Here is a 114,998-nt window from a genome sequence, read left to right as displayed (position 1 = left end):
GCACACCAGTGTGGTCGCCGGGGTGGCGACCGGGACCATCGCCGGCTTCGGACTCGACTCGTACCGGCTCGCGCTCCGCGCGCTCACCACCCTGGATTCATAACCAATCTGCCCTTTCGGGCATCAGATGGTTGTGACGACACAACAAGTGGGGGAACCGCTCGGTGAGCAGCACCGCATTCCGGTCTGGGTCAAGGCACTCGACCCGCTGTCGCAGTTCGGGCTGGTGCACACGCTGCGGCAGTGCCCGGAGATCAGCCTGATCGGTGACGCCGACCTGGCGGCGCAGCGACCCGCGCAGTCGGCCGACCAGCGCATTGCACCGCCAGTGGTCGCGTTGGTCGCCGTCGACTCGCTGGACGCCGGTGCTGTTCAGGTACTGCGCGCCGCGACACAGCGGGGCTGCCGGACCGTGCTGATCGGCAGCGCGATCGACGACGAGGCGCTGATGACAGCGGTCGAGCTGGGGGTCTCCGGTGTACTACGGCGTACCGAAGCGACCGGTGACCGGATTGTGCACCTGGTGCAGGCCGCCGCCGCGGGTGATGGCAGTCTGCCTCCGGACCTGCTGGGGCGGCTGCTCGGTCAAGTGTCGCGGATGCAGCGGCAGGTACTGGCACCGCGAGGACTGTCCCGCCCCGGTCTGTCCGACCGGGAGACCCAGGTACTGCGACTTGTCGCCGACGGCAAGGACACACAGGAGATCGCCCGGGAGCTGTCCTACTCTGAGCGCACGGTCAAGAACGTCCTCCACGACGTCACCAGCCGTCTGCAGCTCAGGAACCGCTCCCACGCCGTCGCGTATGCGCTGCGCGAGGGACTGATCTAGGCGCTGAGCTGCCGGTCGTACCTGTGCAAACGCAAGGGCTGCCAGCACGATGAGACCGCCGACTGCCTGCAGTGCGGTGAGGTGCTGAGCTAGGACCAGCCAGCCCACAGTGGTGGCTACTACGGGGCTCAGCAGTCCTAGGAACGTGACCTCGGTCGGAATGAGTTCCCGGAGTCCGCGGAACCAGAGTGCATAGGCGACTGCCGAGCCGAACAGCGCCAAGTACGCGTAGCCAGCGAGGTTCCGCAGTGTGAAGGCGGGGAAAGCGCCCTCGACCAGGAAGGCCACTGGTAGGAGCACCAGTCCGCCGGCGACGAGCTGCCAACCAGTAGTGGCCAGCAGGGGAGCAGGTGACGTCCAGCGCTTGCTGAGTACGACGCCGAATGCCATGACGACCGCAGCGCCGGCGGCTGCGAGTACGCCCCACATGTCGAGTCGTGCGGTAGCCCGCAGCACGAGCAGACCGACGCCGAGCACGCCGGCCAGCGCAGTGATAACGGTGCGCACTGACAGGCGCTGGCGCAGCAGACCAGCTGATAGCAAAGCGACCAGTAGCGGCTGGATCGCTCCGACGGTCGCGGCCACGCCACCTGGCAGCCGGTACGCACCGACGAACAAGAACGCGTTGAAGGCGCCGATGTTGAGCGTGCCGAGGAGCAGCGAGCGCCACCACCACCTGCCGCGCGGCAGGACACGGGTGACCGCGACGAGCAGGAGGCCGGCCGGCAGCGCACGCAAGAGTGCGGCCAGCAGGGGGCGGTGGGGCGGGAGGAACTCGGTGGTCACCACGTAGGTCGTGCCCCAGAGCATCGGCGCGATGGCCGTGGTCAGGAGGATGGTGGAGCGTCGATTGCTTAGCACTAAGATAAAGTATCTCAGCGCTAAGGAACTTACAAGTCCCTCAGCGCTAAGCGATCTGGCGCTAGGCTGAGTGGATGGCAGATCACGTCGACCTGGTGCTCGAGCAGTGGCGTGTGCGGCGGCCGGACCTGGATCCGTCGCCGATGGGCATCATCGGGCGGATGAGCCGCCTCGGAGCGCTGTTCGACGCCGAGCTGCGGCGGAACTTCAGCAAGCACGACCTGGACCGCGCGTCGTTCGACGTACTGGCGACCCTGCGGCGCAGCAACGCCGAGCACAGTCTGACGCCGGCCGGGTTGATGCACTCGTCGATGGTCACGTCGGGAGCGATCAGTCAGCGGCTGGATCGGCTGGAGGCTCGCGGACTGGTGACGCGTGCGCCGAGTGAGACCGACCGCCGTGGTGTGCTGGTGACCCTGACGCCCGAGGGCCTCGAGCTGATCGACAAGGTGCTGCCGACGCATGTCGACACCGAGTCGCAGCTACTCGCCGGACTGTCGGCGGCTGAACGCGAGCAGCTGGCAGGTCTGCTGCGGACCCTGCTGGAGTCGCTCGGGGACAAGCGGGATCAGTCATGACGGGTGCCAGCAGTGACTCGGCACTGGCGGACGCGCAGCTACATCACTGTGACGTGGGAGGAGTAGCCCGCGGCGGGTTGCTGACGGTCTGCCACAGCTCCTCGATGTCGGAGCGATCCTCCGGCTCAGGTACGTCGACCCAGCCGCTGGCCCACACGTTCTCGTCACGGTCGTTGACGTTGAAGATCGACTCCGCGAACGCCGCCGAACCGACGTACCGCTCCTCATCAGGCTCATCCGGTACGTCGGCACTCTGCTGAGCGGCCGGCGGCGCGACCAAGGTGCGAGCGTACTTCTGCGCCTCGAGGATCCCCATCTCACGCTCGTCACTCAGCAACCGGATCGCGCCGACCTCGTTGCCCGCGTTCATCAGGTCCCGCACCCTGGTGTCCAGGTCCTGCTTCGTCGACGGCAGGTTGTTCTGCTGCGGGCGATGCGCCGGCGGCTGGTACGGCCCCGGGTTGTACTGCACCGGATGCTGCGAGGGCTGGAACTGCGCCGGCGGCTGGTACGGCGTACCGAAGGCGGGCTGCTGTGCCGCCTGGCCGGGGGAGTTCCGCTCGCCCATGTGTCGTGGCTGCCGCCCGTTCTGCAGGAGTTGCTGAAGAACGGCCGCGGCCTGCTGACTGCCCTGCGCGCTCCCGGTCTGCATCTGCCCTGGTATCGGCGCCGGAGGTGGTCCACCCGGCCCGGCGGCCTGAGTGAACTGGCCCTGGAACTGGACCGGCTGGTTGCCGCCCTGCTGGGCCTGGATCCGCTCGATCAGCGCCTGCATCCGGGCGTTCTGCTTGGCGTTGCCGCCGCCGGACTGCTGCTTGGCTTTGTTGATCAGGCCGACCACGATCATCACCACGACGAAGATCACGAACCCCGTCATCAGCCGGCCTCCTGGCACCTCGATGGACGATCCGGAGCTCCAGCGTACGGCCCCCGGGGTCCGGCCGAACGCACGAATCGGAGGAATGCGGTAGTCACCGCTACAATTTGTCGTTACCGCTGATCGATTTCGAAGGGCATACCCGCGTGGCATCGACGAACGACCTCAAGAACGGCATGGTGCTCGACCTGGACGGACAGCTGTGGTCCGTCGTGTGGTTCCAGCATCACAAGCCGGGCAAGGGCGGCGCCATCGTCCGGACCAAGCTGAAGAACGTGCTGTCCGGCAAGGTGGTCGACAAGACGTTCAACGCCGACGTCAAGGTCGACGTGGCCACGGTCGACAAGCGTGACATGACGTACCTGTACAACGACGGCACGTCGTACGTCTTCATGGACAAGAGCACCTACGACCAGCTGCAGCTGACGCCCGAGGTGGTCGGCGACGCGGTGCACTTCCTGCTGGAGAACCAGGACGCCATCGTCGCGGTGCACGACGAGCTTCCGCTGTACGTCGAGCTCCCGGCCTCGGTCGAGCTCACGGTCGAGTACACCGAGCCGGGTCTGCAGGGCGACCGCTCCAGCGGCGGCACCAAGCCGGCCAAGCTGGAGACCGGCTACGACATCCAGGTCCCGCTCTTCCTGACCACCGGCGAGAAGGTCAAGGTCGACACCCGCACCGGGGACTACCTCGGCCGCGTCACCTCCTGAGCAGCGCAACCTCTAGGGAAAGTCGACAACAGAAGATGTCTGCCCGGAGCAAGGCCCGCAAGCGCGCCCTCGACGTGCTGTTCGAGTCGGAGGTCAGGGGGTTGCCGGTCGGCGGCACCCTGGCTGACCGGGTGGCCGACAACGATCCGCCGGTGAACGAGTTCACCGTGGCGCTGGTCGAAGGGGTCGCGAAACACAGCGAGCAGATCGACGACCTGCTCGAGACCCACTCGGTCGGCTGGACGCTGGACCGGATGCCGGCCGTCGACCGGAACATCCTGCGGATCGGCACCTACGAGCTGCTGTTCGACGACCAGGTGCCGGACGTGGTCGCGGTGAGCGAGGCGGTCGCGCTGGCGCGGGACCTGTCGACCGACGAGTCCCCGACGTTCGTCAACGGCCTGCTGGCCAGACTGCTGCAGCTGAAGCCCACGCTGGGCGTCTGAATCGCTGCTGGGAAGTGAGGGGGGCGAGCCCTCTCTCAGGCCCGGTGACCGTCTCGGTACGGTCCCGGGCCGCCGTTGCGTCCCCGTGTGCGGCCGGTGAGGTGGCACCTGCCGCTTGGTGCTGCGTTGTCCTGCGTTGCACTGCGTTGGTAGTGCTCTGTTCCGTCTGCTGAGGAAGGCGGGCGGCCGCGGGCCAGCTGCTACAAGCCCCGACCGTCTGGTGCCTTCGCCAGATTGCTGCCTTCTCAGGCGTCAGGCGCCGGCGGCCTCGGACGTTTCCTCGACGTCACCCTTCGCCTCCGGGTTCAGTACACCCCAGGAGATGAAGCGCTCGGTCAGCGTCGTCGGCGATTCGTCGTAGATCACCGCGAGCGTCCGCATGTCGTCCTGACGGATCGACAGCACCTTTCCGTTGTAGTCCCCACGCTGAGCCTGGATCGTGGCCGCGTACCGCGTCAGCGGACCGGCCTCGCTCGCGTCGAGGTGTTGCAGGGCCTCCAGGTCGAGGATCAACCGGGGAGGAGCGGCAGCCGCGGCAGCCGCGCTGGCGGACCCAGGGAGCAGCTCACGGATCGGCACGCCGTAGAAATCGGCGAGCTCCGCGAGCTTCTGGACCGTGACGGCTCGATCGCCGCGCTCGTACGAGCCGACGACAACCGCCTTCCAGCGACCCTTGGACTTCTCTTCCACGCCATGCAGCGACAAACCTTGCTGCTGGCGGATGGCACGTAGCTTGCCACCCAGTGTCTTCGCGTATTCGCTCGGCACGCTGGTTCTTCCCTCCGACTAGTTTCGTCATGTCCGGCCCCGCAGGGAACGGGCCCGATAGTGAAACCCCCCTCGATTACACAGAGTAACAATATTCTGGGCCGGAGGCCAGCGTCAAGACGGCGTGTCACATCCGATACCATGTCAAGCGGTCCGAACGTCCTTTAAAGACCCGTCCAGAGAGGCGGGAAAGGAGGAACGGTAGCGATGAGCCCTGCCCAGAGTGCAGAGCACCCCGAGATTTCGCAGCCGCCGAAACGCAGCAGCCGCGAGGTCCTCGACGCTTCCGACATTTCCCGGGCACTGACCCGGATCGCCCACGAGATCCTCGAGCGGAACCGCGGCGCCGACCCGGTCGTCCTGCTCGGCATCCCCAGCCGTGGAGTCCCGCTCGCGCAACGCGTCTCGGCCCGGATCCAGGCCGTTGAGGGGCAGAGCGTGCCCACGGGATCACTCGATGTGACCATGTACCGCGACGACATCGGTCTCAAACCACCGCGCGGCCTCGAACACACCGACATCCCGGCAGACGGTGTCGACGGCAAGGTCGTCGTGCTCGTCGACGACGTGCTGTTCTCCGGCCGGACGATCCGCGCGGCCCTCGACGCGCTCGGCGACATCGGCCGCCCGCGCGCCGTCCAGCTGGCCGTCCTGGTCGACCGCGGCCACCGCGAGCTGCCGATCCGCGCCGACTACGTGGGCAAGAACCTGCCGACCTCCCTGGTCGAGCGGGTCACCGTGCACCTGACCGAGTTCGACGGCGAGGACGCCGTACTGATCGCCGACAAGGCGCCGACTGGGGTGAAGGCATGAAGCACCTGCTGAGCGCCGCGGACCTGAGCCGCGACGAGGCGCAGCTGATCCTCGACACCGCCGAGGAGATGCGGTCGCTGGCCGACCGCCCGATCAAGAAGCTGCCCGCGCTGCGCGGGCGGACCGTGGTGAACCTGTTCTTCGAGGACTCCACTCGGACGCGGATCTCGTTCGAGGCGGCCGCCAAGCGGCTGTCCGCGGACGTCATCAACTTCTCCGCGAAGGGCTCGAGCCTGAGCAAGGGCGAGAGCCTGAAGGACACCGCGCTGACCCTCCAGGCGATGGGTGCCGACGGCGTCGTCTGCCGGCACGGATCGTCCGGTGCGCCGCACCTGCTGGCGAAGTCGGGCTGGATGACCGGGTCGGTGGTCAACGCCGGCGACGGCACGCACGAGCACCCGACGCAGGCGTTGCTCGACGCGTTCACGATGCGCCGGCACCTCGGCTCGCTGGAGGGCCGCCGGATCACGATCGTCGGCGACGTCCTGCACTCGCGGGTCGCGCGGTCGAACGTGCTGCTGCTCTCGACCCTCGGCGCCGAGGTCACCGTGGTCGCGCCGCCGACGCTGGTGCCCGTCGACATGAGCAGGTGGCCGTGCGCCACGTCGTACGACTTCGACGCTGTGCTGCCGAAGAGCGATGCGGTGATGATGCTGCGGGTGCAACGGGAGCGGATGAACGACGCGTTCTTCCCGAGCGCCCGCGAGTACACGCGCCGCTACGGCCTGGACAAGAACCGGATGGCGCAACTGCCGGACGAGGCGATCGTGCTGCACCCCGGGCCGATGAACCGCGGGATGGAGATCAGCGCCGAAGTCGCCGACTCCACCCGCTCCGTGATCGTCGAGCAGGTCACCAACGGCGTGGCGATCCGGATGGCCGTCCTGTACCTGCTGCTATCTGGAAGCAACGAGACCGAGGAGCAAACGGCATGACCGCATACCTGATCACCGGCGCACGGATCGTTGGCGGTGACCAAGCGGACCTGCTGATCGACAACGGCGAGATCGTTGCCATCGGCTCCGGTCTCGACGCGCCCGCCGACGCGCAGACGATCGATGCGCACGGGCTGGTCGCGCTGCCGGGTCTCGTGGACCTGCACACGCACCTGCGCGAGCCCGGCCGGGAGGACGCCGAGACGGTGTTCACCGGCACCCGCGCGGCCGCGAAGGGCGGCTTCACCGCGGTCTTCGCGATGGCCAACACCGACCCGGTCGCCGACACCGCCGGTGTGGTCGAGCAGGTCTGGCGCCTCGGCCGCGACGCCGGGTACGCCGACGTGTACCCGATCGGCGCGGTCACGGTCGGACGGAAGGGCACGCAGCTCGCGGAGCTCGGCGCGATGGCGGACTCCGCGGCCCGGGTCCGGGTGTTCTCCGACGACGGCGACTGTGTCTGGGACGCCGCGCTGATGCGCCGCGCGCTCGAGTACGTGAAGGCGTTCAACGGTGTGATCGCTCAGCACGCACAGGAACCGCGGCTCACGCAGGGCGCGCAGATGAACGAGGGGGCGCTCTCCGGCGTTCTCGGCCTGACCGGCTGGCCGAGTGTCGCCGAGGAGGCGATCATCGCCCGCGACATCCTGCTGAACGCGCACGTCGGGTCGAAGCTGCACGTCTGCCACCTGTCCACGAAGGGCTCGGTGGAGATCGTCCGCGCGGCGAAGCGCCGCGGGCTCGAGGTGACCGCTGAGGTCACCCCGCACCACCTGCTGCTGACCGAGGAGCTCGCCGCGTCCTACAACCCGGTCTACAAGGTGAACCCGCCGCTGCGCACCAAGGAGGATGTCGAGGCGGTCCGCGAGGGCCTGGCCGACGGCACGATCGACATCGTCGCCACCGATCACGCGCCGCACCCGGTCGAGGACAAGGACTGCGAGTGGAGCGCTGCCGCGTTCGGGATGACCGGCCTGGAGACAGCTCTCTCGGTGGTCCAGCAGGCGATGATCGACACGAAGCTGCTGACCTGGGCCGACGTCGCGGACCGGATGAGCTACCGGCCGGCCGCGATCGGTCAGGCCGCCGAGCACGGCCGCCCGCTGGAGGCCGGTGCGCCGGCGAACGTCGTCCTCTACGACCCCAGGGTCGAGCGGACCGTCGTACCGGACGAGTCGGTGTCGCTGTCGCGGAACACGCCGTTCGACGGGATGACGCTGCCCGGCAAGGTGGTCGCGACGTTCCTGCGCGGTACGCCGACCGTCCTGGACGGTGAGCTCACCCGGTGAGGGCGTTCCTCGGCATTCTCGGCACGCTGCTGGTACTGGCAGCGGGCTACTTCGGCATGTACCGGGGCTGGCGGAACCGCCAGGCCCGGCAGGCCGACCTGGCGCCCCTGCCCACGGCGCCAGAAGAGACGACCCGCGGCGTGGAGGGTGTTTACGTCGCGACGACGAGCGCAGGCGACTGGATGGACCGGATCGCCGTGCACGAACTGGGCGTCCGCGCCACCGCGGACCTGGCCGTCAGTGAGGCCGGCCTGATCTTCCACCGGCAGGGCGCGGCGGATGTCTTCATCCCCGCGGACCACCTGACCGGGGTCCGGACCGACCGTGGGATCGCCGGCAAGGTGACCGCGGAGAAGTCCGGCCTGGTCGTGGTCACCTGGACCCACGACGGCCGTGAGCTCGACACCGGGTTCCGTCCGCGTCGTAAGGCCGACACCGCCGCCCTGACCGCATCCATCTCGACCTTGATCGGAGCACAATGAGCCAGCCGGCCCATCAATCGGCACTGCTCGTTCTCGAGGACGGCCGGTCGTTCGCCGGTACGTCGTACGGCGCGACCGGATCCACGTTCGGCGAGGCGGTGTTCACCACCGGGATGACCGGTTACCAGGAGACACTGACCGACCCGTCGTACCACCGGCAGATCGTCACCCAGACCGCGCCGCACATCGGCAACACCGGGATCAACGACGAGGACGACGAGTCGCAGAAGATCTGGGTCGCGGGGTACGTCGTCCGCGACCCGGCCCGGATCCCGTCGAACTGGCGCGCGAAGCGATCGCTCGACGACCAGCTGAAGGGTCAGCAGATCGTCGGGATCTCCGGGATCGACACCCGCGCGCTGACCCGGCACCTGCGGGAGCGTGGCGCGATGCGCGCCGGGATCTCCACCGAGATCCTGGACCCCGCCGAGCTGCTCCAGAAGGTCCTCGAGCAGCCGCCGATGGTCGGCGCCGACCTCGCGTCGGAGGTGACGACGCATCTGCCGTACGTCGTACCGGCCGAGGGGGAGAAGCGCTTCACGGTGGTCGCGCTCGACCTCGGGATCAAGACGATGACGCCGAAGCGGATGTCCGAGCGCGGCATCGAGGTCCACGTGATGCCTGCGAACACCTCTTTGGACGAGATCCTCGCGGTGAACCCGGACGGCATCTTCATGAGCAACGGCCCGGGCGACCCGGAGACCACCGAGCACCCGACCACGCTGCTGAAGGAACTGCTGCAGCGGGGGAAGCCGTACTTCGGGATCTGCTTCGGCAACCAGGTGTTCGGACGGGCGCTCGGACTGGGCACGTTCAAGCTCAAGTACGGGCACCGCGGGATCAACCAGCCGGTGCTCGACCGGGCCACCGGCAAGGTCGAGATCACCGCGCAGAACCACGGGTTCGCGGTGGACGCGCCGATCGGGGAGACGGTGGAGACGCCGTACGGAACGGCGGAAGTCAGCCACGTCTCGCTCAACGACAACGTCGTCGAAGGACTCAAGCTGACCGGCAAGGACGGCCGCGTGCTGGCCTTCTCGGTCCAGTACCACCCGGAGGCGGCGGCCGGTCCGCACGACTCGGCGTACCTCTTCGACCGGTTCGTAGAGCTCATGGAAGGGCGGAACTGATGCCGCGCAGGACAGACATCGATTCGGTCCTGGTGATCGGATCCGGACCGATCGTGATCGGCCAGGCCTGCGAGTTCGACTACTCCGGGACCCAGGCCTGCCGGGTGCTGAAGGAGGAGGGGTTCCGGGTCGTCCTGGTGAACTCCAACCCGGCCACGATCATGACCGACCCGGAGTTCGCCGACGCCACGTACGTCGAGCCGATCACCCCGGAGTACGTCGAGAAGGTGATCGAGAAGGAGCGCCCGAACGCGCTGCTCGCCACCCTCGGCGGGCAGACCGCGCTGAACGCGGCGATCGCCCTGCACGACAACGGCGTACTGGAGAAGTACGGCGTCGAGCTGATCGGCGCGTCCGTCGACGCGATCCAGCGCGGCGAGAACCGGGAGTCGTTCAAGCAGATCGTCGAGAAGCTGGGTGCGGAAACAGCGCGTTCCCGGATCTGCCACACGCTCGACGATGTGATGGGTGCGGCCGCCGAGCTCGGCTACCCGCTGGTGGTGCGGCCGTCGTTCACGATGGGCGGCGTCGGCTCCGGGATGGCCTACGACGAGGCGGACCTGCGCCGGATCGCCGGCGCCGGACTGCAGGCCAGCCCGACCACCGAGGTGCTGATCGAGGAATCGATCCTCGGCTGGAAGGAGTACGAGCTGGAGGTGATGCGCGACAAGGCCGACAACGTCGTGATCATCTGCTCGATCGAGAACGTCGACCCGATGGGCGTGCACACCGGCGACTCGGTCACGGTCGCGCCGGCGATGACGCTGACCGACCGCGAGTACCAGGTGATGCGGGACCTCGCGATCGGCATCATCCGTGAGGTCGGCGTCGACACCGGCGGCTGCAACATCCAGTTCGCGGTCAACCCCGACGACGGTCGCCTGATCGTCATCGAGATGAACCCACGGGTGTCCCGCTCGTCGGCGCTGGCGTCGAAGGCGACCGGCTTCCCGATCGCGAAGATCGCCGCCAAGGTCGCCATCGGCTACACGCTGGACGAGATCCCGAACGACATCACCCGGCAGACGCCGGCCAGCTTCGAGCCGACGCTGGACTACGTGGTGGTGAAGGTGCCGCGGTTCGCGTTCGAGAAGTTCCCGGCCGCGGACGCCACGCTGACCACGCACATGAAGAGCGTCGGCGAGGCGATGGCGATCGGCCGGAACTACACCGAGGCGCTGCAGAAGGCGCTGCGGTCGCTGGAGAAGCCGGAGGCCCGGTTCTCCTGGGCCGGGCAGCCCGCCAGCGAGCTGGAGCCGTTGCTGGAGGCAATCAGGACGCCGCAGGACGGCCGGCTGCGGATCGTCATGGACGCGATCCGGGCCGGTGCCACGCCGGAGCAGATCTTCGACGCGACCAAGATCGACCCGTGGTTCGTGGACCAGTTGTACCTGATCCACGAGACCGCTCTCCAGGTTGCGGTCGCGCCGCGGCTGACGCCCGACGTCATCAAGCTGGCCAAGCGGCACGGGTTCTCCGACCTGCAGCTCGCCGAGATCCGCGGCCTGACCGAGGACGTCGTCCGCGGTGTCCGGCAGGCGCTCGGGATCCGGCCGGTCTACAAGACGGTCGACACCTGTGCGGCCGAGTTCAAGGCCGAGACGCCGTACCACTACTCGTCGTACGACGAGGAGACCGAAGTCGCACCGCGTGACACCCCCGCCGTCCTGATCCTCGGCTCCGGGCCGAACCGGATCGGCCAGGGGATCGAGTTCGACTACTCCTGCGTGCACGCGTCGATGGCGCTGCGCGAGGCCGGCTACTGCACGGTGATGGTGAACTGCAACCCGGAGACGGTCTCGACCGACTACGACACCTCCGACCGGCTGTACTTCGAGCCGCTCACCTGCGAGGACGTGCTCGAGATCGTGTACGCCGAGTTGCAGGCCGGACCGGTCGCCGGCGTGATCGTCCAGCTCGGCGGCCAGACGCCGCTCGGGCTGGCGCAGCGCCTCGCGGACGCCGGCGTCCCGATCGTCGGGACCTCGCCCGAGGCGATCCACCTGGCGGAGGAGCGCGGCGCGTTCGGCAAGGTGCTCGCGGATGCGAAGCTGCCGGCGCCGAAGCACGGTACGGCGATGTCGGCCGAGGCGGCCCACGCCGTCGCCGAGGAGATCGGGTTCCCGGTGCTCGTCCGGCCGTCGTACGTGCTGGGCGGTCGCGGGATGGAGATCGTCTACAGTTCGGCCGAGCTGACCGCGGCGCTGGACCGGCTGAGCGCCGGCTCGGGCTCGTGGGAGCACCCGGTGCTGATCGACCGGTTCCTCGACGACGCGGTCGAGATCGACGTCGACGGGCTGTTCGACGGCGAGGAACTGTTCCTCGGCGGCGTGATGGAGCACATCGAGGAGGCCGGCGTGCACTCCGGCGACTCGTCCTGTGCGCTGCCGCCGATCACGCTCGGGAACGCGGACATCGAGAACATCCGTCGCTCGACCGAGGCGATCGCGCGCGGAGTCGGCGTACGGGGCCTGCTGAACGTCCAGTACGCGCTCGCCGGTGACGTCCTCTACGTGCTGGAGGCGAACCCGCGGGCTTCCCGGACGGTGCCGTTCGTGTCGAAGGCGACCGCGACACCGCTGGCCAAGGCCGCGGCCCGGGTGATGCTCGGGGCAACCATTTCTGAGCTGCGGAGCGAGGGTCTGCTGCCGGCTATCGGGGACGGCGGGACGCTGCCGCCGACGACGCCGATCGCGGTCAAGGAGGCAGTGATGCCGTTCAACCGGTTCCGGACCATCGACGGTTCGTCGGTCGACACCGTGCTCGGGCCGGAGATGAAGTCCACCGGCGAAGTGATGGGCATCGACGACACGTTCGGTACGGCCTTCGCCAAGTCGCAGGCGGGGGCGTCGCAGCCGCTGCCGATCAACGGCAAGGTGTTCGTGTCGGTCGCGAACCGGGACAAGCGGCACATGATCTTCCCGGTCAAGCGGCTGGCAGATCTCGGCTTCCAGATCTACGCGACCGAAGGCACGGCCGACGTCCTGCGGCGCAACGGCGTCGAGGCGGTCACGGTCCGCAAGAGCAGCCAGGGCCCCGGCCCGAACGGTGAGCCGACGATCGTCCAGATGGTCCAGGACGGCGAGCTGAACCTGATCGTCAACACGCCGATCGGGATCACCCAGGGCGGTTCGCCGCGGATCGACGGGTACGAGATCCGCAGCGCGGCGGTGGCGCGGAACATCCCGTGCATCACCACCGTGCAGGGGCTCGCGGCCGCGGTCCAGGGGATCGAGGCGCAGCGCGCCGGCGACATCGGCGTCCGGTCGCTGCAGGACTGGGTGCCGAGGATCCGCGGTGTATAGGCGAGTGGTCCGGCCGGTCCTGTACCGGCTGGGTCGCGGTGACGCGGAGGTCGCCCACGAGCAGACGCTGAACGGTATGCGCCTCCTGGGGCGCATACCGGGCGCCGCCGCTGCCGGGTCCCGCCTGTTCGGCGTCCCGGCTCGTCGCGGCCACTCGGCCTCGGCTCGTACGGTCTTCGGGATCCGGTTCCCGTCACCGGTGGGCCTGGCGGCCGGCATGGACAAGAACGGGATCGCCCTGCGCGCATGGCCCGCGATCGGGTTCGGATTCGTCGAGGTCGGCACCGTGACGGCGCATCCGCAACCGGGCAACGAGAAGCCTCGGTTGTTCCGCCTCGTCGAGCACGAGGCGGTCATCAACCGAATGGGCTTCAACAACCTCGGCAGCGAGGCGTTGGCCGCGCGATTGGCGGCGTACGGCGACCTGGGTTACCCGCTCGGCATCTCGATCGGGAAGTCGAAGGTGACACCACTGGAGGAGGCGGTCGAGGACTATGTGACCTCACTGCGCCGCCTCTACCGGTACGGCGACTACTTCGCGGTCAACGTCTCCTCGCCGAACACCCCGGGATTGCGCTCTCTCCAGGACACCGGCCACCTCCGCGAGTTGCTGACCGCGCTGCACGCCGAGGCTGCCTCGTTGACCGTCGCCGGGTTGGCGCCGAAGCCGATCCTGGTGAAGATCGCGCCGGACCTGACCACGTCGGCGATCGACGAGCTCCTCCAGGTCTGCACCGGCACCGGTGTCGCCGGGATCATCGCCACCAACACGACGATCGACCGGGCGGGAGTCTCCGGGCATCCGCTGGCGGGTGAGACCGGCGGCTTGTCCGGGCGGCCGCTGGCCGAGATGTCGGCGAAGGTCGTCGCGCACATCCACGCGGAAACCGGGGGAGCGCTCCCCGTGATCGGAGTCGGGGGGATCGTGGAACCGTCGGACGCGGCCCGGCTCTTCGACGCGGGCGCGAGCCTCGTCCAGGTGTACACAGGATTGATTTATCGCGGGCCGGGGCTGATCCGGCAGATCAACAGGAGATTGCCTTGAGCAACGAGACCTTCGGGAGCGACATGCGGAGCAAACCGTTCGGGACCCGGTTGCGGGCAGCGATGGACACGCGCGGGCCGTTGTGCGTCGGCATCGACCCGCATGCACACCTGCTCGACGCCTGGGGTCTGCCCGACACCGCGGAGGGCCTGGCCTCGTTCACGTACGGCGTCGTGGACGCGCTCGCCGACCGGGTCGCGGTGTTCAAGCCGCAGTCCGCGTTCTTCGAGCGCTTCGGGTCGGCCGGGATCGCCGTGCTGGAGCAGGCGACGATCCGGCTGCGGGAGGCCGGGGCGCTGGTGATCATCGACGCGAAACGCGGTGACATCGGTTCGACGATGGCCGGCTACGCGTCGGCGTACCTGGCCGAGAAGGGGCCGCTGGCGTGTGACGCGCTGACGGTCAGCCCGTACCTCGGATTCGGGTCGCTGCAGCCTGCGATCGACGAGGCCCGGGAGGCGGGGGCGGGGTTGTTCGTCCTCGCGCTCACCTCGAACCCGGAGGGCCCGCAGTTCCAGTCGGCCCGCACCGCCGACGGCTCGACAGTCGCCGGCGCGGTCCTCGACGGTCTGCGCGCGTTGAACGCCGACGCGGACGGCCTCGGTTCCTTCGGTGCGGTTGTTGGGGCCACCATCAGTTCCACCGATGAGAACCTGGACATCAACGGACCGCTGCTCGCACCGGGCCTCGGCGCCCAGGGCGGCACGGCCGAGGGGCTCATCGAGGTCTTCGGGTCCGCGGTGCGCAACGTCGTACCGTCCAGCTCCCGGGAAATCCTCGGAGCCGGTCCTGACGCCACGGCCCTCCAGGACGCGGCCGCGCGCACGAACGACGCCTACCGGACGGTGCTGGGGTACTAACGCCTAACCGCGCCACGGAACCTGTCCCGCCCCACCATCTCAGGGGCCAACCGGCTCTCCTGGCCGATGTGTGAGTGGTGATCAACCCGATCTGGGGTCGTACGACAGGTAGTCGTGCGTCGGGACCTGGTATTGCCTGTTCCTAGTCACCAGTGCCTGTCCCGACTCCCCGCTCCCCGAACTCCGGTGTGCCGAACGCCTGCATTGTCCGGGATCGCGCCGAGTCGTGGCGTCTGCGTGGCGGATCTGCGGCTCGACAGTACGTATGTGTCCACTGTCGGTGTCCGCCACGCTCAGCAGCGTGCCCGATCGGGCCGAGGAACCCGACATGTCCTGTCGAGCTGCAGAACAAGGCCGGGTATGCGATCTTCGTCGGCATGGGTTCGGGGTTGGAGTTGTGCCGCAGGTTCTACAGCGAGGTTGTCGGGCCGGAAGTCGACGTGCCGCACAGTGCGGGGTTGCTGGGACGTGGGTCGGAGGTGCTCGGGTACCGGGTACGTCGGCGACGATCTCGGGTCGGCGTTGATCGGCGCGCGTATGGTCGAGGACCTGATGCGGTTGTGCTTCCTCATGGAGCGGCAGTACGCGCCGTACTCGAAGTGGTTCGGGACCGCCTTCGGCCGGCTGTCCTGCGGTCCGTCGATCGGGCCCCTGTGCCGCGAGGTGTTGCGGGCGGAGAGCTGGGAGGAACGTGAGGAAGCGCTCTCCGCCGCGTACCGAGCCGTGGGGGAGTTGCACAACCAGCTCGCGATCACCACGCCGGTCGAGCTCGGCGTCGTACGGATGTGCGACCGGCCGTTCAAGGTCGTCTGGGGTGACTTCATCGGCGCGCTCACCGCCGACATTCAGGATCCAGAGGTACGGCGACTTCTGGATCGCTGGCCGGTCGGCGGGATCGAGCAGGTCCGCAGTGTGCTGTGGCGAGTGGCGGACCGTCGTCAGCTGTTCGGGCTGCTCGACTCCCGGTAGAGCGCGATCAACAGGTCGACGGCCGCCCGCGCCGCCGGATGCGGGTCCTCGCGATGCCAGATCAGGTGTACGTCGACCGGCGGCGCGTCCCGCAGCGGGCGGTACACGACCCCGTCCCGCCGGTACTGCGTCGAGGTCGCCTGCGGCGTCACGCCGACGCACCGCCCGGACGCGATCGCGGCCAGCCAGTCGTCGACGTCCTGGGTGTACTCGAGTACCGGGCGAGCGCTCTCCGGCCAGAGATCGGCCGTGGTGCTCCCGGTACGCCGGTCGATCACGAGAGTCCGGTCCCGCAGCTGATCGAGCGTCAGCGCCCGTTTGCGAGCCAGCCGGTCGTCGGCGGGCAGAGCGCAGTACCGCCGTTCCTGTGTCAGCAACACGTGCCCGAATCGCCGCAGCTCCAACTGACTGCGGACGACCGCGAGATCGCACAGGCCCTCGGCGAGCCCGCCGGTCGCGGTGTTGGTGCGGATCAGCTGCAGCTCGATGCCGGGATGCTCCGCCGCCCACCGGCGCTGGAACTCGCGGGTGCGGCTCCCGAACGCCGACCACGCGTGGCCGACCCGCAGACGCGTGTGACCACTCGTCGCCTCACTCACGAGCTCGTCGATCTCCGCGAGGATGTGCCGCGCCCGCGCAAGCACCCGGACACCGGCCGTCGTCGGGGTGAGTGAGCGACTGGTTCGGTGCAGCAGGCGCACGCCGAGTTCGCGTTCGAGGGCCAGCAGGTTGCGGGACACCGCGGCCTGCGAGATCCCCAGCTCGATCGCGGCGTCGGTGAACGTACCCGAGTCGACGATCTCCACCAGGCACCGCAGCTGCCGGATATCCATGACTCCAGCGTATAGATCGGCGGCCCGATGCATTTTGCGCGGGTCCGCGTCGGGCGGACGCTCGTGGTCGTGAGGCGAGAACGGTTGGTCGGTGTGGTGATGATGCTCGGGAGCGGGCTGTCGACGCAGGTCGGTGCGTCGGTGGCGGCGCTCGCGTTCCCGGTGATCGGGCCGGCGGGCGTGGTGGCGATCCGGCAGTGGGTCGCGGCGATCCTGCTGCTCGCGATCGGGAGACCGCGGCTGCGGTCGATCACGGCCCCGCAGTGGCGCCTGGTCATCGGGCTGGCGGCGGTCTTCGCCGTGATGAACCTGTCCCTGTATACAGCCATCGACCGCGTCGGCCTGGGTCTCGGCGTCACGCTGGAGTTCCTGGGTCCGCTGGCCGTTGCGCTCCTCGGGTCGCGGCGCGTGCTCGACCTGGCCTGCGCCCTCGTCGCCGCGCCCGCAGTCGTCCTGCTGGCCCGCCCGCAGGCAACGACGGACTACCTGGGGATCGGGCTGGGTCTGCTCGCCGCGCTGTGCTGGGCGTTCTACATCCTGCTGAACCGGAAGGTCGGGCGAGAGTTGCCTGGCGCAACCGGTTCGGCCGCAGCGGCAGGGTTGTCGGGACTCGCATACGTCCCGATCGGCGTGGTCGTGCTGCTGCATCACCCACCGACGTTCGCCGCAGCGTCGTACGCGCTGGTTGCCGGTGTGCTGTCGTCGGCCGTGCCGTTCCTCGTTGATCTGTTGACGTTGCGCCGCGTCCCGGCGCAGTTCTTCGGTGTGTTCATGAGCGTGAATCCGGTACTCGCGGCACTCGTCGGGCTGGTCGTTCTGCACCAGCAGCTGGCGATGCTGGACTGGCTGGCGATCGTCGTGATCGTTTCCGCGAACGCGGTGGCCATCTCCTTCGGTGGCGACGCGCTACATCACAACCGGGTTCCAGTCGGCGGGTGCGACGTTCTTCACGGCGTGCCGGAGCTCGCGGTGACCCCGGCGTTCGGAAAGGTGTCGGCGGACGGGGAGCCACTGACTTCCCGCGCGACACAGTGAAGGAACACGATGCGGAAGCTGGCAGCCCTCGCGGCCGTTGTGACGATGAGTGTTGGCGCCCTGACGGCCTGCTCGGGCGGCGACTACTGCGGAGACCTGAAGGGCTACGTCGACTCGGCGAAGGACCTGGACATCAAGGACTCCGACGCGGTCGGCAAGATGCTGGACCAGGCGAAGAAGGTGTCGAAGTCGGCGCCGAAGGACCTGCAGGACGACTGGAAGACTGTCATCGACTACGCCGAGAAGGCGCAGGACGCCAAGGGTGACACGAACAAGCTGATGGAGCTGGCCAAGTCCGACGGTTCCAAGATCCAGCCGGCGATGGACGCGATCACCAAGCAGGCGAAGGACACCTGCAAGATCGACCTGCCGGGTTCCGGTAGCTGACCTGTCGTTGGCCTGCCGCCGGCGCAGCCTGGTGGGACGGCTCTGCCCGTTCCGTCCCACCAGCGCGTGCCCGGCCGCGGTTTCGCCCCGTAGTCCCGCCTACCTGTAGCGTGAACGTCGTGAAGCGCTCTCTCGCCGTTCTCGCGACCATGGCCGCAACCGCCGGTGTGCTGACTGCCTGCACCGACGAGCAGGCGTACTGCGTGGACCTCGCCAAGTACGCCGCCAAGGCAGTCGACGTCGACCCGCAGAAGCCGGTCGACTACGTGAAGATCCTGGACGAGGCGAAGAAGCTCCAGGAGTCCGCGCCGAAGGACGTGAAGGACGACTGGGGTGTCGTCGTCACGTTCGCGGAGAAGGCCAAGAAGGCCGGTACGGACGCCGCCCAGCTGGCCGAACTGAGCAAGCAGACCGGCGGCGTGATGACGGCGTACAAGAACATCACCAGCCAGGCGAAGGACAGCTGCAAGGTCGACCTTCCGGCACTGAACTGATCAACTGATCGTTCCAATCGCCCGCTTGTCCCGCGACTGGATTCCACCACGACTCAATCACGGGCTGAACCCGTGTTAGGTTCCCTTGCGAAGCCATACAACGGGACAGGTGAAACGGTGCCACTTCCTTCTTTGACGCCGGAGCAGCGTGCGGCCGCTCTGGACAAGGCCGCGGCGGCGCGGCGTGAACGAGCCGAGATCAAGAACCGGATCCGGCACTCGGGAGCGTCTCCGACGGAGGTGCTCCACGAGGGGCAGAAGAACGACGTCATCGGCAAGATGCGGGTCAGCCAGCTGCTGCAGTGCATCCCGGGCGTCGGCAAGGTCCGCGCCCAGCAGATCATGGAGCGCGCGGGGATCTCGGAGACGCGGCGGGTGCGCGGCCTCGGCTCGAACCAGATCGCCGCGCTCGAGCGCGAATTCGCCGAGTGAGCCAGACGCTGACCGGTTCGTTGGACACTGGTGTGACGATGACCACGGACCCTGGTGACACCCCGGCCCGGTTGACGGTGCTGGCCGGCCCGACGGCGGTCGGCAAGGGAACCGTCGCGGCCGACATCCGCGAACGGTTCCCGGACATCTGGATCTCGGTGTCCGCGACCACCCGCAAGCCGCGGCCGAACGAGGTGCACGGCGTGCACTACCTGTTCGTCTCGGACGCCGAGTTCGACCGGATGATCGCCGACGGCGAGTTGCTGGAGTGGGCGGTGGTGCACAAGGCGGCCCGCTACGGGACGCCGCGGCAGCCGGTGCTCGACAAGCTCGCCGCGGGTCGGCCGGCCCTGCTGGAGATCGATCTGCAGGGCGCGCGCCAGGTCCGCGCGACGATGCCGGAGGCGCAGTTCGTCTTCCTGGCCCCGCCGAGCTGGGACGAGCTGGTCCGTCGTCTCCTCTACCGCGGCACCGAGACGCCGGAGGAGCGGGAGCGGCGGCTGGAGACCGCGACCGTCGAACTGGCGGCCGAGAAGGAGTTCGACGTGACGATCGTGAACGCCTCGGTTCGGGAAGCCGCCGATCAGTTGGTAAAGTTGATTCGATCACCCCACATCTCTGGAAAGGCCTGACCTTGTCTGGCAACCAGCCCGTCGCCATCGGCATCACGTCCCCGCCGATCGACGACCTGCTCACCCGCACCGACTCCAAGTACAAGCTGGTGCTGTACTCGGCCAAGCGCGCGCGGCAGATCAACGCCTACTACTCCCAGCTCGGCGAGGGCCTGCTGGAGTACGTCGGACCGCTGGTCGAGACGCACGTCCAGGAGAAGCCGCTGTCGATCGCGATGCGCGAGATCAACGAGGGCGTGCTGACCTGCACCGACATCGACCCCGAGGCCGAGGCGGAAGCCGCCGCCGCGGAGAAGTCCGAGTAGTCAGCTAGGACGAACGACCGGGAACGGAGTCCACACACGATGTCCGCAACCGGTGACCAGACCCCCGGAACCGACCACGGTCCGGGGGCTGACCTCGTTCCCAAGCACAAGCCCAACGTGGTGCTGGGCGTCGGCGGCGGCATCGCGGCGTACAAGGTCTGTGATCTGCTGCGCCGGCTGACCGAGTCCGGGCACAGCGTGCGCGTGGTGCCGACGGCGGCCGCGCTGGAGTTCGTCGGCGCGGCGACCTGGGCGGCGCTGTCCGGGCAGCCGGTGACCGCCGACCCGTTCGACAACGTGCAAGAGGTGCCGCACGTCCGGATCGGCAAGGCGGCGGAGCTGGTCGTGGTCGCTCCCGCGACCGCCAACCTGATCGCCAAGGCCGCCCACGGGCTCGCCGACGACCTGCTCACGAACACCCTGCTCACCGCGCGCTGCCCGATCCTGTTCGCGGCCGCGATGCACACCGAGATGTGGGAGCACCCGGCGACCCAGGCGAACGTCGCCACGCTGCGCTCACGCGGTATCACGGTCCTCGACCCTGCGGTCGGGCGCCTGACCGGCACCGACACCGGCCGCGGCCGGCTGCCGGAGCCGTCGGAGATCTTCGCGATCAGCCAGTTGATGCTCGCCGACGAGGCCGCCCGCGCGGCCGGCCAGTCGGTCGCCGATCTCACCGGCAAGCACGTGCTGATCAGCGCCGGCGGGACCCGCGAGCACCTCGACCCGGTGCGGTACCTGGGCAACTCGTCGTCCGGCAAGCAGGGCTACGCCCTCGCCCGGATCGCGGCCGCCCGCGGCGCCAAGGTCACCCTGGTGGCGGCCAATTCCGAGCTGGCCGACCCGGCCGGCGTCCAGGTCGTCCCGGTCACCAGCACCCGCGATCTGTACGACGAGATCACCGGGCGGGCCGCCGACGCGGACGCGATCGTGATGGCCGCGGCCCCTGCCGACTTCCGCCCGGCCGATGTCGCCGAGCACAAGATCAAGAAGACCGCCGACGGCTCGGTGCCCGCGGTCAGCCTGGTACAGAACCCAGACATCCTGCAGACGATCTCGCACGACCGGTCCCGCACCGATCAGGTGATCGTCGGGTTCGCCGCGGAGACCGGCGACGCAGACCACACCGTCCTCGAGCTCGGCCGCGCCAAGCTGGAACGGAAGGGCTGCGACCTCCTGGTCGTCAACGACGTCTCCGGCGGCAAGGTCTTCGGCAGCGACGTCAACGAGGCTGTCATCCTCGACCGCGCCGGCAACGCCCTCCCCGTCCCTTCCGGCAGCAAGGACGCCCTCGCCGGCGTCATCTGGAACCTCGTCGCCACCCACTGGCCCTGAGCTAGCTGAACGTCAGCGGCAGCGGGGCGCGCAGGGTGATGCTGACGATGCCGTAGGTGAAGCCGAGGTGTTCGTTGAGGCGGCGCATCGCGTCGTTGCCGCGCTGTGTCCAGGTGTAGATCTCGGTGATGCCGTGGTCGGCGGCCCACGCCATGCTGGTGCGTTTGAGGGTCGCGGCGACCGATTTGCCGCGCCACTCCCGACGTACGGCGGTGTAGCCGACCTCCGCGCGCTCCGGGCGGTCGGAGTCGAGCAGCAGCCCCGCGACGCCGATCACCTCGTTGCCGGCGACGGCCACGAACATCGCGGCCGGGTCGTTGATCCATTCCGTCTCCCAGTCGTCCTGGGAAACCTTCAGCGCGACCGGGTGATCCATGTCCGGGAACGTCGGCAGCGCGACCTGGTGATAGGCCGCCGCCCACAGCTCCGGACGTTCGGCGACCGAGACGATCGTGTACTCCGTCGGCGGCGCCGGCCACGGTTCGTCGCCGATCTTCCGCAGCTGCTCGACCTGCCGATTCGTTTCCACGAAGCCGAACCGCTCCGCGAAGAGCCGGGACTCGGCGTCGTCGACGTTGGCGCCTGCCATGTCGTAGCCCTGGGCAACGGCATGATCGGCGAGCACCCGGAGCAGGCCGGTCCCCACGCCGCGCCGACGGAACTCCGGGCGGACCCGCGGCGTCAGCGACGCTCGCTCGCCGTCTTGCGAACGATCCGCCAGCCCGCTGCCGACCACCTCGCCGTCGATCTCCGCCAGCAGCATCAGCCGCCCGGGGCGGTCGAGGTCACGGAGCTCGGCGACAGTCGGGCAGCGCTCGTACGGCATGGTCGCGATCCGCACCGCGCGCCAGGCTTCGTAGTCGGCGTCGGTGATCGCAGTCCGGATGCTCGTGGTCATGAGGTCAGCTTGCCTCAGTTCGCCGCAAAGGGCTCCGGGTTTTGCGCCGCAGGTTCAGTCGTCCTCGATGTAGCCAGTGGTCGGGTCAACCATGGAAAGGAAGTTCCGGATACTCGCCCGGTGCTGCTCCAACGAGCCGGAGGTCGGGCTCGTGCTGAATCCATAGCCGGGGTTGGGCCCGCTGATCCAGGTGTAGTGCGTCCCGCCGAACCCGTCGGGCCGAAGCTCGAAGTCCTCGCCGTCGACTTCAAGCCTGGATGCCGGCTTGCCGTCGGTCATGCTGGAGGGCGCCGCGCCCGGACTCGCCGCCCACTCGTCGTCGCTCCCGGTCATGCACCGAGTATGCCCGTCCGTGGGCCCCTCGGCAGAGGTCAGAAGCTGTCCGCTTCCATCCTTAGTCTGAGGCTATGGAGATCACCTGGGAGGCCGTGGTTGCGCGGCGGATGCGGCGGCACTTTCTGAGCGAGGCCGCGGAGACGCCGGTGGACGCCGTACGGGCGATGTGTGGGGCGCATGCGCAGATCGCGGCGGCGGGGGAGGTGTCCGTGGCGCTGCGCGTCGCCGGGGCGAACCGGGAGTCGGTACAGCGCGACGAAGGGCTCGTGAAGACGTTCGGGCCGCGCGGGACTGTGCATCTACTGCCGCTCGAGGATCTGCCGATGTGGACGGGTGCATTGTCCGCACTCCCGGCGAGCGGCTCGCAACCCGAGCCGATTCGGATGACGCCGGACGAGCTCGACCAGGTCGTGGCCGCGGTCGGTGAAGCCCTCGCCAACGCGGACCTGACCGTCGACGAGCTCACCGAGGAAGTCGTACGGCGTACCGGTGAGTGGGCGCGCACGCCGACGATCCCGGCGTTCCAGGGCGCCTGGGCCCGCTGGCGGCAGGCGGTCTACCTCGCAGCGCACGCCGGCGTCCTCTGCCACGGACCGATGCGCGGCCGGCTCACGACGTACTCGAATCCGCACCGGCTCCGCCCGTTCGACCCGATGCCCGCGGAGAAAGCGCTCACCGAACTCCTGCACCGGTACCTCTACTCCTACGGTCCCGCGACCCCGCAGCAGTTCGCCCGCTGGCTCAAGACCACGCCGACCTTGGTCAAGCCGTACTTCGACGACCTGCCTCAGGTCGAGCTCAACGGCCAGACCGCCTGGGTCGCTCCCGGTGACGACGAGTTCCCCGGCGAGCGCGCGGACGACGTCCGGCTGCTGCCGTACTTCGATGCGTACGGAGTCGGCAGCTTCCCGCGCGAACTGCTCTTTCCGGGCAAGGCGTTCGACCGCGCGACCGCCCGCGGTCAGGCCGGCAACTTCCCGTTGCTTCTCGTCGACGGCATCGTGGCCGGCGTTTGGCACCAGAAGAAGGGCGGTAAGAAACTGCATGTCACCGTCGAGGCGCTGACGCCGCTGAACCGGCGCCGCCGCCGGCTGCTCGACGCCGAGGTGGACCGGTTGGCTGCGATCCTTGGTTGTACGCCGTCGCTCACACTCGGCGAGGTGACGGTCGGCCCGCACGCCTGAACCGCGCGGATCGTCCAGAATGTGATCACCCATCTCGTATCCTGGAGGAATTCGGAGCGGCACCGGGACGTGGGTGGAAACTGCTGGCATACTTCCCAAGATGCATCGCCAACCGCCGGTGCATGGGGGGATCGTGCGGCTGTGCCAACGCGCAACCGGGCGGCACAAGAGGAATCCGAGGGAGAACTGTGGCGAGGCGCCTTTTCACGTCCGAGTCCGTGACCGAAGGTCACCCGGACAAGATCGCTGACCAGATCAGCGACTCCATCCTCGACGCGTTGCTGGCCGAGGACCCGAAGAGCCGGGTTGCGGTCGAGACCCTGATCACCACGGGTCTGGTCGTCGTCGCGGGTGAGGTCACCACGACGGCGTACGTCGACATTCCGGGGATCGTGCGGGCGCGCATCCTGGAGATCGGCTACGACTCGTCCCTGAAGGGTTTCGACGGCGCGTCCTGTGGGGTGCAGGTCGCCATCGGGAGCCAGTCCCCGGACATCGCCCAAGGTGTCGACACGGCGTACGAGACGCGTTCGGACGCGTCCGAGGACGTACTGGACCTGCAGGGGGCAGGCGACCAGGGACTGATGTTCGGCTATGCGTCCAACGAGACGCCGGAGTTGATGCCGCTGCCGATCACGATCGCGCACCGGCTGTCCGAGCGGCTCGCCGAGGTCCGCAAGAACGGCACCCTGGCGTACCTGCGGCCGGACGGCAAGACCCAGGTCACGGTGGAGTACGACGATGACAAGGCGGTCCGGATCGACACCGTGGTGGTGTCCAGCCAGCACGCCGCCGACATCAACCTGGACTCGATGCTGACGCCGGACATCAAGAAGCACGTCGTCGACCCCGTGCTCGAGCAGTTCGACATCGACGCGGCCGACTACAAGCTGCTGGTGAACCCGACCGGCCGGTTCGAGATCGGCGGCCCGATGGGCGACGCCGGGCTGACCGGGCGGAAGATCATCATCGACACCTACGGCGGTATGGCGCGGCACGGCGGCGGCGCGTTCTCCGGCAAGGACCCGTCGAAGGTCGACCGGTCGGCGGCGTACGCGATGCGCTGGGTGGCGAAGAACATCGTCGCGGCCGGGCTGGCGGACCGCGTCGAGTGCCAGGTCGCGTACGCGATCGGCAAGGCCGCTCCGGTCGGCTTCTACGTCGACACGTTCGGCACCGAGAAGGTCGCCGTGGAGAAGATCGCCGCAGCTGTCCGCGAGGTCTTCGACCTGCGTCCGGCCGCGATCATCCGCGACCTGGAGCTGCTCCGGCCGATCTACGCCCAGACCGCGCGGAACGGTCACTTCGGCCGCACCGGCGAGGACTTCACCTGGGAGCGCACGGACCGCGTCGAGGCCCTGAAGGCCGCGGTCAGCAAGTAAGTACGACGTACGCGCGGCCGGGCTGTCGGTTGTCCACAGCCCGGCCGTCCGCGTCCCACGCAGTGTCGTCGCGGCCGACTACAGTTTCCCGGTGACATCGAACGGAGACTCGCCGGAGCAGCTGACGCTGCTGCGCGACACCGTTCGCAAGTCGCGCACCAAAGAACCGGCCGAGATCACCACGACGTTGCCGGTGGCCCGGATCGCGGTCGATGTCTCGCTCCCGCACCTGGACCGGCCGTTCGACTATCTGGTGCCCGACGACCTGGCCGCGGCCGCCCAGCCCGGTGCGCGGGTGAAGGTGCGGTTCGCGGGCAAGGACCTCGACGGATTCGTGCTGGAGCGGCTCGACGCATCGGACCATGACGGCAAGCTGGTCCGGCTCCGCAAGGTCGTTTCGCCCGAGCAGGTGCTGACGCCGGAGATCGCGGACCTCTGCCGGGCGGTCGCCGATCGGTACGCCGGGGTGCTCGCGGATGTCACGCGGCTCGCGGTGCCGCCGCGGCACGCGAAGGTCGAGGGCGAGGCGCTGCGCTGCGATCAGCCGCCGCGTCCGCCGGTGTCGACGTCCCGCTCGGAGTGGGCGCCGTACCCTCCTGGTTTCCTGGACGCGGTCGCGCGGGGCGAGGCGCCGAGGGCGGTCTGGACCGCCGTACCGGGAGCTGATTGGCCGCTCGCGTTCGCGCAGGCCGCTTCGGTGTGTGCGGCATCGGGCCGGGGCGCACTGTTGCTGGCGCCGGACGCGCGGGACCTGGAGCGGCTCGCTGCTGCGTGTGCCGAGGTGCTGGGGGAGTCCGGGTTCGTCACGCTGTCCGCGGATCTGGGTCCGACAGCTCGCTATCGCGCGTTTCTGTCCGCGTTGCACGGGCGTGCGCGGGTCGTGATCGGGACGCGTGCGGCGGCGTTCGCTCCCGTCGCGGATCTCGGCTTGGTGGCGATGTGGGACGACGGCGACGAGTCGTACGCCGAGCCGCGGGCGCCGTACCCGAATGCCCGGGAGGTCCTGCTGCTCCGGGCGTACCGGCACAAGTGCGCGGCGTTGCTCGGTGGTTACGCGCGGTCCGCGGAGGCGGCGGCCTTGGTGGAGTCCGGGTTCGCGCAGGAGCTGATCGCGGACCGGAAGGTGACCCGGGCGGCGGCGCCGTCGGTGCACATCGCGGGGGAGTCGGACATCGATCTGGCGCGCGACCCGTCGGCGCGCGCGGCGCGGTTGCCGTCCCGGGCGTTCGAGATCGCTCGCGAGGGTCTGCGGACCGGGCCGGTGCTGGTGCAGGTGCCGCGGGCGGGTTACTTGCCGAGTTTGGTGTGCCAGACGTGCCGGGCGCCTTCGCGGTGCGCGACATGTGGCGGCACGTTGCGTCGTACCGGGGGATCCGGACCGGCGAGCTGCAGCGTGTGCGGCCGGCCGGCGACGGATCACCGGTGCCCGGAGTGCGGCGACACCCGGATGCGCGCGGCGATCATCGGCGCACGTCGTACGGCGGAGGAGCTCGGGCGCGCGTTCCCCGGTGTCGTCGTCCGTACGTCGGGCGGGGACAACATGCTCGATGTCGTACCGGACGCGCCGGCGTTGGTCGTCAGCACCCCGGGGGCCGAGCCGGTCGCCGAAGGCGGCTACAGCGCGGCGCTGCTCCTTGACACCTGGCTGATGCTCGCTCGCCCCGACCTCAGGGCCGCCGAAGAAGCGGTACGCCGCTGGTTCAACGCGGCCGCGCTCGTCCGGCCGGCAAGCTCCGGCGGGATGGTGATCCTGGTCGGCGACCCGTCGGCGCTGCCGCTGCAGGCGATTGTGCGGTGGAGCCCCGAGGGGTACGCCGCCCGCGAGATCGAGGACCGCCGTACCGCCCGACTCGCCCCGGCCGCCAAACTCGCCGAACTCACCGGCCCGGCCGAATCCGTCAACGACCTCGTCACCCGACTCCGCGACCTGATGCCGCCGTCCGCCGGTCTCGAGGTCCTCGGCCCGGTGGACCTCGACGAGGAAACCGTCCGCGCCGTCGTCCGCACCCCTCGCGCCCACGGCACTACCCTCGTGAAAGCCCTCAAAGAATCCCAATCGGCCCGCACGACCAAGAAGAACCCCGGCACCGTCCGAATCCAGGTAGACCCACCCAGCTTCGGCTAGGCAGTGGACGCCAGCGCGGTGGACGCCGCGAGGAGTTGGTTGCCCAGGGACGTGCGGTGGTACAGGACGGCGCGGCCGTCGCGGCGGGAGGTGACGACGCCTGCGTTGCGGAGGATGCTCAGGTGGACGCTGAGCGTGGGTGCGGAGACGCCTAGCTGGTTGGCCAGGTGGGTTGTGGACATCGGCAGGTCGAGGTGGCTGACGATCGCAGCTCTCGTGCGGCCGACCAGGTCGGCGAGGGGGGAGTCCGTCGTGTCCTGGCGGTCCTCCCACAGCCGCCCGAGGCCGCGTGGCGGGTACGTGATGGTCGGGACGTGTGGTGCGCCGGTGACCGCCAGCCCGGCCGGCCAGGTGAACACGCACGGCACCAGCAGCAGGCCCTGACCCGTCATCGGCTCGCCGTCGCAGCAGAACGGCCGGTCGATGGAGATGCGGTCGCCGGTGTACTTGATCGACGGATGCAGGTTGCGGAACAGCCGCTCGATCCCGCCGCTCGCCAGCTCGTCCAGCCGGTACGCGAGATCCTCCTGGAGCAGCGACCGCATCCGCCGCCAGTCAGGCTCGATCGCCCGCCGCCAGTACGTCTCGAGCGCCGAGGTGATCAGGTCGAGCGCCTTCGCCGGGTGCGCGATCAGCTCGGGGAGCATCGGGTCCGGGGTGTCCTTGTGCAGCTTCGCGAGCTCGGCGGCCACGAGTTCGTGCGGCGTGGCGGCGATCGCGGCGAGGCCCGACTCCAGGCTCGTCGACCGGCGCGGCGGGGCCGGGGTCAGGAAGTCCGGGATATAGCCGTACGACGGAATGAGGGCCCTGAGCAACGTCAGGTCGTCGCCCTCGATCGTCGGCCGGACCTTCTGCAGCCACGGCCCGTGCACGCTGCGCGCGGTGTTGTTGCTCAGCGCCCGCACACTCGTCACGGCCTCCCACACCGGCGACAGCGCGAACCGGATCCGCCCGATGTCCCCGGCGTTCAGCCTGATCGTGATCACCGGGCCAGATTAGCCCTGAGCCTAATCGTCGACAATGCCGCGGTGGGCCCGGACAGTTGACCCATGAGCGCAATCGCCGTCGGCAACCCCACGCCCACCGCACTTCCGCGGGCCTTCTGGGCGTTGTGGGTGTGCCAGCTGGTCAACCGGCTCGGCAGCTTCGTGCAACCGTTCCTCGTTCTTTACCTGACCCACGACCGCCACCTCTCCGCGGGTACGGCGGGAGCCGTCGCGGCCGCCGTCGGCGCCGGATCCGTCTGCGCGCAACTCGTCGGCGGCTGGTTGTCCGACCGGGCCGGACGCCGGGTGACGATGCTGATCTGCTTCTTCGGCACCGGCGCCGCGCTGATCCTGCTCGGATCCGCCCGTTCGATGGTGCTGATCTGGATGACCGCGTTCCTCGTCGGTCTGCTGGGCGACCTGTTCCGGCCGGCGGTCCAAGCGACGGTCGCGGATCTGCTGCAGCCGACCGAGCGGGTCCGCGCGTACGGCCTCCTGTTCTGGGCGATCAACCTCGGCTTCTCCGTGTCGACAGTCAGCGCCGGCGTACTCGCGTCGTTCGGTTACGGTCTGCTGTTCTGGGTGAACGCCGCCACGTCGGTGATCGCCGGTCTGGTCATCTGGACGATGGTGCCGGAGAGCCGCCCGGCGCCCGAAGACAACTCGGCTGGTCGGGCACTCCTCCCGGTGGTCGCGCGCGACACGGTGTTCCTGATGATGGTCCTGATCCAGATCGGCTACGCGACCATCTACATGCAGGGCTACTCGACCCTACCGCTCGCGATGGCGGGGGACGGCCTGTCCGCTCGGACGTACGGGCTTGTGATCGCCCTCAACGGCGTGGTGATCGTTCTCGTCCAGCCGTTCCTCGGCCGGTGGATGGCGAAACTCGACCGGCCGAAACTGCTGGCCGCGTCGATGCTGGTGGTCGGGCTCGGGTTCGGTCTGGGAGCGGTCGTCCACACCTGGTGGGGATACGCGCTGTCGGTCGTCGTGTGGACGCTCGGGGAGATCGGGTTCGCCGCGGTGATCGGCGCGGTGTTCGCCGATCTCGCGCCGATCGACCTGCGCGGCCGGTACATGGGCCTGTCCGGTATGGCGTTCGGCGTCGGCACCGTGATCGGGCCGCTGGCCGGCACCAACGCCCTCGAGCACCTCGGCCCGACCGCGACCTGGCTCGGCTGCGCCGTTCTCGGCGTCGCGATCTTCATCGGCCAGTACGCACTGGCTCCCGCACTGCACGCCCGCGCCCAGTCGAACGCATGAGGTGAGTTGCGGTACCGGGTCTCGTAGGGTTGCCGGTATGAGTGAGCGGACGATCGACGCGGTGGTGTTCGACATCGGTGGGGTGCTGCTGGACTGGAGCCCGACGTACCTGTACGCCGAGCTGATCCCGGACGAGGAGCAGCGGACGCACTTCCTGACCAACGTGGCCACGCCGGCCTGGAACCACAAGCAGGACGAGGGGCGTCCGTGGGCGGAGGCGGTCGCCGAGCTGACCAGCCTGCACCCGGAGCACGCCGAGTGGATCGAGGCGTACGACACCGGCTGGCTGAAGATGGTCAAGGGCGTGTTCGAGGACACCGCCGCGGTGCTCACCGAGATCCAGGCGCTCGGCGTACCGACGTACGCGTTGACGAACTTCTCCGGCGAGAAGTGGGAGGTCGCCAAGGAGGCGTTCCCGATCCTCACCCGTTTCGACGGGGAGGTCGTGTCCGGGGTCGAGCAGACCGCGAAGCCGGACGAGAAGATCTACCGGATCCTGATCGAACGCTTCGGTCTGGACCCGGCGCGCACGTTCTACACCGACGACATGGCGTACAACGTCGACGGCGCCCGCGCGGTCGGTCTCGACGCCGAGGTCTTCACCGGCGCCGCGAACCTGCGTACCCAGCTGCGCGAACGCGGCCTGCCACTACAGTGATCCGGTGACTTCCGTGCCAGAGGACCGCTCGCCCGCGATCGGGGACGTGGACCGCAACGCGGCGGTGGAGCGCGTGCAAGCGGCGTACACCGGTGGCTACCTCTCCCACGACGAACTGGAGCAGCAACTGCACCAGGTCCTGGCCGCGAGGACCCGCCAGGATCTCGAGGTCGCCGTCGCCGCGCTCCCGGCCGAGCAGCCGGGCCGCTCGGCGACGATCGGCGCTTCGGCCGGCCGGATCGTACGGCGGGGTGTCTGGCGGGTGCCGCGGCACCTGAAGGTCGAATCCCTGCACGGGCGGGTGCGGCTGGATCTGTCGCAGGCGCGGTTCGAGCACGGGGACGTCGACATCGACCTGAACGTGCTGCACGGCGGCGTCAAGATCACGCTGCCCCGCGACGCGGTCGTCGACTTCGACGCGGTCCGCACCGAGTGGAAGGACACCCGCTACAAGCCGCCGAAGGACTCCACCGGCGACGGCCCGCGGGTGCGGATCACCGGCGTGATGGGCTTCGGCCGCCTCAAGATCCGGCACGCCCGCCGCTAGAGCGGTTGGCGATGAAGCGGGCTTTCTTCTGACGATTGCCGCATGTGTTCATGTCGCACCATTTGCGGGTGCGGCTCTGGCTGGTGTCGAAGAACGCGGCTCGGCAGGTCGGTGACGCACACAAGGCCAGCCTTCCGTCGCGTTCGCCCGCGATGATGCTGATCGCGTCGGCGGCGATCACGCTCAGGGCATCTTCCACGTTGGAAGCCGAGCGAAGGTGCCATCGCCGCCGGCCCTCGGGGGTCAGGACAGCCGCGGCCCGGCCTTGAAGGCTGCGGTCATTGATGACTTGGACAGCAGCTGCGGGGAGGGTGTCCTGAGTCGCAGCTGCGGTCGCGGCGGCGTGAATCGACTCCCGCAGTTCCCGAGCGAGGTCGAGCTGGGCAGTGGTGCACGAGTCAACGGCGAGCCCGCTCACTGTCAGCCAGTCGACGAGCCGCTGCGGTGTCGGGATGCGCTCCACCGCGTTGCCGTGACGCTCCGACAGAGTCCCCGTGAAGCTGGTCGCCAGCACGCTACCGAGGCGGAAGTCGGGGAAGCCATCACGCATGGAACCACCTTAGCCGGTTGCGTGCCGATCTCGGGCATGACATGGTGGAACCGTCTTAGCCGGTTCCACGACGATGGCCAGGAGGTCTCATGCCCCTGCTCACCAGCGACGTACGAGCATTCGAAGCCCACGCATCTGACGCCGATCTCGACGAGCTGCGCGCGCGATTGGCCGCGGCCCGACTACCGGAGGCTGAGACGGTCTACGGCGCCGCGCCCGGCCCGGGTCGATGGGAACAGGGCGTTCCGCTCGCCGATCTCGTCGAGCTCGTGAACTACTGGCGTACCGGGTATAACTGGCGGTCTTTCGAGGAGCGCCTTCATGGGATCGGTCAGTTCCGTACGACCATTGACGGTCTGGGAATCCACTTCCTGCACCGGCGGTCCGCGCGCGCCGATGCCACTCCGCTGATCCTGACGCACGGCTGGCCGGACAGCGTTGCTCGGTTCATCGACGTAGTGGAGGAGTTGGCGGATCCGAAAGCTGCCGACGCGCCGGCGTTCCACGTCGTGGTTCCGTCGCTGCCAGGTTTTGGTTACAGCGACAAGCCGGCCACCACCGGGTGGGGAACCGAAAAGATCGCGGCCGCCTGGGTGGAATTGATGGGAAGGCTGGGGTACAGCAAGTTCCTGGCCCACGGCGGTGACTGGGGAGGCAATATCACCACGGTTCTCGGCGGCAGGTTCCCGGAGCACGTTCTCGGTATCCACACAACGTTCGCGGAGGCGCCGCCCGGGATGGCCACCGACGGGCTGACAGCGATCGAGCGCGAATGGACCGAGGAAACCCACGACTTCTGGCGCCACCGCGCGGCGTACGCGAAGCAGCAGGCGACCCGGCCGCAGACCATCGGCTACTCACTCGTCGACTCACCGGTGGGGCTGCTGGCCTGGATCCTCGACAAGTTCGCCGAGTGGTCAGATACCGAAGACAGCCCGTTCGAGAGGATTTCCAGAGACCGCGTTCTCGACGACGTCACGCTGTACTGGCTGACACGCACCGGTGCCTCAGCGGCGCGCATCTACTACGAAAGCCACAACTCGCTGGACCCCGAACTCCGGGTCGACGTCCCGTCAGCACTCACCATGTATCCCCGCGACGTCGAGAAATGTCCGCGCCCCTGGGCGCAGGAGCGGTACCGGCAGATCGTCCGCTGGAGGACGCCCGACATCGGGGGACATTTCCCAGCACTGGAGGTCCCGGAGTATTTCGTCAAGGATCTGCAAGAAGGCCTCGCAGCAGTGCTGGCGGCTACTCGGTGAACTAGAGCGCAGCTGAGATGGTTTCGGTGTACGTCGGGGTGCTCGCCAGGTACGCCGCTTCGACGAAGACCGTGTTGTCCTGGCACGTCATCGGAGTGAGCGCGATGCCGGGCTTGGCGTCGTACAGCCGTTGCGGGGCGGAGAGACCGGAGCGCCATCGGTTGATCTGGTAGGTCTCCTCGGCGCCCGCACCGACCGTCCGGGTCTCCCACAGAATCCAGTTGCCGCAGGCAAGAATCGTGTCGGTGACAACGGTGCCGAGCGGCCGGGCGGGGGAGTCGCCGGACTCCCGGACGTACGCCTTGCTCTGGTACTGGTCCGGGTCCGAGGCGGCGACCTCCGACCAGATCGTCGCGCCGTGCAGCGTCGCGCCGCTCCACTGGATGCAGTTGGTTGCTGCGGGCACCGGTTGGGCGGCGCCTCCGGACAGGGGAGCGGTGCGGATCCGCTTGCACCTGCGCGCGGTCTCCGGTGCGGTGATCTCGCTGAACGTCACCGTGTCGGCGGACACCACGGGGTCGGCCACGTAGCCCGGGGCCGCGACGCAGGTGACGGTGCGGGACTTGAGCGTCGCAAGGTCGGCGACGATCAGGCAGGAACGGTTCTTCGCGTCGGTGGAGCTGTAGGCGAAGGTGCCGTCGTACGCGCCGATCTCCGGCTCGGAGACGGGCGGGATCGCGGTCGGAGGGGTGCCCTTGCCGGTCGTGAGGTCGTAGCGGAGCACTTTGATCTGCGGGTCGGGGCCGTCGGAGCGGATGTCCTCGATCAGCGCCCAGCGGTCGTCGATGACGACGGGGGACTGGGCGACGAAACCGCTCGCGGGTACATGCCGTACGACGACCTTCTTGCTGGTGCGGTCCGTGATGGTCGTCGTACCGGCCTCGTCGCTGCCGCGGGTCACGACATACTTACGTTGCTGGGTGACGAGGTGCTGCCCGTCGACCGGTTGCCGCAGCACGTTCGCCCACGCGGGCAGCGCAGTACCGCTGTCCGACGGCCGCGTCGGCGTCGGGCTGCTGCTCGGTGACGGTGTGGTGCTGGGTGCGGGGGTTGTGCTCGGTGACGGACTGCTCTCCGGGGTGTTGGAGGAGCAGCCCGCCACGGTCAGGAGCAGAAGAGTGCCAACGGCAACCGTACGACGACGCATTTACAGCCCGATGTTCTTGAAGGAGTTGGCCAGGGTGGCGTTGAACAGGGCGCTCGCGGGGATGTTCTTCGGGCCGTCGGTGACATTGCCGCGGCTGTTGAAGCGGCGCTCGTTGAACACCTCGAAGATCGCGATCGTGCCCTTCGCCTTGTCGTAGCCGCGGCCGACCTGGTAGTGCCCGCTGTGGTTGAAGGCGAGGTACGGGAAGTAGCGCTTGAGCAGTTGTACGTGCTCGATCACCGGGGCCTTGTACACGCCGAGGTGCTTCTGGTGCACGGTGAAGAAGGTCTGCGCGTTCCAGTTCGCGACGTTCTGCACGATGTACGTGCCGGCGGTCTTGGGCCAGGCGGTCTTCAGGTTCGTCTGCTTCACCATCGCGGAGATCGCCGTACCGGAGCTCGTCGAGCCGAGGTCCTTGGCCCAGGACGCCTGGGTGTCCTTCTGGTTGTCGTCGGCCCAGTCGATCGACTGGAACGTCGCCGGACCACACCAGTACCCCTTCTCCTGCGAGGTCTGGAACCCCTTCATGATGTACGCCGAAGCAGGTGCCGCGACCGGCGCCACCGGGGTCGACGGCACCGGCGTCGACGGGCCCACGGTCGGAGCAGTCCTGGTCGGCACCGGAGTCGGCTCGACAGTCGGAGTCGGAGTCGGCTCTGGTGTGGAGTCCGGCGTGGATGCCGGTGTGGGCTCGGGGTTGGGTGGTGGGGTGTCGCTTTCGGCGAGTTCGCGGAGTTCGCGGGCCTTCTCGCGGCCGTTCCAGGCGGCTTGCATCTCGTCGAGTTCCGCGGTGACGCGCCGGCTCTTCGGCATGGCGGCGCGCTGGGCGACGAACGCGGCCGGCGTGAGATCACCGGTCGGAATGTCCTGCTCGGCGCTCACGTCGTCCGAGGCGCGGAGGTTCGGCTCGGCCATCAGGGCGTGCCGTTGGGCGCCGGTCGGCACCTGGCTGACGAAGCCGAGGCCGAGGCAGTAGTTCTCGGTGTCGAGCTTGAAGCACCGAAGCATCGAGGCAGCCTGCGCCGAGGTATCAGCCGACCTGAGCTGCACATCACCCGGCGAGCTCTCGGTGACCTGCTTCACCACCTGACTCCACGACCGCACAGGAGCCTCGCTGGGCACGCCAGAGGTCGGCGCAGTAGTGGGCGGCGCAGTGCTGGGCGGCGCGGTGGGTGGCGGCGCGGCGGGACCGGCGGGCTCGCGCGGTTCGTAGGCCTGGGCGGTGAGGGGTGCCTGAGCGAGCAGTGCACCCAGGAGGATCAGAGTTGCCCCCCGTGCTGCTGTGAGCATTGGGTCTCCCGAGCGGCGTGTGACGACAGTGACTGAGGGTACGCCTGGGACCACAGTACGTGCTTGTGGCAACAAACGGGAGGGGCCTCCCGCCGGGAATCCGTCAGGCGGGCCAACTAGACTTACCCGGTCCAGGTCCGTGGAGTGCTGTGGAGAGTCTGTGTCGGTCCAACCCATCCGTCTGTTCGGCGACCCCGTGCTGATCACCAAGGCCGACCCGGTCGTCGACTTCGACGCCGAGTTGCGCCGCCTGGTCGCGGACCTCACCGACACCATGCAGGACGCGCCCGGATCGGGCCTCGCCGCGCCGCAGATCGGCGTCGGCCTGCGAGTCTTCACCTACCACGTCGAGGGCGAGCTCGGGCACCTGATCAACCCGGAGCTGACGCTGTCGCCCGAGGAGCAGTTCGGCCCCGAGGGCTGTCTGTCGATCCCGGGCCTGACCTTCGACTGCCGCCGCGCCCAATCGGTGATCGCCAAGGGCTTCAACATGTACGGCGACCCGGTGGTGATCGAGGGATCGGACCTGCTCGCCCGCTGCATCCAGCACGAGACCGACCACCTGGACGGCATCCTGTTCGTGGACCGGCTGGACCGCGAGACCCGCAAGCAGGCGATGAAGGCGATCCGCGAGTCCGACTGGTCCGGCCTGAACGGCCCGCCGCAGATCAAGGTCTCGCCGCACCCGACGAACGGATTCGGACTGTGAGAGTCGTCTTCGCCGGTACGCCGGAACCCGCTGTCACCGCGCTCGAGGCGATCGTTGCCAGCCGCCACGAACTTGTCGGGGTCGTGACCCGCCCGGATGCACCTGCCGGTCGCGGCCGCAAGCTCGTGGCGTCGCCGGTCGCGCAGTACGCCGAGGAGCTCGGCGGGTTCGAGATCCTGAAGCCGGTCAAGCCGAGCGACCCCGAGTTCCTGGCCCGGCTGCGGGAGATCGCGCCGGACTGCTGCCCGGTCGTCGCGTACGGCGGGCTGCTGCCGCAGGCGGCGCTCGACATCCCGCAGCACGGCTGGATCAACCTGCACTTCTCGGTGCTGCCCGCGTGGCGTGGGGCGGCGCCCGTGCAGCACTCGATCATCGCGGGCGACGACGTGGCTGGGGCGAGCACCTTCCGGATCGTGAAGGCGCTCGACGCCGGCCCGGTGTATGGCGTACTCACCGAACCGATCGGTCCCGAGGACACGTCGGGGGACCTGCTGCAGCGGCTGGCGGTGTCGGGGTCGAAGCTGCTCGTCGACACGCTCGACGGGATCGAGGCCGGCGTACTGGAGGCTCGCGAGCAGCCGGCCGACGGCGTGACGCTGGCACCGAAGCTCACGGTCGAGGACGCTGAGCTGGACCTGAACGCGCCGGCGCAGCGCGTCGATCGGCTGGTGCGTGGGTGCAACCCGGCGCCCGGGGCGTGGACGACGTTCCGTGGCGAGCGGCTGAAGATCCTCGCCGTACGGCTGACCGACGACGAGCTGAAGCCCGGCGAGCTGCAGGCGACCAAGTCGAGTGTGAAGGCCGGCACCGGTAGCAAGGCGATCGAACTCGTGACGGTCCAGCCGCAGGGCAAGAAGCCGATGGCAGCGGCCGACTGGGCCCGCGGCGTCCGGCTCACCGATGCGGACATGCTCGGGTGAGTGATCGGAACGCACGCAATCGGGCGCCGCAGCGGCGCCCGGATCCGGTACGGCGGGTTGCGTACCAGGTCGTCCGGCAGGTCACCGCTGAGGGCGGCTACGCGAACCTCGCGCTCAACAAGGCCCTCCGTGACGCGCGACTCGGAGGCCGTGATGCCGCGTTCTGCACTGAGCTGGTGCACGGCACGCTGCGCTGGCAGGGCACGTACGACGCGTTCCTGGCGCGGTGCGTCTCGCGTCCACTCCCGGACCTCGACCCCGAACTCCTGGACGTACTCCGACTCGGTGCCCACCAGCTGCTCAACATGCGGGTGGACTCGTACGCCGCCGTGGACGAGATGGTCACGCTCACCCGGTCCGAGCTCGGTCAGAAGCGCACCGGCCTGGTGAACGCCGTACTCCGCAAGATCAGTCAGCGCTCGCTGGACCAGTGGATCTCGACCACCGCGCCGCGACCCAACGAGGATCTCCTGGGCTACCTCGGGATCGCCGAAGCCCATCCGCGCTGGGTGATCGAGGCGTTCGATCGAGCGCTCGCAGGCGGATCGACCCGCGAGCACGCGTCGGGGGAGCGGGCCGTGTCCGCCCCCGGCCTGGAGGATCTGCTTGTCGCGGACAACGAGCCGCCGCGCGTGACGCTCGTTGCTCGGCCGGGGTTGGCTGACGTGGACGAGCTGGTCGACGCCGGTGCGGTCCCGGCGCGCTGGTCGCCGTACGGCGCGGTTCTCGACGGCGGTGGGGATCCTGGTCGTATCGGAGCGGTCGCGACCGGGCGGGCCGGCGTACAGGACGAAGGTTCGCAGCTGGTCGCGATCGCGCTGGCGTCGGCGAAGGTCGACGGCGACGACGCGAACTGGCTCGACCTGTGTGCGGGACCAGGCGGCAAGTCAGCACTCCTGGCCGCGCTCATGGAGGACGGTCAGCTGACTGCTGTGGAGCCGCTGAAGCACCGCGCGGAGCTCGTGCGCCAGAATCTGCGGGCGATCCCCGGCAACCACAAGGTGCTCGTCGGCGACGGGACGAAGCCGACCTGGCCAGAGGGTTCGTTCGACCGCGTGCTGGCCGACGTACCGTGCAGTGGTCTGGGTGCGCTGCGCCGCCGTCCGGAAGCCCGCTGGCGCCGTACGCCGGAAGACGTCGAGGAGCTGCGCCCGCTCCAGGAGGCGCTGCTCGACTCGGCGATCACCTCGGCCCGGCCGGGCGGAGTGGTCGCGTACGTCACGTGCTCGCCGCACCCCGACGAGACCCGGGCGGTAGTCGACGCGGTCCTGGGGCGCCGCGACGACGCGACTCTCGAGGACGCGCGGGCGCTGTTCCCCGGCGTACCGGAGCTGGGTGACGGACCCGATGTCCAGCTCTGGCCGCACCTGCACGGCACCGACGCGATGTACCTGGCACTGATCCGCCGGTCATGATCCGGACCTGCTGTCAGGTGCTACCAGTCGAACGGTCATGATAGAGGGGTGACAACGACAGCCATCCGTCCCGCTTCTTCGACCCGGCGGCACCACGTCGTGGGGCTTGCTTCGGCCTTCGGGATCGGGATGCTGGTAGCGGTCCAGTCACGCTTGAACGGCGAGCTCGGCGGGATTCTCGGCGACGGGATCCCGGCGGCGCTGATCTCGTTCGGCTCCGGCCTGCTGATCCTTTTGGTCGCGGCCGCGGTGGTGCGTCCGGTACGCCGCGGACTGGTCAAGGTCTGGCGCACGATCCGGCGGCCGATGCGTGGGTACGGCGGTTTGCGCTGGTGGCAGTGTCTCGGCGGACTCGCGGGCGCGTTTCTGGTCGCAACGCAGTCGATCACCGTGTCCGTGATCGGTGTCGCGGTGTTCCTGGTGGCGGGCGTGGCTGGGCAGGCGATCAGCAGCCTGGTCGTCGACCGCCTCGGATTCGGCCCGGCCGGTCCGCAGCCGCTCACCGCCGTACGGATCGTCGGTGCACTGATCGCGCTGGTCGCGGTCGGGCTGGCCGTGTCGGAGCAGCTGAGTCACCCCGACGGTCTGATGCTGGCGATCCTGCCCGCGCTTGGCGGCGTCGGCACCGCGGTGCAGCAGGCCATCAACGGGCGGGTGGCGCGGGCCGCCTCGTCGGATGCGTACGGCGCGGTCGCGGCCGGCGTGGTGAACTTCCTCGTCGGATTCGTCGCTCTGCTGATCGTGTTCGCCGCCGACCTCTCGCTCCGCGGTGCGCCACGACACCTGCCGAGCGAGCCCTGGCTGTACCTCGGCGGCGCGTGCGGCGTCATCTTCATCAGTGCCGCGGCCGCCGTGGTCCGAGTGGTCGGCGTCTTCGTGCTCGGCCTCGGCACGATCGCAGGCCAACTGATCGCGAGCCTGTTCGTCGACATCTTCCTGCCGGTCGCCGACAAGCCGATCACGGCACCGGTCGTCGCCGGCACCCTGCTCGCACTGGTTGCCGTGGTGGTCGCCGCCGTACCCAACCTCCGGCACGCTGCCTAGGTGATGGCAGGTGCCTCCGCGACGACGACCGGCTTGCGGCGGAGGTTTCGGAGGACGCCCTGGGAGACGGCCACGCCCAGCAGGACGACGAGACCGCCGACGGGCTGGTACCAGGTGAGGTGTTCCTGCAGGACCAGTACGCCGACGATGATCGAGAAGATCGGCATCAGGTACGTGACCATCGACGAGCGGCTGGCGCCGATCAGGCGGATGTTGCGCATGTTGAGCACGAACGCGAGCCCGCTGCCGAGCGCGCCGAGGGCGAGAACGCTCAGCACGGTCTTGGCCGACAGCGACCACGGCGCCGGGGGAGCCTGCCCGGTGACCAGGGGAGCGACGACGGCCAGCTGGACCGTTGCGCACAGCAACAAACTGGTCGACAACGCCGTGCCGGACAACGTCGTCCCGGCCAGGAACCGTTTCTGGTAAGGGATCGCGAGCCCGTAGAAGACCGCGGCCAGCATGCACAGTCCTTGGCCGAGGAGGTCCGCCCCGGCATTCACCCGCCAGGCGCCGAGGACGACGAGCATGCCCACGAACCCGATCAGCAGCCCGACTCCGCGCTGCGCCGAGAACCTTTCGGTCCGGAAGATCAGCACCGCGATCGGCAGCACGACCAGTGGCGTGATCCCGTTCCAGATGCCCGCGAGCAGCGACGGGATCCGTTCCTCGCCGTACCCGAACAGCGTCCACGGGATCGCCGATCCGATCGCCCCGACGACGAACGAGTGCGCCCACAGCCGCGGGTCCCGCGGCAGTGCCTCGCGCTTCAGGGCGAGGATCGTGAGCAGTACGACGGATCCCGCGACCACCCGTCCGAGCGCGAGATAGAGCGGCGGCAACTCGCGGACGCCGACCGAGATGAACAGAAAGCTGCAGCCCCAGATCGCGGCGAGGGCCAGCATGACGGGGAGCCAGGCCCGGACCGGGGCGGGGCTGGAGGTGCTGTCAGGAGTCGTTACCGTGCTCACTCCTGACATCCTGCACTACTCCTCGGACAGTTCGCGCATCTTTATCCGCATTCGGGCAGGCGGTAGCGGCCGATGTCAGCAGCGAGAGAGGATGACGCGCATGAGTGCCTTCGATGTGGTCGCCGTCCGGAAGCAGTTCCCCGCGCTCGACGAGGGAGCAGCGCACTTCGACGGCCCCGGTGGTTCGCAGACCCCGCAAGCCGTCGCTGACGCGGTGGCACGGACCATGACCTCGGCGCTCGCCAACCGCGGCCGACTGACCGCCGCCGAGCGCCGCGCCGACGAGATCGTCGTCGGCGCCCGCCAGGCGATGGCCGACCTGCTCGGCACGACCGCGCGGGGGATCGTGTTCGGCCGCAGCATGACGCAGCTCACGTACGACTTCTCCCGCACCCTCGCCAAGACCTGGTCCGCGGGCGACGAGGTGATCGTCAGCCGTCTCGACCACGACGCGAACGTCCGTCCGTGGGTCCAGGCGGCCGAGGCCGCCGGCGCCACGGTCAAGTGGCTCGGCTTCGATCCGGAGACCTCCGAGCTGGACGACATCGCCCCGCTGCTCACCGACCGCACCCGCCTCGTCGCGGTCACCGCCGCGTCCAACCTCCTGGGCACGCGCCCCGACACGCAGAAGATCGCCGACCAGGTGCACGAGGCCGGAGCGCTGATCTACGTCGACGGCGTCCACCTCACCGCACACGCGCCGGTCGACGCCCGGTACGCCGATTTCTACGTCTGCTCGCCGTACAAGTTCTTCGGTCCGCATCTCGGCGTGCTGACCGCGGCGCCCGAGTTGCTGGAGACGCTGAAGCCCGACAAGCTCCTGCCGTCGACGGACGTCGTACCGGAGCGCTTCGAGTTCGGGACGCTGCCGTACGAGCTGCTCGCCGGCACGACCGCTGCCGTCGACTTCATCGCCGGTCTCGCGGGGACCGGCGGCACCCGGCGTGAGCGCCTCACCAGCTCCCTCAACAGCGTCGAAGCGCACGAGGATGCCCTCCGCGACGACCTCGAAGCCCGCCTGCAGGCGATCCCCGGCGTCACCCTGTACGGCCACGCCGCGAACCGCACGCCGACCCTGCTCTTCACCCTCGACGGTCACACCCCGGCCGCGGTCTCCGAGCGCCTAGCGAAGGCGGGTGTGAACGCCCCGGCTGGTTCGTTCTACGCGTACGAGCCCGCCCGCCAACTCGGCCTCGGCCCGACCGGCGCGATCCGCGCCGGTCTCGCGCCGTACACGGACCAGTCGGACGTGGACCGTCTCGTGGCCGCGGTCTCCACCTTGACCGGCCCGAGAGGCACTAACTAAAGTCTCTGGGGAAATTAACCCCGAGGGAGCCGAGTGAGAGAACCGAGCGCTGTTTTCGTCCAGGTGGATCCTTCGCGGGAGTTGGTCGTCCCGGCCCGCGCCGGCGCCGAGATCAGCTGGAACGACGGGACCGTCGAGGTCACGGCGGAGCGGATCTCCCGGGTCGCGCTCCGGTGGTCGGAGAAGCTGCCGAGCGACGCGCTGATCCTCGGGGACGCCTGGGAGCGTTCGTACGGCGACCTGCAGTGGAGTCACCAGCAACCTGAGCGCCTGCTGCCGTGGTACTTCCTCGCCCACTCGGGAGCAGGCACGTTCGGCATGGGCGTCGACGTGCAGCCGAACGCGTTCTGCGCGTGGACCGTCGACGGTGACGGGTTCACCCTCTGGCTCGACCTGCGCAACGGCGGCGGTCCGGCGCTTTTGGACGGTCGTACGCTGACGGCAGCAGTCGTGCGACGATTCGAGGACGCCGGCACACCCTGGCAGACGCTGCACGCAGCAGTCGCCTCCATGAGCACCCGACTACCGGCGCGACCTGAGCCCGCGCCGGTGGTCGGGGCCAACAACTGGTACTACGCGTACGGCGAGAACTTCGACGAGAAGGCCGTCCTGAAGGACGCCTCGACGATCGTCGAGCTCGCCGACGGACACCCGGTGAAGCCCTTCAGCGTCGTCGACGACGGCTGGTACCCGGGCGGCATCGCCTCCGGCGGCCCCTGGGACCGCGGTACGCCGGGAGTCTTCGACGACATGGCCGGTACGGCGGCCGCGATCAAGGAGATCGGTGCGCGACCGGGCCTGTGGTTCCGCCCGCTCCTGGTCCGCGAGCCGTCGGCGTTGGCCTCGAAGGGCCCGCATGACAAGCCGGGCCGGGCGCTGGATCCGTCGTACCCGGAGGTCCTGGACGGCGTGCGCGCGGACCTGCAGCGGTTCAAGGACTGGGGTTTCGAGCTGGTCAAGCACGACTTCAGCACGTACGACGTGTTCGGTGCGTTCGGCCCCGCGATGGGGGCTCGGCTGACGCGCGACGGCTGGCAGTTCCACGACCCGTCGCGGACCACGGCCGAGATCATCCTCGCGTTCTACCGGGAGATCCGGGCGGCCGCGGACGACGTCGTACTGATCGGCTGCAACACCGTCGGCCATCTCGCCGCCGGGCTCGTCGACGTCCAGCGGACCGGCGACGACACGTCCGGCCGGGACTGGGAGCGGACCCGGAAGATGGGTGTCAACACGCTCGCGTTCCGGCTCCCGCAGCACAACCGGTTCTTCACGGTCGACGCGGACTGCGTCCCCTGTACCCCGCAGACCCCGTGGGAGCTGAACGAACGGTTCCTCGACCTGGTCGCGCGCTCCGGTACGGCGTTGTTCCTGTCGATCGATCCGGCCGCCCGGACGGAGCGCACGGACCGCGCTCTGCGTGACGGTATACGGTTGGCGCTCGATGGCGGTGCGGTGAGTGATTCAGGGATCGAGCCGGCCGACTGGCTCGTCAACACCACGCCGAACGTGTGGCGGACGGGCGACGACACCATTCGCTACGACTGGTCGCAACCGTGGGGTGCGGATCCAATTGGTTAGACGGGGGACGAACCTCGATCGCGTCGGGGGATTCAACGATGCCGTTGTGCTGGACGCGATCCGCCGCAGCGAGCAACTGAGCCGCGTCGAGCTGGCCGAGGCGACCGGCCTGTCCGGTCAGGCGATCTCCAACATCGTGCGCCGCCTCCTCGACGCCGGCCTGGTCCGCGAAGCCGGACGGCTGCGCGGCGCCGGCCTCGGGAAACCACGGACGCTGCTCGAGCTCGAACCCACCGGTCAGTACGCCGTCGGCGTCCATCTCGATCCCTCCGTCGTCACCGTCGTGCTGCTCGATCTCACCGGTGAGGTGGTCGCGCGGCGGCCGGTCGACCAGTACGCCGACGACCCCGGCGTACTCATCGACGGCATCGCGAAGACGATCGAGGAAGTGATCGCCGCGTCCGGCGCACCGCGCGACCGGGTCAGCGGCGTCGGGATCGCCGCGCCCGGACCGATCGACGTCGAGCGCGGTGTGGTCGTCGACCCGCCGAACCTCTCGACCTGGCACCTCGTCCCGCTCCGCGACGCGTTGAGCGAACGGACCGGGCTGCCGATCGTCCTGGACAAGGACGTGACCGCGGCCGCGTCCGCCGAGAAATGGGCCGGCCACGGCGGCAGTTTTGTCTTCTTCTACCTCGGCACGGGTGTCGGCGCCGGGTTGGTGATCGGTGACGAGGTCGTCCGCGGGTCGTCGAGCAACGTCGGCGAGATCGGTCACGTGATCGTCGATCCCGACGGGCCGCTCTGCTTCTGCGGGCGGCGTGGTTGTGTCGGTGAGGCCAGCCAGCCCAGATACCTGGTGGAGCAGGCGGTCCAGGCCGGCGTACTTGCCGAAGGCATCGACCTGGACGATCGGCACGCGGTGGACGCCGCCTTCGCCCGGCTGTGCGCGCTGGCCGTGGACGGTTCCGGCGCCGCGCAGAAGATCGTCACCACGCTCGCGGAGCGGATCGCCAAGGTGGTCGAGGACATCGCGAACCTGCTCGACCTGGAGCGCGTGGTCTTCGGCGGTCCGCACTGGGAGCAGCTCGCCCCGGTTCTGCACGACCGCGTGCGCACCGCGCTGGAAGGACGCTTCCTGCTGGCGGCGGTGCACCCGTTCGACGTCACGGGTACGGCGCTCGGTGCCGACGTCGGCGCGATCGGCGCCGCGAGCCTGATCCTCGACCGGACCTTCTCGCCCAACCCCTCACTCGCCCCCGCTCTTGCCGCTGAAAGGTAGATGTTTTGATGATCGACCCCGAGGTCCTCGCCCGCGCCACCGCGGCTGTCCGGGAGGCCACCGGTGACGACGTGATCGCGGAGATGTTCGAGCGCTCGATGGCCGGCAACCTGCCGGCCGTCGCCGAGCGCCTGCCGGACGGTACGACGTTCGTGCTGACCGGCGACATCCCGGCGATGTGGTTGCGTGACTCGGCCGCGCAGCTCCGCCCGTACCTGCTGCTGTGCAAGGACGATCCGGGCCTGCAGAACGTGCTGATCGGTGTGCTGCACCGGCAGCTCGAGTACGTCGTCCTGGACCCGTACGCGAACGCCTTCAACAAGGAGGCGAACGGCGCCGGGCACACCTCGGACGAGACCGAGATGTCGCCGTGGGTGTGGGAGCGCAAGTACGAGATCGACTCGCTGTGCTTCCCGCTCGAGCTGGCGTACCGGCTGTGGCGGATCACGGGCCGCGCGGACGTGATCGACCACCGGTTCCGGGCCGCCGCGGAGGCGATCGTCGAGCTGTGGACCGTGGAGCAGGACCATGAGGCGCGTTCGCCGTACCGCTTCCAGCGACACGACGACCGCCCCTCGGACACGCTCGTCCGCGAGGGACGAGGGCGCCTGACCCGGCCGACCGGGATGTCGTGGAGCGCCTTCCGGCCGAGTGACGACGCCACGGAGCTGGGCTTCAACGTGCCCGGCAACATGTTCGCGTCGGTGGTGCTCGGGTACCTGCAGGAGATCGCGACCGAGGTACTGCGGGACGAGCCGCTGGCCGACCGCGCGAAGGAATTGAAGGCCGAGATCGACGAGGGTATCGCGTCGTTCGGCACGGTGGAGCATCCGGAGCACGGTCGCGTCTACGCCTACGAGGTGGACGGTCTGGGCGAGACGCTGCTGATGGACGACGCCAACATGCCGAGCCTGCTGTCGATCCCGCTGACCGGGTACGCCGCCCCGGACGACCCGACGTACCTCGCGACGCGTTCCTTACTGCTCAGCCCGGAGAACCCGTACTACTACAGCGGAACCGCGGCCGCGGGCATCGGCAGCCCGCACACCCCGCCGCGCTACATCTGGCACATCGCCCTTGCTGTGCAGGGGATTTCGAGCACGTCGGCGGAGGAACGCCAGCAGTTACTGGAGCTCCTCCGCGACACCACCGGCGGCACCGGCCAGATGCACGAGGGCTTCGACGTCGACGACCCCCGCAACTTCACCCGAGAATGGTTCTCCTGGGCCAACGCCATGTTCTGCGAACTAGCCCTGATCCACGCCGGCATCAGGTGATAGTCGGCCAAACTTGAGCGGCCCCCCACGACACCGGAACCGGTGACGTGCGCTCACCTGTAAGCGCGTGCTCCCGCCGAAGCTGCAGCTCGACAGTACGTATACATCTACTACCCGCCACCTCGCACCGGGCGCCGGGCTGGATCACCGGCCAGTGGACGTATACGTACAGTCGCCCTGCACAATCTCCGGAGCACAGGCGGCACTAGGCCAAGCCGCCGTTGCTCTTGAGTAGTTGGCCGTTGATCCACTGGCCGCGTTCGGAGCAGAGGAACTCGACCAGGTTGGCGGTGTCTGCCGGTGTGCCGAGTCGTCCGAGCGGAGTCTGCTGGACGCAGGCACCGCGGAGTTCGTCGGTCATCCAGCCGGTGTCGATCGGGCCGGGGTTGATCACGTTCGCCGTCAGGCCCAGATGGGACAGCTCCTGCGCAGCCGCCAGTGTGATGCGGTCCAGCGCTCCTTTGCTCGCGCCGTACGGCAGGTTGTGGACAGTGTGGTCGCTGGTCAGCGCGACGATCCGGCCAGTGCCGTGCGGACCTGCGAACCGCCGCGCGTATTCGCGGATCAGCAGCCAGGTGGCCCGTGCGTTGATCGCGAAGTGCCGGTCGAAGCTCTCGATCGTGGTGTCGAGGATGCTGGAGTCGACGGATTCACAGTGGCACATGACAAGGGCGGTCATGTTGCCGAGCTGTTCCTCGGCGGTGGCGAAGATCCGCTCGGGTGCGTCGGCGTCGACGAGATCGGCTTCGATCGGTACGGCGGTCGCGCCGAGCTCCGTGAGCTCCTTGGTGATCTCGCCCGTGGCTCCGGACTCGACGCCCCACCGCATGCGCTCGTCGTACGCCGTCCAGTAGGTGAACGCGATGTCCCAGCCGGCGCCGGCCAGGCGGCGGGCTATGCCGGCGCCGATGCCGACGGTACGACCGACGCCCGTGACGAGTGCGACTGGTCTTTCGACAGGACGAATCATGCCCGCGATCCTGCTGGAGAACAGCCCTGCGGAGCAACCGCGTTTCAGGTGACGTCGCGGCGGTGGGTGGTCCAGGTGGCTAGTACGGCGAAGGTGGCGCAGTAGGCGAGCAGGGTCAGTAGGGCGCGGCTGCCGCCGACTGCGTCGCGTACGCCTGGTGGGGCGTCGGCGGCTGCCATGCCGGTCACGCTGAAGACGAGGGAGCCGGCGTTGGTGCCGGGCAGGACGTTGGCGAGCCACTTCAGGCTTGGCAGCAGGCTGCTCACGACGCCGGCCAGCAGTGTTTCGATGCCGAGGATCCACACCACGCCGAGCCCGATCGGGAGTGCGACGTTGCGGAAGGCAACGGCCAGCACTGCGCCGGCCAGGCACCACATCATCAGGACCAGCCAGCCGCCCGCGAGTCCCTGCAGGAGATCACCGATTCCCGGCCAGGTCGTCGAGCCGTTCTCGGCCGCGGCGATGCCGAGGCTGCAGAGTGCGCAGGCGGCGAAGATCCCGAGCACCCAGAGCGCGATCATCGTGCCGAGCGCCAGGAACTGGGCGCCGAGGATCGTGCCGCGCCGCGGGCGCTGGGTGAGCACGGTCTTCAGCGTTCCCCAGGTGTACTCGCCGCCGATCACGATCGCGCCCAGGACGAGCGCGAGCGCGCCGGCGAAGATCGGGTACCCGCCGATCGTGTTGTCGATGACCCGCGCCGGGAGCATGCCGCGGAGGATCTCGGCACGCGGTACGCCGTCGGTCTGCGGGTTGTCGTCGCCGGTCGCGTAGCCCAGGTACGGCAGCAGGTAGCCGAAGATGAGACTCAGCACCAGGCCGGCGCCGAACAGCACCCAGACCGCGGATCGCTTGCGGAGCTTGAGTATCTCCGCGCGATAGCTACCTAGCATCGGTCGTCTCCTTTGCCGTGGTCAGCTCGAAGAAGATGTCCTCGAGCGCGCGTTCGGCGGTGTGCAGCTCGGACACGTCGATCCCGGCCTCCACCAGCGTCCGGTTCACCTCGGCGGCCTTCGCGGGATCCACCTGCACCCGCAGCGTGTCGTCGTACTGGTGAACACTGCCGAAGCGGGCCAGGAGCCGCTGTGCGTCCTCGCGAGGGGCGGCGCGGACGACGAGTTCCTGTTCACCGCGCAGCTCCTCGACGTGGTGCTCGGCAACCATCCGGCCGGCGTTGATGATGCCGACCCGGTCGCAGATCTGCTGCACCTCGCCGAGCAGGTGGCTGGACAGCAGCACGGTCCGGCCTTCGGTGCCGAGTTGGCGGATCAGGCGGCGCATGTCGCGCATCCCGGCCGGGTCGAGGCCGTTGGTCGGCTCGTCGAGGATCACCAGCTCCGGATCCTTGAGGAGCGCGGCCGCGACACCGAGGCGTTGCTTCATCCCCAGGGAGTACGTCGAGAACCGGTCCTTCGCGCGATCGGTGAGGTCGACGAGCTCCAGCACCTCGTCGATCCGCTGCCGCGACACTCCGGCGTACTCGGCCAGCAGCCGCAGGTTGTCGAGCCCCGACAGGTACGGGTAGAACGCCGGCGACTCGATCATCGACCCGGTCCGTCCGAGTACGCCGGCATCCCCCGGCCGCCCGCCCAGCACCCGCACGCTTCCACTCGTCGGCGCGATCAGCCCGGTCAGGATCCGGAGCGTGGTCGTCTTCCCCGCCCCGTTCGGGCCCAGAAACCCGTACACCTCACCCGGCAGCACCGTCAGATCGACACCATCAACCGCCAAGGTGCCGCCATACCTCTTGGTCAGCCCACTGACCTCAACTAGCGCATCCATACGACGAGAGTGCCGCCCACAAGCCCCCACCGCGTCGCCTCCGGGGAGTGACCCCACCTACCCCCACCGGAGTACTCAGCTGCTCGGGTTGGTCTCCAGCCGACGCACACTCCCCGCGGCGATCGCCTCCGCGACGTGCTCCACTCCACTCCGAACCAGGTCGCCGTAGGCTCCCTCAGGCAGACCGGACAGATGCGCCCGCGCAGCGCTCAAGTGCTCCTCAGCCAGCGCCGCCTGCGACAGTCGGCGGTAGTCGTCGGCGAGGTTCAGGTGGAGCGACGGGAGCCAGCCGTCGTCCTCCACGTCCTCCAGTGCCCGCAGATCCCAGGACAGCTCGTCCTCGGTCTCGTCCTGGACGTCGGCCAGATAATGCGCGATCGCACAACGCGTCTGCCGGTCGTCGCACGCTTCCCAGAGTGCGGTCAGTTGAGTGCGCGCAGTTTCACGGTCGCCGGCGCGACCGAGCTCGACTGCGGCCGTAATCTCCTCGAGGTGCATCATGTGAGCACCCTCTGGGTTCGACCGACTCGAAGGTCAACCGAGCCAGCCGGGGCGTACCAGGCCGGTTTGGTAGGCGAGTACGACGAGTTGGGCGCGGTCGCGGACGCCCAGTTTGATCATGGCGCGGCTGACGTGGGTTTTCGCGGTGGCCGGGCTCAGCACGAGGCGCTCGGCGATCTCGTCGTTCGACAGGCCCTCGCCGACCAGCGCGACGATCTCCTTCTCGCGTTCCGTGAGTACGTCGAGTTCCTTGCTGGCATGCGGCTGCCGGGACCGCGACGCGAACTCCGCCACCAGCCGCCGCGTCACTCCAGGCGACAACAACGCATCCCCACGCGCCACCACCCGCACGGCCTGCAGCAGCTCGACCGGCTCGGTGTCCTTCACGAGGAACCCGCTGGCCCCGACTCGCAGCGCCTCGAACACGTACTCGTCCAGGTCGAACGTCGTCAGGATCACCACGTGGACGTCGGTCAGCTCAGGATCCGCGCCGATCTGCCGCGTCGCCTCCAGCCCGTCCGTGCCGGGCATCCGGATGTCCATCAGCACCACGTCCGGCTTCTCCCGCCGCGCCACCACGACCGCCTCGGCGCCGTCCGATACCTCGCCGATCACGGTGATGTCGTCCTCGGCGTTCAGCAACGACCGGAACCCGGCCCGCACCAACGCCTGATCGTCCGCCAGCAACACCCGAATCATGCGGGGAGCTTATGCGAGCCCCGCATCATGCGCGAGCAGCGCGATCTGGGTTCGGTTCCCGAGTTCGAGCTTGGTGAGGATGTGGGAGATGTGCGCCTTGACCGTCGCCAGGCTCATGAACAGCTCCGTAGCGATCTGGGCGTTCGCCTTGCCCTGCGCGACTGCGAGCATCACGTCGTACTCCCGCGGCGACAACCGCTGCAGTTTCTGCTGCGCGATCGTGTGCGCGTCGGCCTGGGTGGCGGCGCGGTCCATCAGCCGCCGCGTGATCGCCGGCGACAGGATCGGGTCACCGGCCGCGACCCGCCGTACGGCGTCGACGATCTGGGCCGGCGGCGTGTCCTTCAGGAGGAACCCGCTCGCCCCGGCGCGGAGCGCGTGCAGGACGTTCTCGTCGGTGTCGAACGTGGTGAGCACCACGACCTCGGGCGGATTCGTTCGCGCCCGCACCCGCCGGGTCGCGACGATCCCGTCCACCCGCGGCATCCGCAGGTCCATCAGCACGATGTCCGGGAAGTGCGCGTCGACAGCGGCCGGTACCTCGTCCCCGTCGGCGGCCTGCCCGACCACGGAGATCCCGTTCGCGCCGTCGAGCATCATCTCCAGGCTGGCCCTGACCAACGCGTCGTCGTCCACGACCAGTACCCGGATGTTCATGAGGGCCACGGTAGCGAGGCCTCCAGCCGGAACCCGCCACCGGGCAGCGGACCGTGGTCAAGCGTGCCGCCCGCGAGTTGCACGCGTTCGGTCAGTCCGACGAGCCCGGTCCCGCTACCCGGTGCCAACGGCGTACCGTTCGACGCCGGATTCGTCAGCTCGATCCGCAGCCTGTCGCCCGCCTGGCCGGCCACCAGCACGGTCACCGGATGCCCCGCCGCATGCTTGCGGGCGTTCGTCAGCCCTTCCTGCACGACTCGGTACGCCGTCCTACCGGTTGCCGGTGGCAACGACATCGGGTCCGCCACCTGATCGTCGTACGCGATCGTCGTACCAGCCTCCCGCGACTCGTCGACCAGCGCGCGCAGGTCCCCGAACGTCGGCTGCGGCCGCCCCTCGTACACAGCCTCGTCGCGCAGGACGTTGATCACCTCGCGGAGCTCGTCGAGCGCCTGGTGTACGCCGGTCCGGATCACCCCGGCCGCCTTGGCGAGCTTCTCCGGCGACGAATCCGGGCGGTACTCGAGCGCACCGGCGTACGTCGCGAGCAGCGACAGGCGATGCGCGAGTACGTCGTGCATCTCGCGCGCCATCTTGGTCCGCTCGTTGGACCGCGCCTCGGCGACCCGGCGCCCCTGCTCGGCCTCCGCACGACGGGCACGCTCGCGCAGCGACTCCACCAACTGCTGTCGCGCCTGAGTGCCCTGGCCCCAACCGACCAGCGCGGCGTGCACCACGAGATCCAGTACGGCGAACCAGAAGAACGGGAGGCCGTGGATCGGTTGCCACAGGCCCTGAATCAGATGGGCGACCGTACCGGCGAGGGCGACCAGGATCGCCGTACGCAACGGCCGGCGTAGCGCGACGGTGAGCGTGCCGACGGTGGACGGCGGGGTCGCGGCGGGGGAGAGGGCGGCGAGCACCGCCAGGGCGATCGCCCCCGGCACCGGCCGCCTGCCCACCACGGGGATGAGCGCGACAGAGACGAGTCCGACGGCGACGTCGAGCAGCAGGAACTGCCGGTGCTCCGGATCCGGCAGCCGCCCGACGATCGTCATCGCGACCAGCACCCCGATCGCGCCGGTCGCGACGAAGCCGACCCATTTCGCCGGCCTCCGCGGCACGCACAACTCCTCCATGCCGCCGAGACTAGGCGTCCGCAGGCGATTCCCACCACCGACCAAAGTCGAAGGCCCGCCGACTCCCGGTCACCCCTCAGCGCCGCCGAACGGTGCTAGCTGAGCCGCCTGGTAGAACCCTCGGATGTGCGCGGTGACGAGGTCGGCCGCGCGGTCCGGCTCACCGCCCCGCACGGCGGCCAGGATCGCCCGGTGTTCGGACCGCAGGCCGACGGCCGTTCCCTCCCAGTCGGGCAGGTTGGGTACGGCGGCCAGCACGTACCCGTGGATCGCCGACCGCAACGACGTCATCACCGCGGCGATCAGCACGTTCCCGGCGAGCCCGGACAGTGCGACGTGGAACTCCGCGTCCAGCACATGGAACTCCTCCGGCGACAACCCGGCGTCGTCCATCCGGTCCAGCAGTTCCTCCGCGACCTTCAGCTCGCCGGCCTCGAGCTCCCGCGCCGCCGCCTCCCGCGCCGACCAGGACTCCAGCAGCAGACGGGTCTGTACGACGTCACCCATCGGCAGGTGATTGGTTGCCAGGTGCAACCGCAGTACGGCGGTCAGCGGCGACACCGGCTCCGCCACGATCACCGCGCCTGCCTCGGGACCGGATCCGGTGGCGGTCCGCACCACGCCCATCGCCTCGAGGACCCGGACCGCCTCCCGCACCGACGGCCGGCTGATCCCGAGCTGCTCGGCCAGCGCCCGCTCACCCGGCAACCGCCCGCCGATCCGCAGCCGCCCCGCCGCCAGGTCGGCCTCGACCCGATGCAGGACCAGCTCGTAGTTCTTCATGAGACGACCCTACCTGTGTGGTCGGACCACAGGGTAGGGTGTGGTCCGACCACAGATTCAGCCGGGAGTTGTGATGACCGATCGCCAGATGCCCAAATGGTCCGAGTTGAAGCCGCTGCTGCGGCCGAAGCCGATCACGGTGAACCCGACCGAGCGGCGGCTGGAGAAGGCGCTGACGATCGCGGACCTGCGGGCGATCGCGAAGCGCCGGACGCCGCGGTCGGTGTTCGACTACACCGACGGCGCTGCCGAGGCAGAGATCAGCCTGCGCCGCGCCCGCCGGCTGTTCGCCGAGATGGAGCTGCAGCCGTCGATCCTGCGGGACGTGTCGGACATCGACCTCGGTACGTCGATCCTCGGCGGCCGCTCCGAGCTGCCGTTCGCGTTCGCGCCGACCGGCTTCACCCGGATGATGAACCACGAGGGCGAGAGCGCGGTCGTGAAGGTCGCCGAGCAGGTCGGCATCCCGTACGCGTTGTCGACGATGGGCACCACGTCGATCGAGGACGTGGCAGCCGCCGCGCCGAACGCGCGCAAGTGGTTCCAGCTGTACGTCTGGAAGGACCGCACCGCGGGTGAGGACCTGGTGAAAAGGTCGGCCGCCGCGGGGTACGAGGCGCTGATGCTGACCGTCGACGTACCGGTCGCCGGCGCTCGTCTCCGCGACGTACGCAACGGCTTCACGATCCCGCCGTCGCTGACCGCGAAGACCGTCCTGGACGCGTCCCTGCACCCGGCCTGGTGGGCGAACCTGCTTACTACGCGACCGCTGACCTTCGCCTCGCTGTCCACATGGGACGGCACGGTCGCCGAGCTGCTCGACAAACTGTTCGACCCGACGATGACGATCGACGACCTCAACTGGCTGCGCTCGATCTGGGACGGCCCGCTGATCGTCAAGGGCATCCAGACCGTCGAGGACGCGCGCCGGGTGGTCGACGCGGGCGCCGACGCGGTCGTGCTGTCGAACCACGGCGGTCGTCAGCTGGACCGCGCGCCGACGCCGCTGCGCATCCTCCCGGAGGTCCGCAAGGCGGTCGGAAGCGACGCGGAGATCTATCTCGACACCGGCATCATGTCCGGCGCGGACATCGTCGCGGCGATCGCGCTCGGCGCCGACGCCTGCCTGGTCGGCCGCGCGTACCTGTACGGCCTGATGGCCGGCGGCCAGCGTGGTGTCGCCCGCGCCGCGGACATCCTCACCAAAGAGGTTCGTCGCACGATGGCCCTACTCGGCGTTTCCAGCGTGGCCGAGCTGAACCCGTCCCACGTCCGCCTGCCCTGACTCGAGCAGCGGCAGCGTCAACCGGAACGCCGAGCCCGCACCGAGGACGGTCCGCAGTACGACGTCTCCGCCGTGCGCCCGCGCGATGGAGCGCGCGATCGCCAGCCCGAGACCGGTTCCCGCACCCGCCGAGTGCTTGCGGGCCTGGTCGGCCCGATAGAACCGATCGAAGACTCGACCGGCCTGCTCCTCGGTCATGCCGGGACCTTCGTCCTCGATCACCAGCACCGCGTGGTCTCCTTCCGTACCGACTCCGATGTGGACCGGCGTACCGGCTGGGGTATGGGCGATGGCGTTTCCCACCAGATTGGTGACGACTTGCCGGAGCCGATCCTCGTCACCGCTCACCGCGGCTGGACCGGGGGCGCCGCGACCTTGTGGCCCGGTGAGCGTGATCGACCGGGACGGATCCAGCGCACGGAGGTCGTGACGCGCATCGTTGGCGATCGTCCGCAGATCCATTGGTGCGCGGTCGAGCTGTCCTTCGGGCGCCTCGTCCAGCTGGGCGAGCAGGAGCAGGTCCTGCGTCAGCACGGTCAGCCGGGTGGCTTCGCGGTCGATGCGACCCATTGCCTCGTCCACATCGGATCCGCCCATCCGATAGAGCTCGGTCGAGCCTTTGATGCCGACAAGCGGCGTACGCAGCTCATGGCTGACGTCGGCGAGGAACGCGCGCATCCGGGTCTCGGCCGCGGCCCGGTCCGCGAACGCCTGCTCCAGTTGGCCGAGCATCGTGTTCAGCGACGCCGCCAGATGGCCGATCTCGGTCCCCGGCGCGGCCAGTCCCGGCACGCGTTGCGTCAGATCGCCGTCCGCGATGGCGGCGGCCGTGTGCTCGATCCTGCGCAGTGGACGCAAGCCGTGGCCGAGCGCCCACCAGCCGATCGCCGTCAGCAGGACGAGCAGCGCGGCCCCGCTGACCAGGCTGGTGGTTCTCAGCTTGGCGATCGTGGCATCGGCCTCGGTCAGCGGCGCGGCCGCGATCACCGTTCCACTCCAGCCGACGGCCGGTCGCGCGACCGCCCGCCAGCGGCCCGATCCGTTGGCTGCCCGCAGTACGACTGCCGAGCCGTCCACGGGCAGCGATCGCAGCGCGTCGTCCGCGGGAAACGACGCGGCAGCCACGCGGGACGAGCGCAGCGTGCCCACGACGCTCCCGTCCGGGCCGAGGTACGCCAGGTACGGCGCACCGATCAGATCCAGTGCGGGGTCGAGGAGCTCCGGACGGGCGGGCTGTTCGCGGTTCGGCCCGCTCGGTGACACCTGCGCGATGATCTCGGTGAACGACCGGAGCTGGCTGTCGAGCCGATCGAGCTGGTACCTCTCCAGCTGACTCGACACGACCGCACTGATCAGCGTCAGCCCGGCGAGCAGCAGGCCTGTGGTGAGCAGCAGCAACCTGGCGCGCAGCGACAGCCTCACGATCTGGGTGCTCGCATCACGTAGCCCATGCCGTGCACGGTGTGGATGAGTTTCGGGTCCTGGTCGTCGACCTTGCGGCGCAGGTACGAGATGTAGGTGTCCACGATGCTGGTGTCTCCGTTGAAGTCGTACCGCCAGACGCGTTCGAGGATCTGCGCCTTGGACACCACCCGGCCGGCGTTCTCCATCAGGTAGTGCAGCAGCCGGAACTCGGTGGGGGAGATGCGCAGCGGACTGCCGGCCCGCGTCACTTGGTGGCCCTCGGCATCGAGTGCGAGCGGACCGACCGTCAGTACGTCGTCGCTCGGCCGGCCGGTCGTACGGCGCAGGACCGCACGGATCCGGGCGATCAGTTCCTCGAGGTCGAACGGTTTCGTCACGTAGTCGTCCGCGCCGAGCGACAGCCCCTGGACCTTGTCGGCCTGCCCGTCGCGGGCGGTCAGGAACAGGACAGGTGTCGGGCGCAGGCGCCGTACGAGCTCGAAGCCGTCCATGTCCGGCAGCATGACGTCGAGCAGGACGAGATCCGGCGGCTCCTCGGCCGCGGCGGCGACCGCTTCGGCAGCGGTCGCCGCCGAGGTCACGTCGAAGCCGGCGAACCGCAGTGTCGCGGACAGCAGTTCGCGCACCGTCGCCTCGTCGTCCACCACGAGCAGCCGAGTCATGATCGCCAGAATACGGATCCGGTCAGACGTCTCGTCGCCGGAAGACAACGAACGCAGCGGTGAGTACGGCGGCGACGCCCAGCCACAGCCCACCCAGATTCAGCCAGGGATGCGGGAAGTTCTCGTCCGGCACCGTACCGAAGATCGCCGCCGCTCCGAGGGTGGGCCAGAAGTTGAAGATCCCTTGCATCCAGTCCGGGAAGAGCCCCGCTAGCGCCGGAACCAGGAACACGATCCCCACCAGCGTCGCGAGCGCACCCGCCGTCGCGCGCAGAATCGCACCCAGACCCACGGCCAGCAGAGCGATCGCGGACAGATACAGCCCACCACCGACAACCGCTCTCAAGACCCCAGGATCGCCAAGGCGTGCGTAGGGCACGTCCTGCCCGGCCAGCAACGCCTGACCGATGAAGAACGCCGCGAACATCAGCACCTGGCCCGCCACGGCGGCCACCGCGGTGGCCACGATCGCCTTCGCAGCCAGCAGCCGGTTCCGGCGTGGGGTGGCAGCGAGCGTCGTCTGCATCAACCCGGTCGCGAACTCCGACGTCACCACCAGGATGCCGAGCACGCCAACGATCAGCTGGGCCACGATGAACGTCCTCAGGCTCTGACTCGTCGGATCCCAAGCAGCACGGTCCGCGTCGGTCCCGCCCCAGTACTCCGTGCTTGCGCCGCTCATCGACAGGCCAGTGATGCCGAGCCCGAACACGAACAGACAGGCCACGGTGTACCAGGTGGAGCGCAAGCTGCGCAGCTTGATCCACTCGGCATGCAGCGTGTTCATATGGCGGCTCCCTGGTACTCGACGCTCTCTCTGGTCAGTGCCATGAACGCGTCCTCCAGCGAGGCCCGCTGCGGCGTCAGTTCGCTCAGCGCAACCCCGTGGTACGCCGCCAGTTTGCCGATCTCCGCACCCGACAGACCGGACACGACCAGCGCACCCTCGAGCCCGTCCCGCACTGTGCCGCCTGCCGTGGTCAGGTGCTGTGCGAACGAGTCCGGCTCACCTGTGCGGACGAGGACGGTGCCCTCGCCGTTCGCGTGCATCAGCTCGGCCATGCCCATGTCGGCGATCAGCCGGCCGCGACCGATCACGACCAGGTGATCGGCTGTCTGCGCCATCTCGCTCATCAGGTGGCTCGACACCAGCACCGCACGTCCTTCTGCCGCCAGCGAGCGCATGAAGTCGCGGATCCAGCGGATCCCTTCGGGATCGAGCCCGTTCACCGGCTCGTCGAAGATCAGCACGTCCGGATCGCCGAGCAGTGTCGCGGCGATCCCGAGCCGCTGCCGCATCCCGAGCGAGAACCCGCCCGCCCGCTTGCCGGCCACCCCTTCGAGCCCGGTCCGGACGAGGACCTCGTCGACCCGGCGCCGGGGGAGACCGTTGCTCACGGCAAGCGCCAGCAAGTGGTCGTACGCCGTCCGCGCGCCGTGCACCGCACTCGCGTCGAGCAGCGCGCCGACCTCGGTCAGCGGCACCGGCAGGTCCTGGTACCGCCGGCCGCCGACGGTCACGGTGCCTCGGGTCGGCGCGGCCAGGCCGATGATCATCTTCATGGTCGTGGACTTGCCCGCACCGTTCGGCCCCAGGAACCCGGTCACCTGACCCGGCTCGACGGAGAACGACAGGTCGTCCACGACGACGTCGGAGCCGTACCGCTTGGTCAGCCCCCGCACTTCGATCGTTGTCATGCCTCGCAGCCTGACGAACCGATCTGAGTGCCTACCGGGAGTTTCTGGGAGAACTCTGTGAATCCGCACCGGCGGGCGCCCGGTGACCGCCCGCATTCACAGGAAACCTACAGAGGGAGAGTCGCCGTGATCCGCAGACCGCCGGCCGACGTGCGGTTCGCGGTCAGCGTGCCGCCGAGGGCGGTGGCACGCTCACGCATCCCGGAGATGCCGTTGCCTTCCTTCGGCGCCGCGGTCAGGCAGTCGCCGTTGTCGTCGACCTGGAGCACCAGCGTCTGCTCGCCGTACTGGATCCGGACCGTCGCCGACGTCGCCCGTGCATGCCGTACGACGTTCGTCAGCGACTCCTGGATGATGCGGAACGCGGCTCGGTCGAGCCCGCTCGGCAGTGGCCGCGGCTCGCCGTGAACGATCTTGTGCACCTCGAGCCCGGCCCGTTTGGTGCGGCTGATCAGGTGGTCCAGGTGATCGAGACCGGCAACCGGCGTGCGGGGCGCTGACTCGTCGGACTGACGCAGTACGCCGACGATCGATCTGAGCTCGACGAGAGCTTCCTTGCTCGCGTCTTTGATCGCGGAGAGCGCCGGGACGGCCTGCTCGGGCTGCCGATCGACCAGGTGCAGCGCGGTGGACGCCTGCACGTTGATGAGCGAGATGTGGTGCGCCACGACGTCGTGGAGCTCCTGCGCGATCCGCAGGCGTTCCTCGCCGGCCCGGCGCAGTTCTTCCTCTTCCCGGGTACGCGCCGCCGCCATCATCCGGTCGCGTTGGGCGCGGAAGAGTTCCGCGACGAACCCGAGTACGCAGAAGCACGTGCCGACGAGCAGGACCTGGTACACGCCCTGCTCGTTGATGCCGAGGATCATCCGGCCGCCGACATGCCCGACGTACAACGTGACCAGCCCGATCCAGCCCGCCAGCCGGTGACCGAGCCGGATCGTGGTGAACACGGCGATCACGAACGCGAACACGACCGGGCCCCACGGGTACTCGCGGAGCATGTAGATCAGCGTCGAGATGACAGTTGCCCACAGCACCGGGATCGGCTTGGTGCGCAGCCAGTACAGGGAGAGCGCGCCGATCAGAAGCAGCACCACCATGAACCAGTCGGGCGCGTGGCGGTCGGTCTGACCGCGTGACGCGCCGAACGTCCCGACCACCGAGAACACGGCCAGCGCCACCGGCAGCACGACGCGGCGCACGCGGGCCCCGAAGGTCGGGACATGGACAGGTTCGGTCACACTACGAAACCGTAGAGGGCGGCCGGGGCGATGTCATCGTCGCCACGGAGTACTTCGGTCTGCGCCCGCTGCGGTAGGTCAGTACTTGACCTTGTAGATCTTCTCCTCGTACGCCTGTCCGTAGTACTCCTCGAGCGTCGCGAGCTCCTCGTCGGGGCGCTCCAGCGTCTGCGAGATCCGCGCCCGGGTCGGCACCGCGTCGGGCTCCCAGGTCTCGGGCTTCCACAGCTTCGAGCGCAGGAACGCCTTCGAGCAGTGGTGGAAGATCTCCTCGATCTCGACCAGCAGGGCGAGCTGCGGGCGGTTGCCCTTCACGATCATCTCGTCGAAGAACGGCGCCTCGCTGACGATCCGGGCGCGGCCGTTGATCCGCAGCGTGTCGCCGCGGCCGGGCAGGAAGTAGATCAGCCCGACGTGCGGGTTGGACAGGATGTTGGTGAACCCGTCCACGCGCCGGTTGCCGGCGCGTTCCGGGATCGCGATGGTGCCGGCGTCGAGGACCTTGGTGAACCCGGCCGGGTCGCCCTTGGGGGAGACGTCGCACGTACCGTCCTCGGCGGAGGTGGCGATGAGGCAGAACGGCGACGCCGCGAGCCACTCGCGATCCAGGTCGTGCAGCTCCTTGCGGGCCTTGCCGGCAGCTGCTGCCAGCGGTTGCGGGACGATCTCCCGCAGCTCGTCCTGCGTAGTGATCTCGACCAGTCCGGGAATCTCCATCAGGCGGCGCTCTCCTCTGCCAGCGACGGCGTGGCGTCCTCGTTGACGGCCCTCGTCCGCGCAGCCCATCGTACGGCGGGACCAGTTGCGCAACTGGTCCCCAGGAACAGTGCACCGACCACCAGCCAGCCGATCGGACCCCATCCGAGGATGACTGTGGTGAGCAGTGCCGGACCGAGCATCCGGGCGATCGCGGGGCCGGTTCCGAAGAAGCCCTGGTACTGGCCCTGCTTGTCGGCCGGCGCGAGTCCGAAGCTGATCTCCCAGGCGCCGGACGCGAGCTTCATCTCGCCGAGGGTGAGCAGTGCGGCGGCGACGACGAGAACGCCGGCGGTGGATGCCGGGCCGAGATCCGCGGCGGTGACGGCGAACACCGCGCAGGCGGCCAGCATGGCGACACCGGCGTACCGGACCGAACGGGCGGCACTGCGCAGATCCTTGACACTCTTGGCGATCCGGACCTGGAAGAACGTGACGCCGAGCGTGTTCACGATCATCAGCGAGGCGACGACCCAGTTGGGCGCGTTGGTCCGGGTCACGATCCAGAGAGGACCGACCAAGCTGATCAGCGGCATGAAGAGCAGCATCACCGCATTGAGCAGCGCGAGAACGGCGTACGGACGGTCGTGCAGCACCGCGAGCCGCGGCTCGCCCACGATCCGGAGGGTCGTCGCGATCGACGGCACCCGGCGCAGCAACCCGGCCGCGATCAGGAAGCTGAGCGCATCGACCCCGAACACGATCAGGTACGCCGCCTCATTGTCGAACCGGAGCGCCACACCGCCGAGCAGCGCGCCGAGCGCGAGACCGGCGTTCACCGTGGACTGCAGGAATGCGCGGATCCTGGTCCGCTCCGCCGGGGCGACCAGTCCGGCCAGCAACGCCTGCCGCGCCGCGGTGAGCCCGGTCTGGCCGCAGGCGTAGACGATGGCGGCGATCAGGAAGCCGGCGAAGCTCCTGACGACCAGGAACGACGCGACAGCTGTCGCGGTCGTCAGCGCCAGCAGGACCGCGGTGCCGCGCGCTCCCCGCCGGTCCGCGAGGTTGCCGAGCGGCACCCCTGCCAGGAATCCCACCAGCCAGGCGATCGTCAGCCCGAGACCGACCTCCGCGGTCGAGAGCCCGGCGACGCGGGTGAAGAACAACGCCGAGGTGACGACGAACGCACCGTCGCCGACCGAGTTCGCCAACTGCGCCATCGCCAGGTCCCGCGGCGCTCCGGCCGGGGGAAGCATCTGCCCGAGTCTGCTGCTCATGTCCTCGAGCCTAGGGTTCCAGCGGCCCAGGTGTGAGATCCACTTATGCCGCGGAATCATGGGCCACTTTGGCCTGTGGACAACCCGGATCGAGGGCCGGAATCACGGCACCTTTACAGGCATGAGCTTCGAGAACCTCTCCGCGACCTGGGCTGACGAGCCACTCACCGATCCCGATGTCACCGCCGACGCCATAGACCTGATGGTCAGCCTCGGCGACCGCCGCCGAGGCACCTTCACCATCCTCATCTGCGACCCCGACGACCACTACCTGGCCACCGTAGCCATCGAGCTTCCCGCGACCTTCTCGTTGGACTCCAGCGCCGCTCAACTGTGCGAGACCGCCCTCCACCCGATCATCCCCGCCGTACACACCGCGCCCGGCACAGCTCTCGTCCTCGTCCTCGGGCGCCCAGGCCCCGCCCGGATGACCGGCCTGGACGCGCAATGGGCCCGAGCCGCCGGCACGATCTGCGCGGCAGCCGGCATTCGCCTGCTCGGCTTCTACGTAGCCATCGAGGACGGCATCTACCAACCGGCCCTCACCGAGTCGGCCGCCGCATGAACGCTTTCACCGCACCCCGCGAGGCCGGAACTGAATACTGATCCGCGGCCCGACACGGCCCGTCGCCTTCGGAATCGCATGCTCCCAGGTCCGCTGACACGAACCGCCCATGACGATCAGATCCCCATGCCCCAACGGATACCGAACGGTCGACCCGACCGGCCCACTCGATGCTCCCGGCCGCGGCCGCAGCGCCAGCACCCGAGGCTCACCGACCGAGAGGATCGCCACCATCGTGTCCTCGTGGTTCCCGCGCCCGATCCGGTCTCCGTGCCACGCAACGCTGTCCTTCCCGTCCCGGTAGAAACACAACCCAGCCGTCCGGAACGGCTCACCCAACTCGTCAGCGTAGTGCGCACTCAACGCGTCCCGAGCCTCGTCCAGAATCGGCACCGGCAACTGCGCGTTCTCCCCGTAAAAGCACAACAACCGAGGCACATCGACCACCCGGTCGTACATCTGCCGTCGCTCCGCCTGCCAAGGCACGTCCCGAGCCAGCCGCTCGTACACCTGATCCGCCCCCGTCAACCACCCGGGCAGCACATCGACCCAAGCCCCCCGCCCCAACTCGGCCCGCGCCAGACCGTCCAAGGACCCCAAGGCAGGATCCGCAAAAGCATCCAGCAACGACCCCTGAAGCTCACCGCCCATCCCCCCACCATACCCGACAGTCGAACAAACGTTCCCCTACCAGTTCCGCCTCCGCCCACTCGGGTGGACCTGCGAATCGACAAGACTGCTGTACGTCGACAGCAGTGCACCGGGAGGATGAATGCTGATCCGCAATGTCTCCGTCCTGATCGTGCCCGAACAGGGGGAGTGCCGCGTCGACGAGGCACAGGACATCCATGTGCAGGACGACCGGATCGTCGCGATCACGCCAACCGCCGACGCCCCGGATGCAGGTGAACCGCCGACCGAGGTGGTTGACGGGAGCGGTCTGTTGGCGGTGCCGGGGCTGGTCAACTCGCACACGCACAGCCCGATGGTGATGATGCGAGGCGCCGCGGAGGATCTGAGCATCGAGGACTGGTTCAACCGGCGGATCTGGCCGATGGAGGTGAACCTGACGCCGGAGCGGGTGCGGGTCGGCGCGCGGCTGGCGTGCGCGGAGATGTTGCTGGCCGGCGTGACCACGTTCGTGGATCACTACTTCCACGCCGACCAGATCGCCGCCGCCGCGATCGAGTCCGGGATCCGGGCGGACCTCGCGCCGACGTTCTTCTCCTCTGCAGGGCAGGACGCGATCGATGCAGCGTTCGAGACGACCGGCGACCTGAGCGCACGACATCCACGCATCACCGCGAGCCTCGGACCGCACGCGACGTACACGGTGACCGACGAGGATCTGCGGCGTACGGCGGACCTCGCGCGGAGCGACGGACGACGGATCCACCTGCACGCCGCCGAGACCGACGACCAGACGCAGGCCTCGCTCGAAAAGCACGGTGTCACGCCGATCCAGGTGCTCGAGCGGACCGGTGTCCTCGAAGCAGGAGCCCTCGTCGCGCACGGCTGCGGCATCCGGGAGGAGGATCTGCCGATTCTCGAGCGGTACGCCGACCGCACGACGGTGGCGTCCTGCCCGAAGGTGTACCTCAAGCTCGCGATGAGCGAGGTCACCCCGATCAAGCGACTGCGATCAGCCGGAGTCAACGTGGGCATCGGTACCGACGGAGCCGCCGTACACAACACACTCGACGTCTGGGAAGCGATCCGCATGGTCGCCCTCACCCAGAAGCAACGCGAACACGACGCCGAATGGATGACCCTCTCCGACACGCTCCGCCTCGCCACCCGAGGCAGCGCGACAGCCGCGGGGCTCGAGAACCAGATCGGCGTACTCGAGCCCGGCCGCCAAGCAGACATCGCCCTCGTCGACCTGAGCGCACCGCACCACCAACCGGTCCACGACCCACGCGCCGCGCTCGTGTACTCGATGCGGGCCTCCGACGTCGTCACCGTGCTCGTCGCCGGCCAGATCGTGGTGCGCGACCGCCAACTCACGACCATGGACCTCGCAGAAGTCCTGGCCGACGCGAAGTCCCTGGCCCACACCCTCGTGGACCTGTCCCAAGGAGGTGCCGTCCAGCACTACGCCCCGTGATACAGACTTCTCGCTATGAATGCGGACCTGGCTTCCTGGCGGAGGGCGCCGTTCAGTGGCGGCGGCCTGACCTATGACTGCTTCGAGAAGGGCGAAGGGCCGGGTGTGGTGCTGATTCCGGAGATCCCCGGTCTCACGCCCGAGGTGGCCGCGTTCGGCGAGCATCTGGTGAGCGAAGGGTTCACGGTCGTGATCCCGTCGCCGTTCGGTACGCCGGGACGCGCGGAGACCACCGGGTACGCGCTGGGCGTGCTCGCGCGACTGTGCGTCTCGAAGGAGTTCCGGTGCTTCGCGGCGAACGCCGAGCGCCCGATCACGAAGTACCTGCGGGCCGTCGCGACTGATCTCGCCGCGCGGACGCCGGGACGCGGAGTGGGTGTGATCGGAATGTGCTTTACCGGTGGCTTCGCGCTCGCCACCGCGGTTGAGGACGTGGTGAAAGCACCGGTGTTGAGCCAGCCGTCGACGCCGTTCGCGGTGAGCGCGAAGCTGCGCCGCGATCCCGGTCTGTCGGAGTGGGAGCTCGAAGTGGTCAAGGAGCGCACCCGGACCGACGGTCTCTGCGTCCTCGGGATGCGGTTCAGCAAGGACCGGATGGCGCCGGTCGAGCGGTTCGTCACGCTCCGTGCGCAGCTCGGTGACGCGTTCGAGGTGATCGAGTTGGACTCGGCACCGGGCAACCCGGACGGGTACGGTCGGACAGCGCATTCGGTGCTCACCCGCGATCTGCGCGAGGACCCGCCGAACTCGGCGTACCACGCCCGGACGCGCGCCGTGGCGTTCCTCCGGGAGCAGCTGACAGCAACGGCGTGACGACGGTCCGTAAGGAAATGTCAAAACTACGTTGGGTAACCCGCACGGTGTGATTTGGTGCCCCAACGATGGGGAATTCTGGCATTGCCTGGGGGTTGATCGTTGCGGTCCGCAAGTGCGGGGGAGCGGTGGGTGACGCCGTTGTAGTTCCTCTGGTCGTGGGTACCGCAGGCATGGCACGATCGGCCACCAGAGGCACTACAGGGGACGCGCAATGGCGGGTGTCATGCACCGGATGAGTGAGGCTGTATGAACGGGCGGACAGCGCAGGAAAGCCGAATCCCGATGAACGGGACCGGACCTGCCAACGAAGCCAATGGTCACGCTCCGCAACCGGCCACTCACCTTGAACCACCGTCGTCGGAGTGGCACGCGGGGCAGCAGGTCGGCGAAATCCGCCTGGACGAGCCGCAGGACGTCGTACCGCGGTCGGACTGGCTGTCCGAGGTGCGTGATCGGCCGCGGGAGACCGGCGGTACGACGCTGCACCAGTTCAACACGCCCGTCCGGGTCGACGAGATCGCAGTCGCGGCGATGACGCTCGCCGAGGACCTGCACGCGGCGACGCAGAACATGCCCGAGTCCGTCGAGCTGCGGCGCTTCCGGCGCGACCTCGACCAGGCCGCGACCACCTTCCGCGACCTGGCGAGCAGGCTCGAGGTCACTGCCGGGAAGCTCGTTCGGCTGGCCGCGAACGAGGGTCAGGCCTGTGGCGTCGGCTGGGGTGTCTGTCCTGAGCACGGCCTGACGCTGATGAACGTCGGCGACACCGTCACCTGCCACGTTCTCGGCTGCGGCCGGGCGAACGAGGGTGAGGTGGAACGCTGCGTCCATCCCGTCGGGTACCGCGTCGTCGACGCCGCGGGCCCGTCGCTCCTGACCTGCGCCGGCCACGCGATCGCCTGCCGTCTCTACTTCGACAACCCGGTCATCACCGCCACCGCCGACAGCATGGAGCTGTTCTAGCCCATCGGCGCCGTCGGCCGCACCGAGGTCAACGGCGCCTGTCCTTTGAACATGCGGCCGCCGTCGTTCGTCAGGCGGAGGTAGTAGTCGGACGAGCACGCCGTACCGTCCTCGTCGAGCGCGCGCAAGCCTGACCCGGTCGGGACCCAGGCGGCCGTCTCGGCGATCTGGTTGCCCTCGTTGAACTCGTCGAACATCGAGATGTACAGGCCCTGTACGCCGACGCGGGTGAGGTTGTAGAACTGGCGCCACATCAGGTCGCCGTGCCGCCGGTGTCCGGACTGCAGGTCGCCGGGGATCACACACGGCTGGTAGTCGATCCCGTGGGCATTGCAGTCCGCCTGGTCCTGCTGATTCACGTTGTTGTAGTAGTGATCCGCGCCCGCGATGTCGCTGATCCGCCCGACCATCCACGGCGACAACATGTTGAACGCGTGGTAGACGTCCAGGTATCCAGGCCGCGAGTCCTCGTTGCCCGGGAGCCAGTGCGTCGGTACGCCGCCGATCACGTAGCAGCCCTGTCCCTTGAACCAGTTCACGACGTCCAGACACACGTCGGCCGGCCACGCCTTGTTGGCCTCGTCGAACCCGAACCCCCAGATACAGACGACGGGTTTCCCGTTCTGCCGCGCGTACGCCGGTGACGACGTGTACGCGCTCATCTTCGAGGTCCAGTCCGCCTTCATCTCCGACTGCATCGACGTCCAGCCCGTCGCGTCGTACATGATGTAGAACTTCCGCCCGTACTGCTCCGCGGCCTGCCGGACCTTCGCGGCCATCGCGTCCCGCGTCGGTCCTTCGCCGCCGGTCGGGTTGAACCGCTGCAGCGCGACCGTGTCGCAACCGTTCTGCTGCATCCACTGGAAGTGCGTGTTCACGGTCTGCTGGTCGTACGACGAGAACAGCCGAGCCGCCTGCCCGTTCCCGAGATTCGCGTACGCCGTCTGGTATGTCGACGTGAAGTCCCGGACGTCCGGCCAGCTGACGATCGCGGTGTTGGCCGGCGACGGCGGCTGACCCCAGTTGTTGCTCCAGTGCCACCACCCGTTGATCGGCGCGCCGTCGCCGGCGCAGGCGAACCAGCCTTGGTAGCCGACGGTGACCTTCCCGACGACGTCGCCCGGTGGACTGGCGGCGGAGGCGAACTGGGACTTGCCGGCCAGAGCGGCTGCGGCGGTGGTGGCGAGCAGGGTACGACGAGTGAGCTTCATAAGTGCTCCTGGAGGGGGCGGGCAGGAGTGATTGCCGCGAGCGTACAAATGTCTACAAGATCCTGCAATAACTTGACTGGGTTGAGGTCTTGACGCCTTCTCCTGCGTGAACTTAGTTTGTTGGTTCAACAGACAAAATCTCGGGAGGGGTGCCCAGATGACGCTGACGGACGGCCGTCGCCCGGGGAGCCGGGGCGTTGCCGCCGATCACGTGTCGCTTCGGCGCAACAACCTCTCGGTCGTACTGCGGCACGTCCGCGACCTTGGCCCCCGGTCCCGGGCCCGGATCGCGGAGGAGACCGGCCTGAACAAGGCGACCGTCAGCAGCCTGGTCGCCGAACTCGTCGAACGCGGTCTGCTCCGCGAAGGCCTCGCCGACTCGAGCCGCGCCCTCGGCCGCCCGGGGCAGCTCGTCGAACTCGACGGCACCGGCGTCTGCGGCGTCGGCGCGGAGATCAACGTCGACTACCTCGCGGTCGCGGCCCTCGACCTCGCCGGCGATGTGGTGCTCGAGAAGCGGGTTCCTGTTGACGTCGCACATCTTGAGCCGGGCGCGACGCTCGATCGCCTGGCCGGGCTGGTGCGGGAGGCTGTGGCGGCGGTGGAGGCAAGGAATGGGCAGTTGGCGGGGGTCACGCTCGCTGTGCCCGGGCTCGTGCAAGTGGAGACGGGTGAGTTGAAGCTGGCGCCCAACCTGGGCTGGGGCGAGCTGTCCGTCGCGCAGGAGATGCGCATGCGGCTGGGTGAGCCGACGTACCCGTTGCATGTGGACAACGAGGCGAACCTGGCGGCGCTGGCGGCATACGCCGAACTTCGGGGGACCGAAGGCGAATCCATGCATGACCTCGTGCTGCTGACCGGAGCGGTCGGTGTCGGCGGCGGCGTGGTCGCCGGCGGGCATCTGATGCGCGGGGGGCACGGCTACTCCGGCGAGGTCGGGCACATGCCGGTCGCTCCGCCCGGTCGGACCTGCGGCTGCGGGCGGACCGGGTGCTGGGAGACGGTCGTCGGGCTGACCGCACTGTTGCACAAGGCAACGGACAGGGACGACCCGGTGCGGGATCCGGCGCTGGACGTGGAGCAACGGCTGGCCGGCATCACCCGGCGGGCCGAAGCGGGGGACGCGCGGACGCTGTCCGCGTTGAAGGACGTCGGCACTTGGCTGGGGATTGGGGGAGCGATCCTGGTGAACATCCTGAACCCGGACGTGCTCGTGCTGGGCGGCTACTTCGCCGTCCTCGGGCCGTGGCTGAAAGAACCACTGGAGAAGGCGATCCAGGAGCGGGTGATCGCACCGGACGGCGGCGGCTGCCGGGTCGTCCGGTCGGAGCTCGGTTTCGCGGCGGCCGTCCGCGGTGGCGCGCAGATCTCGCTCGACCAGGTCTTCGTCGACCCGACGCGGATCGGGGCGGCGACATGACGGTATTGATGCCGCGCCTCCGGCGCGGCGGGTCACGGGGCTGTGACTCCCGTCCTTCCCTCGTCGCTCCGGTCGCTTCGCTCCCTCCGCTCCTCAGTCCAGGACGGGAGGCCCCGTGACCGGCCTGCTGAACATGACGGGCATCGTCAAGGAGTTCCCCGGCGTACGGGCGCTCGACGGTGTGGATCTCGACGTCCGGGCCGGTGAGGTGCACTGCCTGCTCGGGCAGAACGGTGCGGGAAAGTCCACGCTGATCCGGGTGCTGACCGGCGCCCACCAGCCGGACGCGGGCATGATCCGGATCAACGACGAGCCGGTGCAGCTGAACAGCCCGACCGCGGCGATCCAGCGCGGGATCGCGGCGATCTACCAGGAGCTCGACCTGGTGCCCGAGCTGACCGTTGCCGAGAACATCTTTCTCGGCCACGAACCGTCCCGCTACGGCTTCAGCCGGACCCACGAGGCGAACACGAAGGCACGCGCGATCCTGCAGGGCCTCGGCCATGCCGAGATCCCCGTGCACCGGACCGTCGGGTCGCTGCCGGCCGCCGGTCAGCAGGTGGTCAGCATGGCCCGCGCGCTGTCCCGCGAGGCCCGTCTGATCGTGATGGACGAGCCGTCCGCGGTGCTCGATCCGGAAGAGGTGTCGAACCTGTTCCGGGTCATCCGCAGCCTGACCGACAGCGGTGTCGCGGTCGTCTACATCTCGCACCGGCTCGAGGAGATCCGCGAGATCGGCGACCGGGTCACGGTGCTCAAGGACGGCGCGACCGTGGCCACCGGCCTCGACGCCCGCCGGACGCCGACCAAGGAACTCATCCAGTTGATGACCGGGCGCTCGATCGAGTACGTCTTCCCGCCCCGCAACGAGGTCCCGGACACCGCCCCCGTCGTCCTCGAGGTCGTCGATCTGAGCCGGCCAGGTGAGTTCGCCGGGATCGGGTTCGGCGTTCGCGCCGGCGAGATCCTCGGCCTGGCCGGGCTGGTCGGCTCCGGACGTTCCGAAGTACTGGAAACCGTGTACGGCGCGCGACGCGCGGCGACCGGATTCGTCCGGGTCAACGGTGCCGTACTGCGGCCCGGCCGGGTGCAGGATGCGGTGAAGGCCGGTGTCGGACTCGCACCGGAGGAGCGGAAGAGCCAGGCGCTGCTGCTCGACGAGGCGGTGTTCAAGAACATCACCGTGTCGACGCTGGGACGGTTCGCGAGCAGCGGTTTCCTGAACAACCGGGCCGAGCGGGAAGCGGCCGGGAAGCTGGCCCTGGCGCTGGATGTGCGTCCGCCGGGCGTGGATCACCCGGTGCGCAACCTGTCGGGTGGCAATCAGCAGAAGGTGGTGCTCGCGCGCTGGTTGCTGCGGGACTGCCGGGTGTTGCTGCTCGACGAGCCGACGAGAGGTGTCGACGTCGGGGCGCGTTCGGAGATCTACGCGCTGATTCGGGAGCTGGCGTCCAACGGGGTCGCGATCGTGCTGGTCTCCAGCGAAGTTCCGGAAGTGCTCGGTCTGTCCGACCGGGTCGTCGTACTGCGGGAGGGGCGGGCCGTCCACACGGGGCCCGCGCAAGAGATCGACGAACACCAGGTCCTCGACCTGGTGATGGAAGGCTCGGCCTGATGAAAGGGAGGGCGAGGTGATGAGTGAGGACATCGCGACGGAAGAGGATGGCACGACACCGTCGAAGCAGGACACGGTCACCCAGCCGGCGAGGCCACGGTCGTCGAGGGACCTGCTGAGGTCGGGCTTCGGCCGCAACCTCGGGCTCGTCGTCGCGCTGGTGCTGCTGTGCGTCGTCGGCGTCGCGACCGCGGGCGACACGTTCGCGACCGGTGCGAACGTGCTGACCATCCTGCGGCTGGCCGCGGTCATCGGGGTGGTCAGCGTCGGGATGACGTTCGTCATCACCGGCGGCGGGATCGACCTGAGCGTCGGCGCGATGGTCGCGCTGGCCTCGGTCTGGGCGACCACGCTGGCGACCCAGCAACTGGCCGCCGACTACCACTGGGTCTTCATGGTCACCACAGCGCTCGTGGTCGGCGCCGCCTGCGGCGTGGTCAACGGCCTGCTGGTTGCCTACGGCAAGATCGTGCCGTTCGTCGCGACGCTGGCGATGCTCGCGTCGGCGCGTGGCCTGGCCGAGATCATCTCCGACCGGAAGACCCAGATCATCACAGTCAACTCGTTCACCGACTTCTTCGGCGGCTCGCTGATCGGCGTACCGGTGCTGATCTGGATCTTCCTGCTGGTCGCCGCGGCCGGCTGGGTGCTGCTGAACCGGACCACCTTCGGCCGCCGGACCTTCGCCGTCGGCGGGAACGCCGAGGCCGCCCGCCTGGCGGGTATCAAGGTCCAGCGTCACACCGTGGCGCTGTACGTCCTGGCCGGGCTGTGCTGCGGGATCGCCGCGGTGATGCTGATGGCGCGGACGACAACGGGGAGCTCTACCCACGGTCAGTTGTACGAACTCGATGCGATCGCGGCGGTGGTGATCGGCGGCACGCTGCTGTCCGGTGGCCGCGGCACGATCGGCGGCACCGTGTTCGGCGTACTGATCTTCACGACGTTGAACAACGTCTTCACCCTCAACAACCTGAGCATCTCCGCCCAGTCGGTGGCGAAGGGCGCGATCATCGTGATCGCCGTCCTCCTCCAGCAACGGCTGGCGCGTCGTTCCACCGGATCGTAGAAGGAGGACAAAGATGTCCCGAAGTTCCGCCCGTACCCTGGTGATCGCAGGGCTGAGTGTGCTCGCACTGGCTGCCTGCACCAGCAACACCCCGAAGGCCGAGGAGAACGCCGGCAATCCACCGGCGAACCAGGCCGCCGTGAAGAACGACGAACCTGGCAAGAAGGTCAAGATCGGGTTCTCCGCACCGGCCGCCGACCACGGCTGGATGGGCGCGATCACCAAGGCCACCCAGGCCGAGGCGAAGAAGTACTCCGACGTCGAGCTGGTGGTCGCCGAAGGCACCAACGACGTGAACCAGCAGATCAGCCAGGTCGAGACCTTCATCAACCAGAAGGTCGACGCCATCGTCCTGCTGCCGTACGACGGGGCCGCGCTCACGCCGGTCGCGACGAAGGCGATGGAGGCCGGCATCACGGTCGTGAACGTGGACCGCGAGTTCGACAGCCCGTTCGCCGCCCGTACGACGGTGCTCGGTGACAACCACGGGATGGGCGTGTCGGCCGGCACGTACGTCTGCCAGCAGCTGAAGGGCAAGAAGGACGCGGTGGTCGCGGAGATCGCCGGGATCGACTCGCTGCCGTTGACTCAGGACCGCAGCAAGGGCTTCAAGGAGGCGCTCGCCGACTGCGGTCTCAAGGTCAGCAACCGGGTGGCCGCCGAGTTCACCGTCGAGTCCGGTGAGAAGGCTGCCGCCAACCTGCTGCAGGCCGCACCGAAGATCGACGCGATCTGGAACCACGACGACGACCAGGGTGTCGGCGTGATGGCCGCGATCAAGAACTCCGGCCGCAAGGAGTTCTTCGTGGTCGGCGGGGCCGGCTCGGCGAACGTGATGCGGGACATCAAGTCCGGCAACTCGTTGCTCAAGGCCACCGTCATCTATCCGTCCACGCAGGGTGCCGACGGCATCCGGCTGGCCCGGCTGCTGGTGCAAAAGAAGGCCCTCGGCGACCTGGTGGAGGTCGAGGTGCCGCGCACCGTGCAGCTCTACGCGCCGGTGGTGACCAAGGACAACGTGGACCAGTACCTGCCCACCGCATTCGAAAGCTGATTCGAGAGAGCTAGGAGAGTCATGGAGAACCTGGGCATCGGCCTGATCGGCTACGCGTTCATGGGGGCGGCGCATTCGCAGGCCTGGCGGAGCGCGCCGCGCTTCTTCGACCTGCCGCTGGACCCGGCCATGAACGTGCTCTGCGGCCGTAACGCCGAGGCTGTTCGAGCGGCCGCGACGAAACTCGGCTGGAAGGAGACCGAGACCGACTGGCGCAAGCTGCTCGGTCGCGACGACGTCCAGCTGGTCGACGTGTGCACGCCGGGCGACAGTCACGCCGAGATCGCGATCGCAGCCCTGGAGGCCGGCAAGCACGTGCTGTGCGAGAAGCCGCTGGCCAACACCGTCGAGGAGGCCGAGGCGATGACCGCGGCCGCCGAGGCGGCCAAGGCCAAGGGGATCAGGTCGATGGTCGGGTTCACCTACCGCCGGGTGCCGGCCATCGGGCTGGCCCGCCAGCTCGTTGCCGAAGGCAAGCTCGGGACGATCCGGCACGTTCGGGCGCAGTACCTCCAGGACTGGATCGCCGATCCGGAGGCGCCGCTGTCGTGGCGGCTGGACAAGGAGAAGGCCGGCTCGGGCGCGCTCGGTGACATCGGCGCGCACATCATCGACCTGACGCAGTACATCACCGGCGACACGATCGGTGAGGTGAGCGCGCGGCTCGAGACGTTCGTCAAGGAGCGCCCGGTCGCGGCCGAGCACTCCGGCCTGGCCGGTACGGCGGGCACCGAACGCGGACCCGTCACGGTCGACGACGCGGCCGTGTTCCTGGCCACCTTCCGTTCCGGCGCGCTGGGCGTCTTCGAGGCGACCCGCTTCGCCACCGGCCGGAAGAACGCGATCCGAATCGAGATCAACGGAAGCCTCGGCAGTCTGGCGTTCGACTTCGAGGACATGAACCTCCTGCATTACTACGACGCAGGCGAAGACTCGAGGACGGCGGGCTTCCGCCGCATCCTCGCCACCGAACCCGACCACCCGTACGTCGCGGCGTGGTGGCCACCCGGCCACCTACTCGGCTACGAGCACGGGTTCACCCATCAGGTCGTCGACCTGGTCACCGCGATCGCCGAAGGCGCCGATCCGGAACCGTCGTTCGCCGACGGGCTGCGCGTTCAGCGCGTGCTCGCCGCGGTCGAGGCCAGTTCGACATCCCGTCAATGGCAGGAGATTCCGGAATGAACAGCTATACCCCGACGAAGGACGACAAGTTCTCCTTCGGACTGTGGACCGTCGGCTGGCAGGGCGTCGATGTGTTCGGTACGGCGGTACGCCCCGCGATGGACCCGGTGCACGCCGTCGAGAAGCTCGCGGAACTGGGCGCCGCGGCGGTCACGTTCCACGACGACGACGTCGTACCGGACGACAGCACCCGCGCGCAGACGCTCGAACGCTTCACCAAGTCACTCGCCGACACCGGCATGGTCGTCGAGATGATGACCACGAACCTGTTCGCGCACCCGGTGTTCAAGGACGGCGGCCTGACCGCGAACGACCGTCAGGTACGGCGGTACGCGCTGGCGAAGGTGCTGCGCAACGTCGACCTCGCGGCCGAGCTGGGCGCGACGACGTACGTGCTCTGGGGCGGCCGTGAGGGCGCCGAGTCGGGCGGCTCGAAGGACGTACGGGCGGCGCTCGACCGGTACAAGGAGTCGATGGACATCCTGTGCGCGTACGTCCGCGAGCAGGGGTACAACATCCGGTTCGCGCTGGAGCCCAAGCCGAACGAGCCGCGCGGTGACATCCTGCTGCCGTCGATCGGGCACGCGATCGCGTTCATCAACGACCTCGCCGACCCCGAGCTGGTCGGTATCAACCCCGAGGTCGGGCACGAGCAGATGGCGTCGCTGAACTACGCGCACGGGATCGCGCAGGCTTTGTGGCACGGGAAGCTGTACCACATCGACCTCAACGGCCAGCACGGTCCGCGGTTCGACCAGGACCTGCGGTTCGGGGCCGGCAACCTGCGCGAGGCGTTCTGGACGGTCGACGTGCTGCAGGGCGCCGGAAGCTACCCGGCGTACGAGGGCTACATCCACTTCGACTACAAGCCGCCGCGGACCGAGGACGAGGAAGGCGTCTGGGAGACCGCGCGTGGCTGTATGCGGAACTACCTGATCCTGCGCGACAAGGTGCAGGCGTTCCGCGCCGACCCCGAGGTCGCGGAGGCACTCGCCGCCGCACGTGTCGCGGAGATGTCCGAACCCACCCTGGCCGAGGGTGAGTCCCTGGACGACCTCCGCAACGCGACGTACGACCGGGACGCGCTGGCCGAGCGCGGTCTCGGGTTCGAAAGGCTGGACCAGTTGGCGATGGAGCACCTGCTCGGCGTCCGCTGACCCAGCCGTAGTACTCCCGCGCAGGGCAGAGCACGGGACTTGTAGTGGAGCGCGCGCCCTTGTCCGACCCATGAGGAGCTCCGCATGATCCAGCTACGCAGGCACGGCACTTTGGTATGTGCTCTCGTGCTCGCCCTGTTCGCGGCACTACTGACTCCGTCACCCGCCCGGGCCCATCCCGGGCACGGTGACGAGACGTTCAACGCCCTGATCTTCAGCAAGACCGCCGGTTTCCGGCACGACTCGATCCCGGCCGGAATCCAGGCGATCAAGGACCTGGCGACCGAGAACGGCTTCACGGTCACCGCGACCGAGGACTCCACGATGTTCAACGACACCGAGCTGGCGAAGTACGAGGTCGTCATCTGGCTGTCCACGACCGGTGACGTCCTGAACGCGGACCAGCAAGCCGCGTTCGAGCGGTACATCCGGTCCGGCGGCGGGTACGCCGGGATCCACGCCGCGTCCGACACGGAGTACGACTGGCCTTGGTACGGGCAGCTCGTCGGCAGCTACTTCGACAGCCACCCCGCGGGTACGCCGAGTGCGACGGTGAAGGTGGAGGACCATGCGCACCCGTCCACGAAGGACGCTCCGACGCTCTGGCCTCGGACCGATGAGTGGTACAACTACCGGACCAATCCGCGCGGCACCGTCCATGTGCTCGCGTCGCTCGACGAGTCGTCGTACAGCGGGGGCAACATGGGCCCCGAGCACCCGATCACGTGGTGCCAGGACTACGACGGCGGCCGCGCCTGGTACACGGGCATGGGGCACACGATCGAGTCGTACGCCGATCCGACGTTCCGCAAGCAACTGCTCGGTGGCATCAGGACCGCGGCCGGTGTGGAGCCGGCGGACTGCGGCGCGTCGCTGAGCGACAGCTACGAGAAGGTCACGCTGGACGACGACACGTCGAACCCGATGGAGCTGTCGATCGCCGACGACGGCCGGGTGTTCTACATCGACCGGAACGGCGCGGTGAAGATCGTCAAGACCGACGGCTCAGTCGTCACCGCCGGGACGCTGAACGTCTATACCGGCCAGGAATTCGGGCTTCTGGGTATCGCTCTGGATCCCGGGTTCGCGTCGAACGGGTTCATCTATCTGTACTACTCGCCGGTGAGCGCGGAGCCGTTCGACCGGGTCTCGCGGTTCAAGGTGACTGGTGACGCTCTTGACCTCGCGAGCGAGCAGCAGGTGCTGCGGATCGACACGCAACGCGACCAGTGCTGCCATGCCGGCGGCGCGCTCGAGTTCGACGGCAACGGCAACCTTTACATCGCGACCGGTGACAACAGCAATCCGTTCGACTCCGACGGTTATGCGCCGCTGGACGAGCGGGCCGGCCGGGCCGCGTGGGACTCGCAGCGGTCGGCGGCCAACAGCAACGTCCTGAACGGCAAGGTGCTGCGCATCCATCCGGAGGCCGACGGCAGCTACACCGTCCCGGCGGGCAACCTGTTCGCTCCCGGTACGGCGAAGACACGGCCCGAGATCTACGCGATGGGCTTCCGCAACCCCTTCCGGATCGGGATCGACCCGGCCACCAATCACCTGTTCGTCGCTGACTACGGGCCGGACGCCGGTGCGGTCTCGCCGACCCGCGGACCGGACGGCCGGGTCGAGTGGAACATCCTGTCCAAGCCGGGATTCTACGGGTGGCCGTACTGCGTCGGCGCGAACACGCCGTACAACGACTACGACTTCGCGACGGGAACGTCGGGGCCGACCTTCAACTGCAACGCACCGGTCAACGAGTCGCCGAACAACACCGGCCTCACCCAACTGCCAGCGGCGATCCCCGCGACGATGTGGCAGGGGAAGTCGACGACCGGCGTACCCGAGATCGGCGGCAGCGGTGCCCCGATGACGAGTGGGGCTTACAAGTTCGATGCCGCGAACCCGTCGGACCGGAAGTGGCCGGAGTACTTCGACGGCAAGGCGGTCTGGGCGGACTGGAACGACAGCCGGCTGTTCTCCGTGCAACTGAACGACGATCGCAGCGGCGTCGCGGATGTCTCGCGGATGCTGCAGAAGCTGAACTTCATCCGGCCGCACGCATTGCAGTTCGGGCCGGACGGCGCGCTGTACGTGATCGAGTGGGGGAGCGGGTTCGGCGGCAACAACGCCGACTCGGGCGTCTACCGGATCGACTACATCCAAGGGAACCGGGCGCCGATCGCGCAGTTCGCGACCGACAAGACGTCCGGTCCGGTGCCTCTGACGGTCGCGTTCGACTCGACCGGGTCGCGGGATCCGGACGGGCAACCGGTGACGCTGGCCTGGGACTTCGACGGCAACGGTACGACGGACAGCACCGACGCCAAGCCGACGTACACCTACACAACCGCCGGGGTGTTCACCGCTCGGCTGACGGTGACCGATCCGGACGGGCGTACGGCGGTGTCGAACCGGACGATCACGGCCGGAAACACCGCGCCGACGATCACCGTGCAAGCACCGGTCGACGGCGGGTTCTTCGACTTCGGCGACACGATCCACTACAAGGTGACAGTCACCGACCCCGAGGACGGGACGGTCGACTGCACCGACGTCGTCACCCAGCCGGCGCTCGGGCACGACGAGCACGCGCACGGTTATGAGCAGTACCACGGGTGCGAGGGGACGTTCCCGCTGCCCGGCGACCAGGGTCATGTCGGCGCGAACATCTTCGGCATCGTCACCGTGACGTACACGGACAAGGGCGCGCCGGGGACGGGCAAGATCACCACGCAGAAGGTGGTCCAGCTGCAACCGAAGACCCGCGAGGCGGAGTTCTTCAGCGAGACCGGTGGGCCCGGATCGGTTCCCGGCGTACAGGTCGAGGACACCGGTGACACCGCGGGTGGCGGCAAGAACATCGGGCTCATCGAGGACGGTGACTGGTGGGGCTGGAAGCCGACCAACCTGACGAACATCGACCAGATCCAGCTCCGGGCCGCGTCGCCTGACGCCGGCGCGACAGTGCAGGTTCGCCAGGGCTCGCCGACGGACGGGCCTGTGGTGGCGACGATCCAGGTGTCGCCGACGGGCGGCTGGCAGACGTACGGCGACTTCACCGGCGCGGTCAGCGGCGCGTCACTCGACAGCGGCCCGCTGTACTTCGTGAAGACGACCGGGCAACTGAACGTCAACTGGGTCAAGTTCATCGGCAAGGGCGTCACCGAGAACCAGCGCCCCGCGGTGACCGTGACAGCGTCTGCGACACAAGGTAAGGCTCCGTTGGCAGTCGACTTCACGGCGGCCGCAACCGACCCCGAGGGCGACCTGCCACTCACCTACGCCTGGAGCTTCGGCGACGGCGGGACTGCGACCGGTCCCACTGCCTCCCACACGTTCACAGTTCCGGGCAAGCACACCGTTGTCGCGACCGTCACCGATTCGCGCGGAGCCGCGGGAACCTCGAAGGTCGACGTAACAGTCGACGCACCGTCGGCCCCGACCTGTCTGACCGGCCGTTCCGACGGCTTCGACGGTACGACGCTGGACACGACCCGTTGGTCGGCCGTGGTCCGAGGCAACCAAGAGCTGTCCGTGGGGAACGGTGCGTTGTCGATCCCGTTGACGGCAACGGACATCTACGGAACCGGCAACACCGGGACACCGAACATCGTCCTGCAACCGCTCCCCGCCGGTGCTTGGTCGGCGACCGCCAAGGTGACCTTGCCGGCCCGGTTGGCCTACCAGCAGGCCGGGCTGATCGTGTACGGCGACGACGACAACTACGCCAAGATGGTTCTCCAGGGCCGGTCGACCACGGCGTCCGCGGCTGACCGGATCTTCCAGTTCATCCGCGAGGAGAACGGCGCACCGAACGAGGTGGCCGCATCGAACACGGCGAACCTCGGCGCCGCCTACCCGGACACGGTCTGGGTGCGGTTCACGTCGGACGGCGCGAACCTGAAGGCGGCGTACAGCGCGGACGGCGCGACGTTCACCGAGATGCCGGAGACGAAGCAGCTCGCGGGGATCACGAATCCACGGATCGGGCTGTTCGGTCTCGCGAACCGGACCGAAGCGCTGCCGATCGCGGCGTCGTTCGACTACTTCACGATCACTCCCGACGACACTGTCGAGCAGCCCGCACCGGACGACGAGTTCGCGGGTACGACGCTCGACGCGTGCCGCTGGACGGACGTCGTACGGCCCGATCCAGCCGCGTACCGGGTGACCGGCGGCGGCCTGGAGATCGACACGAGCAAGGGTGACATCTACGGCGGTACGGCGACGAACCCGCGGAACCTGATGCTCCAGCCGGCACCGGACGGCGACTGGACGATCGAGACGAAGGTGGACGCGTCGTCGTTCGACGAGGCGTTCCAGCAGGCGGGTCTGCTGGTGTACGCCGACGATGCGAACTATGTGAAACTCGACTACCTGACGACGAACCCCGCCGGATCGACGGTTGCCCGAGGCATCGAGCTTCGCAGTGAAGTGGCCGACGTCGTCCAGTCCCCGCAGCCGAACGCCCCCATCCCTGCTCAAGGCGTCTGGTATCTCCGGCTGGCCAAGTCGGGTTCGACCTTCACCGGGTCGTACAGCTCGGACGGCCTGACCTGGACCGCACTGGCCCCCGTGACGAACACCGCGCTGGGCTCGGCGAAGTTCGGTGTGTACGCGTTCGGCGTGGATCAGGCCGCATCGAAGACCGCCAAGTTCGACTACTTCAAGTTGGTCCGCGACACGGTTGCGCCTGCGGTCAGCCTGACGCTCAACCCGTCGACGCCGTCTGGGCAAGCGGGGTGGTGGACGGGGCCGGTGACCGCGACCGCGATGGGCACGGACGACCAGCCGGGTCAGGTGTACCTGGAGCAGAAGGTTGGTGAGGGCAACTGGTCGGAGTACACCGCACCGGTCACGCTGACCGCCGACGGGACGCAGACCCTCGCGGTCCGAGGGAGTGACACGGCCGGCAACATCTCCGAACCTTCGTCGGTCACGGTGAAGATCGATCAGACGCCGCCGGCAGTTGTGGTGAGCGGGCTGCCAAGTGGCGGGACGCTGGGAGTCGCGTCCACGGCGTCCGTGCAGGCGACCGTGGCGGACGCGTTGTCCGGCCCGGGCGCCGTCACACTGGCCGTCGACGGGAAGCCAACGACCGGGGCCTTGGACGGTGTTGTGCTGGGGCTCGGCGCGCACACGATCACCGCGATCGGCACGGATGTCGCGGGCAACACCGCGACCACCGCGGTGCCCTTCACGGTGGTCGCGTCGTACGCCGAGGCGGTCAAGCTGGTCGACCGCTACCGCGCGGCCGGAAAGGTGCCGCTGGCAACTGCCACGGTGCTGAAGGCGTACCTCAGAACCGCCGAGCGCGCCGCGGGTCGCCACCAGGTCGTGGCCGCGACCGCTGCTCTCAACCTGTACCTGGCCACGGCCGGCACGGTCGCCGACGTACCGGCGCGGACCTCGCTGACCGCGGTGGGCCAGGACCTGAAGGCACGGCTCGGCTGATGACGTCGCCGTGGGTCCTCGCCGCCGTACACCTGCCGCCGCCCCGGCTGGTTCGGCCCCAGACGGGCGACGGCCCAGCGAGACCCACGGTGACAGTCCCCGGCGGCGGACAAGCGCTCCGGACGCCGCCGGGGACGCCCCTGCAGTAGTAGGACACGACAAGGAGACAGACAGATGGCACGACCGATCACGTTGTTCACCGGCCAGTGGGCCGACCTGCCGTTCGAGGAGGTGGCCCGGCTGGCGTCCTCGTGGGGATACGAGGGGCTGGAGGTCGCCTGCTGGGGCGACCATCTGGACGTACGACGTGCCGCCGAGGACCCGGCGTACGTCCGGGACCGGCTGGACATCCTGGAGAAGAACAACCTGAAGGTGTGGACGATCTCCAACCACCTGCTCGGGCAGGCGGTCTGCGACGACCCGATCGACCAGCGCCATCAGGCGATCCTGCCTGCGCACATCTGGGGCGACGGCGATCCCGAAGGCGTCCGGCAGCGGGCGGCCGAGGAGATGAAGACGACCGCGCGGGCGGCGCGGGCGCTCGGCGTGGACGTGGTGGTCGGGTTCACCGGGTCGTCGATCTGGAAGACGGTCGCGATGTTCCCGCCGGTGCCGCCGGCGATGATCGAGGCCGGCTACCAGGACTTCGCGGATCGGTGGAACCCGATCCTCGACGTCTTCGACGAGGTGGGCGTGCGCTTCGCGCATGAGGTGCACCCGTCGGAGATCGCGTACGACTACTGGTCGACGACCGCGACGCTGGAGGCGATCGGGCACCGGGAGGCGTTCGGGCTGAACTGGGACCCGTCGCACTTCGTCTGGCAGGACCTCGATCCGGTCGGGTTCCTGTGGGACTTCAAGGACCGGATCTACCACGTCGACTGCAAGGACGCGAAGCGTCAGGTCGGCAACGGGCGGAACGGCCGGATGGGTTCGCACCTCGCGTGGGGCGACCCGCGCCGCGGCTGGGACTTCGTCTCGACCGGGCACGGGGACGTCCCGTGGGAGGCGTGTTTCCGGATGCTCAACTCGATCGGGTACGACGGCCCGATCTCGGTCGAGTGGGAGGACGCGGGGATGGACCGCCTGGTCGGCGCCGCCGAAGCACTCCAGTTCGTCCGTTCGCTGGCGTTCGACCCGCCGACTGCGTCGTTCGACGCCGCCTTCTCGTCCTAGAGCTTGGTGAAGAAGTTCTGGAGGTCCTCGACGACGAGATCGGGGACCTCCAGGGCGGCGAAGTGGCCGCCGCGGTCGAACTCGGTGTAGTGCACGACATCGAACTCCCGCTCGACGAGCTTGCGCACCGTGCTGTCGTTCGGGAAGACGGCGAGTCCGGTCGGGACAGGGCAGTGGTCGACGTGTGCGCCCCAGGAGGACTGCGCCTCCCGGTAGAGCCTGGCCTGCGAACCCGCAGTACCGGTCAACCACGTCAGCGTCACGCTGTCGAGGATCTGGTCGTTGCTGACGGCACCTTCCCGGTGGCCGTAGTCGTCGTACCATTCCAGGTTCCATGCCAGTTGGCCGATCGGGGAGTCGACCAGCGCGTACGCGAGCGTCTGCGGGCGCGTTCCCTGGATCGCGGCGTACCCGGACCGCTCGTTCCGCCAGCGGTCGAGCCCGCTCAACCGCTGCTGCTCCGCCTCGCTCAGCTCCTCACCCTGAGGGAACGCGACGTACCCGTCGAGATGCAGCCCGATCACCCGCTCGGGGACGAGCCGCGCCAGTGCCGGCCCGATCCGCGCTCCCCAGTCGAACCCGTGGACGCCATACCGCTCGTACCCCAACTGCTCCATCAATGTCACCCACGCCTGCGCGATCCGCTCCACACCCCACCCGGTCGCGCCGGTCACTCCGCTGAACCCGAACCCGGGCATCGTCGGCACCACCAGGGTGAAGTCCTGGGCCAGCGCGTCGATCACGTCGAGGTAGTCGGAGGCGGCGCCAGGCCACCCGTGGAGGAGTAGCAGCGGCGTACCCGAGGACCCCACGCGGAGGTAGTGCACCCGCTGCCCGTCGATCTCGGTCACGTACTGCGGATACGCGTTCAACCGTCGTTCGAACCGTCGCCAGTCGTACTCCGTCCGCCAGTACTCCGCTACTTCCCGCAGCCGCCCGAGCTCGACGCCGTACGACGTACCGGCATCGGGCAACTGATCCGGCCACCTGGCCGCCTCCAGCCGTCGCTGCAGCTCGTCCAACTCCGCCTGCGGTACCTCTGCTCGAAACTCCATGGCACCGAGACTAGAACCGGTAGCGGACAACCCGTGACCGCTACGGCTACGCTCGATCTCATGAGTTGGCCGGAGGCGCCTGACCTGCCGCGGCCGCGAATCCTGCGGCAGCGGTGGTTGGATCTGACCTTCGTTCATTGGGCTTTCGCGCCGGAGGATGTGGCGCACTTCTTCCCGAGGGGTACCCGGCCGGACACCTTCGACGGCCGGACGTACGTCGGTCTGGTGCCGTTCCGCATGGTCGGCACCGGACTCCCTTACGGCCCGGCCGTTCCGTACCTCGGATCGTTCCTGGAGACGAACATCCGCTTGTACTCCGTGGACGAGACGGGCCGGCGTGGTGTCGTTTTCCTGAGCCTCGACGCGAACCGGCTGGCCGTGGTGGTGGCCGCACGCACGGTCTTCGGGTTGCCGTACCGCTGGGCGCGGATGCGCCACGAACGCCACGGCAACCACCACGCCTACACGTCGACCGTCCGTGGCTCCGGAGCTCATGCGCTCGTCGGCGTAGACCTGGGCGATCGGCTGCCGATCGGGCCACTCGAGGACTTCCTCACCGCGCGCTGGGGCCTGCACGTCCATCGCGCCGGCCGCACCTGGTACCTGCCGAACCACCACCCACCCTGGATCCTGCACAGCGCGACCCTCACGTCCCTCGACGCCGACGGTCTGTTGCGCTCGGTGGGCCTCGTCCCGCCGGATCGCCCGCCCGACCATGTCGCGTTCAGCGCCGGCGTCCCGGCGGAGTTCGCCGTACCGCTCAAGCCATGAGCTCTGCGGTCTGCTCGACGATGAACGGGACGCCCAACTGACGTGCCCATCGGTTGACCTCGGTCGCGAGGGCCCGTGACCCCTTGACGTCACCCTCGTCGCGCAGCAGCACGGCGAGCAGCGCTTGCTGGGCGAGGGCGGGACGTAGGTGACCGACGTTCTGGAACAGCTCGGTCGACCGCTCCCACTGCGTCCGCGCGAGGGTCAGATCACCGGACGCGTGGGCGTGGTACCCGAGATGCCGGAGCGCCTGTGCCATCAGCAACTCGTCGTCGCACTTCTCGCCGAGCTCCACCGCGACCTCGTAGTGCTTGCACGCCTCGGCCGGCTGCTCGTACACGTGGTCCGTCATCGCACCTGCCCAGAAGTTCGCCCAGCCCCGCCGCGCCTCGTCAGGAGCCTGCTCGATGAGCGCGCGAGCGCGGCCTCGCAGGTCGTCTCCATCAGCTGTCTGGAACAGGGCCGTCGAGTAGTCCTGGCGGAACGTCAGCATGGCGAGATCCCACGAATCGTCATGGACGGCCGCCAGTGCGGCCGAAGCGTGGTCGGTCGGGCGGCCGAAGTCCTGGTCGACCGCGACCTCGGCCCGGGCCAGGGTGAGTGCCGCGCGCTCGGCGGGATCGTCGCTGGTGGCGGCGGTCAGCAGATCGGTCGCGGCGGTCCACTGGCCGGCGCGCATCAGGTGGGTGGCGGCGGTGACGACATCGATGGCTGCGAGTTGGCTCATGCACTGCACGGTATTTCGATATCGAAATATTTGACAACTAACCTTCAGTGGCTGAAAAGTTAGGCGGGTGAAAGATTTCGTGGACGCCCATGTCGATCTCTGGGCCGGGGAGCTCGACAATCTCGATCGGGACGTCGAAGGCATCACCGTCCGGCTCCAGGTGCTGACGCGGTACCTCGAGCGCCGGCGGGAAGCTGTGCTGGCGGCGTACGGACTGCAACTGTGGGAATTCAAGACGCTCCACATGCTGCGCCGCGGCGGCACGCCGTACCGTGCGACACCTGGCGAGCTGGCCAGGCAGCTCGGGATGTCGCCGGCCGCGCTGACCAATCGGCTGGACGCCCTCGAGAGCCGCGGGTACGTCGAACGCACGCACGACCGCGACGACCGCCGCAAAGTGGTTGCGACACCGACCCCCTCGGGGAGCGCCCTCTGGGAGCGCGGCATCGGCGACATCCTGCGGGTCGAGGAGGAACTGATCCACCACCTGCCCGCAGCCGACCGGACCAGCCTCGACAGCCTGCTCCGGCGCCTCGTGCTCGTCACCGAGAAAGATTCCTAGCTGCCGCATGTCAAGTTCGGCCGATCAGATCCGACGTCCCCGTGTAAGCACCGAGAGACCGGAGGACGGACCGATGGAACCGCTGAACCTGATGGTGTCGCTGAGCCACTTCGCCAACGCCGAGCGTGAGAACAAGCACGGACTGAGCGAGCCCGCCGGCCGCGGGCGGCGCGTGCGGAAGCTTTCAGTACGACGAAATGTGAGGCGAATCTGGGTGACTCGTGCCAGAGTCCTCCCGTGACTGATGCCTTGAAGAAAGACCTGCTCGCGGCGTACGACGACCAGCTGCGGGGGAGCAGTGAGACCGCGGACGTGCCGACGAGCACCGACGGGCCGGTGATCCGGGTCGAGTACCCGAGCCGCGGCTTCGTGAGCTACCGCTCTCTCGATGGTCTCGACGGCGCGGAGATCGACGCCCTGATCGCCCGGCAGCGCGACTACTTCGCGGCCAAGGAACAGGCCGTCGAGTGGAAGCTGCGCGGACACGACCTGCCCGCCGACCTCCCGGACCGGCTGAGGGCCGCCGGGTTCGAGCCCGAGGAGCAGGAGACCGTACTCGTCGCCGAGAGCGCCGCCATCGCGGAGCGCCTGCAGGGCCGCGACGTGGTCGACGACATCACGATCCGGCTGGTCGGCGAGCGCGCGGACTTCGAACGCATCGCCGCGATGGAGTCGACGGTCTGGGGCGAGGACTGGTCCTGGCTGACCGACGACCTGGTACGCCGGCACGCCGGAGGCACCGACGTCTTCGTCGCCGAGGCCGACGGCCAGGTGGTCTCCGCCGCGTGGGCGGTGTACAAGAAGGGCACCGAGTTCACCGGTCTGTGGGGCGGTTCGACGCTCGCCGAGTGGCGCGGCAAGGGCATCTACAAGGCGCTGGTCGCGGTCCGCGCGGCGCGGGCGGTCGAGCTCGGCTACAAGTACCTGCACGTCGACGCGTCCGACGACAGCTCCCCGATCCTCCAGCGCCTCGGCTTCCTCGCAGTCACCACCACCACGCCGTACGTCCACACCCCGGCTTAACGTGGGGCTCGGTACAGGGCGTAGTGCATGGGGCCGTTGTGGGGGAGTTCCAGTTCGGCGATGACGGTGAAGCCCAGTGCCTCGTAGAAGCTGACGTTCGCCGGGTCCTGGGTTTCCACGAAGGCGAGGGAGTGTGCGGCATCCGCGGTTGCGAGACCGGGGGCGATGACCGCGCGGCCGAGCCCCTGGCGCTGGTGGTCCGGGTCGACGGCGGCGAGAGCGAGGAGCCAGGCAGGGTCGCGAGGATGGAAGAGCGCGATCGCCTGGCCGTACTCCGCCGTCAACGGCCACCGGGATCCGGCGATCTCCTGAAACGCGGCCGTGTGCGGCGCGAACGCGTCGGCCGGCAGATCGGGCGGGAGCCAGACGGCCACCGCGCTCACATCGTCGGTGACCCAGACGCGGCCGTGTGGCAGCCCGACGCCGCTGAGGAACAAGCGGTGGTACGCCGTGAGTCGATCGAGGTAGCCGTCCGGGTCGAAGCACGCTCGGGTCATCGGGTAGTCGGCCAACGCGCGGGTCAGGGTGGTGACGGCGTCGTCGACGTCCGAGATGGTTGCCTCGCGCACCTTCATGTGCGGAGCGTCTCGAGAACCAGGTCGGCGACGGCGCGCATACCGGCCGCGTTCGGGTGGTACGAGACGTGGCCGCCCAGATAGGACGGCCGCAGCGTGAACCCGGTCGTCCACGGCTCGGCCGATCCGATCGCGTGGTCCCGGCTCGCCGCCGACGCGGCGACCAGCTCGGCCCCGGACGCGGCCGCTGCCTTCGCGAACGCAGCCGCGAGACCGTCGGCCATCAGCGCGACGCTCGGCAGCTGTTCCTCGTTGAGCGGTACGTCGAGGCGCGGCCGGGTCGCCGGTCCGACCAGACTCAGGTAGTCGACCAGCAGGATGCGCGCCTCCGGGGAGCGCTCTCTTGCCCTCTCGACCACCGTGGTCAGCGAGTCCGTGACCGTCTGGTACGCCGCGTCGTCCTTGAGGTAGCTGACCCGCGCGCGGATCCGGTTCGCCACCCGGCGGCCGAGGATCGTCGCCGGTTTCGCGACGGTGTTCAGGAAACTCCCGCGGAGGAACGCTCCGACGTACTCGAGGTCGTTGCCGCCGACGGTGATCGTCAGCAGAGCGGTCTCCGGCGTGAGCGCGTCGAGCTGCGGCGGCGCCTCGTCCTGCGGGGTGTCGAGCACGTGCGCGGTGGTCGCGCCGGAGTACGAGACGTCGACCAGGTCGAGGCCGAGCTCGGCCGCGACGAGGTGCGCGTAGTTGTTGCCCGAGCGGCCCGCGGGCGGGTGCACGATCGGGCGGATCCCCGGCCCGGCCGCGAACGAGCTGCCGAGTGCGACGTACCGACTGCCGGAAGCGATCACCGCACCACGATAGATGACCTGGGAGGTACGGTGCCTCGGTGACTGAGGATGTGTTCGGAGCCATGGGGATCCGTGAACGGGTGCTGGCCGGGTGGGCGGCGGCGCCCGTTCGGTTCCGGGAGGACGCGAACGCCGAGGAGGAACTCGCCCTCGGCGGGTACGTCGACCGGCTGGTGATCGAGCTCGCCCAGAACGCCGCCGACGCAGCCACCCGCGCCGGCGTCCCGGGCCGCGTCCTGTACGAGTTCCGCGCCAACACCCTCGTAGTAGCGAACACCGGCGTACCCCTTGACGCAGCAGGCGTGGAGTCCCTCGCCACCCTCCGAGCCTCAGCCAAACGCGTTGAGCAGGCCGGTTCCTCGGTGGGACGGTTCGGGGTCGGGTTCTCCGCTGTGCTCGCGGTGACGGATGAGCCGGTGGTGTTGTCGCGGACCGGGGGTGTGCGGTTCTCGAAGGCTGACACCGCGTCGGCCATCGCCGACCTCGAGAACGCGGCGCTGGACACCGAGCTGCGGCGTCGCGACGGGCAGGCGCCTGTCCTGCGACTCCCGTTCGCGACCGAAGGCGAGCCGCCCGCCGGCTACGACACCGCGGTCGTCCTCCCGCTCCGCGACGAGGCGGCCGCCGACCTCGTTCGCCGCCTGCTCACCGAAGCCGACGACGCGCTCCTCCTGGCGCTCCCAGGCCTCGAACGCATCGAGATCGAAACCGACGACACCCATCGGATCCTGGAGAACGCGGCCGACCGCTGGCATATCCACCGCGCCGCGGGCACCTTCACCACCGCCGAACGCGAGCACCTCCTCGCCGACCGCCCCACCGAAGAACGCACCCGCCCCACCTGGTCAGTCGTCTGGGCCCTGCCCCGCAGCCCTCTCACCGAACTACCGCGTGTGGTCCACGCACCCACCCCCACCGACGAACCGTTCTCCCTCCCAGCGTTGCTCCTGGCAACCTTCCCGCTCGACTCCACCCGGCGTCACGTGGCAAAGGGCCCGCTGACGGATCGGCTCGTCCAGGAAGCGGCGACGTCGTACGCCGAACTCCTCCGCCAACGAGCCGACACCGGAGACGACGTACTGCGCCTGGTCCCGACCGGCCTACCTGCGGGAGCACTGGATCGCATGCTCCGCGACGAGATCCTCCGCGTACTACCAGGCAGCCCCGTCCTCCCCGCAGTCGACGGCACCATCCTGCGACCGAGCGAGGCAGTCGTCGTGGACGGTGCCGACGAAGCGTTCAACGAGGTCCTGGCGCCGCTCGTACCAGGCCTGATTCACGCCCGCCGCGAGGACCGCCTCGCCCTTGACGCCCTGCAGGTACGACGCATCGAACTGGCCGAGGTGGTGGATCAGCTCGGAGGAGAGGAACCGCCCGGCTGGTGGCGCACGCTCTACGCCGCGCTCTCGACCATGGTCACCGACCCACTGATCCGCGAATCCCTCGGCACCCTCCCGGTCCCGCTCGCGGACGGCCGGCTCGTCCGCGGTGCTCGCGGTCTGCTCCTGCCCGGACCCGAGATCCCGATCGACACGCTCGCCGCGTTCGGTGAGTACGGCGTACGCGTCGTACACCCGGATGCCGTCGACCCCGTCCTCGAACGCCTCGGCGCGATCACCGCCACTCCCCGCTCGCTCCTCGAAGACGGCGCCGTTCGTGCTGCTGTCGAGCATTCCGCGGAAGCCGACGACCCGGACGCGATCGCGCACGCTGTCCTCAGCATGGTCGCCGCCGACCCGACGCAGGCGGACGGCCTGTGGTGGCTCTCCGATCTCGTACTTCGCGACGCGGACGGCGAACTCGTTCCCGCGAACGCCCTGGTCGTCGCCGGTTCCGACGCGCAAGCAGTGCTCGACGCCGACGAGGTCGCGCCCATCGCCGGCGACGTCCTCGACCGTTACGGCTTGCCCGCACTGGAGGCCGTCGGCGTCCTCGCCTCGCTCGGGGTCGTCGCCGCATCCGACGTCGCCCTGGACCGCCTCCCCGAAGCCCTCCAGGACCTCGACGGTATCGAGGACTGGGCGTACGACGTCGCGCCCGACGGATCCCGGTACGGGGCAGGAGTCGGCGAGCTCGAAGCGATCCGCGACCTCGACTGGATCACCGACGACAGCTGGCCGAAAGTTCTGCAGCTCCTCGGATCCGACCCCGAGTTGCGTCGCGCGCTCGTCACCCAGGTCCGCGTCGTCGGCCCGGACGACCGGCCGCTCGGCGTGCCGTCGTACGCCGCCTGGTGGATCCGTGAGCACGTCCTGCTCGACGACGGCGAACCGCTCGCCGGACGCGCGGATCCCGACGCCGAACCGGTGCTCGCAACCTTCCTCGACGAGGCGCCCGCCTGGACGGCGGGCCTCGATCCCGAGGTCCGTACGGCGGTCGGCCTGGTCCGCGACGTCAGCGATCTCGATGCGGACGGCCTCGGTCTCGTCCTCGACCGGCTGGCCGACCCCGAGCGCGACGTCGACGAAGCATCGATCCTGCGGCTGCGGAACCGGCTCGGGACGCTCGCGCTGTTCCCAGGCGCCGCGCCGGCGCACGTCCGCGTGTTGGACGCCGACGGCGGCGGGACCCGAGTCACCGACGCGGATGGCGCGGTCGTGGTCGACGGGCCGATGTGGGTGCAGCGCGAGGACCTCGGCGGGTTCGTGATCGGATCCGGCGCCGCGGCGGACGGGCTCAGCGACCTGTTCGACGTACCGCTCGCCCAAGAAGTTGCCGAGGGCAAAATCGACGGCGAGGGTACGGCGGCCGACGTGCCGGAGATCGTCCGCGAACTCGTGCCCGAGGTCCCGGCGGCGTGGTGGGAGCACGAGGAGCTCACCGTCGACGGTGTCGAGGTCTCGTGGTGGGTCGACGCCGAGGGTGCACCGCACGCGGCGACGTTCGACGGGCTGGCGAAGGCCCTCGCGTGGGCCGCCGGGCGATGGGACCAGCGGCACGTGATCCGCGCGGTTCTCAACGAACCGGACCGTTCCGTGGAACTTCTGGTCGACGCCGTCTACGACTGACCGGAACTGGCCGCGGGCCGGAAAGTACACGCCGCGTAACTGCGCTTGGAAGCGTTTCCGCCTACGGGAGTCACGCAGAGCGAGCAACGTTGTCAAAGGTTGGTATATCCACTGAGCTGCGGATATGACGTCTTCACTTCAACGTGGCAACGAACTCTTGTCAACGTTGTCAACGCTACTTATAGTCCGTGGCACCTCTCGGTCCGTGATCCGCCAGTCCACGCAATGCAAACGGAGGTGACCTTCGTCATGAACACGGAGTCCCACAGCGATGGCCCGCGCCCGCAAGAGCAGTACGAAGATGTCGAAGACGTCGTCCGGTACCAGCTGACCCGGCGGAGCATGATCGGAGGAGGCGCCGCGGCACTGACCGCCTTCCTGGCCGCCTGTTCCGGCGGTGGCTCCTACTCCGACAAGCCGGCCAACAGCAACAAGCCGGTGGCCACCAAGTCCATCCAGATCGGCAAGGCCAACATCCCGGTCCCGCGGGACCAGACGGTGATCGTCGGCCAGGTCGAGTACACCGTCTTCGACAGCTTCAACGGGATGATCCCGAACGGATCACCGGGCGGTGCCGGTGTGGAGCTGGCCACCGAGCCGCTGTTCTTCCTCAGTTTCGCCACCGGCAAGCTCACGCCGTGGCTGGCGACCGAGTACAAGTACAACGACGACCACACCGAGCTGACCCTGAAGTTCGACCCGAAGGCGCACTGGAACGACGGGAAGCCGCTGGGCGCGAACGACTTCAGGTTCACCGTCATGGCCCTCAAGGACCGCCCCGACCTGTTCGGCGGCGGCGGCGACCTGAAGGAGTTCGTCAAGACCGTCGAGGTGCCGGACCCGCAGACCGCGGTGGTCAAGTTCCTGAAGCCGACGCCGCGGTTCCACTACAACTTCATCGCCGCGATCGCGGGCGCGCCGAACAACATCATGCCCGAGCACATCTGGAAGTCGCAGGACCTGACGAAGTACAAGGACAACCCGCCGGTCCGCTCCGGCCCGTACAAGCTGAAGCAGGCGATCCGGAACCAGAAGATGTTCGTCTGGGAGAAGGACCCGAACTACTGGAACAAGGACAAGCTCGACGTCAAGCCGCAGTACGTGATCTTCCAGAGCACCTCGAAGCAGCTCGACCAGGCGTCGCTGGCGTTCGAGCGCGCCGAGTTCGACGTCGGCTCGATCGACACGCAGCACGCCACGCAGCTGGCCAACACCGGCTACCCGAACCTGGTCACGACGCAGTTCCACGACCCGAACCCACGGGTGATGTGGCTGAACTGCGACCCGGCCCGGGGCGTGATGGCCGAGGAGAAGATGCGCTGGGCGATCAACTACTGCCTCGACCGGGAGAAGATCGGTACGTCGGTCTGGGACGTCAAGGTGCCGCCCGCGATCTACCCGTGGGCCGACTACCCGACCAACGACAAGTGGAAGGACGACGAGCTCGCCGACAAGTACAAGTTCGAGTACAGCCTCGAGAAGGCGACTCAGCTGCTCGACGAGATCGCTCCGAAGAACGCGGCCGGCAAGCGCACCTACAAGGGCAAGGAGATCAACCTCGAGATCATCACGCCCGCGCAGGTCGACAAGGCCGAGTACGCGATCGCGAACGTGCTGAAGACCGACCTCGCCAAGGTCGGGGTGCCCTGCACGTTGCGCAGCCTGTCCGGCAGCGTGCACGACGAGAAGTTCCAGCGCGGCGAGTACGACATCGACTCGAGCTGGGCCGGGTTCGCCATCGACCCCGAGCAGCTGTACACCGACTGGGAGAGCAGCAAGGCACAGCCGATCGGCAAGAACGCCGCCGGGAAGAACAAGATGCGCTTCAAGGACCCGGCGTTCGACGAGATCTCCCAGAAGCTGTCCGGGATGGACCCGGACAGCGAGGAGGCGAAGCCGCTGCTCAAGCAGGCGCTGGAGATCTACTTCCAGAAGCTGCCGCTGCTGCCGGTGATCCAGACCGGGTACCCGCAGTTCTTCAACACCGCCTTCTGGAAGGACTGGCCGACCGACGACAACCTGTACGAGGTGCCGTTGAACTGGTGGCCGCACTTCATCCTGGTGCTCGGCAAGATCTCGGCCACCGGCCAGAAGGGACCGGCGTGACGGCGGAGGCCCCGCCGGTGGTAGCTGTCGACAAGAGCCAGGACTCCGCGCCGCCTTCGGGGGTGCGGGCCTGGCTGTCGCGGCATCCGCTGGCGGCGTACGCGATCCGAAGGGTCGGGCTCTATTTCGTGGAGCTCTGGGGAGCGCTCACCATCGCGTTCTTCTTCTTCCGTCTGATCCCGGGCGACCCGGTCCAGACCCTGATCCAGACGCTGCAGCAGAACTACATGTACAACCAGCAGGCGAGCACCGAGCTCATCGCCCGCTACCAGCAGGAGTTCGGCCTCACCGGGAACATGTTCTCCCAGTACCTGAAGTACATGGAGAAACTCGTTCTGCACGGTGATCTCGGGCCGAGCCTCATCAACTACCCGACGCCGGCCCAGGACGTGATCCTCAGATCGTTGCCCTGGACAATCGGTCTGCTCGGGATCTCCGCGGTGCTGGCCTGGGTCCTCGGCGTGCTCCTCGGGGCGATCGCGGGCTGGCGGCGCGGGAAACTCGGATCCGCGATCGCGACCAACCTGTCGATCGCGCTCTCCCACGTTCCGTACTTCTTCGTCGCGCTGATCCTGGTGTACATCTTCGCGTACTCGATGGGCGTGCTGCCTGCGAGATCGGCGTACGACTCCAACATCAGTCCGGGGATCTCGCTGGAGTTCATCGGCAGCGTGCTCAAGTACGGGCTGCTGCCGGGGTTGTCGATCGTGATCATCGGGACGTTCAGCTGGATCCTGTCCACCCGGATGCTGATGGTCCCGGTCCTCGGCGAGGACTACCTGGTGTACGCCGAGGCGAAAGGCCTGAAGGGCTGGCGGATCCTGACCCGGTACGCGCTGCGGAACTGCTACCTGCCGCAGATCACCGCGTTCGGCATCTCGCTCGGCTTCATCTTCAACGGCAACGTGCTGGTCGAGCAGCTGTTCAACTACCCGGGTCTCGGGACCACGCTGGTCACCGCGATCCAGCAACTCGACTTCAACACGATCCTCGGCGTCACCGATATCGCGATCTTCTCGGTGCTGACCGCCGTACTCCTGCTCGACCTCCTGCTCCCGCTGCTTGACCCGCGGGTCAAGTACTGGAAGTGATGACGATGAGAATTCTGACCGCGGTGCTGCGGACGATCCGGAACAGCCGGCGACTGGCGGCCGGGCTGATCATCCTCGGAGTGATGGTGCTGCTGGCGCTGTTCAGCCCGGTGATCGTGAACGCGATCGGGGGCGGCAAGGATCCGATCGAGGTGGCGGCGTACGAGAAGTGGCTGGTACCCGGACCCGGGCATCTGCTGGGCACCGACCAGTTCGGCCGGGACGTGTTCGCGATGGTGATGAAGGCGCTGTCGGTCTCGCTCCAGATCGGGGCGATCGCGGGCATCATCTCCACCGTCGCGGGCGTGATCGTGGCCTTCGTGGCCGGCTACAAGGGCGGCTGGATCGACGGCATCTTGTCGACGTTCACCGGGATCCTGCTGGTGATCCCGACGTTCCCGTTGCTGATCGCGCTGTCGGCGTACGCGAAGAACGTGAGTCTGTTCCAGGTCGGCGTGATGATCTCGATCTTCTCGTGGCCGTTCGCGGCCAAGACCATCCGTTCCCAGGTGCTCAGCCTGCGGACCAGGCCGTACGTCGACCTGGCGCGGGTGAGCAAGGCCCGCGACCTGGAGATCATCGTCACCGAGCTGCTGCCGAACCTGCTGCCGTTCATCGGCGTCGGGTTCGCGTCCTCGGCGCTCGGCGCGATCTTCGGACTGGTCGGCCTGGAGGTGATCGGGCTCGGGCCGGGCGGTGTCGTCGACCTCGGCCAGATCATCTACAACGCCATCACCACCGGCGCGCTGACGCTCGGGGCGTGGCCGATGTTCGTGGTCCCGATCGTGCTGCTGACGCTGCTGTTCGCGGCGCTCAACATGGTGAACATCGGGTTGGAAGAGGTCTACAACCCGCGGCTGAGGGGAGTGGCAGGTGAGTGACTCCGTCTTGGAGATCAAGGGGCTCGAGGTCGTCTACTCCACCAACCGCGGCGACGTGAAGGCGGTCCGCGGGATCGATCTCGACGTACGCCGCGGTGAGATCCTCGGGATCGCGGGGGAGTCGGGCAGCGGGAAGAGCACGCTCGCGGTGGCACTGCTCCGGCTCCTGAAGGCGCCGGGCAAGGTGACCGGCGGCTCGGTGATGTTCCACCCGGCCGGCCGTTCGCCGGTGGACCTGCTGAAGGTCCACGGCGAGGAGCTTCGGGTACTGCGGTGGAGTGCTCTCTCGTATCTCCCGCAGGGTTCGATGAGCTCGCTGAACCCGGTGATGCGGGTGCACGACCAGTTCAAGGACGTGATCGTCGAGCACGCGCCGGACCGCAAGGAAGCGGTGTCGGACATGATCCCGCGGCTGCTCGCACAGGTCGGTCTCGAGCCGCGGGTGGCCCGGATGTACCCGCACGAGCTGTCCGGTGGGATGAAGCAACGGGTGCTGATGGCGATCGCGGTCGCGCTCGAACCCGACCTGGTGATCGCGGACGAGCCGACCACGGCGCTGGACGTGACGATCCAGCGGGTCATCCTGCAGTCGCTCGCGGATCTGCGTACCGACTTCGGCGTGACCCTGATGGTGATCTCGCACGACATGGGCGTGCACGCACAGCTCGCGGACCGGGTCGCGGTGATGTACGAGGGACAGTTGGTCGAGGTCGGCGACGTACGGCAGGTCTTCAAGGACCCACAGGACGCGTACACCCGGCAGCTGATCGAGTCGATCCCGAAGCTCGGACGGAGGGCATCATGAAGTCGGAGCTCGAACTTCGTGGCGTGCAGCAACGGTTCCACGCCCGTGGGGTCGCCGACGGCTACATCACCGCGGTGGACGACGTGAGCTTCAGCCTGGCCGCCTCGCCGCCGCAGATCGTCAGCCTGGTCGGCCAGAGCGGCAGCGGGAAGAGCACGATCGCCCGCAACGTCCTCGGCCTGCAGAAGCCCACGGCCGGATCCGTGCTGTACGGCGGAAAGGACATCTTCAAGCTGAGCCGGGCCGAGTACGACGAGTACCGGCGCGACGTACAACCCGTGTTCCAGGACCCGTACGCGATCTTCAACCCGTTCTACCGGGTCGATCGCGTGCTCTGGAAGGCCCTGAAGAAGTTCAAGCTCGCGGACACCCGCGCCAAGGGACTCGAGCTGATCGAGGAGTCGCTGCGCGCCGTCCGTCTCGAGCCGGAGAACGTGCTCGGGCGGTACCCGCACCAGCTGTCCGGCGGTCAGCGGCAGCGCATCATGCTCGCCCGGGTCCACATGCTGCGCCCGTCGTTCATCATCGCGGACGAGCCGGTGTCGATGCTGGACGCCCAGGTGCGCAAGCACTTCCTGGACATCCTGCTCGACTTCCAGACCGAGCACGGGATGACGACGCTGTTCATCACCCACGACCTGTCCACGGTCTACTACCTCGGCGGCGAGGTGATGGTCATCACCAAGGGCCAGATCGTCGAACGCGGCCCGGTCTCCACGGTGATGCACGAGCCCTCCCACCCGTACACCAAGCTGCTCCTCGACTCCATCCCGCAACCCGACCCCGACCAACGCTGGACCAGCCGCATCGCCGTCGACGAACTGGAACGCGTCGACGACGCAAACCCCGCCGCCGACACCAAGCCGGAAGCCCCGATCCTCTAGATCGGGGCTCCGGCTCCGGCCGTCAAACGGTCTTGATGGCGGGGTCGCTGAGGCTGGGGGTGCCGGTTTCTACGTGGCCGGCCAGGCGGCGGAGGTAGGTCGTGTCGGTGGCGGGCTTGCCCTTGAAGGTGCGGAGGAAGCCGTTCGGGCCGTGGACGGTGAGGTCGGTGACGCCGGCCGAGTAGATCGGATTCCAGCTGTCGGCGACGGTCTTGCCGGCTTCGGTGGTGTACGTCCACGGGCCGTCGGAACGGTTCGCCGAGGTGACCAGGAACTGCGCGCCCGCCCGCGCCCCGGAGCTGAACGTCAGCCTGTACTTGCTGTCGGCAACGGCCCCGTCGACGACCGGTGCGTAGGGCAACGGCCGGGTACGTCGGCGGCCGCGTTCCTGCGCCGGGACCTTGCCGACGGCGGGCGGCGTCGGCACGTAGTCCGGGTGCCGCTTGTTGTCCGGCGGCTCGTACGCGCTGGTGTCGGGGAGGGTCGCCGGCTGCGTCGCCGCCGTACCGAAGTCGAATGCCGACGTCAGGTCGCCGCAGATCGCCCGGCGCCACGGCGAGATGTTCGGTTCGTGGACGCCGAAACGGGACTCCATGAACCGGATGATCGACGTGTGGTCGAACACCTCGGAGCAGGTGTAGCCGCCGGTGCTCCACGGCGACACCACCAGCATCGGCACCCGCTGGCCGAGACCGTAGGCGCCGTGCGCGGCCTTCGACCCGGTGTACAGATCGGGGCCCGGGTCGGCCGTGGACAGGCCCTGATTGGCATCCATCGGCGGGTACGGCGGTACGACGTGGTCGAAGAAGCCGTCGTTCTCGTCGTACGTGATGAACAGAGCGGTCTTGCTCCACACTTCGGGGTTCGCGGTGAGCGCGTCCAGGACCTGGGAGATGTACCAGGCGCCGTAGTTGGCCGGCCAGTTCGGGTGCTCGGTGAACGCCTCGGGCGCCGCGATCCAGGAGATCTTCGGCAGGCGGTTGTTCGTCACATCGGCGGCGAGCTGCGCGAACAGGCTCTCGCCGGCTTTCGCGTTCGTGCCTGTGCGAGCCTTGTCGTACAACGGGTTGCCTGGCTGCGCGGTGCGGTACTTGTTGAAGTAGAGCAGCGAGTTGTCGCCGTAGTTCCCGCGGTACGCGTCGTCGATCCAGCCCCACCCGTGGTCGCCATCCAGGCCGTCACCGATGTCCTGGTAGATCTTCCACGAGACACCGGCCTGCTCGAGCCGTTCCGGGTACGTCGTCCACCCGTAGCCCGCCTCGTCGTTGCCGAGGACCGGGCCGCCGCCGGTGCCGTCGTTACCCGTGTAGCCGGTCCACATGTAGTAGCGGTTCGGGTCTGTGGAGCCCATGAACGAGCAGTGGTACGCGTCGCAAACCGTGAACTTGTCCGCGAGCGCGTAGTGGAACGGGATGTCCTCGCGGGTCAGGTACGCCATCGTGGTCGGCGTCTTCGCCGGGATCCACTGGTCGTACTTGCCGTTGTTCACCGCCAGGTGCGCGTCGGACCAGCTGTGCGCGAGGTCCTGGATGAACTGCATCCCGAGGTTGTCGGCCTCCGGCCGGAACGGCAGGATCTCCTTCCCGGCGGCACTCTTCTGGTACCACACCGGCTTGCTGCTCGGCAGGGTGACCGGTCGCGGGTCACCGAACCCGCGGACGCCGTTCAGACTGCCGAAGTAGTGGTCGAACGACCGGTTCTCCTGCATCAGGACGACGATGTGCTCGACGTCCTGGATACTGCCGAACCGGCGGTGCGCGGGGATCGCGGCGGCCTGCTCGATGCTGTTCGTCATCGCAGCGAACGCAGCCGACGCTCCGGCCAACTGCAGGAACCTACGGCGATTGATGTCTGGCATGACAGCTCTCCTCGTGGGGCGGGACGGCTGGAGTGTTCAGCACCAGTGATTCATCAGGCGCACATCAACCCGAACAACCGGCGTACGAGCCATGAACGAGCGCCGCCGTGGACCATAGCGCGCAAAGTTGTCCCCTTACAAGATTCAATACGCAGAATCTTGCAACCACGTGTTCAGCCAGTCAGGTGATGGCTTACGAACTCACACCATGATGTGAGCGCCGCCGGAGTCGCGGTTCGATGCGTTCCCGGGAAAACGATCAGCTGCTTGTCGCGCGATCCCAGTAGCTCGAACAACTCGAACTGTCCGGCGCGGGGGAAGAGTTCGTCGTCCCACTGCACATGAAACAGAACTGGCACGGTGACCCGGGGAGCGTCCCGGGTGAAGCGCGACGCCATGTCCACCGCGACGGGCATGGCGGGTGGCTGGCGCATTCCGTACTTGCCAAGTACTGCGCAGCGCAGCCGCGGACCTGCCTCGGCCACGAACGGCAGCCCGAACCGAGTCCCCATCGAGAAGCCGAGATGCGCGAGGCGGCCGGCATCGATGACCTCCAGGTCGCTGAGGGCATCCAGAGTCCCACGCCAGTCGGCGATCATGCTGTCGGTCACCGTGTCGACCCCGATCGCCGCCATCCGGTCCTGGTGCGGCCGACTGTCGACCGGCTCTGTTGTCCGGTCACCGTGGTACGGACCATCAATTGCGACGGCGGCGATCTGTGATCCGGCGAACCATCGGGCCAGACGCAGTTGTCGGTCGGTTCTCTTGTGACCGCTGCCACCATGCCCCATGAGGACGAGCGGAAGGGGCCGCTCGGGCCGCGCGGGCAACCACAAGATGCCCGGGACGACATCCACGCCCCGCACCAGCTGGAACCGACGCTCGATGACGCCGCGCTCGATGACCGGTTGGCCAATCCACTGCAGTACGTCCACATGTCCTCCTGTCCGCATCCGACCATGACGCGGGGGACAGGCGGGACGGCTTCACACACTCTGCCAGCCGTTGGCGGGCTTGATCGCCTGTCGCAGCGTCCCGTCGACCCGGTAGCCGGTAGCCGGTGCGCGGCCGCACTCAGCACGTACGGCTCGACGCCGCCGATCCCCAGCCTCGGCGACCCGGCATGACGCGGTGTTGCCGGTGGAGTGGTGGACCTTCAGCCGGTTGAACCTGGCGCGTTCCCTGAGGCAGGCCGGATCCACGGGCAGAGGCGTGGTCTGATGATTGTGCGGGTACGTCGCCCTACGCCGCGGCGTTGTTGCCGGGTGAATCACGGGTCTCGCCCCACGGGTCCGTTGCGCTCTCCTCGACGGGTTCGCCGTCGTCTTCGCGCTCCGGGATCTGGGCACCCCAAGGGTCGAGCAGGCGGCCGCTGTCGTGCGCGTCGCCCCAGGGGTTGAGGCGTGAGGCGTCCTCGGGGGTGATCCAAGGTGGATCGGTGTCTCTGGCCAGGCGCGCGCGGGTGCCCCGGTCGCGTCGGGTCTTCTTGTGCCGGATGTGGTTGTTGGTGGGTGGTATCTGTCGCGGCGGATCGGGGCGGGGGTGGCCCAGGTGGGGCGGGTGACGTGGACGGTGCCGTTCGTGATTTGAATGTTCCAGTGGCCGGCGTGCAGGTCGCGGTGGCAGCGTTTGCAGAGCAGAACGAGGTTGGTGAGTTTGGTTTCTCCGCCGTCGATCCAGCTGGTGACGTGGTGGGCGTCGCAGTAGATCGGCGGGGCGCCGCAGCAGACGCAGCCCTTGTCGCGGGCGATCAGGGCCTTGCGCATGGGGCCGGTGGCGAGGCGGACGGTGGCGCCGACGTCGAGGGGCTGGGAGTCCGAGCCGAGCACGACGGGGAGGATCTGGGCGTCGCAGGCCAAACGCCGGATGGTGGCCGCGGACAGGGCGTCGCCATAGATCAGCCGTCCGGTCGCGTTCGCGGCGGCTGTCTTGAGGTCGTCGAAGTCGACCGTGACGAGGATCTGCGGCTTCTGGCCATGTCCGGGGACAGAACCGCCGCTGGTCGCGGTGCTGCTGGCGGTGTTGCTGGCGGTGTAGCTGGCGGTGTTCAGGACGGTGGTGAGGGCGTCGGCCTGGCGCTTGTCGCGGCTGCGGGGGTCGAGGGCGCCGTCGATGGTTTTGTGCGGCTTGGCGTAGGTGTGGATCAGCGTGCGGAACAGTTCGGCATTCTCGTTGGCGAGGAACCCGGTGAACGCGACGCCGTTGTCGGCGGTCTTCAGCTTCAGCGTCTCGCGGTCGTACGCCTCCTGTTCGGCTGGTTCGGGGCCGTCGGTGTCGAGCCGGTTGCGGACCTGTACGCCGGCCTTGCGCAGGTCGAGCGGACCGTGGGTGCGGCCGAGTTCCACCATTTCCCGCTCGGCGACGGCCAGATCCTCGACCGGCACTGTGGCGGGCAGTTTGTCCAGCGCGGACACGATCGCCTCGGCCTGCGCCGGATGCAACAGCACTCCACCACCCTCGACTTCAGGATCAGCGTCGGGGAGGGCGGCCGCAACGGCGGGGTACTTCGGTAGAGCGTTGGCCAGGTAGACGTCGCGGCGGGCCTTGGTGGCGTCGACGCGGTAGCGGAAGGTCAGGAATCGGGCGGTGGTGCCGGCGCCCACGTCCTTGGCGTAGCCGATGGTCTCGAGGCCGGCGGTGAGCCGCAGCGCGAGGGTTTCGAGGCGGGCGATCTCGGCGTACGTGGCATCGAGAGCCGTCACCATCTCGTCGCCGCTCATCGACCACACCGGTCGCTCCCCGAGAATCTCCATACCCACAGCGTAGACAGCCCCTCCGACAGTTTTTCGAAGCCGAATGCCCTTGTTTTCAAGGGAATTCGGCAATCCAGGTTATCCACAGGATGGCAAGTCCGTGCACACGTGGGAGGATGATCGGGTAGTGTTACAAGGCGGCGTCCAATTTTTCGTTGCCGACAGCAATCAGTGTTCCTGTAGTCCGGAGGAGTTGACAGAGGTTCCGTGGAGCGTGTGTGGTACGTCGCCTACGGGTCCAATCTCGCCCTCGAACGCTTCAGTTGCTATCTGTACGGCGGCCGCCCGCGTGGCGGCGCTCGGATCTACCCAGGCTGCCGCGATCAGACGCCGCCCCAGCGGACCGCGGCAGTCACGGTGTCAGGCGGACTGGTGTTCGCGGGTGCGTCGAAGGTGTGGGGCGGTGGCTCGGCGTTCTACAACGCGGCCGCACCCACCGAGCTCGCAGGCCGTGCCTACCTCCTCAGCCTGGAGCAGCTGGCGGACGTGGCGGCCCAGGAGATGTGGCGCGAGCCGGGCGGTTCTTACGCGCTGGAGCTCGAAGCCCTCCTCCCGGAGGTAGCCGAGATCCACTCCCTCGGCTCCGGCCGCTACGAGACCGTCGTGCGACTAGGGGAGGTTGACGGCCTGCCGATGTTCACCGTCACCCACGGGACGGTCGCCGACATCGATCCGGCCGCGCCAACAGCGTCGTACCTTCGCTGGATCGCCACCGGTCTGACCGAGGCGCACGGCTGGGAGTTGGCGCAGGTGGTCGAGTACCTGCACGCGGCGCCGGGCGTCCAACTCGGCTGGACGCCCGGCGCGCTGCTGTCAGCGCTTAACGGCTGAGCGCTTAACGGCTGAGCGATTGGCGGCTCAGCGCTTGACGGCGATGCAGGTGGCGGTTGATGACTTGGTCGGGTCGCTTTCGGAGGTTGCGGTGAGGGCGATCTTGGCGAGTTGGCCGGTGCCGCCCTTGGTGTAGACGGGGACCGTGACCTGCTGGCCCGCGTTCGCGGTGGCGAGTGCGTTGGGCAGGGCGATCGGCCAGCCGTCGGACTTGGCGGACAGGCGGTAGACGTCACCCTTGATGTACTGCGTGACGTCCTCGGGCTGCGTGGACGACGTACCGGCCTTGCCCGTGTTGGTGAGGCTGAAGTTGCAGGTCTGGACACCGTTGCGGTCCGGCTTCGCGACGGTCGGCAGCAGCCGTACGCCGCGCTTCTGGGCGCCGGCGCCGTCGAGGGAGCGGATCGCGACCGTGTACGACAGCTCACCCTTCGCGTTGCGGTGCACGTTCGTGATGTAGAAGTGCAGGCGGTTCGCGGTGTCGGTGTACTCGTACTCGCTGCCGGAGTTCGTGCCGGCGTGGAACAGTGCGTCGGACAACTGCCGGTAGTCGCCGATCGTGATCGGGACCTTCGTGCCGTCGGGCAGCACGTAGTCGGTCAGGTTGATGTCCTGCGGGTTCGCGTCGACGACCCACTCGAACGGCGCGCGGTCCTGGTTCTTGGTCTTCGCGAGCAGTACGCCGGCATCGGGGGTGAACGAGTCGGTGCCCATCCGGTCCACGACCTCGACCGTGTAGTTCTGGTACCCGCGGCCGTCGCAGAGTGGATCCTTCGTCGCGTCGCACGGCGCGTCCAGATCGCCCGCGCCGCCGAGCTCGATGTTGATCCCGGACAGGTCCTTGGCATCTGGGTTCACGCTGCGTGCCTTGACGTTCGCGATCACCACACCCGAGGTCGCGAGTGCCTCGCGGGAGAGTCTGAGCACGTTCTGCTCGTCGACCATCTTCAGCTTGATCTTGTTGCGCAGCATGTGTTGCGCGCCCATCGACGCACCACCGGTCGCCGGGATCATCCAGCGGCTGTGCGGGCCGCCCGGGCCGTTGAAGCTGCCCCGGCTGAGCATCTCCCAGATACCGGTGTACGCGCGCCTCGGCGGGACGCCGTACGGGTTGTTGTAGTTGTCGCCGATGCCGAGGATGTGGCTGAACTCGTGCGCGAACACCGCCATCCCGGAGCTCTCCGCCTGGGTGGACGAGCCGCCGCCGGCGTTCGGCCAGATCGACGAGCCGGCCGCCCACGACGTCCAGCCGACGTACCGGGTCTCCGACCAGTTGCGCTGCGCGGGATCCGGCGGACCGAACTCCTCGGTGACGTCCTCCTTGGTCGGGAACTTCATCATCCCGAACTCCTGCCAGGTCGACGACTCGTCCTGGCCGGCGCTGAGGAAGAACACGAAGTCGTACCCGGCCGGTACGTCGGGACCCTGGTCGGCGACCCAGGCCGCCTGGCCGTCGGTGCGGATGTTACGCGAGCAGTTGTCACCGGCCGGGCAGTCCTCGTCGCTCTGGAACTCCATCGCGTACTCGTGCGACTTGCCCGGCATCCGGTACGGGCCGAACGCGGTGAGGTCGACGCCGTACCGGCCGCCGGAGTCCTCCATCCAGTACTCGTGCAACGTGTGACCGTGGTTCAGCGGCTCTGGGGTGTTCAGGAAGTTCTTGTAGAACTGCGCGGTCTGATCCCGCGGTACGCCGTTCGCCGCGGCACTCGGGTTGCGGAACGCCGTCGAGCCCTTGGGCTTGGTGATGACGAAGTCCTGGTTCGGGTAGTCGAGCAGCACGAGCGCGCCCTTGAAGGTCCGCTCGGACCCCTTCACGGCGGGATCGGCCCAGTTGGTGCCGGGCGGTTTGACGTAGTCGTCCCACGTCATGTGGTCGGGGTTCTCCCAGTTCTGCGGGTCGATCGGGCCCGGCAGCCCGCTCGACAGGGTCTTCGCGACCCGCGTGTCCGGCCCCGACTCCTGCCAGGGCTGCTTCTGCGGCCAGTGCGGGTACTGCCAGGCGTTCACAGGGTCCGGGGGAGCGCTCGGTGCGGCCAGCGCCATCGACGGCACCGAGACAACGGCCAGCACTGTGACCAGCCGCACAACACGACGAAACTTCCGTTGCTCAGACACGGGCGGGCATCCGATCAAAGAGGCGGACAACGGGACCAGCCATGAGCATGCCCCCAAGACGCAAATGTCACAACCGCACACGGCGCGCTGCCCAAGCCGTCTTTGGGCCCCTGCCAACCATTCCGCGGCGCTCGAAACGGTTGGTGGGTGCCCAAAGTTGGACCGGCGATAGATTGGGGGGATGCTGTATACAGTATGGTGGCGGTTCTTGGATTTGGATGGAGGTTGCCGATGTACTCAGTCACCGATCCGGCGCGTGGGGTGTTGGTGGAGGAAGTGGCGAACTCGACGGAGGAGGAGGTGCGCGCGGCGATCGGTCGGGTGCATGCGGCGTACCCGGACTGGCGACGGCGGACCGTGGGGGAGCGGGCCGCGATCGTGGCGCGGGCGGCTGACCTGTTCGCGGAGCGGACGGATGAGCTGGCCGCGATCATGACGCTCGAGATGGGCAAGCGGGTCAACGAGGGCCGGGGTGAGGTCGGGATCGTGGTCGACATCTTCCGGTACTACGCGGAGCACGGGCCGGCGTTGCTCGCGGACGAACCGATCGACCTCAAGGACGGGAAGGCCGTCATCACCAAAGGGCCGATCGGGGCGTTGCTCGGGATCATGCCGTGGAACTTCCCGTGCTACCAGGTCGCCCGGTTCGTCGCGCCGAACCTGGTCCTCGGGAACACGATCCTGCTCAAGCACGCCTCGATCTGCCCACGGTCGGCGCGTGCGATCGAGGAGATCCTGCACGCGGCCGGCGTACCGGACGACGTCTACGTGAACACGTACGCGTCGAGCCGGCAGATCCCCGCGATCCTCGCCGACCCGCGGATCGCCGGCGTCTCGCTGACCGGCAGCGAGCAGGCCGGGATCTCGGTCGCGGCCGAGGCCGGGAAGAACCTGAAGAAGACCGTGCTCGAACTCGGCGGCTCCGACCCGCTGATCATCCTCGACACCGACGACCTGGACGAGACCGTCAACGCCACCGCAACCGCGCGGATGCGGAACTGCGGCCAGTCCTGCAACGCCCCGAAGCGGATGATCGTCCTCGCCGGCCTGTACGACGAGTACGTCGACCGGCTGACCAAACGCGTCGCAGAGTACTACCTCCCCGGCGAGCCGGCCGACCCCGCGACGAAGCTCCCGCCGCTCGCCTCGGCCGCCGCCGCGGACGAGGTCGCCGCCCAGGTCGCGAAAGCGGTCGAACAAGGTGCGACCCTGCGGACCGGCGGTCGCCGCATCACGCCCGGCGCGTACCTCGAGGCGACCGTCCTCACCGACGTCACGCCGGAGATGGACGCGTACTACGAAGAGATCTTCGGGCCGGTCGTGATCGTCTTCGAAGCTGCGGATGAGGACGACGCGGTCCGGCTCGCGAACGACACCCCGTTCGGTCTCGGCGCATCGGTGTGGGGCACCGACCCCGACCGCAACCGCCGCGTCGCCGACCGCATCGACGCCGGCATGGTGTACCTGAATCGCGCCGGCGGCTCCCAGGCCGACCTCCCGTTCGGCGGCATCAAACGCTCCGGCCTCGGCCGCGAACTCGGCCCGGCCGGCATCGAGGAATTCATGAACAAGAAGTCCATCCGGCTCGGGTGACAGGAACCGGCCAGTGCGCCGCGGGTGGAGGTGTACGACGTCACAGTGGGCGGTGACACTTCGTGACTGAGAGCGATACAGATGACCTACCAGCAGTTGCCGCCTCCGCCTCCGCAGGGCACGCCGTACCCGGGACCTCCGCCGAAGCGGCTGCGGCCGCACGATCCACTGGCCGTTGCCCTGGGCAACACCTCGTTGCTCGGCCTCGGCTACTTCCTGATCCGCCGCTGGTTCTTCGGTCTTCTCGGCCTCGCCGGTACGGCGGTACTCCTCGTCCTCATGTACCAGCGCAAGGACACGGCGTACCAGTTCGGCCTGCTGGGGTGGGGACTGCTGCAGGTGCTGCACGGACTGTTCCTGGCGACCCGGCCACCGGAGCGGACGGCCAGTATCCCGAAGCGGATCGTCGCCGCTGTGGTCACGCTCGCGGTCGTGGCGTCGGGCGTCGTGCTCAAGCGCGGTGCTGCCGATGTCGCCGACGCGGTGACCGCAGCGCGGCGGGCCGGGGACTGCGCGAAGGTCGTGCAGGCGCAGGACGACGTCTGGTTCGGTGACCGCCTCGTCGCCGGGCAGGACATGGACCGCGGTGATAGCGACGTAGAGATCTGCGGCAGGCTGGAAACGGTGAGGTCGCACCTCGGGACAGCTGTGGGACTGGGGGACGTGGACTCGGTCAAGGAGGGCTACGGCATGCTCGGCCCGATCGCCTCCGACCCGCGGCAGCAGGCGACCGCAGGTGCCGTCATGGATCGATTCGTCAAGGACCTGCAGACGATGGGGTCGTGCGAGCAGATCACGTTGACCGCGTGGTTGCGGACCCGCAAGCTGTCCAAGAACTTGCTCGATCGCGCCAATGCCGTCGTACCCCGGATCGAGCCCAATGCACTGCTGGCCTGCGGCGACGACTATGCGTCCCGGAAGAACTGGGTGACCGCGCGAGCGACGTACCAGCGGCTCGTCACGACGTACCCGAAGGCCAAGCAGGCGGCGCGGGCGCGCGCCGGACTCGTGAAGGCCACGCTGGCGATCGAGCTGGACAACGTCCGCAACCTGGTGCTGGACGGGTCGTACTGCTCGAGTCCCGCGAAGTACAGCGGCTCGAAGCCGTACCACCGCGGTTTCAACCCGGCGATCTTCCTCGGCGACGGCTCCCAGTACGCCGACCAGCTGCCGGCCGCATGGTCGATCGACGACCCGTACCGGGCGACCATCGTCGTGTGTACCGAGACGCCGGGACAGGGCGCGGCAGTGCAGACCTGCCCGTACGTGCCGGAGTCGAATCCGTACGGCGGAGAGGTCAGTTACGTGACGTTCCGCAAGGTCACGGTCCCGGTCAAGGTGTACGAGCTACGCACCGGGCGCCTGGTGCTGTCCACCATCGTGCAGATGTCGGGGGAGTCCTGCCCGTACCGCCTGAGCTCCAGCAGCACGGACAACGAGAGCGTGACCCCGAGCGACACGCAGGTCCAGGCGGCGTTTCGGCCTCTCGTGGTGCGCCCCTGACGGCGCATACTGACGGCACCAGGGAGCTCGTGTCGAGGGGGCCGTGGATGACTGTGCCCGGTGGCTACTCCATCAAGACCTATCGGTACCTGCGGATGGCAATGCCGGCGATGATCCTCCTGCTCGCCGCCGCGCTGGTGATCGAGTGGGCGAAAACCGATCCTCACTGTCTGCAGACGTCGATCAGCGCGTACTACTACACGCCGGTGCGCGCGATCTTCGTCGGCTCGCTGATCACCATCGGCGTCTGCATGGTGGTGCTGAAGGGCAACACCGAGCCGGAGGACATCCTGCTCAACGTGGCAGGCATCCTGGCCCCGGGCGTCGCGCTCGTGCCGACGCCGGGACAGGGCACGTGTCACTCGGTGCCGGTCGCGCTCGGCGACGCGGCCGCGAACGTCGCGAACAACATGCTCGCGCTGTTCGTGGTCGGCGTACCGTGCCTGCTGGTGACCGCGGTCTTCATCGCCCGGGACCGGGTCCGGCAGCCGGCCGGGTGGACGCCGGTGTACGTGCTCGGCCTCGCGGTCGCCGTGGTGCTATTCGGCGGCGGGCTGGCGTGGTTCTTCGTCGACCGGTCCGGGTTCATCGGCAACGCGCACTACGCGGCCGCGATCGTGATGTTCGCGTGCGTCGTTGCGGTCGTGGTGCTGAATGCGGTGCAGTTCCGGCGCAAGCAACGCAAGCACGCTGTCCCGCATTCACCGGCGAACCGGTACTCCGTGATCGCGGTCGCGATGGTCGTCGTACCGCTGCTGATGTTCGGCTGGAAGAAGGTCTTCGGCTGGGATCACGCGGTCCTCTGGATCGAGGGCACGCTGATCTTGCTGTTCGCGGCCTTCTGGATCAGCCAGACGCAGGAGCTGTGGAACGAGGGGATCCGTCAGGAGTTGCCGCGGTCGCAGGCCACGCCGTCACCGTTGCGATCGAGCGCCGCCGAGTAGCCCGGATCCCCGCGGTGCAGCGGCGCCTTGCCCGCCGCGCGAGCCTCCGCACAACTCCGGAACACGACCGTGGTGCTCGTGACCGGCGCCGTCGTCGGGGTCGGCTCCGTCGGGGAGATCGCCGGCGACGGCTCGGTCGGCGTCGGCGTCGGCTCCGTCGTGCCCACCGGCGTCGCACTCGGCGTCCGGCTCTCGGTCGGCGTCGGTGTCGGCGTCCGGCCGGCCTCGGGACTCTCGATTCGCTCCGGAGTCGTCGCGATGGCCGTTGGCTCCGCGACCGGTGTGCTCGTTGGCGCCGCCGTGGGTTCCGAGGTTCGCACGGGCGTCGTACTCGCGGAGTCGTCACCGCCGCCGAACGGGTTGAGCAGCACCACCGCGATCAGCGCGAGCGGGACGGCTGCGACCGCGCCGAGCTTGATCCTGCTCGGTCCGCCGTACCGACCCATCGGACCGCGAACCGGCCGGCCGGCCTCGTCGACCCAGAACCTCCATCCCGCCGGTGCGGGCGGCCACGACTCGGGCGGACGCCAGCGCTTCGGCGGTCGCCATCGCGCGGTCGGCGGGTCGGGCCAATCGGGCGGTGCGTTGAACTGCCTCACTCTTCCTCCCCCAGTACGGGCAGCAGCCTAGCGAGAGGATCGGACGAAGGAAGACAGGAGGTCCCGAAAGCCCAACATTTAAACGCTTGTACGTCGACGCGCGCCCGGACCAGGTCGCGGTACGGCGTCGCCCGGTGACACCAGGCGACCCCATGCTGAGTGCTAAGTCTCGTTGACAGACCCAGGTCGGCGGTGTGAGGCTCGGTCCATGACGGAGACTGAGCAGGCGACCCGGAGCCGGACGTTCTCGTGGGCGGATCCGGCCGAGACCGCGGCCCGGGTCGGCCGCTCGTCGGGGCTCGAGATGCTGCGGGCGATGCGCGACGGGGAGCTCCCGGCGCCGCCGATCCTGCACCTGGTCGGCGGAACCGGGATCGAGGTCGAGGAGGGCAAGGTCACGGTGCTGATGCCGGTGGCCGAGTTCCACTACAACCCGCTCGGCACGGTGCACGGCGGCGTCATCGCGACACTGCTCGACACGGCCGCCGGCTGCACGGTCCATTCGACGCTGCCGGCCGGCGTCGGCTACACGTCACTCGACCTGATGACGCGCTTCATCAAGCCGGTCACGATCGACTCGGGCCTGCTGCGGTGCGAGGGCGGGATCATCAGCCGCGGTCGCCGTACGGCGGTCGCGGAGTCCCACCTGTACGACGAACGCGGCAAACTCCTCGCCCACGCAACGTCGAACTGCCTGATCTTCGAACTGCCCCAGACCTGATAGCGGCTCCGGCCTGATCAGCTCTTGTCGGCGAGCAACTTCTCGCTCGCCACGAGCCGGACGCAGGTGGCCAGACCGGTGATCGCCGCCTCGACCTCGGGCAGCTCCGGGTACGTCGGGGCGATCCGGATGACCTGGTCGGTCGGGTCGTCGCCGTAGGGGTGCGTGGCGCCGGCCGGGGTGATCGCGATCCCGGCCGCCTTCGCCTTGGCGACGACCTCGCGGGCGCAGCCCTCGGGGACCTGCAGGCTGACGAAGTAGCCGCCGGCCGGTGCCGTCCAGGACGCGAGGCCGGTGCCGCCGAGCTCGGCGGTGAGGATCTTGTCGACCGCGTCGAACTTCGGCCGGATCAGCGCGGCCAGCGTCCGCATGTGCTCGTGCAGACCGTCGGCGTCGCGGAGGAACTGCACGTGCCGCAGCTGGTTGATCTTGTCCGGCCCGATGCTGCGCTTGACCGTGTGGCTCAGCCACCACTCGATGTTCGCCGGCGAGGACCCGAAGAACGCGACGCCGGCGCCGGCGAAGGTGATCTTCGAGCTCGACCCGAACACGAACGCCCGGTCCGGGTGCCCGTTCTCGGCGCACAGTGCGAGCACGTCGGCGAGCTGGGCGGGGGAGTCGGTCAGGTGGTGCACGGCGTACGCGTTGTCCCAGAAGATCCGGAAGTCCGGCGCCGCGGTGTTCATCGCGGCCAGCCGCCGTACGGTCTCGTCCGAGTACACGGTGCCGTCCGGGTTGCTGTACTTCGGCACGCACCAGATGCCCTTGATCGTGGCGTCCTCGGCGACCAGCCGCTCGACGACGTCCATGTCCGGGCCCTCGGTCGTCATCGGCACGGGGACCATCTTGATCCCGTACCGCTCGCAGATCCCGAAGTGCCGGTCGTACCCCGGAACCGGGCAGAGGAACGTCAGCCCCTCGACGTCGGCCCACCGCTGCTCGGCGCCCGGCACCTTGCCGAGCAGCGCGAACACGATCGCGTCGTGCATCAGCTCGAGGCTCGAGTTCCCGGCCGCGAGCAACTGCTCGACCGGCACCTGCAGGTCCTCGGCGAAGATCGCCCGCACCTCCGGCAGCCCGTTGAGCCCGCCGTAGTTCCGCAGATCCGTACCGTCCGCCGACACCGGGTCACCGCTCAGCTCCAGCACTCCGTTCGCCGCATCCAGCTGCTTGGGCGACGGCTTCCCCCGCGTCAGATCCAACTTGAGCCCCTTGGCCACCAGCGCCTCGTAATCCCGCCGCGCCCGCTCAACCTGACCAACCAACTCATCGACACTCACAGAGGAGTCCTTTCCCAAGTACTAGGTGTTGACCCCCAGCCTAGTGATCACCCGACGAAGCGCAGAAACAGGGACTGACCTGGGTCGGTCTTGGTGGCGTCGACGCCGGCGGACTTGGTGAAGTCGTCTTGTTCGTGGCCGGCCCAGTCGGGGATGGGCTTGGTGTTCTGGGTGAGGTGCTGGTACGTCGTTCCGTTCCAGCCGAACTGGTAGATGGTGTGGGCGTCGGCGAGGTACGGCTGGTACGGGCCGGCGGCCTTTGCCTGCTTCGTCAGGGTGTTGTTGAAGAAGACGTTCTGCGGGCCGGTCGCGCCGGACCACTTGACCGCCTTCGGCCCGGCGCCCCACCAGATCGGGTACCAGGTGGACTCGTCCTTCTGCTCGCCGCCCTCGCCGCCGCAGTTCGACCTGCAGTTCGCGGAGCGATGCTCGTACGGGACGTGCACGGTGTTCAGCTCGAACAGGTTGCGGCGTTCCCAGCCGCCGTGCAGGTTCAGGTCCGAGTCCAGGTCGTTGCCGATGACAACATTGCCCGAGGCGGACCATTGCAGGGTGAGGTGCCGCAGGCCGCGGGAGATGTTGCCGGCGTACACCGAGTCCCAGACCCGCGAGCCGCGCAGGTAGCCGTTGCCGCCCTTGCCCTTGTTCCAGGCGCCGTCGAAGACGTTGTCCTGGATCTGCAGGTTCTTGGCCTCCTCGGTGACGATCGCGTGCGAGCCGGTCATGGTGGTCCGGATACCGCGCACCCACGAGTTCACGGCCCACTTCAGCACGACCCCGTGCAGCTCGTCCGCGGGCGCGAGGTTGCCGTAGTTGTGCACCGCGTCGGCCGCCTTGGCGTCGACCGGTTGGGTGAGCGAGAAGTTCTCCAGCCCGACCCCGAGTACCGGATCGACGAGCGGCGACAGCTTCGACGCGTACGACTTGTTCTCGATCTTCTCCGACCCGTCCGAGGTCGAGTCGACCGGTACGTCGTACTCCAGCGGCTTGTCGATCGTGACGGTGTGCTGTGCCTCGTCGACGGCGTTGACGGTGAAGATCTGCTGCCGCATGTGCAGGTTCTGCAGCTCGTGCTCGGTCGGCAGCGCCTGCTGCTGCTCGTAGAACTTCATCGTGTTCGCGGCGCGCACGTTCACGTACCCGCCGGGCTTCACCGTGTCGAGCTTGGCCTTCTCGTCCAGGTAGATGACCGTGTCCCCGGCCTTGGCGGCGAACCCGGCGCCACCGGGCTTCTCGCGGAGCTTCAGGCCCGCCTTCCAGTGCACGTTGACCGTGCCCTCGAAGAGATCCTTGCGATTGGCCGGAGCCTTCTCGTACGCCGCCTGGTAGTCCGGATCGACGCCCCGGCTCTGCACCCGGAACAGCCCGCGCCCCGGCCACAGCCAGCCGCCGGTGCCGTCCTCGAACTCCATCCCGTCCTCGTCCCAGTCGCCGCCGTCCTTGGTGAGTGCGTCGTACCGGGTGTTCTCGTCGGGCCGGAACACGAAGTGGGTCTTGTCGGCGCCGGCGCCGCGGATGATCAGGTAGTCCGCGTCCACGCCGAGCTGTTTCGACACGTCGAGCTGACCTGCGGGCAGCTCGATCAGCGACAGCTTGTCGTACGACGCCTGCTCCGAGCAGCCCGCGCGGATCGCGTCGATCGCCTTCTGCAGACCGTCGGAGTCGTCCTTCGAGTCGTCCGGTTTCACGCCGTACTCGCTCGCCAGCCGGTCGGCGCCGATCTTGCACTCCTGGTCGGGGTTGACCTTAGACCCATCCGGCAGTCCGGCACCTTCGCGGTAGCCGGCCTTGCTCCAGTCCGGGAGGCCCGGGACCGGTGCCCGGCGGTTCACGGCGGACAGGTTCAGCTTCGGCAGCTTGGCGGTGACCGGGGTCGCGCTGGGCACCGGCGCCGTACCGCTCGCGGACGGCGGGGCGCTCGCGCTCGACTTGCCGGTCTTCTCGGCCGACGTGCCGGCAGCGGAGTCGTCCCGGGTCACGAGGACCACGATCACCGTGGCGATCAACGCCCCGAGGACGAAACCGATCAGACCTGTGACCGCGAGCTTGCGACGCCGCACACCCTCACCCCTCGTTCGATGTGGACTCCGAACGGTAGGCGAGAACCGGGGTCAGCGGCCCTTGCACTTGGGGTAGCGCGGGTCCCACGGCGGGCAGGTCGGGAACCCGGGCGGCGGCTTGACGGTCGGCGGCGTCACGGGTGGCGTCGGTGGGGTGACCGGCGGCGGCGTCGGCTTGGCCTTGCTGCCGTTGGAGATGTACAGCAGGACCGTCGCGCCTTCGGGTGCGCCGTCCTCCTGCCGCGGGTTCGTCCAGGCGACCGTCCCGGCCGGCGCGTCCGAGTCGACCTGCGGGCCGTGACTCATCTGGACCTTGAAGCCCATCGACAGCAGCTTCGCGCCCGCGTCCGCGGGCGTCATGCCCTTCAGGTACGGCAGATCCTTCACGTTGCCGCGGATGATCTTGTCGTCCGCCTTCACGAACTTGGTGGTCGGCAGCCCCTGCAACGCCGCCTGCATCGCGGACTTCCAGATCGGGCCCGCGGTGCCGGAACCCGAGGCGTCCTCGAGCTTCTTGCCGTTGAAGACCTGGTTGATCAGGTTGCTTGCCGGCGGGTCGGCGTCGGCGACCACTGAGGCGGCTGCGAGCTTCGACGAGTAGCCGGCGAACCAGACGGCCTGGTTTTCGTCGATGGTACCGGTCTTGCCGGCCAGGTCGCTCTTACCGAACTTCAGCTTGCCGCCGGTACCGCCCTTCGCCATCACTTGCTGCAGCACGTAGTTGACACCGTCCGCAACCCCCGGCGACAGCACCCGGTGACAGTTCGGGCCGGGCGTCGGGATCGCCTTGCCGGTCTTCAGCGAGGCGATCGACGTGATGATCTGCGGGTTGCAGTACATGCCGCGAGCCGCGAACGTCGCGTACGCGTTGGACAGCATCAGCGGTGTGATCAAACCCGCCGAGCCGAGGGTGAACGAGACCACCTGCTGCAGCGGTTTCAGCGTCTGCGCGTCGTACATGCCGAGCTGGGACGCGATCGTCGTGATCGGGCAGAGACCGATCTGCTGGGACAGCTGCAGGAAGTAGGTGTTGGTCGACGCACGGGCCGCGTCGACCATCGACGGGTCGAGGACGGTCTTCGTGGAGTTCTTCGGGGTGTACGAGTCGACCGAGATCGGGCCGTTGCAGGTACTGAAGTTCTGGCCGCCGAGGCTGATCGTCTGCGGCGAGCGGATCCGGTACGTCGTCGGCACGCCCTTGCCGATCGCGGCGGCGATCGTGAAGGCCTTCATCGTCGAACCGTTCTGGAACCCGCCGAATCCACCGGCGTAGGACTTCTCGACGTTGTAGTTGTACGCCGTCTGTCCCTTCTTCCCGCCGTACGTGCGGCTCTGTGCCATCGCCTTCACCAGGCCGGTGCCGGGCTCGACCATCGTGATCGCGGCGACGGCCTGGTCGCCGGTCTTCGAATGCTGCGCGATCGCGGTCTGGGCGGCGGCCTGTATCTTCCGGTCGAGCGAGGTCTTGATCACCAGGCCGGCGGTCTCGATGTAGTTCTCGCGCTCCTCCGGCGTCTTGCCGAACGCATTGTTCGCCTTGAGCTTGGAGACGACGTACTCGCAGAAGAACGGGTACGTCGAGTTCGCGCAGCCGCTCGGGATCACCCGGACCTTCTTGGGGTCGATCACCGGGGTCCTGATCGCGTCCTGGGCCTGCTTGGCGGTGATGATGTTCAGTTCGTTCATCCGGCGCAGGACGACGTCGCGACGGGCCTTGGCGCGCACCGGGCTGTCGATCGGGTCGTACCCGCTCGGGTTCTTCACCAGGCCGGCCAGCATCGCGGCCTGCGGCAGTGTCAGCTTGGCGGCGTGCACGCCGAAGTAGTGCATGGCTGCGGCCTCGACGCCGTACGAACGGTCGCCGAAGAAGGCCAGGTTCAGGTAGCGGTTCAGGATCTCCGTCTTCGGGATCTCCTTCTCGACCGCGATCGCGTAGCGCAGCTCGGCGATCTTCCGCTCGTAGGTCTCGGCGGTGGCATCCTTGACCTCTTCCGGCGTGCGGGCCTTGTTGATCAGGCTCAGCTTCACGTACTGCTGCGTGATGCTCGAGCCGCCCTGCTGGACCCCGCCGGACGACTGGTTGCGCAGCAGCGCGCGGAGGGTGCCCTTGAAGTCCAGCGCACCGTGCTCGTAGAACCGGTCGTCCTCGATCGCGACGATTGCCTTCAGCATCAGCGGGCTGATCGCCTTCAGCGAGACCGGGGTCCGGTTCTGCTGGTACAGCGTCGCGATGGTCTTGCCGTCCGCGTCCTGGATGATCGACTTCTGCGCAAGAGGCGCCGTCTGCAGGTCCTGGGGCAGGTACTGCACCGTGTCGTGCGCCTTGGCCGTGGTCACCCCGGCCAGACCGGCGAAGGGAAGGGCCAGCCCGGCGGTCAGCGCTCCAGCGAGCGCGCTGACCACGAGGAACACGAACACGGACCACACGACGTTGGGCCGCTTGGCCCGCCGCTCGCCTCTGTGCATGGTTGGGCAGATTACGTGAGGAGAGTGCTTTCCGGGAGTCTCCTCGTTACGGAATTTACACATTGACCCAACGATCTTACCGTCAGTAATCACAACTTCACTACCCGACGATCATCCCAGGACGTCGGGGAGCTCGCCGAGGATGGTCAGGTGTTTGGTGGCTCGGGTGATGGCTACGTAGAGGTCGGAGAGGCCGCGGTCGGATTCTTGGACGATGGTGGCTGGGTCGGCGATCAGGACCGCGTCGAACTCGAGGCCTTTGGACTGGGCTACGTCGAGGAGGGCGACGGTGCCGTCGAGGACCGACGGGTCGTGGCTGTGGGCAACTTCTGGGAGTACGGCGGCGAACTCTTCGTACCGGGATGCCGGGACGATCACGGCCAGGCGGCCGTCGCCGATGTGTTCTCGCTCCGACTTGACCGCGGTGCGCAACGCGTCGGGTAGTTCGTCGGGCGGGACGTTCCGGAGCAGCGGCCGGGTGCCGGTTTCGCGGACCGAGGTGGGTGGCTGCAGGGTCGGGTCGATGGCGGCGAGGACGTCGCCGGCCACCGCCATGATCTCGGACGGGGTGCGGTAGTTGACTGTCAGTTCGGCGGTGCGCCAGCGGCGGGCGGCGTACCGGTCGAGGAGTTCGGCCCAGGACCGTACGCCGGCGGCCGAACCCGTCTGCGCGATGTCGCCGACGATCGTCATCGACCGGCGCGGGCAGCGGCGCATCAGCATCCGCCAGTCCATCGCGGACAGCTCCTGGGCCTCGTCGACGATGACGTGGCCGAACACCCAGTTGCGGTCGTAGGCGGTGCCTTCGGCGCTACTCGCCGGACGGTTGAACACGCGCGTGCGTTGGGCGATCAGATCCTTGAACTGCTCGATCTCCCACGGCTCGATGGTGATCCGCTCGGCGGTCAGCTCGATGTCGACGATGCCGTGCGCGTACTCCCGGCCGGCCTCCTCGGCAGCAGCATCCTCGGCCGCACGGCGCTTGCGTCCGGCAACGACATCCGCGGTCTCGCCGAGCAGCTCGGCCGCTTCGTCGAGCAGTGCGACGTCCGACGCAGTCCAGTCCGCGGCGAGTGGACGCAGTACGGCGGAACGCTCGGAGGCACTGAGATGCGGCGCGGCGGCGGCCAGCCGGTCGTCCGAGGAGAACAGCACCGAGACGAGGAGCTGCGGTGTGAGTTCGGGCCACAACTGGTCGAGGAGCTCGAGGACCCGGTCGTCGTCGAACAGTTCCTGCTGGATGTCCTCGATGTCCGCGTCCCCGACGTACTGCCGGCCGATGCGGTCGACCACTTGCTTGGTGAGGATCTTGAGGACGCGCCGGACGAACAGCGGCCGGGCCCGGTTGTGCAGGGGCTGCGCCGCGAGGGCGCCTTGTTGTGCCTTCCGGATCGCGTCCGGCCGAAGTACGAGCTCGTCCTGGTCGACCTTCAGCCGGATCGGCTCGGCCGGGACGACGCGGAAGCCGGCGATCGCCTGCGCGATCACGTCCGCCATCGCCAGGTTGCCCTTGATCCGCGCCGCTTCGGCCGGCTCGGGCGCGGTCGCGGCGACGCCCGGGAACATCTCGCTGACCGTCGCGAGCACGACATCGGTCTCACCGAGCGAGGGGAGTACTTGGTCGATGTAGCGCAGGAACGTGCTGTTGGGTCCAACTACCAGTACGCCGCTCCGCCCGAGCTGCTCGCGATGCGTGTAGAGCAGGTACGCCGCTCTGTGCAGCGCGACCACGGTCTTCCCAGTGCCCGGACCGCCCTGTACGACGAGCACCCCGGGCAGGCCGGACCGGATGATCTCGTCCTGCTCGGACTGGATCGTCGCGACGATCTCGTTCATCCGGCCGGTGCGGCTCGCACTGAGCGACGAGAGCAGCGCCGCCTCGCCGATCAGCGTGCTGCGTTCGCCGTCGTCGATCGCGTCCGCGTCCAGGAGGTCGTCGTCGACCCCGACCACGGTCCGG

At 68.5% G+C, this 114,998-nt stretch carries 103 protein-coding genes and 1 pseudogene (1 of these 104 cut by a window edge); 63 read left to right on the top strand and 41 right to left on the bottom strand.

What is annotated here, in order from left to right:
* Positions 1–103, top strand: the 3' end of a protein-coding gene (gene aroQ / locus EV647_RS21730) for a type II 3-dehydroquinate dehydratase (protein ID WP_134006038.1). The gene continues 335 nt to the left of window position 1, outside the view; 103 of the gene's 438 nt are visible here — the last part of the coding sequence; the start codon falls outside the window, past its left edge; it ends in the stop codon at positions 101–103.
* A gap of 24 nt (positions 104–127) precedes the next feature.
* On the top strand, positions 128–829 hold the full coding sequence (locus EV647_RS43735) for a response regulator transcription factor (RefSeq protein ID WP_134005618.1): 702 nt from the start codon (positions 128–130) through the stop codon (positions 827–829).
* A gap of 39 nt (positions 830–868) precedes the next feature.
* On the opposite strand, the pseudogene EV647_RS21720 reads toward EV647_RS43735, so the two are convergent.
* Positions 869–1,690, bottom strand: a pseudogene (locus tag EV647_RS21720) (EamA family transporter); the annotation flags it as partial.
* Between the two features lie 74 nt (positions 1,691–1,764).
* On the opposite strand from EV647_RS21720, the gene EV647_RS21715 reads away from it, so the two are divergent.
* Entirely contained in the window at positions 1,765–2,268 is a 504-nt protein-coding gene (locus tag EV647_RS21715) for a MarR family winged helix-turn-helix transcriptional regulator (RefSeq protein WP_134005616.1), read from the top strand.
* Between the two features lie 43 nt (positions 2,269–2,311).
* On the opposite strand, the gene EV647_RS21710 is transcribed toward EV647_RS21715, so the two are convergent.
* Entirely contained in the window at positions 2,312–3,145 is an 834-nt protein-coding gene (locus EV647_RS21710) for a hypothetical protein (RefSeq protein ID WP_134005614.1), read from the bottom strand.
* A 146-nt stretch (positions 3,146–3,291) separates the two neighbouring features.
* Here EV647_RS21710 and efp point away from each other — a divergent pair, with 146 nt between their 5' ends.
* Together efp and nusB are read left to right on the top strand one after the other, a co-directional pair.
* Entirely contained in the window at positions 3,292–3,855 is a 564-nt protein-coding gene (gene efp, locus EV647_RS21705) for an elongation factor P (RefSeq protein WP_133790465.1), read from the top strand.
* Between the two features lie 35 nt (positions 3,856–3,890).
* On the top strand, positions 3,891–4,301 hold the full coding sequence (gene nusB, locus EV647_RS21700; RefSeq protein WP_134005612.1) for a transcription antitermination factor NusB: 411 nt from the start codon (positions 3,891–3,893) through the stop codon (positions 4,299–4,301).
* 252 nt (positions 4,302–4,553) lie between these two features.
* Here nusB and EV647_RS21695 read toward each other — a convergent pair whose 3' ends face one another.
* The gene (locus tag EV647_RS21695; protein WP_133790468.1) at positions 4,554–5,069 is read right to left on the bottom strand and encodes a transcriptional regulator; all 516 of its coding nucleotides are present in this window, start codon (positions 5,067–5,069) and stop codon (positions 4,554–4,556) included.
* A 207-nt stretch (positions 5,070–5,276) separates the two neighbouring features.
* On the opposite strand from EV647_RS21695, the gene pyrR reads away from it, so the two are divergent.
* The 9 genes from pyrR (at position 5,277) to EV647_RS21650 (ending at position 15,897) form a co-directional block, all read left to right on the top strand.
* A complete protein-coding gene (pyrR, locus tag EV647_RS21690) occupies positions 5,277–5,882 on the top strand; it encodes a bifunctional pyr operon transcriptional regulator/uracil phosphoribosyltransferase PyrR (RefSeq protein WP_134005610.1) in 606 nt (201 codons plus the stop codon).
* Positions 5,879–6,817: an aspartate carbamoyltransferase catalytic subunit gene (locus tag EV647_RS21685; protein WP_134005608.1), complete on the top strand. Its 939-nt coding sequence runs from the start codon at positions 5,879–5,881 to the stop codon at positions 6,815–6,817. Before pyrR ends, EV647_RS21685 begins: the two co-directional genes overlap by 4 nt.
* The gene (locus tag EV647_RS21680; RefSeq protein WP_134005606.1) at positions 6,814–8,106 is read left to right on the top strand and encodes a dihydroorotase; all 1,293 of its coding nucleotides are present in this window, start codon (positions 6,814–6,816) and stop codon (positions 8,104–8,106) included. The genes EV647_RS21685 and EV647_RS21680 overlap by 4 nt, the downstream gene beginning before the upstream one ends.
* Positions 8,103–8,588, top strand: a complete 486-nt coding sequence (locus EV647_RS21675) for a hypothetical protein (protein ID WP_134005604.1) — start codon at positions 8,103–8,105, stop codon at positions 8,586–8,588. The genes EV647_RS21680 and EV647_RS21675 overlap by 4 nt, the downstream gene beginning before the upstream one ends.
* Entirely contained in the window at positions 8,585–9,718 is a 1,134-nt protein-coding gene (gene carA / locus EV647_RS21670) for a glutamine-hydrolyzing carbamoyl-phosphate synthase small subunit (protein ID WP_134005602.1), read from the top strand. The genes EV647_RS21675 and carA overlap by 4 nt, the downstream gene beginning before the upstream one ends.
* On the top strand, positions 9,718–13,023 hold the full coding sequence (gene carB / locus EV647_RS21665; protein WP_134005600.1) for a carbamoyl-phosphate synthase large subunit: 3,306 nt from the start codon (positions 9,718–9,720) through the stop codon (positions 13,021–13,023). The genes carA and carB overlap by 1 nt, the downstream gene beginning before the upstream one ends.
* Entirely contained in the window at positions 13,016–14,068 is a 1,053-nt protein-coding gene (locus EV647_RS21660; RefSeq protein ID WP_134005598.1) for a quinone-dependent dihydroorotate dehydrogenase, read from the top strand. Before carB ends, EV647_RS21660 begins: the two co-directional genes overlap by 8 nt.
* Positions 14,069–14,091: 23 nt before the next feature.
* Positions 14,092–14,928 carry an orotidine-5'-phosphate decarboxylase gene (gene pyrF, locus EV647_RS21655; RefSeq protein WP_134006036.1) on the top strand — a complete coding sequence of 279 codons (837 nt, stop codon included), beginning with the start codon at positions 14,092–14,094 and terminating at the stop codon, positions 14,926–14,928.
* Positions 14,929–15,396: 468 nt separating this feature from the next.
* Complete coding sequence (locus tag EV647_RS21650) at positions 15,397–15,897, top strand: DUF4037 domain-containing protein (protein ID WP_238177326.1); 501 nt, start codon at positions 15,397–15,399, stop codon at positions 15,895–15,897.
* Here EV647_RS21650 and EV647_RS21645 read toward each other — a convergent pair.
* A complete protein-coding gene (locus tag EV647_RS21645; RefSeq protein ID WP_134005594.1) occupies positions 15,867–16,730 on the bottom strand; it encodes a LysR family transcriptional regulator in 864 nt (287 codons plus the stop codon). The two genes, EV647_RS21650 and EV647_RS21645, sit on opposite strands and share 31 nt — an antisense overlap.
* Before the next feature lie 69 nt (positions 16,731–16,799).
* Here EV647_RS21645 and EV647_RS21640 point away from each other — a divergent pair, with 69 nt between their 5' ends.
* The 7 genes from EV647_RS21640 to coaBC all read left to right on the top strand — a co-directional run bounded on the left by EV647_RS21640 (position 16,800) and on the right by coaBC (position 21,350).
* Complete coding sequence (locus EV647_RS21640; RefSeq protein ID WP_238177325.1) at positions 16,800–17,765, top strand: DMT family transporter; 966 nt, start codon at positions 16,800–16,802, stop codon at positions 17,763–17,765.
* A 9-nt stretch (positions 17,766–17,774) separates the two neighbouring features.
* Positions 17,775–18,152 (top strand): hypothetical protein, encoded by a 378-nt coding sequence (locus tag EV647_RS21635; protein WP_238157461.1) that lies wholly within the window; start codon positions 17,775–17,777, stop codon positions 18,150–18,152.
* Between the two features lie 119 nt (positions 18,153–18,271).
* On the top strand, positions 18,272–18,646 hold the full coding sequence (locus tag EV647_RS21630) for a hypothetical protein (RefSeq protein WP_238175742.1): 375 nt from the start codon (positions 18,272–18,274) through the stop codon (positions 18,644–18,646).
* Between the two features lie 117 nt (positions 18,647–18,763).
* A complete protein-coding gene (gene mihF / locus EV647_RS21625) occupies positions 18,764–19,078 on the top strand; it encodes an integration host factor, actinobacterial type (protein ID WP_131463267.1) in 315 nt (104 codons plus the stop codon).
* Between the two features lie 38 nt (positions 19,079–19,116).
* Entirely contained in the window at positions 19,117–19,710 is a 594-nt protein-coding gene (gene gmk, locus EV647_RS21620; protein ID WP_131339331.1) for a guanylate kinase, read from the top strand.
* Positions 19,711–19,712: 2 nt separating this feature from the next.
* Complete coding sequence (gene rpoZ / locus EV647_RS21615) at positions 19,713–20,015, top strand: DNA-directed RNA polymerase subunit omega (RefSeq protein ID WP_130388473.1); 303 nt, start codon at positions 19,713–19,715, stop codon at positions 20,013–20,015.
* A 39-nt stretch (positions 20,016–20,054) separates the two neighbouring features.
* The gene (coaBC, locus tag EV647_RS21610) at positions 20,055–21,350 is read left to right on the top strand and encodes a bifunctional phosphopantothenoylcysteine decarboxylase/phosphopantothenate--cysteine ligase CoaBC (protein ID WP_238177324.1); all 1,296 of its coding nucleotides are present in this window, start codon (positions 20,055–20,057) and stop codon (positions 21,348–21,350) included.
* 1 nt (position 21,351) lies between these two features.
* Here the strand turns inward: coaBC and EV647_RS21605 are convergent, their stop codons facing one another.
* Together EV647_RS21605 and EV647_RS21600 are read right to left on the bottom strand one after the other, a co-directional pair.
* Positions 21,352–22,248 (bottom strand): GNAT family N-acetyltransferase, encoded by an 897-nt coding sequence (locus tag EV647_RS21605; protein ID WP_134005590.1) that lies wholly within the window; start codon positions 22,246–22,248, stop codon positions 21,352–21,354.
* A gap of 54 nt (positions 22,249–22,302) precedes the next feature.
* Entirely contained in the window at positions 22,303–22,581 is a 279-nt protein-coding gene (locus EV647_RS21600; RefSeq protein WP_238175740.1) for a hypothetical protein, read from the bottom strand.
* 74 nt (positions 22,582–22,655) lie between these two features.
* On the opposite strand from EV647_RS21600, the gene EV647_RS21595 reads away from it, so the two are divergent.
* The 3 genes from EV647_RS21595 (at position 22,656) to EV647_RS21585 (ending at position 27,275) form a co-directional block, all read left to right on the top strand.
* Positions 22,656–23,768, top strand: coding sequence for a winged helix DNA-binding domain-containing protein (locus tag EV647_RS21595; RefSeq protein ID WP_134005588.1), 1,113 nt, complete (start codon positions 22,656–22,658; stop codon positions 23,766–23,768).
* A gap of 188 nt (positions 23,769–23,956) precedes the next feature.
* Positions 23,957–25,150 carry a methionine adenosyltransferase gene (gene metK, locus EV647_RS21590; protein ID WP_134005586.1) on the top strand — a complete coding sequence of 398 codons (1,194 nt, stop codon included), beginning with the start codon at positions 23,957–23,959 and terminating at the stop codon, positions 25,148–25,150.
* 91 nt (positions 25,151–25,241) lie between these two features.
* Positions 25,242–27,275, top strand: coding sequence for a primosomal protein N' (locus EV647_RS21585; RefSeq protein WP_134005584.1), 2,034 nt, complete (start codon positions 25,242–25,244; stop codon positions 27,273–27,275).
* On the opposite strand, the gene EV647_RS21580 is transcribed toward EV647_RS21585, so the two are convergent.
* Positions 27,272–28,261, bottom strand: a complete 990-nt coding sequence (locus EV647_RS21580) for a helix-turn-helix transcriptional regulator (RefSeq protein WP_134005582.1) — start codon at positions 28,259–28,261, stop codon at positions 27,272–27,274. The genes EV647_RS21585 and EV647_RS21580 overlap by 4 nt on opposite strands.
* Positions 28,262–28,324: 63 nt before the next feature.
* Here EV647_RS21580 and EV647_RS21575 point away from each other — a divergent pair, with 63 nt between their 5' ends.
* From EV647_RS21575 to EV647_RS21565, 3 genes are read left to right on the top strand one after another with little or no spacing between them, the layout of a single operon-like run.
* Complete coding sequence (locus tag EV647_RS21575; protein ID WP_134005580.1) at positions 28,325–29,527, top strand: MFS transporter; 1,203 nt, start codon at positions 28,325–28,327, stop codon at positions 29,525–29,527.
* Between the two features lie 37 nt (positions 29,528–29,564).
* Entirely contained in the window at positions 29,565–30,185 is a 621-nt protein-coding gene (locus EV647_RS21570) for an HAD family hydrolase (protein WP_134005578.1), read from the top strand.
* A gap of 4 nt (positions 30,186–30,189) precedes the next feature.
* Positions 30,190–30,732, top strand: coding sequence for a DUF1707 domain-containing protein (locus EV647_RS21565; protein WP_134005576.1), 543 nt, complete (start codon positions 30,190–30,192; stop codon positions 30,730–30,732).
* On the opposite strand, the gene EV647_RS21560 is transcribed toward EV647_RS21565, so the two are convergent.
* Complete coding sequence (locus tag EV647_RS21560) at positions 30,707–31,282, bottom strand: ABATE domain-containing protein (RefSeq protein WP_134005574.1); 576 nt, start codon at positions 31,280–31,282, stop codon at positions 30,707–30,709. The genes EV647_RS21565 and EV647_RS21560 overlap by 26 nt on opposite strands.
* Before the next feature lie 89 nt (positions 31,283–31,371).
* Here EV647_RS21560 and EV647_RS21555 point away from each other — a divergent pair, with 89 nt between their 5' ends.
* The gene (locus EV647_RS21555) at positions 31,372–32,544 is read left to right on the top strand and encodes an epoxide hydrolase family protein (protein WP_134005572.1); all 1,173 of its coding nucleotides are present in this window, start codon (positions 31,372–31,374) and stop codon (positions 32,542–32,544) included.
* Between the two features lies 1 nt (position 32,545).
* Here the strand turns inward: EV647_RS21555 and EV647_RS21550 are convergent, their stop codons facing one another.
* Positions 32,546–33,691, bottom strand: coding sequence for a hypothetical protein (locus EV647_RS21550; RefSeq protein WP_238177323.1), 1,146 nt, complete (start codon positions 33,689–33,691; stop codon positions 32,546–32,548).
* On the bottom strand, positions 33,692–34,774 hold the full coding sequence (locus EV647_RS21545) for a C39 family peptidase (RefSeq protein ID WP_238177322.1): 1,083 nt from the start codon (positions 34,772–34,774) through the stop codon (positions 33,692–33,694).
* Positions 34,775–35,141: 367 nt separating this feature from the next.
* Between EV647_RS21545 and def the strand changes: the two genes are divergently transcribed.
* From def to EV647_RS21525, 4 genes are read left to right on the top strand one after another with little or no spacing between them, the layout of a single operon-like run.
* Positions 35,142–35,690: a peptide deformylase gene (def, locus tag EV647_RS21540; RefSeq protein ID WP_133790511.1), complete on the top strand. Its 549-nt coding sequence runs from the start codon at positions 35,142–35,144 to the stop codon at positions 35,688–35,690.
* Positions 35,687–36,610, top strand: a complete 924-nt coding sequence (gene fmt / locus EV647_RS21535; RefSeq protein ID WP_134005568.1) for a methionyl-tRNA formyltransferase — start codon at positions 35,687–35,689, stop codon at positions 36,608–36,610. The genes def and fmt overlap by 4 nt, the downstream gene beginning before the upstream one ends.
* Positions 36,607–38,025 carry an RsmB/NOP family class I SAM-dependent RNA methyltransferase gene (locus tag EV647_RS21530; RefSeq protein ID WP_134005566.1) on the top strand — a complete coding sequence of 473 codons (1,419 nt, stop codon included), beginning with the start codon at positions 36,607–36,609 and terminating at the stop codon, positions 38,023–38,025. Before fmt ends, EV647_RS21530 begins: the two co-directional genes overlap by 4 nt.
* Positions 38,026–38,073: 48 nt before the next feature.
* Entirely contained in the window at positions 38,074–39,069 is a 996-nt protein-coding gene (locus EV647_RS21525; RefSeq protein WP_134005564.1) for a DMT family transporter, read from the top strand.
* Here EV647_RS21525 and EV647_RS21520 read toward each other — a convergent pair.
* Positions 39,066–40,040: a DMT family transporter gene (locus tag EV647_RS21520; RefSeq protein WP_202871265.1), complete on the bottom strand. Its 975-nt coding sequence runs from the start codon at positions 40,038–40,040 to the stop codon at positions 39,066–39,068. The two genes, EV647_RS21525 and EV647_RS21520, sit on opposite strands and share 4 nt — an antisense overlap.
* Before the next feature lie 100 nt (positions 40,041–40,140).
* Here EV647_RS21520 and EV647_RS21515 point away from each other — a divergent pair, with 100 nt between their 5' ends.
* The 4 genes from EV647_RS21515 to EV647_RS21500 are packed head-to-tail and all read left to right on the top strand — an operon-like array spanning position 40,141 to position 45,426.
* Positions 40,141–41,346, top strand: coding sequence for a cysteine desulfurase-like protein (locus EV647_RS21515; RefSeq protein WP_134005560.1), 1,206 nt, complete (start codon positions 40,141–40,143; stop codon positions 41,344–41,346).
* Between the two features lie 33 nt (positions 41,347–41,379).
* The gene (locus EV647_RS21510; protein WP_134005558.1) at positions 41,380–42,927 is read left to right on the top strand and encodes a hypothetical protein; all 1,548 of its coding nucleotides are present in this window, start codon (positions 41,380–41,382) and stop codon (positions 42,925–42,927) included.
* Between the two features lie 46 nt (positions 42,928–42,973).
* Entirely contained in the window at positions 42,974–44,149 is a 1,176-nt protein-coding gene (locus EV647_RS21505; protein WP_134005556.1) for an ROK family transcriptional regulator, read from the top strand.
* Positions 44,150–44,157: 8 nt separating this feature from the next.
* Complete coding sequence (locus EV647_RS21500) at positions 44,158–45,426, top strand: glycoside hydrolase family 125 protein (protein WP_134005554.1); 1,269 nt, start codon at positions 44,158–44,160, stop codon at positions 45,424–45,426.
* A 205-nt stretch (positions 45,427–45,631) separates the two neighbouring features.
* On the opposite strand, the gene EV647_RS21495 is transcribed toward EV647_RS21500, so the two are convergent.
* The 8 genes from EV647_RS21495 to EV647_RS21460 all read right to left on the bottom strand — a co-directional run bounded on the left by EV647_RS21495 (position 45,632) and on the right by EV647_RS21460 (position 51,954).
* Positions 45,632–46,396: an SDR family oxidoreductase gene (locus tag EV647_RS21495; protein WP_134005552.1), complete on the bottom strand. Its 765-nt coding sequence runs from the start codon at positions 46,394–46,396 to the stop codon at positions 45,632–45,634.
* Between the two features lie 44 nt (positions 46,397–46,440).
* Positions 46,441–47,286: an ABC transporter permease subunit gene (locus tag EV647_RS21490; RefSeq protein ID WP_134005550.1), complete on the bottom strand. Its 846-nt coding sequence runs from the start codon at positions 47,284–47,286 to the stop codon at positions 46,441–46,443.
* A complete protein-coding gene (locus EV647_RS21485) occupies positions 47,276–48,175 on the bottom strand; it encodes an ABC transporter ATP-binding protein (protein ID WP_134005548.1) in 900 nt (299 codons plus the stop codon). The genes EV647_RS21490 and EV647_RS21485 overlap by 11 nt, the downstream gene beginning before the upstream one ends.
* Positions 48,176–48,250: 75 nt before the next feature.
* Complete coding sequence (locus EV647_RS21480) at positions 48,251–48,676, bottom strand: hypothetical protein (RefSeq protein WP_134005546.1); 426 nt, start codon at positions 48,674–48,676, stop codon at positions 48,251–48,253.
* A 33-nt stretch (positions 48,677–48,709) separates the two neighbouring features.
* Positions 48,710–49,375, bottom strand: coding sequence for a response regulator transcription factor (locus EV647_RS21475; RefSeq protein WP_134005544.1), 666 nt, complete (start codon positions 49,373–49,375; stop codon positions 48,710–48,712).
* Between the two features lie 9 nt (positions 49,376–49,384).
* Entirely contained in the window at positions 49,385–50,032 is a 648-nt protein-coding gene (locus tag EV647_RS21470; RefSeq protein ID WP_134005542.1) for a response regulator transcription factor, read from the bottom strand.
* Complete coding sequence (locus EV647_RS21465) at positions 50,029–51,171, bottom strand: sensor histidine kinase (RefSeq protein WP_134005540.1); 1,143 nt, start codon at positions 51,169–51,171, stop codon at positions 50,029–50,031. The genes EV647_RS21470 and EV647_RS21465 overlap by 4 nt, the downstream gene beginning before the upstream one ends.
* 69 nt (positions 51,172–51,240) lie before the next feature.
* A complete protein-coding gene (locus EV647_RS21460; RefSeq protein WP_134005538.1) occupies positions 51,241–51,954 on the bottom strand; it encodes a FadR/GntR family transcriptional regulator in 714 nt (237 codons plus the stop codon).
* A 73-nt stretch (positions 51,955–52,027) separates the two neighbouring features.
* Here EV647_RS21460 and EV647_RS21455 point away from each other — a divergent pair, with 73 nt between their 5' ends.
* On the top strand, positions 52,028–53,239 hold the full coding sequence (locus EV647_RS21455; RefSeq protein WP_134005536.1) for an alpha-hydroxy acid oxidase: 1,212 nt from the start codon (positions 52,028–52,030) through the stop codon (positions 53,237–53,239).
* On the opposite strand, the gene EV647_RS21450 is transcribed toward EV647_RS21455, so the two are convergent.
* From EV647_RS21450 to EV647_RS21420, 7 genes are all read right to left on the bottom strand, one after another.
* Entirely contained in the window at positions 53,183–54,661 is a 1,479-nt protein-coding gene (locus EV647_RS21450; RefSeq protein WP_238177321.1) for a cell wall metabolism sensor histidine kinase WalK, read from the bottom strand. The genes EV647_RS21455 and EV647_RS21450 overlap by 57 nt on opposite strands.
* Positions 54,658–55,326, bottom strand: a complete 669-nt coding sequence (locus EV647_RS21445) for a response regulator transcription factor (RefSeq protein ID WP_202871262.1) — start codon at positions 55,324–55,326, stop codon at positions 54,658–54,660. Before EV647_RS21445 ends, EV647_RS21450 begins: the two co-directional genes overlap by 4 nt.
* Positions 55,327–55,348: 22 nt before the next feature.
* The gene (locus tag EV647_RS21440) at positions 55,349–56,113 is read right to left on the bottom strand and encodes an ABC transporter permease (RefSeq protein WP_134005532.1); all 765 of its coding nucleotides are present in this window, start codon (positions 56,111–56,113) and stop codon (positions 55,349–55,351) included.
* Complete coding sequence (locus tag EV647_RS21435; protein WP_134005530.1) at positions 56,110–57,024, bottom strand: ABC transporter ATP-binding protein; 915 nt, start codon at positions 57,022–57,024, stop codon at positions 56,110–56,112. Before EV647_RS21435 ends, EV647_RS21440 begins: the two co-directional genes overlap by 4 nt.
* A gap of 107 nt (positions 57,025–57,131) precedes the next feature.
* Positions 57,132–58,265: a sensor histidine kinase gene (locus EV647_RS21430; RefSeq protein ID WP_238177320.1), complete on the bottom strand. Its 1,134-nt coding sequence runs from the start codon at positions 58,263–58,265 to the stop codon at positions 57,132–57,134.
* A gap of 78 nt (positions 58,266–58,343) precedes the next feature.
* On the bottom strand, positions 58,344–58,982 hold the full coding sequence (locus EV647_RS21425) for a pyridoxamine 5'-phosphate oxidase family protein (RefSeq protein ID WP_134005528.1): 639 nt from the start codon (positions 58,980–58,982) through the stop codon (positions 58,344–58,346).
* Positions 58,982–60,238: an MFS transporter gene (locus EV647_RS21420; protein ID WP_134005526.1), complete on the bottom strand. Its 1,257-nt coding sequence runs from the start codon at positions 60,236–60,238 to the stop codon at positions 58,982–58,984. Before EV647_RS21420 ends, EV647_RS21425 begins: the two co-directional genes overlap by 1 nt.
* Positions 60,239–60,359: 121 nt before the next feature.
* Here EV647_RS21420 and EV647_RS21415 point away from each other — a divergent pair, with 121 nt between their 5' ends.
* Positions 60,360–60,803, top strand: a complete 444-nt coding sequence (locus tag EV647_RS21415) for a hypothetical protein (RefSeq protein ID WP_134005524.1) — start codon at positions 60,360–60,362, stop codon at positions 60,801–60,803.
* 6 nt (positions 60,804–60,809) lie between these two features.
* Here EV647_RS21415 and EV647_RS21410 read toward each other — a convergent pair whose 3' ends face one another.
* Positions 60,810–61,454, bottom strand: a complete 645-nt coding sequence (locus EV647_RS21410; RefSeq protein WP_134005522.1) for an alpha-ketoglutarate-dependent dioxygenase AlkB — start codon at positions 61,452–61,454, stop codon at positions 60,810–60,812.
* A 121-nt stretch (positions 61,455–61,575) separates the two neighbouring features.
* Between EV647_RS21410 and EV647_RS21405 the strand changes: the two genes are divergently transcribed.
* The 3 genes from EV647_RS21405 (at position 61,576) to EV647_RS21395 (ending at position 64,689) form a co-directional block, all read left to right on the top strand.
* Positions 61,576–62,910 carry an amidohydrolase gene (locus EV647_RS21405; protein WP_134005520.1) on the top strand — a complete coding sequence of 445 codons (1,335 nt, stop codon included), beginning with the start codon at positions 61,576–61,578 and terminating at the stop codon, positions 62,908–62,910.
* Positions 62,911–62,925: 15 nt separating this feature from the next.
* Positions 62,926–63,723 carry a dienelactone hydrolase family protein gene (locus EV647_RS21400; RefSeq protein ID WP_134005518.1) on the top strand — a complete coding sequence of 266 codons (798 nt, stop codon included), beginning with the start codon at positions 62,926–62,928 and terminating at the stop codon, positions 63,721–63,723.
* 249 nt (positions 63,724–63,972) lie between these two features.
* Positions 63,973–64,689 (top strand): hypothetical protein, encoded by a 717-nt coding sequence (locus EV647_RS21395; RefSeq protein ID WP_134005516.1) that lies wholly within the window; start codon positions 63,973–63,975, stop codon positions 64,687–64,689.
* Here the strand turns inward: EV647_RS21395 and EV647_RS21390 are convergent.
* Positions 64,686–65,900 (bottom strand): glycoside hydrolase family 71/99-like protein, encoded by a 1,215-nt coding sequence (locus EV647_RS21390; protein ID WP_202876256.1) that lies wholly within the window; start codon positions 65,898–65,900, stop codon positions 64,686–64,688. The two genes, EV647_RS21395 and EV647_RS21390, sit on opposite strands and share 4 nt — an antisense overlap.
* 157 nt (positions 65,901–66,057) lie before the next feature.
* Between EV647_RS21390 and EV647_RS21385 the strand changes: the two genes are divergently transcribed.
* The 8 genes from EV647_RS21385 to EV647_RS21350 all read left to right on the top strand — a co-directional run bounded on the left by EV647_RS21385 (position 66,058) and on the right by EV647_RS21350 (position 80,033).
* The gene (locus tag EV647_RS21385) at positions 66,058–67,320 is read left to right on the top strand and encodes an ROK family transcriptional regulator (protein WP_134005514.1); all 1,263 of its coding nucleotides are present in this window, start codon (positions 66,058–66,060) and stop codon (positions 67,318–67,320) included.
* 115 nt (positions 67,321–67,435) lie between these two features.
* Positions 67,436–68,935 (top strand): sugar ABC transporter ATP-binding protein, encoded by a 1,500-nt coding sequence (locus EV647_RS21380; protein ID WP_238175735.1) that lies wholly within the window; start codon positions 67,436–67,438, stop codon positions 68,933–68,935.
* A 19-nt stretch (positions 68,936–68,954) separates the two neighbouring features.
* Complete coding sequence (locus EV647_RS21375) at positions 68,955–70,004, top strand: ABC transporter permease (protein ID WP_238177319.1); 1,050 nt, start codon at positions 68,955–68,957, stop codon at positions 70,002–70,004.
* 13 nt (positions 70,005–70,017) lie between these two features.
* Positions 70,018–71,058, top strand: a complete 1,041-nt coding sequence (locus EV647_RS21370) for a substrate-binding domain-containing protein (RefSeq protein ID WP_134005512.1) — start codon at positions 70,018–70,020, stop codon at positions 71,056–71,058.
* Positions 71,059–71,079: 21 nt separating this feature from the next.
* Positions 71,080–72,243, top strand: a complete 1,164-nt coding sequence (locus EV647_RS21365; protein ID WP_134005510.1) for a Gfo/Idh/MocA family protein — start codon at positions 71,080–71,082, stop codon at positions 72,241–72,243.
* Positions 72,240–73,400: a xylose isomerase gene (gene xylA / locus EV647_RS21360; protein WP_134005508.1), complete on the top strand. Its 1,161-nt coding sequence runs from the start codon at positions 72,240–72,242 to the stop codon at positions 73,398–73,400. Before EV647_RS21365 ends, xylA begins: the two co-directional genes overlap by 4 nt.
* An 84-nt stretch (positions 73,401–73,484) precedes the next feature.
* On the top strand, positions 73,485–78,857 hold the full coding sequence (locus EV647_RS21355) for a ThuA domain-containing protein (RefSeq protein ID WP_134005506.1): 5,373 nt from the start codon (positions 73,485–73,487) through the stop codon (positions 78,855–78,857).
* A gap of 174 nt (positions 78,858–79,031) precedes the next feature.
* Positions 79,032–80,033 (top strand): sugar phosphate isomerase/epimerase, encoded by a 1,002-nt coding sequence (locus tag EV647_RS21350; protein ID WP_134005505.1) that lies wholly within the window; start codon positions 79,032–79,034, stop codon positions 80,031–80,033.
* Here the strand turns inward: EV647_RS21350 and EV647_RS21345 are convergent.
* Positions 80,030–81,088 carry an epoxide hydrolase family protein gene (locus EV647_RS21345; protein WP_134005503.1) on the bottom strand — a complete coding sequence of 353 codons (1,059 nt, stop codon included), beginning with the start codon at positions 81,086–81,088 and terminating at the stop codon, positions 80,030–80,032. The two genes, EV647_RS21350 and EV647_RS21345, sit on opposite strands and share 4 nt — an antisense overlap.
* A gap of 60 nt (positions 81,089–81,148) precedes the next feature.
* Here EV647_RS21345 and EV647_RS21340 point away from each other — a divergent pair, with 60 nt between their 5' ends.
* Positions 81,149–81,859 carry a YqjF family protein gene (locus EV647_RS21340; RefSeq protein ID WP_134005501.1) on the top strand — a complete coding sequence of 237 codons (711 nt, stop codon included), beginning with the start codon at positions 81,149–81,151 and terminating at the stop codon, positions 81,857–81,859.
* Here EV647_RS21340 and EV647_RS21335 read toward each other — a convergent pair.
* Positions 81,849–82,586: a hypothetical protein gene (locus tag EV647_RS21335; protein WP_134005499.1), complete on the bottom strand. Its 738-nt coding sequence runs from the start codon at positions 82,584–82,586 to the stop codon at positions 81,849–81,851. The genes EV647_RS21340 and EV647_RS21335 overlap by 11 nt on opposite strands.
* A 67-nt stretch (positions 82,587–82,653) precedes the next feature.
* Here EV647_RS21335 and EV647_RS21330 point away from each other — a divergent pair, with 67 nt between their 5' ends.
* A complete protein-coding gene (locus EV647_RS21330) occupies positions 82,654–83,148 on the top strand; it encodes a MarR family winged helix-turn-helix transcriptional regulator (protein WP_238177318.1) in 495 nt (164 codons plus the stop codon).
* A gap of 237 nt (positions 83,149–83,385) precedes the next feature.
* Entirely contained in the window at positions 83,386–84,171 is a 786-nt protein-coding gene (locus EV647_RS21325; protein WP_134005497.1) for a GNAT family N-acetyltransferase, read from the top strand.
* On the opposite strand, the gene EV647_RS21320 is transcribed toward EV647_RS21325, so the two are convergent.
* Together EV647_RS21320 and EV647_RS21315 are read right to left on the bottom strand one after the other, a co-directional pair.
* Positions 84,168–84,746, bottom strand: coding sequence for a GNAT family N-acetyltransferase (locus EV647_RS21320; protein WP_134005495.1), 579 nt, complete (start codon positions 84,744–84,746; stop codon positions 84,168–84,170). The two genes, EV647_RS21325 and EV647_RS21320, sit on opposite strands and share 4 nt — an antisense overlap.
* On the bottom strand, positions 84,743–85,537 hold the full coding sequence (locus EV647_RS21315) for an SGNH/GDSL hydrolase family protein (RefSeq protein ID WP_202876255.1): 795 nt from the start codon (positions 85,535–85,537) through the stop codon (positions 84,743–84,745). Before EV647_RS21315 ends, EV647_RS21320 begins: the two co-directional genes overlap by 4 nt.
* A gap of 38 nt (positions 85,538–85,575) precedes the next feature.
* Between EV647_RS21315 and EV647_RS21310 the strand changes: the two genes are divergently transcribed.
* The 6 genes from EV647_RS21310 to EV647_RS21285 all read left to right on the top strand — a co-directional run bounded on the left by EV647_RS21310 (position 85,576) and on the right by EV647_RS21285 (position 94,312).
* Positions 85,576–88,545, top strand: a complete 2,970-nt coding sequence (locus EV647_RS21310; RefSeq protein WP_238177317.1) for a sacsin N-terminal ATP-binding-like domain-containing protein — start codon at positions 85,576–85,578, stop codon at positions 88,543–88,545.
* A gap of 249 nt (positions 88,546–88,794) precedes the next feature.
* A complete protein-coding gene (locus EV647_RS21305) occupies positions 88,795–90,651 on the top strand; it encodes an ABC transporter substrate-binding protein (protein WP_134005493.1) in 1,857 nt (618 codons plus the stop codon).
* Entirely contained in the window at positions 90,648–91,742 is a 1,095-nt protein-coding gene (locus tag EV647_RS21300) for an ABC transporter permease (RefSeq protein ID WP_134005491.1), read from the top strand. Before EV647_RS21305 ends, EV647_RS21300 begins: the two co-directional genes overlap by 4 nt.
* A 5-nt stretch (positions 91,743–91,747) precedes the next feature.
* Complete coding sequence (locus EV647_RS21295; protein WP_238175732.1) at positions 91,748–92,623, top strand: ABC transporter permease; 876 nt, start codon at positions 91,748–91,750, stop codon at positions 92,621–92,623.
* A complete protein-coding gene (locus tag EV647_RS21290; protein WP_134005487.1) occupies positions 92,616–93,428 on the top strand; it encodes an ABC transporter ATP-binding protein in 813 nt (270 codons plus the stop codon). The genes EV647_RS21295 and EV647_RS21290 overlap by 8 nt, the downstream gene beginning before the upstream one ends.
* Entirely contained in the window at positions 93,425–94,312 is an 888-nt protein-coding gene (locus EV647_RS21285; RefSeq protein WP_134005485.1) for an ABC transporter ATP-binding protein, read from the top strand. Before EV647_RS21290 ends, EV647_RS21285 begins: the two co-directional genes overlap by 4 nt.
* Positions 94,313–94,334: 22 nt before the next feature.
* On the opposite strand, the gene EV647_RS21280 is transcribed toward EV647_RS21285, so the two are convergent.
* The 3 genes from EV647_RS21280 to EV647_RS21270 all read right to left on the bottom strand — a co-directional run bounded on the left by EV647_RS21280 (position 94,335) and on the right by EV647_RS21270 (position 98,923).
* Positions 94,335–96,170 (bottom strand): phosphocholine-specific phospholipase C, encoded by a 1,836-nt coding sequence (locus EV647_RS21280; RefSeq protein ID WP_134005483.1) that lies wholly within the window; start codon positions 96,168–96,170, stop codon positions 94,335–94,337.
* 173 nt (positions 96,171–96,343) lie between these two features.
* Positions 96,344–97,105, bottom strand: coding sequence for a dienelactone hydrolase family protein (locus EV647_RS21275; protein WP_166680398.1), 762 nt, complete (start codon positions 97,103–97,105; stop codon positions 96,344–96,346).
* A 51-nt stretch (positions 97,106–97,156) separates the two neighbouring features.
* On the bottom strand, positions 97,157–98,923 hold the full coding sequence (locus EV647_RS21270; RefSeq protein WP_238177316.1) for an HNH endonuclease signature motif containing protein: 1,767 nt from the start codon (positions 98,921–98,923) through the stop codon (positions 97,157–97,159).
* Between the two features lie 207 nt (positions 98,924–99,130).
* Here EV647_RS21270 and EV647_RS21265 point away from each other — a divergent pair, with 207 nt between their 5' ends.
* The gene (locus EV647_RS21265; RefSeq protein WP_134005479.1) at positions 99,131–99,754 is read left to right on the top strand and encodes a histone deacetylase; all 624 of its coding nucleotides are present in this window, start codon (positions 99,131–99,133) and stop codon (positions 99,752–99,754) included.
* A 27-nt stretch (positions 99,755–99,781) separates the two neighbouring features.
* Here the strand turns inward: EV647_RS21265 and EV647_RS21260 are convergent, their stop codons facing one another.
* Positions 99,782–101,842, bottom strand: coding sequence for a M6 family metalloprotease domain-containing protein (locus tag EV647_RS21260; protein WP_238177315.1), 2,061 nt, complete (start codon positions 101,840–101,842; stop codon positions 99,782–99,784).
* Positions 101,843–102,103: 261 nt separating this feature from the next.
* On the opposite strand from EV647_RS21260, the gene EV647_RS21255 reads away from it, so the two are divergent.
* From EV647_RS21255 to EV647_RS21245, 3 genes are all read left to right on the top strand, one after another.
* Positions 102,104–103,465, top strand: coding sequence for an NAD-dependent succinate-semialdehyde dehydrogenase (locus tag EV647_RS21255; RefSeq protein WP_134005477.1), 1,362 nt, complete (start codon positions 102,104–102,106; stop codon positions 103,463–103,465).
* A gap of 81 nt (positions 103,466–103,546) precedes the next feature.
* Positions 103,547–104,968 (top strand): hypothetical protein, encoded by a 1,422-nt coding sequence (locus EV647_RS21250; protein WP_134005475.1) that lies wholly within the window; start codon positions 103,547–103,549, stop codon positions 104,966–104,968.
* Positions 104,969–105,015: 47 nt separating this feature from the next.
* Complete coding sequence (locus tag EV647_RS21245) at positions 105,016–105,912, top strand: hypothetical protein (RefSeq protein WP_134005473.1); 897 nt, start codon at positions 105,016–105,018, stop codon at positions 105,910–105,912.
* Here EV647_RS21245 and EV647_RS43085 read toward each other — a convergent pair.
* Positions 105,852–106,511 carry an excalibur calcium-binding domain-containing protein gene (locus EV647_RS43085; RefSeq protein WP_238177314.1) on the bottom strand — a complete coding sequence of 220 codons (660 nt, stop codon included), beginning with the start codon at positions 106,509–106,511 and terminating at the stop codon, positions 105,852–105,854. The two genes, EV647_RS21245 and EV647_RS43085, sit on opposite strands and share 61 nt — an antisense overlap.
* A gap of 208 nt (positions 106,512–106,719) precedes the next feature.
* Here EV647_RS43085 and EV647_RS21235 point away from each other — a divergent pair, with 208 nt between their 5' ends.
* Positions 106,720–107,232, top strand: coding sequence for a PaaI family thioesterase (locus EV647_RS21235; RefSeq protein ID WP_134005471.1), 513 nt, complete (start codon positions 106,720–106,722; stop codon positions 107,230–107,232).
* A 17-nt stretch (positions 107,233–107,249) separates the two neighbouring features.
* Here EV647_RS21235 and EV647_RS21230 read toward each other — a convergent pair whose 3' ends face one another.
* From EV647_RS21230 to EV647_RS21215, 4 genes are all read right to left on the bottom strand, one after another.
* The gene (locus EV647_RS21230; protein WP_134005469.1) at positions 107,250–108,512 is read right to left on the bottom strand and encodes an aminotransferase class I/II-fold pyridoxal phosphate-dependent enzyme; all 1,263 of its coding nucleotides are present in this window, start codon (positions 108,510–108,512) and stop codon (positions 107,250–107,252) included.
* Between the two features lie 47 nt (positions 108,513–108,559).
* Positions 108,560–110,572 (bottom strand): hypothetical protein, encoded by a 2,013-nt coding sequence (locus tag EV647_RS21225; RefSeq protein WP_134005468.1) that lies wholly within the window; start codon positions 110,570–110,572, stop codon positions 108,560–108,562.
* Between the two features lie 51 nt (positions 110,573–110,623).
* Positions 110,624–113,038: a transglycosylase domain-containing protein gene (locus EV647_RS21220; protein WP_134005466.1), complete on the bottom strand. Its 2,415-nt coding sequence runs from the start codon at positions 113,036–113,038 to the stop codon at positions 110,624–110,626.
* Positions 113,039–113,149: 111 nt separating this feature from the next.
* On the bottom strand, positions 113,150–114,991 hold the full coding sequence (locus EV647_RS21215) for an ATP-binding domain-containing protein (protein ID WP_202876254.1): 1,842 nt from the start codon (positions 114,989–114,991) through the stop codon (positions 113,150–113,152).
* Positions 114,992–114,998 lie beyond the last annotated feature (7 nt).

It is taken from the genome of Kribbella sp. VKM Ac-2566, assembly GCF_004366005.1.
GTDB classification, from domain to species: Bacteria; Actinomycetota; Actinomycetes; order Propionibacteriales; family Kribbellaceae; genus Kribbella; species Kribbella pratensis.
The sequence above is the reverse complement of the archived record's forward strand: the minus strand, read 5'-3'. Positions and strand labels throughout refer to the sequence as shown.

What these genes read in the sequence shown, in the direction of transcription:
- EV647_RS21295 (WP_238175732.1), top strand. Translation starts at nt 91,748, where the DNA reads ATGAGAATTCTGACCGCGGTGCTGCGGACGATCCGGAACAGCCGGCGA.
- EV647_RS21410 (WP_134005522.1), bottom strand. Translation starts at nt 61,454, where the DNA reads ATGGGCGGTGAGCTTCAGGGGTCGTTGCTGGATGCTTTTGCGGATCCT.
- EV647_RS21235 (WP_134005471.1), top strand. Translation starts at nt 106,720, where the DNA reads ATGACGGAGACTGAGCAGGCGACCCGGAGCCGGACGTTCTCGTGGGCG.
- EV647_RS21370 (WP_134005512.1), top strand. Translation starts at nt 70,018, where the DNA reads ATGTCCCGAAGTTCCGCCCGTACCCTGGTGATCGCAGGGCTGAGTGTG.
- EV647_RS21355 (WP_134005506.1), top strand. Translation starts at nt 73,485, where the DNA reads ATGATCCAGCTACGCAGGCACGGCACTTTGGTATGTGCTCTCGTGCTC.
- EV647_RS21465 (WP_134005540.1), bottom strand. Translation starts at nt 51,171, where the DNA reads ATGGAGGAGTTGTGCGTGCCGCGGAGGCCGGCGAAATGGGTCGGCTTC.
- EV647_RS21350 (WP_134005505.1), top strand. Translation starts at nt 79,032, where the DNA reads ATGGCACGACCGATCACGTTGTTCACCGGCCAGTGGGCCGACCTGCCG.
- nusB (WP_134005612.1), top strand. Translation starts at nt 3,891, where the DNA reads ATGTCTGCCCGGAGCAAGGCCCGCAAGCGCGCCCTCGACGTGCTGTTC.
- EV647_RS21475 (WP_134005544.1), bottom strand. Translation starts at nt 49,375, where the DNA reads ATGATTCGGGTGTTGCTGGCGGACGATCAGGCGTTGGTGCGGGCCGGG.
- EV647_RS21605 (WP_134005590.1), bottom strand. Translation starts at nt 22,248, where the DNA reads ATGACCACGAGCATCCGGACTGCGATCACCGACGCCGACTACGAAGCC.
- EV647_RS21645 (WP_134005594.1), bottom strand. Translation starts at nt 16,730, where the DNA reads ATGGATATCCGGCAGCTGCGGTGCCTGGTGGAGATCGTCGACTCGGGT.
- EV647_RS21365 (WP_134005510.1), top strand. Translation starts at nt 71,080, where the DNA reads ATGGAGAACCTGGGCATCGGCCTGATCGGCTACGCGTTCATGGGGGCG.
- EV647_RS21280 (WP_134005483.1), bottom strand. Translation starts at nt 96,170, where the DNA reads ATGCCAGACATCAATCGCCGTAGGTTCCTGCAGTTGGCCGGAGCGTCG.
- EV647_RS21440 (WP_134005532.1), bottom strand. Translation starts at nt 56,113, where the DNA reads ATGAACACGCTGCATGCCGAGTGGATCAAGCTGCGCAGCTTGCGCTCC.
- EV647_RS21500 (WP_134005554.1), top strand. Translation starts at nt 44,158, where the DNA reads ATGATCGACCCCGAGGTCCTCGCCCGCGCCACCGCGGCTGTCCGGGAG.
- EV647_RS21570 (WP_134005578.1), top strand. Translation starts at nt 29,565, where the DNA reads ATGAGTGAGCGGACGATCGACGCGGTGGTGTTCGACATCGGTGGGGTG.
- EV647_RS21345 (WP_134005503.1), bottom strand. Translation starts at nt 81,088, where the DNA reads ATGGAGTTTCGAGCAGAGGTACCGCAGGCGGAGTTGGACGAGCTGCAG.
- pyrR (WP_134005610.1), top strand. Translation starts at nt 5,277, where the DNA reads ATGAGCCCTGCCCAGAGTGCAGAGCACCCCGAGATTTCGCAGCCGCCG.
- EV647_RS21335 (WP_134005499.1), bottom strand. Translation starts at nt 82,586, where the DNA reads ATGAGCCAACTCGCAGCCATCGATGTCGTCACCGCCGCCACCCACCTG.
- EV647_RS21595 (WP_134005588.1), top strand. Translation starts at nt 22,656, where the DNA reads ATGGAGATCACCTGGGAGGCCGTGGTTGCGCGGCGGATGCGGCGGCAC.
- EV647_RS21715 (WP_134005616.1), top strand. Translation starts at nt 1,765, where the DNA reads ATGGCAGATCACGTCGACCTGGTGCTCGAGCAGTGGCGTGTGCGGCGG.
- EV647_RS21285 (WP_134005485.1), top strand. Translation starts at nt 93,425, where the DNA reads ATGAAGTCGGAGCTCGAACTTCGTGGCGTGCAGCAACGGTTCCACGCC.
- EV647_RS21575 (WP_134005580.1), top strand. Translation starts at nt 28,325, where the DNA reads ATGAGCGCAATCGCCGTCGGCAACCCCACGCCCACCGCACTTCCGCGG.
- xylA (WP_134005508.1), top strand. Translation starts at nt 72,240, where the DNA reads ATGAACAGCTATACCCCGACGAAGGACGACAAGTTCTCCTTCGGACTG.
- EV647_RS21305 (WP_134005493.1), top strand. Translation starts at nt 88,795, where the DNA reads ATGAACACGGAGTCCCACAGCGATGGCCCGCGCCCGCAAGAGCAGTAC.
- carB (WP_134005600.1), top strand. Translation starts at nt 9,718, where the DNA reads ATGCCGCGCAGGACAGACATCGATTCGGTCCTGGTGATCGGATCCGGA.
- EV647_RS21375 (WP_238177319.1), top strand. Translation starts at nt 68,955, where the DNA reads ATGAGTGAGGACATCGCGACGGAAGAGGATGGCACGACACCGTCGAAG.
- EV647_RS21395 (WP_134005516.1), top strand. Translation starts at nt 63,973, where the DNA reads ATGAACGGGCGGACAGCGCAGGAAAGCCGAATCCCGATGAACGGGACC.
- EV647_RS21245 (WP_134005473.1), top strand. Translation starts at nt 105,016, where the DNA reads ATGACTGTGCCCGGTGGCTACTCCATCAAGACCTATCGGTACCTGCGG.
- EV647_RS21680 (WP_134005606.1), top strand. Translation starts at nt 6,814, where the DNA reads ATGACCGCATACCTGATCACCGGCGCACGGATCGTTGGCGGTGACCAA.
- carA (WP_134005602.1), top strand. Translation starts at nt 8,585, where the DNA reads ATGAGCCAGCCGGCCCATCAATCGGCACTGCTCGTTCTCGAGGACGGC.
- EV647_RS21255 (WP_134005477.1), top strand. Translation starts at nt 102,104, where the DNA reads ATGTACTCAGTCACCGATCCGGCGCGTGGGGTGTTGGTGGAGGAAGTG.
- EV647_RS21550 (WP_238177323.1), bottom strand. Translation starts at nt 33,691, where the DNA reads ATGCGTCGTCGTACGGTTGCCGTTGGCACTCTTCTGCTCCTGACCGTG.
- pyrF (WP_134006036.1), top strand. Translation starts at nt 14,092, where the DNA reads ATGCGGAGCAAACCGTTCGGGACCCGGTTGCGGGCAGCGATGGACACG.
- EV647_RS21220 (WP_134005466.1), bottom strand. Translation starts at nt 113,038, where the DNA reads ATGCACAGAGGCGAGCGGCGGGCCAAGCGGCCCAACGTCGTGTGGTCC.
- EV647_RS21485 (WP_134005548.1), bottom strand. Translation starts at nt 48,175, where the DNA reads ATGGATGCGCTAGTTGAGGTCAGTGGGCTGACCAAGAGGTATGGCGGC.
- gmk (WP_131339331.1), top strand. Translation starts at nt 19,117, where the DNA reads ATGACCACGGACCCTGGTGACACCCCGGCCCGGTTGACGGTGCTGGCC.
- EV647_RS21385 (WP_134005514.1), top strand. Translation starts at nt 66,058, where the DNA reads ATGACGCTGACGGACGGCCGTCGCCCGGGGAGCCGGGGCGTTGCCGCC.
- EV647_RS21390 (WP_202876256.1), bottom strand. Translation starts at nt 65,900, where the DNA reads ATGAAGCTCACTCGTCGTACCCTGCTCGCCACCACCGCCGCAGCCGCT.
- EV647_RS21495 (WP_134005552.1), bottom strand. Translation starts at nt 46,396, where the DNA reads ATGATTCGTCCTGTCGAAAGACCAGTCGCACTCGTCACGGGCGTCGGT.
- EV647_RS21600 (WP_238175740.1), bottom strand. Translation starts at nt 22,581, where the DNA reads ATGACCGGGAGCGACGACGAGTGGGCGGCGAGTCCGGGCGCGGCGCCC.
- EV647_RS21405 (WP_134005520.1), top strand. Translation starts at nt 61,576, where the DNA reads ATGCTGATCCGCAATGTCTCCGTCCTGATCGTGCCCGAACAGGGGGAG.
- EV647_RS21445 (WP_202871262.1), bottom strand. Translation starts at nt 55,326, where the DNA reads ATGACTCGGCTGCTCGTGGTGGACGACGAGGCGACGGTGCGCGAACTG.
- EV647_RS21710 (WP_134005614.1), bottom strand. Translation starts at nt 3,145, where the DNA reads ATGACGGGGTTCGTGATCTTCGTCGTGGTGATGATCGTGGTCGGCCTG.
- EV647_RS21425 (WP_134005528.1), bottom strand. Translation starts at nt 58,982, where the DNA reads ATGGAGATTCCCGGACTGGTCGAGATCACTACGCAGGACGAGCTGCGG.
- EV647_RS21320 (WP_134005495.1), bottom strand. Translation starts at nt 84,746, where the DNA reads ATGAAGGTGCGCGAGGCAACCATCTCGGACGTCGACGACGCCGTCACC.
- EV647_RS21490 (WP_134005550.1), bottom strand. Translation starts at nt 47,286, where the DNA reads ATGCTAGGTAGCTATCGCGCGGAGATACTCAAGCTCCGCAAGCGATCC.
- EV647_RS21420 (WP_134005526.1), bottom strand. Translation starts at nt 60,238, where the DNA reads ATGAGCAGCAGACTCGGGCAGATGCTTCCCCCGGCCGGAGCGCCGCGG.
- EV647_RS43735 (WP_134005618.1), top strand. Translation starts at nt 128, where the DNA reads ATGGTTGTGACGACACAACAAGTGGGGGAACCGCTCGGTGAGCAGCAC.
- EV647_RS21340 (WP_134005501.1), top strand. Translation starts at nt 81,149, where the DNA reads ATGAGTTGGCCGGAGGCGCCTGACCTGCCGCGGCCGCGAATCCTGCGG.
- EV647_RS21555 (WP_134005572.1), top strand. Translation starts at nt 31,372, where the DNA reads ATGCCCCTGCTCACCAGCGACGTACGAGCATTCGAAGCCCACGCATCT.
- coaBC (WP_238177324.1), top strand. Translation starts at nt 20,055, where the DNA reads ATGTCCGCAACCGGTGACCAGACCCCCGGAACCGACCACGGTCCGGGG.
- EV647_RS21435 (WP_134005530.1), bottom strand. Translation starts at nt 57,024, where the DNA reads ATGACAACGATCGAAGTGCGGGGGCTGACCAAGCGGTACGGCTCCGAC.
- EV647_RS21685 (WP_134005608.1), top strand. Translation starts at nt 5,879, where the DNA reads ATGAAGCACCTGCTGAGCGCCGCGGACCTGAGCCGCGACGAGGCGCAG.
- EV647_RS21400 (WP_134005518.1), top strand. Translation starts at nt 62,926, where the DNA reads ATGAATGCGGACCTGGCTTCCTGGCGGAGGGCGCCGTTCAGTGGCGGC.
- EV647_RS21455 (WP_134005536.1), top strand. Translation starts at nt 52,028, where the DNA reads ATGACCGATCGCCAGATGCCCAAATGGTCCGAGTTGAAGCCGCTGCTG.
- EV647_RS21635 (WP_238157461.1), top strand. Translation starts at nt 17,775, where the DNA reads ATGCGGAAGCTGGCAGCCCTCGCGGCCGTTGTGACGATGAGTGTTGGC.
- EV647_RS21460 (WP_134005538.1), bottom strand. Translation starts at nt 51,954, where the DNA reads ATGAAGAACTACGAGCTGGTCCTGCATCGGGTCGAGGCCGACCTGGCG.
- EV647_RS21250 (WP_134005475.1), top strand. Translation starts at nt 103,547, where the DNA reads ATGACCTACCAGCAGTTGCCGCCTCCGCCTCCGCAGGGCACGCCGTAC.
- EV647_RS21470 (WP_134005542.1), bottom strand. Translation starts at nt 50,032, where the DNA reads ATGAACATCCGGGTACTGGTCGTGGACGACGACGCGTTGGTCAGGGCC.
- EV647_RS21480 (WP_134005546.1), bottom strand. Translation starts at nt 48,676, where the DNA reads ATGATGCACCTCGAGGAGATTACGGCCGCAGTCGAGCTCGGTCGCGCC.
- EV647_RS21415 (WP_134005524.1), top strand. Translation starts at nt 60,360, where the DNA reads ATGAGCTTCGAGAACCTCTCCGCGACCTGGGCTGACGAGCCACTCACC.
- EV647_RS21515 (WP_134005560.1), top strand. Translation starts at nt 40,141, where the DNA reads ATGAGTGCCTTCGATGTGGTCGCCGTCCGGAAGCAGTTCCCCGCGCTC.
- EV647_RS21270 (WP_238177316.1), bottom strand. Translation starts at nt 98,923, where the DNA reads ATGGAGATTCTCGGGGAGCGACCGGTGTGGTCGATGAGCGGCGACGAG.
- EV647_RS21560 (WP_134005574.1), bottom strand. Translation starts at nt 31,282, where the DNA reads ATGCGTGATGGCTTCCCCGACTTCCGCCTCGGTAGCGTGCTGGCGACC.